The organism is Acinetobacter sp. V102_4 (genome assembly GCF_031799005.1).
Lineage (GTDB): Bacteria > Pseudomonadota > Gammaproteobacteria > Pseudomonadales > Moraxellaceae > Acinetobacter > Acinetobacter calcoaceticus.
Genome location: NZ_JAVQNR010000052.1, coordinates 1 through 115,343, shown reverse-complemented (window position 1 = coordinate 115,343; position 115,343 = coordinate 1). Strand labels below are relative to the sequence as shown.

Annotated in this window: 102 protein-coding genes and 2 pseudogenes (1 of these 104 running past the window's edge); 62 read left to right on the top strand and 42 right to left on the bottom strand. The window is 38.7% G+C overall.

The window, feature by feature from the left end:
• The 3 genes and pseudogenes from RMB13_RS19130 to RMB13_RS19120 all read left to right on the top strand — a co-directional run.
• Positions 1-5,963 carry the 3' portion of a DUF637 domain-containing protein gene (locus RMB13_RS19130; protein WP_311086086.1) on the top strand. It extends 169 nt beyond the left edge of the window, so 5,963 of the gene's 6,132 nt are visible here — the last part of the coding sequence; its start codon lies beyond the left edge, outside the window; it ends in the stop codon at positions 5,961-5,963.
• Between the two features lie 9 nt (positions 5,964-5,972).
• On the top strand, positions 5,973-6,440 hold the full coding sequence (locus RMB13_RS19125) for a hypothetical protein (protein WP_311086085.1): 468 nt from the start codon (positions 5,973-5,975) through the stop codon (positions 6,438-6,440).
• Between the two features lie 367 nt (positions 6,441-6,807).
• Positions 6,808-7,156, top strand: a pseudogene (locus RMB13_RS19120) (putative toxin); the annotation flags it as partial.
• A 247-nt stretch (positions 7,157-7,403) separates the two neighbouring features.
• On the opposite strand, the pseudogene RMB13_RS19115 reads toward RMB13_RS19120, so the two are convergent.
• Both RMB13_RS19115 and RMB13_RS19110 read right to left on the bottom strand, forming a co-directional pair.
• Positions 7,404-8,305: pseudogene (locus RMB13_RS19115) on the bottom strand (IS481 family transposase).
• Between the two features lie 452 nt (positions 8,306-8,757).
• Positions 8,758-10,008, bottom strand: a complete 1,251-nt coding sequence (locus tag RMB13_RS19110) for a serine hydrolase (protein WP_311086083.1) — start codon at positions 10,006-10,008, stop codon at positions 8,758-8,760.
• 236 nt (positions 10,009-10,244) lie between these two features.
• Here RMB13_RS19110 and RMB13_RS19105 point away from each other — a divergent pair, with 236 nt between their 5' ends.
• Positions 10,245-10,400 (top strand): hypothetical protein, encoded by a 156-nt coding sequence (locus RMB13_RS19105; RefSeq protein ID WP_311086082.1) that lies wholly within the window; start codon positions 10,245-10,247, stop codon positions 10,398-10,400.
• Between the two features lie 672 nt (positions 10,401-11,072).
• On the opposite strand, the gene RMB13_RS19100 is transcribed toward RMB13_RS19105, so the two are convergent.
• Entirely contained in the window at positions 11,073-11,645 is a 573-nt protein-coding gene (locus RMB13_RS19100) for a TetR/AcrR family transcriptional regulator (RefSeq protein ID WP_311086081.1), read from the bottom strand.
• A gap of 109 nt (positions 11,646-11,754) precedes the next feature.
• On the opposite strand from RMB13_RS19100, the gene RMB13_RS19095 reads away from it, so the two are divergent.
• From RMB13_RS19095 to RMB13_RS19055, 9 genes are all read left to right on the top strand, one after another.
• Positions 11,755-14,580 (top strand): DUF2345 domain-containing protein, encoded by a 2,826-nt coding sequence (locus RMB13_RS19095; protein ID WP_409070797.1) that lies wholly within the window; start codon positions 11,755-11,757, stop codon positions 14,578-14,580.
• 10 nt (positions 14,581-14,590) lie between these two features.
• Complete coding sequence (locus RMB13_RS19090; protein WP_311086080.1) at positions 14,591-15,886, top strand: VRR-NUC domain-containing protein; 1,296 nt, start codon at positions 14,591-14,593, stop codon at positions 15,884-15,886.
• A 22-nt stretch (positions 15,887-15,908) separates the two neighbouring features.
• On the top strand, positions 15,909-17,144 hold the full coding sequence (locus tag RMB13_RS19085; RefSeq protein ID WP_311086079.1) for a type VI immunity family protein: 1,236 nt from the start codon (positions 15,909-15,911) through the stop codon (positions 17,142-17,144).
• A gap of 588 nt (positions 17,145-17,732) precedes the next feature.
• Complete coding sequence (locus tag RMB13_RS19080) at positions 17,733-19,322, top strand: peptide chain release factor 3 (protein WP_311086078.1); 1,590 nt, start codon at positions 17,733-17,735, stop codon at positions 19,320-19,322.
• Positions 19,323-19,391: 69 nt separating this feature from the next.
• Positions 19,392-20,234, top strand: coding sequence for a hypothetical protein (locus RMB13_RS19075; RefSeq protein ID WP_311086077.1), 843 nt, complete (start codon positions 19,392-19,394; stop codon positions 20,232-20,234).
• A 91-nt stretch (positions 20,235-20,325) separates the two neighbouring features.
• Positions 20,326-21,267, top strand: coding sequence for an RsiV family protein (locus RMB13_RS19070; protein ID WP_132071060.1), 942 nt, complete (start codon positions 20,326-20,328; stop codon positions 21,265-21,267).
• The gene (locus RMB13_RS19065) at positions 21,267-22,079 is read left to right on the top strand and encodes a TatD family hydrolase (protein WP_205469886.1); all 813 of its coding nucleotides are present in this window, start codon (positions 21,267-21,269) and stop codon (positions 22,077-22,079) included. Before RMB13_RS19070 ends, RMB13_RS19065 begins: the two co-directional genes overlap by 1 nt.
• A 124-nt stretch (positions 22,080-22,203) precedes the next feature.
• Positions 22,204-24,957: an aconitate hydratase AcnA gene (gene acnA / locus RMB13_RS19060; protein WP_311086076.1), complete on the top strand. Its 2,754-nt coding sequence runs from the start codon at positions 22,204-22,206 to the stop codon at positions 24,955-24,957.
• A gap of 352 nt (positions 24,958-25,309) precedes the next feature.
• Positions 25,310-26,071, top strand: coding sequence for a tRNA threonylcarbamoyladenosine dehydratase (locus RMB13_RS19055; RefSeq protein WP_311086075.1), 762 nt, complete (start codon positions 25,310-25,312; stop codon positions 26,069-26,071).
• 51 nt (positions 26,072-26,122) lie between these two features.
• Here RMB13_RS19055 and RMB13_RS19050 read toward each other — a convergent pair whose 3' ends face one another.
• Complete coding sequence (locus RMB13_RS19050) at positions 26,123-26,245, bottom strand: hypothetical protein (protein ID WP_080547764.1); 123 nt, start codon at positions 26,243-26,245, stop codon at positions 26,123-26,125.
• A gap of 96 nt (positions 26,246-26,341) precedes the next feature.
• Here RMB13_RS19050 and RMB13_RS19045 point away from each other — a divergent pair, with 96 nt between their 5' ends.
• The gene (locus RMB13_RS19045; protein WP_311086074.1) at positions 26,342-27,241 is read left to right on the top strand and encodes a LysR family transcriptional regulator; all 900 of its coding nucleotides are present in this window, start codon (positions 26,342-26,344) and stop codon (positions 27,239-27,241) included.
• A 33-nt stretch (positions 27,242-27,274) separates the two neighbouring features.
• Here the strand turns inward: RMB13_RS19045 and RMB13_RS19040 are convergent, their stop codons facing one another.
• From RMB13_RS19040 to dusA, 3 genes are all read right to left on the bottom strand, one after another.
• Positions 27,275-27,715, bottom strand: coding sequence for a hypothetical protein (locus tag RMB13_RS19040; RefSeq protein ID WP_311086073.1), 441 nt, complete (start codon positions 27,713-27,715; stop codon positions 27,275-27,277).
• A gap of 126 nt (positions 27,716-27,841) precedes the next feature.
• A complete protein-coding gene (locus RMB13_RS19035) occupies positions 27,842-28,360 on the bottom strand; it encodes a hypothetical protein (RefSeq protein WP_056482797.1) in 519 nt (172 codons plus the stop codon).
• Positions 28,361-28,694: 334 nt separating this feature from the next.
• Positions 28,695-29,711, bottom strand: a complete 1,017-nt coding sequence (gene dusA, locus RMB13_RS19030; RefSeq protein ID WP_409070795.1) for a tRNA dihydrouridine(20/20a) synthase DusA — start codon at positions 29,709-29,711, stop codon at positions 28,695-28,697.
• Between the two features lie 134 nt (positions 29,712-29,845).
• On the opposite strand from dusA, the gene RMB13_RS19025 reads away from it, so the two are divergent.
• Positions 29,846-30,994 (top strand): tyrosine-type recombinase/integrase, encoded by a 1,149-nt coding sequence (locus tag RMB13_RS19025; protein WP_311086072.1) that lies wholly within the window; start codon positions 29,846-29,848, stop codon positions 30,992-30,994.
• Here RMB13_RS19025 and RMB13_RS19020 read toward each other — a convergent pair.
• The 6 genes from RMB13_RS19020 to RMB13_RS18995 form a co-directional block, all read right to left on the bottom strand.
• A complete protein-coding gene (locus RMB13_RS19020; RefSeq protein WP_000538009.1) occupies positions 30,978-31,250 on the bottom strand; it encodes a pyocin activator PrtN family protein in 273 nt (90 codons plus the stop codon). The genes RMB13_RS19025 and RMB13_RS19020 overlap by 17 nt on opposite strands.
• Positions 31,251-31,265: 15 nt before the next feature.
• Positions 31,266-32,252 (bottom strand): hypothetical protein, encoded by a 987-nt coding sequence (locus tag RMB13_RS19015; protein ID WP_311086071.1) that lies wholly within the window; start codon positions 32,250-32,252, stop codon positions 31,266-31,268.
• Positions 32,253-32,265: 13 nt separating this feature from the next.
• The gene (locus RMB13_RS19010; RefSeq protein WP_311086070.1) at positions 32,266-33,399 is read right to left on the bottom strand and encodes an inovirus-type Gp2 protein; all 1,134 of its coding nucleotides are present in this window, start codon (positions 33,397-33,399) and stop codon (positions 32,266-32,268) included.
• 368 nt (positions 33,400-33,767) lie between these two features.
• A complete protein-coding gene (locus RMB13_RS19005) occupies positions 33,768-35,009 on the bottom strand; it encodes a hypothetical protein (RefSeq protein ID WP_311086069.1) in 1,242 nt (413 codons plus the stop codon).
• 166 nt (positions 35,010-35,175) lie between these two features.
• A complete protein-coding gene (locus RMB13_RS19000) occupies positions 35,176-35,325 on the bottom strand; it encodes a hypothetical protein (protein ID WP_171492487.1) in 150 nt (49 codons plus the stop codon).
• 102 nt (positions 35,326-35,427) lie between these two features.
• Entirely contained in the window at positions 35,428-35,646 is a 219-nt protein-coding gene (locus RMB13_RS18995) for a hypothetical protein (protein WP_311086068.1), read from the bottom strand.
• A gap of 547 nt (positions 35,647-36,193) precedes the next feature.
• On the opposite strand from RMB13_RS18995, the gene RMB13_RS18990 reads away from it, so the two are divergent.
• The 9 genes from RMB13_RS18990 to RMB13_RS18950 all read left to right on the top strand — a co-directional run bounded on the left by RMB13_RS18990 (position 36,194) and on the right by RMB13_RS18950 (position 42,019).
• Entirely contained in the window at positions 36,194-36,454 is a 261-nt protein-coding gene (locus RMB13_RS18990; RefSeq protein WP_311086180.1) for a hypothetical protein, read from the top strand.
• 104 nt (positions 36,455-36,558) lie between these two features.
• Positions 36,559-36,705: a hypothetical protein gene (locus tag RMB13_RS18985; protein ID WP_311086067.1), complete on the top strand. Its 147-nt coding sequence runs from the start codon at positions 36,559-36,561 to the stop codon at positions 36,703-36,705.
• Positions 36,706-36,717: 12 nt separating this feature from the next.
• Complete coding sequence (locus tag RMB13_RS18980) at positions 36,718-37,779, top strand: molecular chaperone DnaJ (RefSeq protein ID WP_311086066.1); 1,062 nt, start codon at positions 36,718-36,720, stop codon at positions 37,777-37,779.
• Positions 37,780-37,782: 3 nt separating this feature from the next.
• Entirely contained in the window at positions 37,783-38,031 is a 249-nt protein-coding gene (locus RMB13_RS18975) for a hypothetical protein (RefSeq protein ID WP_311086065.1), read from the top strand.
• A 92-nt stretch (positions 38,032-38,123) separates the two neighbouring features.
• Complete coding sequence (locus RMB13_RS18970; protein ID WP_311086179.1) at positions 38,124-38,834, top strand: hypothetical protein; 711 nt, start codon at positions 38,124-38,126, stop codon at positions 38,832-38,834.
• Positions 38,835-38,861: 27 nt separating this feature from the next.
• Positions 38,862-39,275 carry a hypothetical protein gene (locus RMB13_RS18965; protein WP_311086064.1) on the top strand — a complete coding sequence of 138 codons (414 nt, stop codon included), beginning with the start codon at positions 38,862-38,864 and terminating at the stop codon, positions 39,273-39,275.
• Between the two features lie 81 nt (positions 39,276-39,356).
• A complete protein-coding gene (locus RMB13_RS18960; protein WP_128385813.1) occupies positions 39,357-39,650 on the top strand; it encodes a hypothetical protein in 294 nt (97 codons plus the stop codon).
• A 67-nt stretch (positions 39,651-39,717) separates the two neighbouring features.
• Positions 39,718-40,767, top strand: coding sequence for a DUF932 domain-containing protein (locus RMB13_RS18955; RefSeq protein WP_311086063.1), 1,050 nt, complete (start codon positions 39,718-39,720; stop codon positions 40,765-40,767).
• Positions 40,768-41,368: 601 nt separating this feature from the next.
• Positions 41,369-42,019: a hypothetical protein gene (locus RMB13_RS18950; RefSeq protein ID WP_311086062.1), complete on the top strand. Its 651-nt coding sequence runs from the start codon at positions 41,369-41,371 to the stop codon at positions 42,017-42,019.
• A gap of 541 nt (positions 42,020-42,560) precedes the next feature.
• Here the strand turns inward: RMB13_RS18950 and RMB13_RS18945 are convergent.
• The gene (locus tag RMB13_RS18945) at positions 42,561-43,151 is read right to left on the bottom strand and encodes a TetR/AcrR family transcriptional regulator (RefSeq protein WP_311086060.1); all 591 of its coding nucleotides are present in this window, start codon (positions 43,149-43,151) and stop codon (positions 42,561-42,563) included.
• 158 nt (positions 43,152-43,309) lie between these two features.
• Here RMB13_RS18945 and RMB13_RS18940 point away from each other — a divergent pair, with 158 nt between their 5' ends.
• The 3 genes from RMB13_RS18940 to RMB13_RS18930 are packed head-to-tail and all read left to right on the top strand — an operon-like array spanning position 43,310 to position 48,603.
• Positions 43,310-46,138 (top strand): type VI secretion system tip protein TssI/VgrG, encoded by a 2,829-nt coding sequence (locus RMB13_RS18940; protein WP_311086059.1) that lies wholly within the window; start codon positions 43,310-43,312, stop codon positions 46,136-46,138.
• Between the two features lie 6 nt (positions 46,139-46,144).
• Complete coding sequence (gene tafE / locus RMB13_RS18935; RefSeq protein ID WP_311086058.1) at positions 46,145-47,731, top strand: type VI secretion system effector DNase TafE; 1,587 nt, start codon at positions 46,145-46,147, stop codon at positions 47,729-47,731.
• A 14-nt stretch (positions 47,732-47,745) separates the two neighbouring features.
• Entirely contained in the window at positions 47,746-48,603 is an 858-nt protein-coding gene (locus RMB13_RS18930; protein WP_311086057.1) for a type VI secretion system immunity protein, TaeI family, read from the top strand.
• Between the two features lie 285 nt (positions 48,604-48,888).
• Here RMB13_RS18930 and RMB13_RS18925 read toward each other — a convergent pair whose 3' ends face one another.
• The 5 genes from RMB13_RS18925 to RMB13_RS18905 all read right to left on the bottom strand — a co-directional run bounded on the left by RMB13_RS18925 (position 48,889) and on the right by RMB13_RS18905 (position 55,198).
• Positions 48,889-50,643 carry a DGQHR domain-containing protein gene (locus RMB13_RS18925; protein ID WP_311086056.1) on the bottom strand — a complete coding sequence of 585 codons (1,755 nt, stop codon included), beginning with the start codon at positions 50,641-50,643 and terminating at the stop codon, positions 48,889-48,891.
• A complete protein-coding gene (locus tag RMB13_RS18920) occupies positions 50,640-51,899 on the bottom strand; it encodes a site-specific DNA-methyltransferase (protein WP_311086055.1) in 1,260 nt (419 codons plus the stop codon). The genes RMB13_RS18925 and RMB13_RS18920 overlap by 4 nt, the downstream gene beginning before the upstream one ends.
• Before the next feature lie 688 nt (positions 51,900-52,587).
• Entirely contained in the window at positions 52,588-53,778 is a 1,191-nt protein-coding gene (locus RMB13_RS18915; protein ID WP_311086054.1) for an MFS transporter, read from the bottom strand.
• Positions 53,779-53,796: 18 nt separating this feature from the next.
• A complete protein-coding gene (locus RMB13_RS18910) occupies positions 53,797-54,204 on the bottom strand; it encodes a RidA family protein (RefSeq protein WP_045435110.1) in 408 nt (135 codons plus the stop codon).
• A 67-nt stretch (positions 54,205-54,271) separates the two neighbouring features.
• Positions 54,272-55,198 (bottom strand): DMT family transporter, encoded by a 927-nt coding sequence (locus tag RMB13_RS18905; protein ID WP_003654988.1) that lies wholly within the window; start codon positions 55,196-55,198, stop codon positions 54,272-54,274.
• Between the two features lie 238 nt (positions 55,199-55,436).
• Between RMB13_RS18905 and RMB13_RS18900 the strand changes: the two genes are divergently transcribed.
• From RMB13_RS18900 to RMB13_RS18890, 3 genes are read left to right on the top strand one after another with little or no spacing between them, the layout of a single operon-like run.
• Positions 55,437-56,564 (top strand): Re/Si-specific NAD(P)(+) transhydrogenase subunit alpha, encoded by a 1,128-nt coding sequence (locus RMB13_RS18900; RefSeq protein WP_311086053.1) that lies wholly within the window; start codon positions 55,437-55,439, stop codon positions 56,562-56,564.
• A gap of 11 nt (positions 56,565-56,575) precedes the next feature.
• Positions 56,576-56,890 (top strand): proton-translocating transhydrogenase family protein, encoded by a 315-nt coding sequence (locus tag RMB13_RS18895; protein ID WP_003654992.1) that lies wholly within the window; start codon positions 56,576-56,578, stop codon positions 56,888-56,890.
• 12 nt (positions 56,891-56,902) lie between these two features.
• On the top strand, positions 56,903-58,357 hold the full coding sequence (locus RMB13_RS18890; protein ID WP_017391250.1) for an NAD(P)(+) transhydrogenase (Re/Si-specific) subunit beta: 1,455 nt from the start codon (positions 56,903-56,905) through the stop codon (positions 58,355-58,357).
• 62 nt (positions 58,358-58,419) lie between these two features.
• Here the strand turns inward: RMB13_RS18890 and RMB13_RS18885 are convergent, their stop codons facing one another.
• The 6 genes from RMB13_RS18885 to RMB13_RS18860 all read right to left on the bottom strand — a co-directional run bounded on the left by RMB13_RS18885 (position 58,420) and on the right by RMB13_RS18860 (position 65,355).
• A complete protein-coding gene (locus tag RMB13_RS18885) occupies positions 58,420-59,241 on the bottom strand; it encodes an SDR family NAD(P)-dependent oxidoreductase (RefSeq protein WP_311086052.1) in 822 nt (273 codons plus the stop codon).
• A 251-nt stretch (positions 59,242-59,492) separates the two neighbouring features.
• On the bottom strand, positions 59,493-59,894 hold the full coding sequence (gene rsfS / locus RMB13_RS18880; protein ID WP_003654998.1) for a ribosome silencing factor: 402 nt from the start codon (positions 59,892-59,894) through the stop codon (positions 59,493-59,495).
• 81 nt (positions 59,895-59,975) lie between these two features.
• On the bottom strand, positions 59,976-60,770 hold the full coding sequence (locus RMB13_RS18875; RefSeq protein WP_045126305.1) for a hydroxypyruvate isomerase family protein: 795 nt from the start codon (positions 60,768-60,770) through the stop codon (positions 59,976-59,978).
• 13 nt (positions 60,771-60,783) lie between these two features.
• Positions 60,784-61,653 carry an NAD(P)-dependent oxidoreductase gene (locus RMB13_RS18870; protein WP_311086051.1) on the bottom strand — a complete coding sequence of 290 codons (870 nt, stop codon included), beginning with the start codon at positions 61,651-61,653 and terminating at the stop codon, positions 60,784-60,786.
• An 11-nt stretch (positions 61,654-61,664) separates the two neighbouring features.
• The gene (locus tag RMB13_RS18865; RefSeq protein WP_005036819.1) at positions 61,665-62,453 is read right to left on the bottom strand and encodes a crotonase/enoyl-CoA hydratase family protein; all 789 of its coding nucleotides are present in this window, start codon (positions 62,451-62,453) and stop codon (positions 61,665-61,667) included.
• Positions 62,454-62,547: 94 nt separating this feature from the next.
• Complete coding sequence (locus RMB13_RS18860; RefSeq protein WP_311086050.1) at positions 62,548-65,355, bottom strand: ATP-binding protein; 2,808 nt, start codon at positions 65,353-65,355, stop codon at positions 62,548-62,550.
• A 172-nt stretch (positions 65,356-65,527) separates the two neighbouring features.
• On the opposite strand from RMB13_RS18860, the gene cysM reads away from it, so the two are divergent.
• Genes cysM through RMB13_RS18840 form a run of 4 tightly spaced genes read left to right on the top strand, consistent with a single transcriptional unit; the run spans position 65,528 to position 71,029 of the window.
• Positions 65,528-66,460, top strand: a complete 933-nt coding sequence (gene cysM / locus RMB13_RS18855; protein ID WP_004641224.1) for a cysteine synthase CysM — start codon at positions 65,528-65,530, stop codon at positions 66,458-66,460.
• Positions 66,461-66,472: 12 nt separating this feature from the next.
• A complete protein-coding gene (locus RMB13_RS18850) occupies positions 66,473-67,291 on the top strand; it encodes a 3'-5' exonuclease (protein ID WP_311086049.1) in 819 nt (272 codons plus the stop codon).
• A 9-nt stretch (positions 67,292-67,300) separates the two neighbouring features.
• Positions 67,301-68,692, top strand: coding sequence for a 23S rRNA (uracil(1939)-C(5))-methyltransferase RlmD (gene rlmD / locus RMB13_RS18845; RefSeq protein WP_311086048.1), 1,392 nt, complete (start codon positions 67,301-67,303; stop codon positions 68,690-68,692).
• Between the two features lie 30 nt (positions 68,693-68,722).
• The gene (locus RMB13_RS18840; protein ID WP_003655013.1) at positions 68,723-71,029 is read left to right on the top strand and encodes a bifunctional (p)ppGpp synthetase/guanosine-3',5'-bis(diphosphate) 3'-pyrophosphohydrolase; all 2,307 of its coding nucleotides are present in this window, start codon (positions 68,723-68,725) and stop codon (positions 71,027-71,029) included.
• Between the two features lie 53 nt (positions 71,030-71,082).
• On the opposite strand, the gene RMB13_RS18835 is transcribed toward RMB13_RS18840, so the two are convergent.
• Positions 71,083-71,856: an SDR family oxidoreductase gene (locus tag RMB13_RS18835; RefSeq protein ID WP_311086047.1), complete on the bottom strand. Its 774-nt coding sequence runs from the start codon at positions 71,854-71,856 to the stop codon at positions 71,083-71,085.
• 113 nt (positions 71,857-71,969) lie between these two features.
• On the opposite strand from RMB13_RS18835, the gene mazG reads away from it, so the two are divergent.
• The 9 genes from mazG to yjgA all read left to right on the top strand — a co-directional run bounded on the left by mazG (position 71,970) and on the right by yjgA (position 78,605).
• Entirely contained in the window at positions 71,970-72,776 is an 807-nt protein-coding gene (mazG, locus tag RMB13_RS18830) for a nucleoside triphosphate pyrophosphohydrolase (protein ID WP_311086046.1), read from the top strand.
• Positions 72,745-73,149, top strand: a complete 405-nt coding sequence (locus RMB13_RS18825; protein ID WP_311086045.1) for a ComEA family DNA-binding protein — start codon at positions 72,745-72,747, stop codon at positions 73,147-73,149. Before mazG ends, RMB13_RS18825 begins: the two co-directional genes overlap by 32 nt.
• Positions 73,150-73,274: 125 nt before the next feature.
• Entirely contained in the window at positions 73,275-74,738 is a 1,464-nt protein-coding gene (gene pcnB, locus RMB13_RS18820) for a polynucleotide adenylyltransferase PcnB (protein WP_311086044.1), read from the top strand.
• A complete protein-coding gene (folK, locus tag RMB13_RS18815; protein WP_311086043.1) occupies positions 74,735-75,217 on the top strand; it encodes a 2-amino-4-hydroxy-6-hydroxymethyldihydropteridine diphosphokinase in 483 nt (160 codons plus the stop codon). Before pcnB ends, folK begins: the two co-directional genes overlap by 4 nt.
• A gap of 46 nt (positions 75,218-75,263) precedes the next feature.
• A complete protein-coding gene (panB, locus tag RMB13_RS18810; protein ID WP_132070798.1) occupies positions 75,264-76,073 on the top strand; it encodes a 3-methyl-2-oxobutanoate hydroxymethyltransferase in 810 nt (269 codons plus the stop codon).
• A 3-nt stretch (positions 76,074-76,076) separates the two neighbouring features.
• Positions 76,077-76,925, top strand: a complete 849-nt coding sequence (gene panC / locus RMB13_RS18805; RefSeq protein WP_005036795.1) for a pantoate--beta-alanine ligase — start codon at positions 76,077-76,079, stop codon at positions 76,923-76,925.
• A 23-nt stretch (positions 76,926-76,948) separates the two neighbouring features.
• Complete coding sequence (gene rapZ / locus RMB13_RS18800; RefSeq protein ID WP_003655028.1) at positions 76,949-77,800, top strand: RNase adapter RapZ; 852 nt, start codon at positions 76,949-76,951, stop codon at positions 77,798-77,800.
• Positions 77,797-78,066 carry an HPr family phosphocarrier protein gene (locus RMB13_RS18795; RefSeq protein WP_013198928.1) on the top strand — a complete coding sequence of 90 codons (270 nt, stop codon included), beginning with the start codon at positions 77,797-77,799 and terminating at the stop codon, positions 78,064-78,066. Before rapZ ends, RMB13_RS18795 begins: the two co-directional genes overlap by 4 nt.
• A gap of 2 nt (positions 78,067-78,068) precedes the next feature.
• Positions 78,069-78,605, top strand: coding sequence for a ribosome biogenesis factor YjgA (gene yjgA / locus RMB13_RS18790; protein ID WP_005036793.1), 537 nt, complete (start codon positions 78,069-78,071; stop codon positions 78,603-78,605).
• A gap of 47 nt (positions 78,606-78,652) precedes the next feature.
• On the opposite strand, the gene RMB13_RS18785 is transcribed toward yjgA, so the two are convergent.
• On the bottom strand, positions 78,653-80,290 hold the full coding sequence (locus tag RMB13_RS18785; RefSeq protein ID WP_311086042.1) for an acyl-CoA synthetase: 1,638 nt from the start codon (positions 80,288-80,290) through the stop codon (positions 78,653-78,655).
• A gap of 393 nt (positions 80,291-80,683) precedes the next feature.
• Between RMB13_RS18785 and thrS the strand changes: the two genes are divergently transcribed.
• From thrS to RMB13_RS18765, 4 genes are all read left to right on the top strand, one after another.
• Positions 80,684-82,606 carry a threonine--tRNA ligase gene (gene thrS / locus RMB13_RS18780; RefSeq protein ID WP_005302419.1) on the top strand — a complete coding sequence of 641 codons (1,923 nt, stop codon included), beginning with the start codon at positions 80,684-80,686 and terminating at the stop codon, positions 82,604-82,606.
• 5 nt (positions 82,607-82,611) lie between these two features.
• Positions 82,612-83,163 carry a translation initiation factor IF-3 gene (infC, locus tag RMB13_RS18775; protein WP_080592984.1) on the top strand — a complete coding sequence of 184 codons (552 nt, stop codon included), beginning with the start codon at positions 82,612-82,614 and terminating at the stop codon, positions 83,161-83,163.
• A 228-nt stretch (positions 83,164-83,391) separates the two neighbouring features.
• A complete protein-coding gene (locus tag RMB13_RS18770; protein ID WP_198496548.1) occupies positions 83,392-84,012 on the top strand; it encodes a glutathione S-transferase N-terminal domain-containing protein in 621 nt (206 codons plus the stop codon).
• A 57-nt stretch (positions 84,013-84,069) separates the two neighbouring features.
• Positions 84,070-84,498 (top strand): YqaA family protein, encoded by a 429-nt coding sequence (locus tag RMB13_RS18765; RefSeq protein WP_311086041.1) that lies wholly within the window; start codon positions 84,070-84,072, stop codon positions 84,496-84,498.
• Between the two features lie 44 nt (positions 84,499-84,542).
• On the opposite strand, the gene nreB is transcribed toward RMB13_RS18765, so the two are convergent.
• On the bottom strand, positions 84,543-85,796 hold the full coding sequence (gene nreB / locus RMB13_RS18760) for a nickel resistance MFS transporter NreB (protein ID WP_311086040.1): 1,254 nt from the start codon (positions 85,794-85,796) through the stop codon (positions 84,543-84,545).
• Between the two features lie 236 nt (positions 85,797-86,032).
• On the opposite strand from nreB, the gene rpmI reads away from it, so the two are divergent.
• The 4 genes from rpmI (at position 86,033) to RMB13_RS18740 (ending at position 87,806) form a co-directional block, all read left to right on the top strand.
• Positions 86,033-86,227 carry a 50S ribosomal protein L35 gene (rpmI, locus tag RMB13_RS18755; protein ID WP_003655048.1) on the top strand — a complete coding sequence of 65 codons (195 nt, stop codon included), beginning with the start codon at positions 86,033-86,035 and terminating at the stop codon, positions 86,225-86,227.
• 11 nt (positions 86,228-86,238) lie between these two features.
• Positions 86,239-86,598 carry a 50S ribosomal protein L20 gene (gene rplT / locus RMB13_RS18750; RefSeq protein ID WP_000124858.1) on the top strand — a complete coding sequence of 120 codons (360 nt, stop codon included), beginning with the start codon at positions 86,239-86,241 and terminating at the stop codon, positions 86,596-86,598.
• A 90-nt stretch (positions 86,599-86,688) separates the two neighbouring features.
• Positions 86,689-87,246: an NADAR family protein gene (locus RMB13_RS18745; protein ID WP_311086039.1), complete on the top strand. Its 558-nt coding sequence runs from the start codon at positions 86,689-86,691 to the stop codon at positions 87,244-87,246.
• 56 nt (positions 87,247-87,302) lie between these two features.
• Positions 87,303-87,806 carry a GNAT family N-acetyltransferase gene (locus tag RMB13_RS18740; protein WP_311086038.1) on the top strand — a complete coding sequence of 168 codons (504 nt, stop codon included), beginning with the start codon at positions 87,303-87,305 and terminating at the stop codon, positions 87,804-87,806.
• A 6-nt stretch (positions 87,807-87,812) separates the two neighbouring features.
• Here RMB13_RS18740 and RMB13_RS18735 read toward each other — a convergent pair whose 3' ends face one another.
• Positions 87,813-88,805 (bottom strand): hypothetical protein, encoded by a 993-nt coding sequence (locus RMB13_RS18735; RefSeq protein WP_311086178.1) that lies wholly within the window; start codon positions 88,803-88,805, stop codon positions 87,813-87,815.
• A gap of 158 nt (positions 88,806-88,963) precedes the next feature.
• On the opposite strand from RMB13_RS18735, the gene pheS reads away from it, so the two are divergent.
• Genes pheS through RMB13_RS18720 form a run of 3 tightly spaced genes read left to right on the top strand, consistent with a single transcriptional unit; the run spans position 88,964 to position 92,651 of the window.
• Positions 88,964-89,944, top strand: coding sequence for a phenylalanine--tRNA ligase subunit alpha (gene pheS / locus RMB13_RS18730; RefSeq protein WP_003655056.1), 981 nt, complete (start codon positions 88,964-88,966; stop codon positions 89,942-89,944).
• A 32-nt stretch (positions 89,945-89,976) separates the two neighbouring features.
• Complete coding sequence (gene pheT / locus RMB13_RS18725; protein ID WP_311086037.1) at positions 89,977-92,358, top strand: phenylalanine--tRNA ligase subunit beta; 2,382 nt, start codon at positions 89,977-89,979, stop codon at positions 92,356-92,358.
• A complete protein-coding gene (locus RMB13_RS18720; RefSeq protein ID WP_000126166.1) occupies positions 92,355-92,651 on the top strand; it encodes an integration host factor subunit alpha in 297 nt (98 codons plus the stop codon). The genes pheT and RMB13_RS18720 overlap by 4 nt, the downstream gene beginning before the upstream one ends.
• Before the next feature lie 167 nt (positions 92,652-92,818).
• Here RMB13_RS18720 and RMB13_RS18715 read toward each other — a convergent pair whose 3' ends face one another.
• Complete coding sequence (locus RMB13_RS18715; RefSeq protein ID WP_311086036.1) at positions 92,819-93,046, bottom strand: hypothetical protein; 228 nt, start codon at positions 93,044-93,046, stop codon at positions 92,819-92,821.
• 94 nt (positions 93,047-93,140) lie between these two features.
• Here RMB13_RS18715 and RMB13_RS18710 point away from each other — a divergent pair, with 94 nt between their 5' ends.
• Positions 93,141-93,293 (top strand): hypothetical protein, encoded by a 153-nt coding sequence (locus tag RMB13_RS18710; protein WP_080026324.1) that lies wholly within the window; start codon positions 93,141-93,143, stop codon positions 93,291-93,293.
• 165 nt (positions 93,294-93,458) lie between these two features.
• Here the strand turns inward: RMB13_RS18710 and rho are convergent, their stop codons facing one another.
• Together rho and trxA are read right to left on the bottom strand one after the other, a co-directional pair.
• On the bottom strand, positions 93,459-94,727 hold the full coding sequence (rho, locus tag RMB13_RS18705; RefSeq protein WP_003655059.1) for a transcription termination factor Rho: 1,269 nt from the start codon (positions 94,725-94,727) through the stop codon (positions 93,459-93,461).
• A 322-nt stretch (positions 94,728-95,049) separates the two neighbouring features.
• Positions 95,050-95,376 carry a thioredoxin gene (trxA, locus tag RMB13_RS18700; protein WP_003655060.1) on the bottom strand — a complete coding sequence of 109 codons (327 nt, stop codon included), beginning with the start codon at positions 95,374-95,376 and terminating at the stop codon, positions 95,050-95,052.
• Between the two features lie 279 nt (positions 95,377-95,655).
• Here trxA and ppx point away from each other — a divergent pair, with 279 nt between their 5' ends.
• Genes ppx through RMB13_RS18675 form a run of 5 tightly spaced genes read left to right on the top strand, consistent with a single transcriptional unit; the run spans position 95,656 to position 100,755 of the window.
• Positions 95,656-97,176 (top strand): exopolyphosphatase, encoded by a 1,521-nt coding sequence (gene ppx, locus RMB13_RS18695; protein WP_311086035.1) that lies wholly within the window; start codon positions 95,656-95,658, stop codon positions 97,174-97,176.
• A gap of 18 nt (positions 97,177-97,194) precedes the next feature.
• The gene (locus RMB13_RS18690) at positions 97,195-98,016 is read left to right on the top strand and encodes an acetyl-CoA carboxylase carboxyltransferase subunit alpha (RefSeq protein WP_003655062.1); all 822 of its coding nucleotides are present in this window, start codon (positions 97,195-97,197) and stop codon (positions 98,014-98,016) included.
• On the top strand, positions 97,953-99,356 hold the full coding sequence (tilS, locus tag RMB13_RS18685) for a tRNA lysidine(34) synthetase TilS (RefSeq protein WP_311086034.1): 1,404 nt from the start codon (positions 97,953-97,955) through the stop codon (positions 99,354-99,356). Before RMB13_RS18690 ends, tilS begins: the two co-directional genes overlap by 64 nt.
• Positions 99,328-100,164 carry a pyrroline-5-carboxylate reductase gene (gene proC, locus RMB13_RS18680; protein WP_080026326.1) on the top strand — a complete coding sequence of 279 codons (837 nt, stop codon included), beginning with the start codon at positions 99,328-99,330 and terminating at the stop codon, positions 100,162-100,164. The genes tilS and proC overlap by 29 nt, the downstream gene beginning before the upstream one ends.
• A gap of 21 nt (positions 100,165-100,185) precedes the next feature.
• Positions 100,186-100,755 carry a YggT family protein gene (locus tag RMB13_RS18675; protein ID WP_003655065.1) on the top strand — a complete coding sequence of 190 codons (570 nt, stop codon included), beginning with the start codon at positions 100,186-100,188 and terminating at the stop codon, positions 100,753-100,755.
• Positions 100,756-100,808: 53 nt separating this feature from the next.
• Here RMB13_RS18675 and polA read toward each other — a convergent pair whose 3' ends face one another.
• Positions 100,809-103,580: a DNA polymerase I gene (polA, locus tag RMB13_RS18670; protein WP_311086033.1), complete on the bottom strand. Its 2,772-nt coding sequence runs from the start codon at positions 103,578-103,580 to the stop codon at positions 100,809-100,811.
• A gap of 154 nt (positions 103,581-103,734) precedes the next feature.
• Here polA and RMB13_RS18665 point away from each other — a divergent pair, with 154 nt between their 5' ends.
• On the top strand, positions 103,735-106,539 hold the full coding sequence (locus RMB13_RS18665; protein WP_311086032.1) for a DUF2339 domain-containing protein: 2,805 nt from the start codon (positions 103,735-103,737) through the stop codon (positions 106,537-106,539).
• Here the strand turns inward: RMB13_RS18665 and RMB13_RS18660 are convergent.
• Together RMB13_RS18660 and RMB13_RS18655 are read right to left on the bottom strand one after the other, a co-directional pair.
• Positions 106,529-107,446: a mechanosensitive ion channel family protein gene (locus RMB13_RS18660; protein WP_005036762.1), complete on the bottom strand. Its 918-nt coding sequence runs from the start codon at positions 107,444-107,446 to the stop codon at positions 106,529-106,531. The genes RMB13_RS18665 and RMB13_RS18660 overlap by 11 nt on opposite strands.
• Positions 107,447-107,455: 9 nt before the next feature.
• Positions 107,456-108,277: a hypothetical protein gene (locus RMB13_RS18655; RefSeq protein ID WP_017391225.1), complete on the bottom strand. Its 822-nt coding sequence runs from the start codon at positions 108,275-108,277 to the stop codon at positions 107,456-107,458.
• 96 nt (positions 108,278-108,373) lie between these two features.
• Between RMB13_RS18655 and gspE the strand changes: the two genes are divergently transcribed.
• The gene (gene gspE, locus RMB13_RS18650) at positions 108,374-109,864 is read left to right on the top strand and encodes a type II secretion system ATPase GspE (protein WP_004641278.1); all 1,491 of its coding nucleotides are present in this window, start codon (positions 108,374-108,376) and stop codon (positions 109,862-109,864) included.
• A 60-nt stretch (positions 109,865-109,924) separates the two neighbouring features.
• On the opposite strand, the gene RMB13_RS18645 is transcribed toward gspE, so the two are convergent.
• The 7 genes from RMB13_RS18645 to RMB13_RS18615 all read right to left on the bottom strand — a co-directional run bounded on the left by RMB13_RS18645 (position 109,925) and on the right by RMB13_RS18615 (position 114,871).
• Positions 109,925-110,356, bottom strand: coding sequence for an organic hydroperoxide resistance protein (locus tag RMB13_RS18645; protein ID WP_311086031.1), 432 nt, complete (start codon positions 110,354-110,356; stop codon positions 109,925-109,927).
• An 89-nt stretch (positions 110,357-110,445) separates the two neighbouring features.
• Complete coding sequence (locus RMB13_RS18640; protein WP_003655075.1) at positions 110,446-110,883, bottom strand: MarR family winged helix-turn-helix transcriptional regulator; 438 nt, start codon at positions 110,881-110,883, stop codon at positions 110,446-110,448.
• Between the two features lie 165 nt (positions 110,884-111,048).
• Positions 111,049-111,423 carry a DUF4951 domain-containing protein gene (locus tag RMB13_RS18635; RefSeq protein WP_017391223.1) on the bottom strand — a complete coding sequence of 125 codons (375 nt, stop codon included), beginning with the start codon at positions 111,421-111,423 and terminating at the stop codon, positions 111,049-111,051.
• A gap of 14 nt (positions 111,424-111,437) precedes the next feature.
• Positions 111,438-112,262, bottom strand: coding sequence for a carbon-nitrogen hydrolase family protein (locus tag RMB13_RS18630; RefSeq protein WP_005036753.1), 825 nt, complete (start codon positions 112,260-112,262; stop codon positions 111,438-111,440).
• A 26-nt stretch (positions 112,263-112,288) separates the two neighbouring features.
• Complete coding sequence (gigB, locus tag RMB13_RS18625) at positions 112,289-112,810, bottom strand: anti-anti-sigma factor GigB (protein ID WP_002117273.1); 522 nt, start codon at positions 112,808-112,810, stop codon at positions 112,289-112,291.
• A 102-nt stretch (positions 112,811-112,912) separates the two neighbouring features.
• Positions 112,913-113,881: an RsbU family protein phosphatase GigA gene (gene gigA / locus RMB13_RS18620; RefSeq protein WP_311086030.1), complete on the bottom strand. Its 969-nt coding sequence runs from the start codon at positions 113,879-113,881 to the stop codon at positions 112,913-112,915.
• Between the two features lie 111 nt (positions 113,882-113,992).
• Positions 113,993-114,871, bottom strand: coding sequence for a VacJ family lipoprotein (locus RMB13_RS18615; protein WP_311086029.1), 879 nt, complete (start codon positions 114,869-114,871; stop codon positions 113,993-113,995).
• Positions 114,872-115,343 lie beyond the last annotated feature (472 nt).

Genomic DNA, 115,343 nt, shown 5'->3' with positions numbered 1-115,343 from the left:
ATATCAAGGCATTGGTGGCAACTATCAGCTTATTGGTGCCATTTGCTCCGGTCTATGCTGCTATTGTTGCAGATAGTGCAGCGAATGCTGCAAATCGGGCTGTCATTGGTGCTGGCAAGAACTCAGCAGGCACAACCGTTCCTGTGGTCAATATCCAGACCCCTAAAAATGGGATATCCCACAATATCTATAAACAGTTTGATGTCCTTGCAGAGGGAGCCGTTTTAAATAATAGCCGAACAGGAGCTACCACTAAAACTGTAGGGGCAGTGGGGGCAAACCCATTTTTAGCGACTGGAGAAGCGCGAGTTATTTTAAATGAGGTAAATTCAACAGCTGCTTCACGGTTTGAAGGGAACTTAGAAGTCGCAGGACAAATGGCAGATGTGATTATTGCCAACCCTTCTGGTATTAACATTAAAGGTGGTGGCTTTATTAATGCTAATAAGGCAATTTTTACTACGGGTAAACCTCAATTAAATGCCGATGGTAGTATTAAACAGTTCACAGTTGATCAAGGGAGAATTACGGTTTCAGCAAATCCTAACTCTAAGTTTGGATTAGGGGGAAATAATAACGATGCAAATTATGTAGACCTTTATGCTCGTGCATTAGAACTTAGTGCAGAACTCCGAGCCAAAAATGATATTCAGGTGATTGCAGGGGCGAATACTATCGGTGCAGATTTACAGAATGTTATGGCTAAAACAGGAATAGGGACTGCACCGACATTAGCTGTGGACGTGAAAGCACTGGGCGGGATGTATGCCAATAACATCTATTTGATGGGTACAGAAAAGGGCTTGGGCGTTACCAATGCAGGGACTCTTCAGGCAGTCAACAATCTGGTAATTACCAGTGCAGGGAAAATTGAGCATAATGGTACAATCAGTTCAACTAGTAAAACCCAAGGTTTAGTGAACATACAGACAACGGGCACTGGTGCAGTTGCAGATATCAACTCATCAGGGAGTATTAATAGTAATAGCATGCTCAATATTGATTCAGGCAATAACCTGAATGTAAATGCCAAAGAAATTATTATTAATAATGGTAGCTTGGCTTCTTCTCCTTTAATGATCAATACTAAAGGTAATTTAAATTTAGCAGCGAATAGCCGAATTTTTAATGATGCACAGAGTGGGGATGTATATGTTGATGCAGCGAACATCAATCTGGCAACTAACGCAGGCATCACCAGTAATCGTGGTTCTGCTTATATTCAGTCACAAAAAGATGTGGTTGCAGCACAAGGTGCAAAATTAATAGCAGCACAAAATTTGAATGTATCTGGAAAAGGTAAGCTCTCACTGAACGAAAATCAGATACAGGCATCCTTGGGTTCAATAAACCTACAAGCAGATTCTTCAAATACAGATGGTTTAATTGATATCCGAGGTGGGACTATTTATGGGGGTAAAGATTTAAACTTATATAGTTCAGGAGATGTAAATTTACAGAATCTTGGATTTGCACTTGAAAATTCTGCAACACGAGTCAAGAATATTAATGCTCATAGTGGACGAAATTTGGTCTGGAACAATGCAACAAAAGTTCTACCCCAGATTACAGGGAAAGTTGCATTGGATGCCGAGAATAATTTAAGTATTTCAGCTCAAGGGGTCTCTAGCAAAGATAGTATTCAGTTACAAGCAGGTCAATTAACATTAAATACAAATCTCACCTCCCAAAAAGATATTAGTCTGATCGCAGAAACGACTGATTTGTTTCTAAATAATGTATTAAATGCTCAAAATGATATCAATATTTCAGCTTTAACTGGTGGGATTACTGCCAATAGCCTCAAAGCCAATTCCAATGCCGGCAAAATTTCGATTCTTGCAAATAAAAATCTGGTGTTAAATTCACTACAAGAAACAGAATCAGCTCCTTGGGCCGATCAAGATGGTGCGACAACAGATATTACATTCATCAATGGTAAGAAAGGAGTTACATTAGGGTCAATTGGGGAGGGGAATGTACAATTAAAATCGGCCCATATCATTGCTGAACAGGGTGATATTCAACTGATTGCAGGCAATGGTGTTTCTTTACAAGCGAATACCGATGTGACAATTAGAGGTGATCAGGGATATGATGATATTAGAAAGAATATTTTACAGGGACAATCTTTACAGATTCAGAATAAGAAAGCAGATGTCGTCATTGATAACACCACTTTAACAAGCTCTGTTGGTGGTTTATCTATTAATAGTGAGGGTAAGACCACATTAACAAATAGTAAATTAAACTCTAAAGGAAATACCGAGCTTTCTGCCCAAGATCATTTGACTTTACAAAATATAGAAGCGAATGCTGATAAGCATATGGCTTTGAGTAGTAAAAAGAATATTTATATTAATGGGGAATATGGGGCTACGACGCTTTGGAAACCGAATATTCAGAGTAAATTGACTTCTCAAGGGAGCTTGTCAATGATTAGTGCGGGGAGTCATGCTGCCCAGAACACTACCTATACGGGTGGAGCAATATTATTAGAAGCAGGAAACATTCTGACAACGCCCTCCAATGCAAAATTAACATTTAATGCAGTTGATAGTGCTTTTCTCAGAAGTGATCCTGTTCTCAAAGATTTAAATGGTGACCTTACGATTCAGACCAATGGTGCTTTAACGATTGACCCAAAGATCCATACGTTGAATGTTAAAGGTGATGTCCAGCTTATTTCAAAAAATGGAGCATTAAACCTAAATGGGTATGGAGGAAAAAACGGTAATGGATCAGAACAAGTTGTAAAAATACAAACGAATGATGGAAATATTAATTTAACCGGAACAAAAGTGAATATTAATGGAGCAAAGTTACAAGCTAGCTCCAGTAACGCTTTTATACCAAGAGATATTAACATTACTGCAACAGATGGTGATGTTGTCATAAGTGGGGTTAAGAATACGGCAGTTGATTACGTTACGCAAAAACGCATTCAAGAAATTAGTATAGAACTGTCTGCTTTAGATGCACAAATTGAACGATATAAACGAGATCAAGCGAATTATAAAGCACAAACTTTTGAGTCCATGGTGCAGCAAAGAAATATCATGTCTCAAGGTTTAGAAATGTTAAAAACCAAAGGGAAGGCAATCGAGCATTCATATGCAGAAATATTACCATGGACAAAGGCTGCGGCAATCGGTACAGGTACTCCCTATTGGGCGAAAGGTAATGTCAATATATTGTCTAATGGCGGTATCAAACTGGAGGGGGCCCAAGTTGATGGACTTGGTGTATTAATAAGGGCAAAGGGACAGTTATCCGAAGATCCAGATGTTGGAAATAAAACAGAAGTTTTACCCAACAATGTCATTATACAAAAATCACCTACCAGTATTTATATTGCCGGATTGTTAGATGAGTTTGAATATGGAGTGGCTGGAGCCAGTAATTATGGGTATGCTAGTTTTAATACCCCAAGTTATATTAATGGTTCAAAATTGGTAAAAATAGAAACACTTGGGGGAAATAATGGCTTAACAATAGTCTCTTCTTCCCTAAGTGGCGGAATTGATGGAGTAAATTTAGCTGCTTCTGGAGATGTACGTTTAGAAGCCTCTCAAGAAGAATTATATAAATACTCCACAAAAACCTACAAAACTGGCAATTGGTATAAACGTAAAACGGTTACAGAAACGGAAACTTATAATACCAATACGCCTACACCTACTTCAATAATTTCAAATAGGGATATTAAAATCTCTTCGAATGGAAACCTCACATTGGTATCCACAGATTTACAGAGTCATGATGGAAATATTAACTTAAATGCAGGGGGCTATTTAAGGCTTTGGACTAAACCGACAAGCCAGTTTAGTCAAATTGATGTGTCCAAAAAGTCTAAGCTTTTTGGGGTGAAATATAATACAAGTACAGTGAGTTCAACTCGTTCTGTTGAATCTGAGTTGCCAGCTGTATTGGTTGCTCAGCGAAATACCAATTTAAGTTCAGGAAATACAACATGGATTAGAGGATCCGAGTTTGAAAATAAACTTGGTCATGCTGAAATTAAAGCTGGTGTTGGTGAAAATGCAGTTGAGGGCGCGCAAATTATTCTACAAGATATTGTTACTAAGATAACCGAAACTAAAAAAAGAGATTCTAACTCAGTTGTCTGGCAATCTATGCAGGATAAAGGCTCTATTACAGAAACAGCCAAATTACCAAGTTTTAATGGACCAACCCCACCTACATTTAAAGCAGCGGGTGGATTGAGTGTACAAGTTCCAATTAGCGAAAAAGATGCCAATAAAAAAGTACTTCGGGATGAAATATTAAAGCTGGCGAATCAGCCTGGAAATACCTATCTCAAAGACTTAGTCAATCGCAAAGATGTGGATTGGCAACAGGTCCTCCTTACTCAAAAGGATTGGGATTATAAATCACAAGGTTTAACTGGGGCAGGAGCTGCCTTAATTGTCATCATCGTCACTATTGCGACAATGGGTACTGGTACAGCAGCGGCAGCTGGAGCTGCGGGAGGAACAGCCGCAAGTGGTACTACAGTCGGACTTGGTGCAAGTATGCTTGGTACCGCGGGAGTAACCACCACAGCGGCAGGCGCAATTGTTCCGTCAACATTAGGAGCCATGGCGAATGCAGCAGTCACCAGTCTGGCTGCTCAGGCAAGTATTGGCTTAATTAATAATGGTGGGGATATTGGTAAAACCCTAAAAGAGATGGGAAGTAAAGATTCTATTAAGAATCTGGCTGCATCTGTTGTGACAGCAGGATTACTCAGTCAAGTGGGTACTGCACTGAATTTAAAGCCAGACAGTACGTTGTTGCCTGATAGATTAATGAATAATTTTACCTCTTCAGTAGGGTCAACTTTAGTACAAAATGTGATTAAGGGCGGGGATCTCGGAGATAATTTACAAGTTGCTTTACTAGCAGGCCTAGCTGGGGCATTACAAGGAGAGTTGGCTAGTCAGATTGGCACGAGTTTAGATAAAGTTGATCCGAATATATTTGAATATACACTTCATAAAATTGCTCACGCAGCAGTTGGATGTGCAGCGGCCGCTGCAACGAAATCTAGTTGTGAAGCCGGTGCAATTGGTGCTGGTGTTGGTGAAATAGTTGCAGAGCTTATGATTCCAGCAGGTAAAACTGCACTTGATCTAACAGATGCCGAAAGAACAAAAATTAAAGATACAAGTAAGATTATTGCAGGGGTTACAGCAGCGTATGCAGGGTATGATGTTAACACTGCTGCTAATAGTGCGAATGTAGCAGTTGAAAATAATACTTTTGGTAAACTTCTAACAACAGCAGGAAAAGCAGCCTATAAAGTTGCGAAAAAAATTACGGATATGTCTGCATCGGCACGTGCTAATTTAAAGCCCGCCGATGTTATCGATATGTTCAGAAAAGAAGGTATTCAGGGGGTAATTGATATTGGGGACAATATTATGACCTTGGTTGGCCCTGCATCAACGCCAGCGGATAGAGCCTTTGCAGCAATTGATTTGCTCATAGGTATTGATTTAAAAGCAGGAAAAAATATTGATGTTTTAAAAGCTGATCGAGAAATTATTACCCAAAATGTATCTATACTTGAAAAAAGGCCTACACATCGGACTTCAGAAATTGATGTTGGTAAACAATTAGGTAATACAGCTTTACCTCAAGTAAGTTATAAAGGTGGCCAAATAGTACCGTATGGCACACCTGGGAGTGTAAGACCAGATTTTAGTATTGGTAACACTGTGGGTGTTGAGGTAAAAAATTATAATATTGTGAATAATTCATCTGGTTTAATTAGTAATGTTTCAAAACAGGTTATTACTCGTGCGGAGCATTTACCAAAAGGGATGCAACAGCAGGTGATAATTGATATTAGAGGACAGAATGTTACGAAAGAGCAAAGAGGAGCGATTGTTAGTGGTATTGTTTCAAAAACGAATGGCTTAATTTCAAGAACATCAATTAACTTTAAAGAAAAATAGGTAGGTAATATGAGTACCATTGGATTTCATGGTGGATGTCTTATGAGCGGACTGGGTAATGTGGAGGAGATGAAAGAATTCTTTGAGATTCTTCATGATATATCCAATGGCCTAGATAATAAGATGGATTTGCCATTAGTTTTTGATCGTTTATATAAACGTTACGTACGTTACGAGGATATTGATAAAACAAAACAAATTATGGATTCTTTGAGAAAATTGCTGACCCAAGATGATAATACAACATACGTAAAATTTTTAGAATATTTTGATAGTTTTGATTCTTGTTTAGAAGATTCGATTTATTTTTATAAAAAATTTGAAGAATATCAGCCATTAAAAATTACTGTTGTAGATATTCCTTGGTACGTGTTAGAAACACACCGTCCTTTAGAAGAATACGATCAACTTGAAGGTGAACCATTTTGGTCAAAAGAATATACGGAAGAGGAAATAGAGCGGTTAAGTAACTTATAGTTAAAATATTTAATCGTTAAAACTGAATATTCAACTAAAAAATGGGAGAAACTCCCATTTTTTAGTATTTATGTATAAAGAGTTTTACGTTTGGGCCGTTAGGAGATGAAGAGCACCGATGCAAAGAAAAATATATAAATGAATCTATTAAATGAAGTATTAAGAAAAATAGAAGACCTTTGAAGTAAAGACCAAAGCATGCTGTTCATAGAGGAGTAAAAACTTTTTTAGTTTCGTTGTATTTTGAATAACGGTATGTCCGCACATAAATTTAGGGCTACTCGTACAACATTAACCCGATTAGACAATATGATTATTTACATCAACAAATACTACTTCTGGTAAGAGTGTTTTAAATTACACACAAGATGTGAGCAGAAGCCGATTAAATGGTAAAGAATTTGAAATGAGTGCTGCAAGTAAATTGGGAGTAAAGAGAAATACTGATCGACAAATGATTACTATAAAAACTGAGAGAGATGGACAAATTAATATTATTCCAGATACGTTTGGTAATGGTGGGACATTAGTTGAGTTCAAGAATGTTCAATATCTTACAGATACCCAGCAACTCAGGGGGGGGATGGGCAACTGGCAAACCAGTTACTTTGGTAGTAAATATGAATACAAAGGTATCTGAAACTGTGAAGAATAGTATTTTGTCTAATAAGGGGACAATTCAAAGATTTGATCATATCAAAATGAGACTTCCTTGATGTCTAGGATGCTGGGAGCAGTGCAATGTCAATTTTAGGCAAATTAAATATTCATTAACACAATCTCTATTGGATGTGGGGGAAATTTATTTTAATAAGTATTTGAAAAAGTTGTAAATAATTTATGTATACTAGATTGGCGTTTGTTTTGAATATGCTATTTATAAGTACTTTCTGTCAAGCTGAAATGATTATGAAATATGAAAAAGAAGTTGTGAATACCAGCACCTCCGCTGACACTATGATTTTAACACAACTTTTCTTTCAGTCGCTCATAGGGTGTTTTTCCATCCATGGCTGCATGGGGTCTGGCATAGTTATAGAATGCTTCCCATTCAGCCAGTTTGGCTTTTAAATCCACATCATCGGTGTAGTCTAATAACTGGTAAAACTCCATTTTATCCGTCTTATGAGATCGTTCGACCTTACAGTTATGTTTTGGAGTTCGCGGCTTAATGTATCGATGATGAATTGATAGATCATTTAAATGCCAATGGAATTTCGATTGAAACTCATGACCGTTATCAGTCTGAACGGTGTGAATGCGGAAGGGAAACTTGTCAATTACACGGTCTACGAAATCAATAGCATTCGCTTGATTATGTTTTTCGTAAATCTTTAATGCTCTAATTCTAGTGGTATCATCAATGGCTGTATATTGATAGCGTTTGATTTGTTTTCCATTTTGATCCTTAAAAAATAGAAACTTTACATCAACTTGAACGTGATGACCTGGTACTTGCTTTTCATAGCGTTGGGGTGTTGGAATAGATCGTTTGCGCTGATTTTGAGGTAGACGATTCATGCCATGTCGCTTTAGAACAAGATAAACACCAGCTGCTGAAATTTTAATTTGATGATAATGCCATAAATACCAACTGATTCGTAGCTGACCAAAATGATAATGCTGGCGCAGGTGAATAACCTTTTCTTCAATCGCAGTAGGAGTCCGTAGCTTGGGATTTTCTGGACAGGGCTTGCTGTTCACCAATCCAAGCTCACCTTTAGATTGGTAATTCTTTTTCCATCGATAAAAAGTATCTCGTGAAATACCAAAATAACGACAAGTAAAGGCAACATTACCGCTTTGTTCAGCATGAGCAAATACTTTTAATTTATGGCAATTTCCCGTTGGGCTTTTGTACTCAAGATAAAAACTCCTGTGACATTGGATGAAATTTACCAAAATGTCAGCAGAAGTCTTAATTTTCACAGTAAGGTGATATTACTACATCGACTATCAGGCTGAGTGGTGTGGATAAGGCATCCAGAGGCTCAACTCACGCGTTTTTTCGCTCACACCTACCTATCTTGGCCGAACAGATGGCATTGAATTGATGAAAGCTCTAAAATGGACCTGTAGTAATTAAATGGAGTTTATCTAAACCACTTAATTTTACAAACTGGATAAACGCTATGATATTTATTGTACATTGCCCACTTCGCCTGAACCTGCAAATAGCCAGTTTCTACGCCCCAATGCCCATGGCGGGCTGTAAGACCAGCACTAACTTTATTAAGTTGGTGCTGCTCATATTGAAAATATGATAGATAGGAAAAGTTTTAATTCGTTTAATATTAATAAGAAATTGAAAAATATATTAATTCTTTATTGAGTCAATTGCCTGGAGTAGTCTTGTGAATAAGATTGCTAATTTAGACTCAGGTTGTGGTTCATCTCCATTTGCAGTAAATACTACACAAACTTTATGCCCTCTTTGAGTTTTACCGATAACGGAAAAATTTATTACGCCGTATTCTGAGCCACCTTTGAAGCCAAATTTTTGCCAATTTAAATTTTTAAATAGAGGATTAAATGAGCTATTCAGAGCAGGTGAATCTTTGGTACTTGTAAGAATATTGCAAATCTCATCGGCTGACATATACCACTCAACATCTTGCCACGTAGCTGATTTTCCAATGCTGTCAATATCTGGTAATGGCATTTTGCCTAGCTCTAAAAGGATCTGATTTTTAACTTGACTGTTATTTACACTGTATTTAGCCCTAAGTTCTTCATTATTAGAAGCGATCAATTGGAAAAATTCTCTAGTAGTTAAAAGTGGAGTATTTTTAGGGGAAAAAATTTCAATGTTAGATTTTTTGAGTAGATGTATAAGACTATCAGTAGCAGTATTATCACTAGATTGAATCATTAATTGAGCAAGTATCTCTAGATTTACAGGAGTTTTTGCGGGAAGCATTTGTAAAACTCCTGAAGGCAATGAGCGACTATTTTCTTGGAGTAGAATAACCTGATCACGTTTAATTTTACCTGCTTTTATAGCTTCTTCATAAGCTGTGAGAACTAATAGTTTAAACGTAGAACCAACAGCCATAGGAGTCTTTCTGTTTTCAGTGAAAATTGGTTTATCATCCACCGTAATTAAAAGAGATTTATTTCCGATAGCAGCATATTGTAAGCTTTTAATAGCTTCTTCTAAATTAATATTCTTGAATTTGGGTGCGCCAAACCAAAGTGTATGTATTTGATTGTTATGGTCAAGAGCAATCGTAATGGGTACTTGAGCTTTTTCAAAATATGCAAAACCTCTTCCGTTTGCGATATCAACGGAATCTAGTGTCCCAAATGATAGCTTCAATTCTGTGATTATTTTTTCAAGTTGGGATGCAGGAACCTGTTCTAAGAAAATAGGACTAAATAAGGATAAGTCCAAGGATTTATCCTTGAAAATCAATGAAACTTTATCAGAAGCTAGATCATTAGTTTGTTTTGTTGCTGCATAAGAAGTAGTAGCTAAAATAAGAGAAGAAAAGGATATAATCATTACTCCTACAGCAAAAAATAAAGATCTGGAAGAGTCTATTTTCCTTGTTAGAAATTTCTTCATTAATGGTCTTCTTTTTGAAATCTTAATCTATTTTATCTAAAGATTTGTGAAAGCAAATAATTTTTGAATCTACTATTGTTCAATAGTAGATTTTGTGAATTTATACTTTATGAGATGGGAGCGCTTACTAGCTGAATTCAGCAGTGTTTGAAAAATCAATTCAAGTCTATCTTTTGACACATTTTTCCCAATGTGGCTTTATTATGCCTTTAAAATTAAAAATGTAGGAGCAAATTATGGGACAATCCACGATCGCCCAACAGCAATTTTTTATCGGTTTACTTACGGGGTCAAAACTTTATCGCAAAAGTAATAAAAGAAGCAACCGAGTCAAACAATTAGCTGAAACTAAACAGATTGATATGTATTTGGGAATTGTTTCTTCTTTTTAAGAACTTTTAAATTGAAAAATTTCACTGAAATAAGAACGAAATTTGTAACCCCAAAAGGTGTTGACCTAAAAATCAATACCACTTTTGATATCTTATATTATCCTTAGTGGTTTAAAAAGTTTGCTCGTCAAGTGGCGTTGTAATCATTTATACGTATTTAGAATATATATTTCTAAAATAGCTATTCACAGATAACCCGGAGAGCTTTATGCCCACTCTTATCGATACCTATTTTTTTTATGATTGACTAATCGTATGGCAGTATTGTATTTGGCACTTTCCGAAATATCATGTTGTGTATATGACAGCCTTAAGTTTATTTGTTATAAATCGGAAAAGCATTCAAATTCTCATGAAGAGATGTATTAAAGTTTAGTTATCACAATAGTAGTTTTTATGCATAATTTTTTTAATAGTTTTGCTCTAATTTTTGCTTTAGTTCTGATTGTAAGTATCGGATTGAGACTCTTTGGAGTTGATGTGATGTGGAAGGATATCACGGCAATTATGTTGATTTTCTCTGGTGGTTTTGTTGGATTATTTGTCTATAGCAAGTTTGTCGTGAGGAAATCCAAGTATTAGTTTCACAGGTGATTGTATGACTTGATTGCTGCTAAACCTATCGATTTGTGGATCACTAAAAATATATCAACATGGCCTAAAGCAAATGGCCTACTTCCGATTTTTTTCTAGTTCAATCAGAGTATTGATATAAGCCCATGTTTTCTGAGGTTGAAGCAGGTTCTTATCATAAGCCGAGTCACTGATTACACCATCTAGAATATTGATGAATAAGCGAGCTAAAAATGTAGGATTGTTCATGTTTAATTGTTCAAATAAAGACAATGTGAGTTGGAACAACCAGTCTTGATATTCATCTAATACGATAAAAATAGAAGGGTATAGCTCTCCGACATCCATGCGTGCTTTATGGAATGGGCATCCTCTGGTCTCATCTTGACTGATCCAGTTGATATACCACATATAGAGTTGATATAACTTTGCTAAAGGGTGTGTTTGACCAGAGATACTGTGTTCCACACCCATTTGAATATCGAGTTTTAATTCTTGTAAGCAGGCTAGTACTAATTCTTCCTTTGAGGGGAAATACTTATAAAAAGTCATTTTGGCGACATTAGATTCAGTAATAATCCGGTCAACACCGACAGGGATGTAACTCTCTTGTGTAAACAGCTTCATTGCTGTCGTTAAAATCATTTTTTGCTTTTTACTCGGTTTCTTCAAATCATTCCAGCTCCTGAAGTACGTCGTATCAATTTATCACCTTGGATAGACAGTCCTGTATATTTTTTATAGAATATGATCAATTATGACTCAAATTTATAAAAAAGTGATGTTTAATAATATCTTCCAAATTCTAGAGGGTTTTGGTTTTCTCTCACAGCATCGTGCGATATATCTTCAGTTTTTCGATGCATCCCTGAATAGTCAAGTTTTTTTACAACGTATTGATGGGCAGCAACATCTTAACCTGGGTACGACAGCCGAGTTGATTTGTTTGTCCACCCATGCTCACATTCCACTCAAGCAATTTATTGGTTTACAGGTTGCTGTTGATCAGGTGACAGATCAAGGACAACTATTTCGTACGACAGGTATTATTACTGCAGCCTCACAGGGACAAAGTGACGGCGCTTTAACCTTATATAAGCTCACGATCAATGACCCAAGCTATCTCTGGCATAAACGCAGAAACAGTCGTGTGTTCATGAACAAGAGTGTGAAAGAAATAACCGAAATTCTTTTTCAAGAATGGCAAGGGAAAAGCCCATTATTTGCTGCGAGTCTGACTTTAGATTTAAGCGGATTAGAACAGCAGTATGGCATACGTCCTTTCGTTATGCAGTTGAACGAAAGTGACTATGACTTTTTAACCCGTTTATGGCGGAGTGAAGGCATTAACTGGTTAATTGATGAAGCTGAGCTTACTGTACCGAGCAATACAGATCATATTCAGCCACAAAAATTACGTCTTATTGATGACAATAACCAGTATCAGGCACTGACAAGAAGAACGATCCGTTACCATCGTAGCAGTGCAACTGAACAATTTGATAGCATGACCAGCCTGATTGCTGGACGTCGTTTGCAACCGACTTCTGTGCATGTGCAGCGTTGGCAGTCAGATGAGTTACAACAAAAAGATGGGGCAGGCAGTGTACAAAGTAGCCATCAACATAGTGCTAGCTATGACAATCACAGTTTAAGTCTGGAAGATGCCTGGCACTTTAGTCCGGCATGGATGCAGGATTTGAATGGAGAAGATGGTGCGACCTCAGCAAGCGATCAACAACTGGACAAGTTCAATCAGAACCTAACGGCTTACCATGATGCTCAATCTAAGCAGTTTATTGCTCAAACCACAGTTCGAGATACACAAGTTGGTTATTGGTTTGAACTGAATGAACATCCTGAAATTGATCTGCATCGCGGTGCAGACAAAGAGTTTCTGATCATTGGGAAGCATTACTACAACCAGAACAATTTACCGAAAGATTTAAACCAACAAATCCAAACCTTGATTCAACAAAGCCATTGGTTCATCAACAGTCAGATTGATGATCATGAAGAACGGCAAGGCAATCAACTGATCTTACAACGTCGTCATATCAAGACAGTCCCGGAATACCAGCCTCTACAAAACCGACCGAAAGCCTCGCCTCAACGTGCCCGTGTAGTGGGACCCGAAGGTGAAAGTATCCATGTTGACCAGTGGGGGCGTATAAAGATTCGTTTCCTGTTTACCCGAAGTGATGACCATCGTCATGATGGTGGAGCAGGAAGTAACGACAATGATACTGATTCAGCGTGGGTTGATGTGCTCACTCCTTGGGCTGGAGAGGGTTATGGAGCGCGCTTCTTACCACGTGTGGGTGAGATCGTGGTGATTGATTTCTTTGATGGCAATGTCGATCGTCCGTTTGTAGTCGGACGTATCCACGAAGCCGAACGTCACCCAACCCAGTTTGACCAGAAAGGGCAACTCCCCGATACTAAAAAGCTCAGTGGCATCCGTTCAGAAGAAATAGATGGAAAAGGCTTTAACCAGCTACGTTTTGATGATACGACTGGGCAAATCAGTGCCCAGTTACAAAGCAGCCATGCAGCTAGTCAGCTAAACTTGGGTAACTTAAGCCACCCAAAAGACAAGGCAGAGAGTGATGGTCGTGGTGAAGGCTTTGAACTCAGAACAGATCAATGGGGCGCAGTTCGAGCTGGTAAAGGCTTACTTGTTAGTACTCATAAACAGGCTCAAGCTCAGGGTGTACACCTAGATGCAGCCGAGGGCAAACAACAAATCGAAGGTGGTCTTAACAATGCCAAGGCACTCAGTGAAGTTGCCAAAAACCAGCAAACTGATCCATTGGAAATGCTTGAAAACCTAAAAACTTTCTTGGAACATATTGAAGAAAAAGACCAAGAGAAAGCTGCTGCATTTAAGCAAGCCTTGATGGTCTTAACCGCACCTAACAGTATCGCTTTAGCCAGTAATGAAGACATTCACCTCAGTGCAGATGGACAGTTAAGCCAAACTGCTGGAGACAGTATTAGCCTAAGTACCCAAAAGAACCTGATTGCTCATGCCCAAAACAAAATTAGCCTGTTTGCTGCTCAACAAGGAGTACGGCTTTATGCTGGTAAGGGTAAGGTTGAAATACAGGCACAAAACGACGGTGCAGATATCATTGCCCGTAAGGGTGTCCAGATTATTTCTACGGAAGACAAAATAGAAATTAGTGCTTCTAAAGAAATTGTGATTACCTCGGGTGGATCTCAAATCAAGATCAATGGCTCAGGAATATTCCCTGTTACGGGTGGTAAGTTTGAGGTGAGGGCTGGACAGCATGTGTTTATGGGAGGTGAAAAAGTTTCGGTTCCTTTGCCAAAATTTAATTCCTATTACTCCGGTTATTACATCATCAGAGATCAAAAGACGCAGCAACCATTAGTGAATTACCCTTATGAGTTACAGTTACAAGATGGTCGAAAGATCATTGGTAAGACTAATAAAGATGGTGAGACATTATTTGTAAATACAACCGCAGCTCAAGAAGTGAAATTTATTGAACAAGAGAAAAAGAAAAAAACTGTGCATCAATTATTTGCAGCGGGTTCGGGTTCAATAAATTTAAACCTTGAATATTTTGATGATGAATAGGTAATAAAGAATGAGAATGATTACTCGAGTCGAAGTTGATAAAAAATTTCAGGATGTTGAAAAGCCAGATCTAGGGTATATCTGGGCGAAGTCTAATTTTGTTTTGAAATACATGAAAGGCCCCAATGTTATCGTTGAACCAACAGAAAAGAAGATTCGTAGTTATCAGGCAGCTTTTTATATTTTAGTCAATATTGATGAAAAGATTAATAAATATTTGTGGTATTACAAACCTGAAGTGACGTTCAGTATGCCGTCAAAAATAGATCAAGCAAAGAAGACACCAGCGATCCCGCATTTGATTTCTAAGTATGTCAAAGTTGCAGATCGGAATAGTGAGAATTTTGATTATGGGGAAAATCGAAGGCATTCACCATCTTGGCGTTCAAAGCTCGTATCTTCAAATAAGGTAGGAAGTTATCGTCGTCGTCCTGATTTGATTATTGTTAAAGATCCTCAACGTCGTTGGCCTGGGGGAGATATCGATACAGAAGATAGTCTTTATCACTATGAATATGATGACAATATAAAAAGACTTGTGGAAATGAAGTTTCCCAAAGATAGATTAGAAAAAAGTCAAGAAGCAGATTATCAATATATTGCGGGAATTAATCGTTTTAGTACGGTGTGGATTACCGAGGATAATGATCAATCCAACCATGAAAATACTTTTGAATTTTCACCAGATCTTGTTCCTATTTTTGCAACCCAAAGATTACCTGATGCATATAAATTGGAAACTTGGGTACACAATAGTTATCATCCGATTAATTTGTTAAGAGAAGAACAGATTAAAGAGGATTTATCAGGTTATTTCCGTCCAGAAACCTTGAAACAGTTACAACAAGATGCCCCATGGTTATTTAAAACTGGTGAATTTACAGTAGAGAATGGGCAATATTCTTTTGTACCTGAAGATGGTAGTGAAAAGTTAACTTATTCTGAGTCCGAACTTCAACAGGCATGGCAACATATACAACAAGAAGTAGATATTGATGAAGATCAACTTAACGAAAAAACGACGGCTTTATCGTCCCCACATTCTCAAGAAGTTATAGAGTTACCAACCATTGTGATTGAAGCAAATGCAACCACGGGGATGTCCACTGGTGAAAAAATTATTCTTGGATTAGAGATTGCTGCGACTGTGGCAATGTTTATTCCTGGTGTAAATATTGGAGCGGGTGCACTAAGAGCTGGATTGTTTTTATTCAGAATAGCAAAAGCAGCTAGGTTTGCTCCAAAAGTAGCACGAGGGTTGCAAAGTATATTCCGTGTTGGGAAGCAAGTGGCGCCAGCCTTTTAAGAATGGGAAATTAGGAAAGATTATGCATTTAGTTGAAAAACAACCTCCTTCTGAGAAAGAGCTTATTCAACAAATAAAAGAAGCAGAACGTGAATTGTTGATGTTAGACAAAAACGATCAGGTTTTAGCTCAATTATCTTTAACTATACAGCTTTACTATCTAAATGGTGGTAATGATGATGGAAAGAAGAAAGCTCTAAATATCATTGATAAATTCAAAAATAGATATCCTATCGAATCTCATTTTTATAGCAATAGCCGTCGGTTCTTAAAATTCACAGAAAAAGGCTATCAATCTGTTTGTAATAAAGCAATAGCTACGAATGCTTTTGAGTGGTATTTATGTTCAGGTGTAGATGGCTCCACAGCTGATAAGTATGCATTAGGTGTATTTACTGCCAGGGATAATTTTGGATTGTCCCATTTGCATCTTAACTTTCCTATTGCACTTGTTCATGAGGAAAAAGGAAAAGCAGAGTTTTATTCATGGATTGAAGAGCTTGTAACCATTTTTGAGGTTTTACATGGCTACGCAGGTTTAAGTATTCAGCTGCCTTATGATCGTCATCCTTATCAGTTTTATGAGTATGGAGTAACACGACAATATTGGGGTATCACCCCTGATGGTCCTAGCTTTTTAACTTTAGATTGGGAAACTGGAACTAGAAGTATTAATTGGTATACATTTATTGGAAAAGACTTAAAAGATAAGTTTATTAAGCAACAGTTTTATACAGCTACTTTAAAGAATACTTCCGATATAGAGTTGACAGAAATAAATGACTGTATTGTCATTAAAGCTGGGGGGATACCTCGTTTAGGTAATAAAAATAAACCATTGCCATTAAGCTATGTTGTTGTTAATCAGCTGTGTAAAGCCGTACGGACAGATATGCCTACCGACGCTATGCACACAGCATATCGTGGACCACGTTATTCTTTGTCTCAAGTCTATTATTGGATTCGAAGATGGGATAACGCAAATTTTTTAAAAGGTATTTTTGACTTTTACGGGATCAAAGAAGATTTATTGCCGATTTTAGGAGAATATGGAAATGAAGACCGGATTGTTCCTTACAGTGGACGGTGGACACCTTTTGATTTTGTGGGGATAGAGCAAAATTTAATACAGGGGCAGGATTTTCCAGAAGAAGGTCAACATCAAAGGAAAAGTGGACGTATTTCAAGTAAACCAGCCGTTTGGAAATTAGTCTCAAGAGATGATGGTGGGGGTGTGGTACTACCTAATCCTTTTTAATTCGTCTCTGAGCAATGGAGTTCATTGCTCAGTGGGCAAAAAACTTTTGAGTTAAATTGTGAGAATTGAGACTTTTCCTTACAGCGGATTTTGTAGAATAAATTTTCACCTAGGGGCATCGCTTTTATATTGTAATCGTATGGGCAAAACAGCTTAAGAAGGCTCCTATTATCCTTACGATAGTCCCTACGATTTTTATAGTGGGAACTTAAATAATGGCAACATATCTCCATCCTGTAGCAGCCCTCGTCCTTAAAAAAGAACTTATACACGAGAATTTAAACTCAGTATTGTAGATGCCTATTAAGAACCAAAGAATTCCATTGCTTCCGTGGTTCAGCAATATGGAATTAATGCTAACCTTCCTTGTGAGTAAATGGATTAGACTTTTTCGTGATCATAAAAATACTTTAATAAGTTATATATGGAATTTAATGCGTAGTGTAGATAACTTAAGACATATCAACAATCGTTAAAACAGTGTTTATAAATCTGCTACAATTGCGCCAATTTAAAATTTCTTACTCACCATTTGTAGTCATCTTTTTTAGTGTGTACAAAGTGGTGTACAAATTGTAGATTTTATTCATGTTTAAAGACGAATTATCTAAGCAGGTAAAGGTTCGTAGAACTTTTGCCATCATTTCCCACCCCGATGCCGGTAAAACCACCATGACAGAGAAATTACTGTTATGGGGTAAAGCAATTCAGGTTGCAGGGATGGTAAAAAGCCGTAAATCTGACCGCGCAGCTACATCTGACTGGATGGAAATGGAAAAAGAGCGTGGAATTTCTATTACCACGTCTGTTATGCAGTTCCCATATAAAGGTCATACCATTAACTTACTCGATACACCGGGACATGAAGATTTCTCGGAAGATACGTATCGTACCTTAACCGCAGTTGACTCAGCGTTAATGGTGATTGATGGTGCAAAAGGTGTCGAAGAACGTACCATCAAATTGATGGAAGTGTGTCGTATGCGTGACACGCCTATCATTTCATTCGTAAACAAGATGGACCGTGAGATTCGTGAGCCACTTGAGTTACTTGATGAAATTGAAAATGTCCTCAATATCCGCTGTGTACCTATTACATGGCCATTAGGAATGGGCCGTGATTTTGCTGGTGTATACAACATTATTGAAAATAAATTGTATGTCTATAAAGCAGGTTTTGGTTCAACTATTACAGATATTGAAGTACGTGATGGTTATGATCATGCTGATATTCGTGAAAAAGTAGGTGATTTGGCTTGGGCATCTTTTGAAGAGTCGCTTGAGCTGGTACAAATGGCAAATGAGCCATTAGACCGCGAATTATTTTTACAAGGTAAACAAACTCCGGTTCTATTTGGTACGGCATTAGGTAACTTTGGTGTTGACCATGTACTAGATGCTTTCATGGGCTGGGCACCTGAACCTAAAGCGCACCCTACACAAGAGCGTGTGGTTGAAGCGAAAGAAGAAGGTTTTTCTGGTTTTGTATTTAAAATTCAAGCCAACATGGACCCGAAACACCGTGACCGTATTGCCTTCATGCGTATTTGCTCTGGTAAATATGAAAAAGGTTTAAAGATGAACCACGTGCGTCTTGGTAAAGATGTCCGCATTAGTGATGCTTTGACATTCCTTGCTGGTGAGCGTGAACATTTAGAAGAAGCGTGGCCGGGCGATATTATTGGTTTACATAACCATGGCACGATTCAAATTGGTGATACTTTCACAAGTGGAGAAAATCTGCACTTCACAGGTATTCCTCACTTTGCGCCAGAGATGTTCCGTCGTGTGCGTTTAAGAGATCCATTAAAGTCAAAACAATTGCAAAAAGGTTTGAAAGAGTTGTCTGAAGAAGGGGCGACTCAGGTATTTATGCCGCAAATCAGCAATGACTTGATTGTTGGGGCGGTAGGTGTGCTCCAGTTTGACGTGGTTGCGTATCGTTTGAAAGAAGAATATAAGGTTGACTGTGTTTATGAGCCTGTAAGCGTTAATACAGTTCGCTGGATTCACTGTGATGATGAAAAAATTCTGAATGAATTTAAGAAGAAAGCACATGACCAACTTTCTATCGATGGCGGCGGACATTTAACTTATCTTGCTCCAAGCCGAGTGAACTTGCAGATTATGCAAGAGCGTTGGCCTGATATTCAGTTCCGTAACACACGTGAACACTGATCATTTTAATGTGACAAACAGCTTCGAATAGAAGCTGTTTTGTTTTGAAAAATAAAAAAGGATGATGAAATGAACTTGAGTAAAAAGACAATTATTGCGCTGGTGGTTGCAGTCGTAACATTAATTTCTGCTATTTCTATTTTTGTCTGGAAAAGTTCTCAGTCTTCATCCTCTTCTCAAACGAAACTAGTGGGTACCCAAACTCAAAATATTGAAAAAGCTGAAGTACTGCCATTTCTCAACTTACAACAAGTAAAAGCCGATTATGCTTTGCCATTTTGTGAGAAGAAAAATTGTATTGATGTCGATATTCAAACGATAAAGACTCAAGACGCATGGTTAAATGAATGGATCGCCAAAAGTCAGGCTAAAGTGATTCAAGATCAAATTGATTTGAAAAAAGACTTAAGCTTGCAACAGGCGATTAATGCCTATGTTAAAAAGTCTGATGAATGGCAAGATAAATATTCAAAGAATCGAGCTTATGAATTGCATCTTCATACACGTATTGCTTCGCAGCGTAATCAATATGTTTTATTGCAATTGGGGCTTGATACCAAGCAAGAAGAGCTCACGATTAAAGATCGTTATTACTTTTTTGTTGCCGATCGAAAATTGCATAAAAGTTTAAGTTTGTTAGATGTTTTAAAAAAAGATCAACAAACAGCTATGCATCAAATGGTACAGGTAGCCTATCAAGACTGGTTAAAAAAGCAGACTGTTGAAATAAAAAAAGAAGCACCAAAAACTTTATATTGGGGGCAAGTGGATTGGTTCTTTGATGGTGAAGGTATTGGACTGCATTATCAGGCAAACGAAATTACTAAAGAGGCACCACAGCTCGATATTTATTTATCTACAGAACAAACAAAAAAAATATTACAACCCGAGGTTTATGAACAAATGTTTTAAGATGGTAGCAGAATTTGCAACCTCTATTTATATGCGCTAATTTCTTAGAAAAGGCACTGCGTAATCTCCTTAGAATAAAAGGCAAAATATGATGTTATCTTCTAAAGTTTCACTGCGATTAACTTTGCTTGCTTCGGCTATATTTTTGGTGGCATGCCAACCTAAAGCCGATCCTAAGGATTCTCAAGAACAGCAGAAACCAGCAGTCGAAGAGCAAAAGCCAGTAGAGCTGACTTTGAAGGGTGAAACAATTCCGAGTAAGGTTGCTTTACCTGATTGTGATGGTAAAACTTGTCCTGAATTTACAGTTGAGCGTTTACAGAGTAATTTTCCATTTATTGATAAAATTGTAGATCAGCAAATCTTAAAGGCTCTAGATCAAATTTTAGAGATTGCTGAACCCGATGCTAAAGTGAAGCAACCAGATCAAAAAACAGAAGCTTCAGCAGTTGCGGGTGCAGAGCAAAAAAATAGCTTTGATGCACAGGTGCAACGTTATGCAAACTCATTTATTGGTCTGGACAATGAGTTAAAAGCTTTAAGTAGTAGTCATCAAATTAATCTTTTAGTTAAACCTAAGATTTTGCAGGCTCAAGGCAAAGTGGTCACTGTTGTACTTAATAGCAGTAGCTATTTGGGTGGTGCTCATGGTTCTGCCGCACAGCATTATTATAATTTTGATTTAAAAGAACAAAAGCAGATCAAGCTTGAAGACTTGTTACGTCCACAGCAAAAAGCAGCGTTAGAGAAGTTGGCGCATGAAGCCTTTAAGACTTGGGTTACAGACTCTAAACTGGCTGATAATGTCGGTGATTATGAACAAGCTTGGCCATTTAAATTATCCGATAATTTTTTATTGGGTGAACAGGGTTTAATCCTTCAATATGGTGAATATGAAATTGGACCATATGTGGTGGGATTACCTCGATTAGTCATTCCGTATGATCAATTACAGGAAGTCTTGAAAAAAGAGTATTTGCCGCAGCCTAAAGCGCAACCAGCTTCAACACCTGTTGCAAAAAGTGGAAGCTAATGCGTCTGTTTGATACGCATACGCATTTTGATGTTGCCGATTTTGATGAAGATCGGCAACAGTTAGCGCTTAATGCCAAAAAAGCTGGGGTTGATGCACTGGTTTTAATTGGTTTTGTGCAGTCACGTTTTGATGAATTGCTACAAACCCATCATCAGTTAAAGAGCTGGGAAAATGTACCAACTTCATATCTAGCACCCGGTTTACACCCATTTTATATTGAGCAACATCAGCCAGAACATCTTTCTCATCTTGAGCAAATTTTACAGAAAGAAGAATGTGTGGCAGTAGGCGAAATTGGTTTAGATACTTTCTTAAAAGAGCATAAGCAGCCAGATATCTATGCGAAGCAAAAACAATATTTTGCTGATCAGTTAGAGTTGGCAACCCAATATCAAAAACCAGTGCTTCTTCATATTAGAAAAGCACATGGTGATGTACTCGCAATATTAAAAGCTCAGAAATTTAAACTGGGTGGAATTGCCCATGCTTTTAGTGGTGGCATAGAAGAAGCGAAAGGCTTAATTAAACTTGGGTTTAAAATTGGTGTGACTGGGCAAATTACTAATCCGAATGCAAAAAAACTTCATACGGTTGTGCAGGCTATAGGTGCAGAGCACTTGGTGATTGAAACGGATTGTCCCGATATGACCCCACTTTGTTGCCAAACCTCAACTGAAGAGCGTACCCGTAATACCCCAGTTAATTTGCCTTATGTTTTGCAAAGTTTGGCAGAAAACCTAAACATATCAGCGTCAGATTTGGCCGTACAGCTTTGGGAAAACTCGCTCTCGGCTTTGAAATTATCGTAATAAAAATCAAAGATTAGAAATAGTAACTAAAACAAAACACAGCGATTAGAAAAGAAGCTTAAAGTAAGAAAACAACATGTAAAAACGTGAAAAATAACATTGCCAGACATGGGAGGATAACCCAATGGCTAAGTATAGCAATATCAATAGTTTTAATGCTTTACAGACGCTAACAGTAGGTTCCAGCAATTATCAGATTTTTAGCTTAGCCCAAGCAGAGAAAACGCTAGGGGATATTGCCAAACTACCGAAATCTTTAAAAGTATTATTGGAAAACTTATTACGGTTTGAAGACCAACTTAGCGTTAAAACTGAACACATCTATGCCTTAGCAGAATGGTTAAAAACCAAAGGTTCTGAACAGGAAATTCAATATCGACCTGCTCGAGTTTTAATGCAGGATTTTACAGGGGTACCCGCTGTAGTCGATTTGGCAGCAATGCGAGCAGCCATGGCTCAAGCTGGTGGAGACCCAGAGAAGATTAATCCCTTATCTCCTGTAGATTTGGTGATCGACCACTCGGTGATGGTTGACTATTTTGCCGATGATCAGGCTTTTGAAGAAAACGTACATATTGAAATGCAGCGTAATGGCGAACGATATCAGTTTCTACGTTGGGGGCAGTCTGCATTTAATAATTTTAGTGTAGTGCCGCCGGGTACGGGGATTTGCCATCAGGTCAATTTAGAATATTTGGCCCAAGCAGTGTGGTTGGGAGAAGATGAAGGCAAAACTTTTGCTTTTCCTGACACTTTAGTGGGAACAGATTCACATACGACCATGATTAATGGCTTGGGTGTTTTAGGCTGGGGCGTAGGCGGTATTGAGGCTGAAGCAGCAATGTTGGGCCAACCCATCTCTATGCTTATTCCTGAAGTCATCGGTTTTAAACTTACAGGAAAATTACCAGAAGGTATTACAGCAACAGACTTGGTACTCACTATTACTCAAATGCTTCGCCAAAAAGGTGTGGTGGGTAAATTTGTAGAGTTCTATGGAGATGGTTTGGCAGATTTGCCTCTTGCTGACCGTGCAACCATTGCCAATATGGCACCAGAATATGGTGCAACCTGTGGTTTCTTTCCAATAGATGAAGTGACTATAGGATATCTGAAACTGACAGGACGTCATGAAGACCGTATTGAGCTCGTTGAAGCCTATAGTAAAGCTCAAGGTTTATGGCGAAATGCTGGTGATGAACCTGTTTTTACAGATACTTTAAGTTTAGACATGACCACGGTGCAAGCAAGTTTGGCTGGACCAAAACGCCCGCAAGACCGAGTGCTGTTATCAGAAGTGCCTAAAACGTTTAATGCGCTCATGGAGTTAACGCTAAAACCAGCAAAAGAAGCAAAAGAACGTCTAGAAAATGAAGGTGGTGGTACTGCTGTAGAGGCAAAAAAAGCAAATATTCAACATGAAAGTCCATCTTGTGTGATTGAAGGGCAGGAATATCCGTTAAATCATGGTGATGTTGTTATTTCTGCGATTACCTCTTGTACCAATACTTCTAACCCAAGCGTGATGTTAGCGGCAGGCTTGCTTGCTAAAAAAGCTATTGAAAAAGGCTTACAACGAAAACCATGGGTGAAAAGCTCTCTTGCACCTGGTTCTAAGGTCGTGACTGATTATTTGTTGGCTGCTGGGCTTACGCCGTATTTAGATGAGTTGGGTTATAACTTGGTGGGGTATGGCTGTACAACCTGTATTGGTAACTCAGGCCCATTACCCGAGCCAGTCGAAGATGCAATTCAATGTCATGATTTGAATGTTGCATCTGTACTTTCTGGTAACCGTAACTTTGAAGGACGGGTACATCCATTAGTTAAAACCAATTGGTTAGCTTCACCGCCTCTCGTGGTTGCTTATGGTTTAGTTGGGAATATTCGAACCGATTTGACCACACAGCCTCTTGGTGAGGGTAAAGATGGACAGCCCGTCTATTTAAAAGATATCTGGCCAAGTCAGGCAGAAATTGATGTTGTCTTGCAGAAAGTAAATACAGAGATGTTCCATAAAGAATATGCTGCGGTCTTTGATGGTGATGCGAGTTGGCAAGCGATTCAGATTCCAAAGAGCAAGACCTATGAATGGGCCGATGACTCGACTTATATCCGACATCCTCCTTTCTTTGAAGGAATTGGAGAGCCACCAAAGCCAATTAAGAATATTGAACAGGCGCGTATTTTGGCAGTTTTAGGTGACTCGGTCACAACTGACCATATTTCACCAGCGGGGAATATCAAAAAAGATAGTCCCGCAGGTCGGTATTTACAAGAGCAAGGAGTTGATCCAAAAGACTTTAACTCTTATGGTTCTCGACGTGGTAATCATGAAGTGATGATGCGAGGAACTTTCGCCAACATTCGTATTAAAAACGAAATGCTTGGTGGTGAAGAGGGTGGTAATACTATTTACATTCCAAGTGGTGAAAAGCTTGCCATTTATGATGCAGCGATGCTTTACCAACAAGAAAACACACCTCTTGTGATTATTGCCGGTAAGGAATATGGAACAGGTTCTTCACGGGACTGGGCTGCAAAAGGAACAAATTTATTAGGCGTGAAAGCAGTGATTGCAGAGAGTTTTGAGCGTATCCATCGTTCAAACCTAGTAGGTATGGGAGTGTTGCCATTACAGTTTGTTGATGGGCAAACTCGCCAATCTCTTAACTTAACGGGTCATGAAGTGATATCAATCCGTGGTTTGCTGGATGGGATTCAACCTCATCAAATTCTTGAAGTTGATGTAAAACGGCCCAATGGGGTAGCGAGTCATTTTAATGTGTTGTGCCGAATTGATACGTTAAATGAGGTCGAGTACTTTAAGGCTGGTGGTATTTTGCATTATGTACTTCGAAATTTGATTGCTTCATAAATCGATAAAGTTAGCGCGGCCTTATAATGACTGTGCATTAGCCAATATTGGATTTATAAGCGTATCTTTACTTTTTAAGGATAATGAGCTGTGACTAAAACAGCGCAAGGCAAAAATCCTTTGTCGGGCTGACGGTATGTCCTTATACCGCAGCCCAACTGGGCGGCATCCATGCCGCCTGTCGCGCTAGTAAATGATGACTTAAATCTTAAATAATATAATTTGACTTATAGTGACAAGACTTACCGTGAATTCAAATATCACGATCTCAAGTTTTCTTTGATATGAAATACACTTTCTTCTGAAAAGCAGTAAAATAGCCACCGTGTTTTATATCCCCCAAAGAGAAACAATGACCGATCTCCAACAAGATGAATATGAACGTCGTTTTGCAGGTGTAGCCAAAGTTTATGGTGATTCCTCGTTTCAACATTACGAGCAAAGTCATGTAATGGTGATTGGTATTGGTGGTGTGGGCAGTTGGGCTGTAGAGGCTTTGGCTCGTACCGGAATTGGTGAAATCACATTAGTGGATATGGATGTTGTTGCGGCATCAAATGTGAACCGTCAGCTACCAGCGATGACTTCTACATTAGGCTGTGAAAAAGTTGAGATTATGGCGGAGCGTTGTCGCCAGATTAACCCGCGTATTAAAGTACATATTATTGATGACTTCCTTACACCAGAGAATGTCACAGAGCTTTTAAATCCTGTCCCCGATATTATCTTAGACTGTATTGATGACGTTAAAGCGAAGTTGGCTTTAATGCTGCATTGCCGTTTTAACAAAATTCCTTTGATTGTTTCGGGTGGAGCAGGCGGTAAGCTCGATCCGCTTAAAATTCGTGTAGCGGATTTATCAAAAACCGAACAAGACCCGATGTTGGCCAAGTTACGTAGTCAACTTCGAGCTCGTGGTATTTGTAAAAAACCAAAAGAGAAATTTGGAATTACCTGTATTTATTCGATTGATAACCCATTCTCAAGTGCAGATGTATGTCCATCGGCTGGTTTACGCTGTGGTGGCTATGGTTCAGCGGTGGTTGTGACTTCAAGTTTTGCCATGATTGCAGTAGCTGAAGTTTTAAAGAAACTTGATTTAAAGAAAGCTTAGTTTAAATATTAAAAAAGCATGCTCTTAGGTTTGGGCATGCTTTTTTCTTTTTTAGTCATATAACTCTATCGTGTCGTGTTTGGGCTGTGTTGGAAGCTGTTGATCGTAAAATTTAAAGCACCATAAAATTAGAATAACGACAGTGAATATGGTGAAACCTTTTAAATACTTCATGAATAATTTAATCAAGTGAATGGTCTTGATAAAATTCTAGCGAAGGTAATCTATCTAATCTAATATAGAAAATAGGCTTAATGATCTAATTTTGAGATGGAAATGCTTACTTTAAAACAATTTCAATATTTCATAAAAATTGTAGAAGAAGGGAGCTTTACCGCTGCTTCGGAAAAGCTCTTTATTGCTCAATCAGCTTTGAGTAGGCAGATAAAATTATTAGAGGAAGAGATTAACTTTCAACTATTTGATCGTGCTGACAAGAAAGTAAAGCTTACAGCAGCAGGAGAAGTCTTTTATAAGAAAATAAAAGATAACATGCTCTACTTAAATGAAATTATTGATCTTTCTAAAAGTATTTCGGAAGGGAAAAACCGTCAGATTAAAATTGCTCACTCAAGCAGTATTGTCATGGATCATAAAAAGATTCAGATATTAAAAGAAATTAGCTTAGCTAAGCAGATAAATTTTGAGGTGAATACCTTGTCATCGGAGCAGCAAATCTTAGCTTTAATGAGTGGAGAAATTGATATTGGTTTTATTAGGCCACCAGTATTGCATAGCCTTGAAGAAATAACGATTTTGAAATTATATGAACAGCCCTTATTTGTCGCTGTCTATATTGATCACCCTAAATTTAAACAAAAACAAAGTATCCAAATAAGAGATTTAGTAGATGAATATTTTGTTTCAACTCCACATCCAAAGCGGGGAGGTTTGAGCTATCTAGTCTCAAACTTGTGTGTAGGAGCTGGCTTCTTGCCTAAAGCAGCGGTAGTCCAATCTCGTAAGATAACCCAATTACACTTAGTCGCTGCAAATTTGGGTATTAGTATTGTCCCTCAAGAATTTGAACAAATATTACCCAAAAATGTAAAACTGATTCCGCTGGAGAATAAGAACCTTTTCTCTGAAGTGGTTTTAGCTTATAGAACAGACCAAAGTAATCTGATTCAATCTTATGCTGAACATATCTACGAACTGCTACAAGCGTGAGTAGGAGATATCTTTAACCATATGCTGAAATAATTATTGTAGCCCGGTGTGCTCGCTAATAAGAAACGTATATTCGCTATCACCGTCTAACTGACGCTCCTGAGACATAATGTCTATTTTAGGGTGTTTATGTTGATAGAATTCTAAATTGATGCAACCACTATTATTAATTGCATAGCGAATATAGTAATTATCTGGTTCTAGAAAAATTGTTGCTTCTTCAAATGAGTGCAGAGATAGAATTTTTTTCTTATCGTGAAAAATCACAGAAGGACAATCTAGTAATCCATTTAAATATTGCTTTCGCATGACATGGATCCGAGCTTGAGGAGCCGTTCCTTTCAATAAATATTGTGGTTGATAAATCCTTTTTTCAGGTACTTTTTTGAAAACTTCTATAACGTTTGTATCGGGAATGGCATACGCTAAACTAAACGATGTCAGTAAGTAACCACCTAAGAGTATTTTTTTCATAAAGTTACATCATCATTTTTGACAAGTACAATATGAAAATCATGCAAAAAAGAAGCCAAACCTGATTTAAAAATTCTGTCTGATCAACTGCTTGGCATATTTGAAAAGGATTGAAAAACCCGATGCTTAGGTAGGTTGCCCTAAACGATAGTAAGTATAAGTGACGCTATCATCTTTATAGACATCATAGCTGTTTTGTTTGAAGTCAGAGACCCATTCACTTCCTGTGTATCCAGCAATATGTCCATAAACGTGATTGCGAGTTCTGTGAATGATGTAAATATCGCCTTCTTGTGGCTCATCAAATGATGGATCTATCTCTTTGTAGCCAATCTTTTTGAGAGTATCTCCCCAGTCTGAAGCTGCAATGGGGTGATTCCGAATATCTGCACCAGCAGATTCGAGAGCAAGGCGGATACTACGTGCACAACGAGCTTTACTGCGTCTTGAGGTAATACTTTCTAATTTAGCTACGAATCTATCAACATCTATTGCTGGAGTATCGGAAGTTTCAGTTTGATGATTACTAGGTTTCATGGTGAAAGGATAAGGAAGACTTGGAGTGCTGTGGGATACAACAATGGCTGCCTGATTTGAATCCTGATACATATAATTATCAGCTACTTGTCCGTCATAAATAATCATCGTGAAATCTCTACCGTACTATCTATATCCATATTAAAAAAATCACCACCTACCTGTGGCGTTCAGAGATACTAATAGGCGTACCTTAAAAGTTTTGTTTGCGTTATGTAATAACGTATCTTTTTTCCAAATATTGCTACTAAGAGATCAAAAGATATTCATTAAAATGAAACACAAAAACAATTTAACTTAAGTTATTGATATTTTTATTTAAAAATAATTAATCAGAGCTTAAATTTGAATATTTTAATTCAGTCATTGCGAATATACTCAAAATCTAAGTCCCTGATTTAAAATGCCACATTTTCTTACAATTTAAGAAGCCATCACATGCTTAAGCCTGATGGTCTTTTAAATATTCCTCAGTACGAATTAAAGCTGCTTGCATGTTGCAAATAGCCTGTTCTACATCAGCTAAAGTTTTTGCATTTCCGCCACTTAGCGCCTGACGCCATTTACGCGCACCTGGTAAATTCTGGAATAAACCCAAAATATGACGTGTAATGATGGAGAGTGGAGCACCTTCAGCCATACGCTGTTCAATATAAGGTAGCATTTGTTCCATAATCTCGAATCGATCTGGAGCTTCCAAATTCCAAAGCTGACCCATTTCCGCGAGTAAGTACGGATTATGGTAGGCTTCACGGCCAATCATGACGCCATCAACATGCTGTAAATGTGCTTGAGTTTCAGCAAACGTTTTAATCCCGCCGTTAATTTCAATGGTGAGATGTGAGCGCTCTTGTTTTAAACGATAGACATCTTCATAGCGTAAAGGTGGAACTTCACGGTTTTCTTTTGGTGACAGGCCTTTCAAAATAGCAATACGGGCATGAACTACAAAATGAGTGCAACCTGTTGCTGCAACTGTATCTACAAAATGAAGCATCTCTTCATAAGAGTGCATGTCATCAATCCCGATACGATGTTTCACCGTTACCGGAATGTTTACTGCTTTTTGCATAGTGTGAATGCATTCAGCAACCAAATCTGGTTCTGCCATTAAGCAAGCACCGATTTTATTGTTCTGTACACGATCACTTGGGCAGCCTACATTGAGGTTAACTTCATCGTAATCCCAGTCTTCAGCCATTTTTGTGCAAGTCGCAAGCTCTTGCGGGTTTGAACCGCCTAACTGTAATACGATAGGATGCTCTTGTGCACTGTAGTCTAAATGGCGCTTTGCATCACCAAATAGAATCGCACCTGTGGTCACCATTTCGGTGTATAGCACAACATTTGGGTTAAACAAGCGCGCAAAGAATCGATAATCCTTCGTTGTCCAATCCATCATTGGAGCTACACTGATTCTTGGAGATTTAATAGTTTCAATGGTTTTATTAATAGTCATTAAAAATCATACCTTTAATCAGTGTTTTGCAACCTGTTTGAATCTGTGGGAACTCATGTTTAGCTGCGTTAATCGGTTTGCATTTACACCAAATTTTACACCATAATGAAAAAAATGGTTAATGGTGTAAATTTATGGGGTCAATTACTGCCAGAAAAGGTGCAGATGGAAACGTTAGTTACCGAGCTGCTATCCGGATCAATAAAAAAGGCTATCCAGCTTATTCTGAAAGCAAAACATTTTATTCAAAAAAAGTGGCAGAAAACTGGCTTAAAAAAAGAGAAGTCGAGATTCAAGAAAATCCAGATATTTTACTTGGCAAAGAACAACTGATTGACCTAACTTTGTCAGATGCCATAGATAAATACTTGGATGAAGTTGGGAGCGAATACGGAAGGACGAAACGCTATGCTCTACTCTTAATTAAGAAGTTGCCAATCGCGCGCAATATTATCACAAAAATACATTCAACACATTTGGCTGAGCATGTTGCTCTAAGACGGAAAGGTGTGCCGAATCTTGGCTTGGAACCTATTGCAACAAGTACACAGCAGCATGAGCTATTACATATTAGAGGCGTGCTATCTCATGCATCTGTTATGTGGGGTGCAGAGATTGATTTAAGTAACTTTGACAAAGCTACAGCACAGCTTAGAAAAACTCGCCAAATCTCTTCTAGTAAAGTTAGAGATAGGCTTCCCACAAATGAAGATTTAGTTACTTTAACGAAATTTTTTGCTGAACGTTGGAAATTAAATAAATATGGCACTAAGTATCCAATGCATTTAATTATTTGGTTTGCAATTTTTTCATGCAGACGTGAAGCAGAGTTAACACGCTTATGGCTGCAAGATTATGATTCTTACCATTCTGCATGGAAAGTTTATGATTTGAAAAACCCAAATGGTTCAAAAGGCAATCATAAGTCTTTTGAAGTGTTGGAACCATGTAAAAGAATAATTGAACTTTTGTTAGATAATGAAGTTCGAAGCCGTATGCTTCAATTAGGGTATGATAAGCAGCTTTTATTGCCGTTGAATCCGAAAACCATAGGAAAAGAGTTTCGTGATGCTTGTAGAATGTTGGGAATTGAGGATTTGCACTTTCATGATTTAAGACATGAAGGTTGTACGAGACTTGCAGAACAAAGTTTTACAATACCTGAAATTCAGAAAGTAAGTTTGCATGATTCTTGGGGTAGCTTACAGCGTTATGTTTCTGTGAAGTCAAGGCGAAATGTAATTCAATTGGAAGAGGTGCTACGCCTCATTGATGAAACGTAGCAAAGTCTTTAGCAGCTTCAGAATACTTTTTGTCTAAAATACCAGCCAAGTCTTGAACGTGTACCAGAAATGGTGCACGTTTGCTTGGATCTATTTTAAAGACCGAGAAAGGAAATTCTTGATTATTTGCCTTTCTCAGCGCTTCCGCCTTACTTAAATGAGGGTAATATTCTTGTACTACCGTCATAAGTTCAACAGTCATAGTGCGATATTTCATGAACAGGTAATCAGCGGTTTTTAACTGAAATACTCCCATTGTGAAATCTCTCGGTTACTGCTTAATTTCAAATTTAGAAAATAAAACTTTAAAAGTAGGCTGTACTCCACCCACTCTGATGAGCTTATCTGTACCAACCACATAAGCTTTCAATCGTTTTATTTGCTCCTTGAAATCAGAGGATTTCTTAAGGAATCGGTTACTTGATAAAAATCCATTCAGGTGATTGGGTGCTAATACAACACGATTCAGGCTATTCGGTTCTATCAGGCGTTTGACCTCATCTATGAATTCTAGATTGGTAAAACTAGATGGGTCATCAATGTACTGACATTCTGTAAAGATTAAAAAACGGCGAACGAGTTGGTGGTGAAGGGATACTTCATTTTTAACCAATACACCAAGCACAGCATTTTCCTCACTTTGGCAGATGAGTCGGGTGATTTCTGTATCCATCGATTCCGCAAAATCAGATTGGCTGGTAAAAGCAGCACTTGAGTACATGTCTTGATTGAGAGGGTAGTAACATACAATTTCATGTAGATCATATCCTGATGCTGCTTTGCTGATACCTTTGAGAAAACCGTCAACCTGTGCTGTAGGTTCAGACAATTGCTTATTCCAGTCTTGAAGCCGTTGATCATATTGGCGTGTTAACAGGTAATGTTTAATCTGTTCAAGATTATTCAGGCAAAAATCCTGATCAGGTTCCTGATTGGTCTGGAGGTAGATCAGCCCCGACTGTTGTGAGCCGTGATAGAAACTTTCTAAAAACGGATGAGTTTTGGCATGAGCTATCCGTCCGTTTAAGAAAGGGCAGTCTTTGAGGGTTGGCATTAAAGAGGTAAGTTTATGACCAGATTTATTTAAATAAATCCGTTCCTGACCATCTTCATCAATCTGTGTTGTATAGATCGAACTTGTTTTCAATGCGTGCTGACAAGCTTGTTCAATCGTATAGAGACATGTTGTAGAGCTAAAGGGTACTTGAGACATGGCTGCAATCGCATGACTTTGTGTGATTTTAGAATTCGTTTGCATAGAATAGTACCTCTTAACAGCCTTTATATTTTCTTGGACGTCCAGCTTTGGCTTTACCTGCGATGATTACTGGTGCTAAACTTTTCTGTAATCGTTTAAATTTAGCTGCTCCTAAACGCTTGAAGATAAAGAACTGTTCAGCTTTACAGAGATACTGAAGACAAATCATGAGATTATCTCGTTTTTCTTTGTCGTGATAATTGATGAGACCAATACCTAGCTTTCGGTATTTGTTCTTTGATAGATTGCAGTTATATGTGCAGCCTTTACCATTGGTTAGCTTGACCCAATATTTAGTGCAGTAAGTTGCATAGTAACTGTCGTTAGAATACTTCTTGCCATTTAGAAATAAAATCAGATGCGCATGATACCCCTTGCGAATTCCATGCTCGAATTTAACAATGTACGCAATAATTTTCTTAAGTGTCTTATTGCCGCGACGATTGTTTAGAAATTGATGAACTTGTTCTTTCAATAACTCAAGCTGATGGGGGGCATGTAGCTCACCTTCATCAAGGTCCGCTAGTTCAGGGTTCAGCATATCTTCATGCTTTGGCTTATAAGCGAAATCTATACGTAGAACTGTGAGTGCGCTGTACTTCATAAAGAGTTTATTCACCATATGCTTACATGAAGCTAAATTCTCTTGGCTCTGCTTCATTCTCTGTTGAATAGCCTGCTTTACTTCAGGAGTGCTTAACTGTTTGCGTATCGATTCAACAAACTCATTAAGTACATCGACTCGTGACTTTAAATAATCAAAACTGGCTGATTTAAGGTTCTCAAATAGACCATAGGTACTTGGGGAACTATCCATGTCATCTTGTGCCTGCATGAAGGATTTGACCTCCGCACATAGTTCGAACTGTTTAAGATCATTCGGATCTATCGTTAGTTCATCAAAGATAGGAACACTGCTTCTGAACCAAGGGGTATATCTTACAATACCTGTTCCTTTAGCTGTTTTTTTGACTGTTGCTGCTGGCAACGTGGTCTTACTACATTCGTGGACAAAGTCTGAGATTTGTAACGTGCGTTCTATCCGGTAGTCACCGAATAGAAGTCGTGCAGAGGTAAGATCAGATGCAGGAATCTCTGTCTGATCACAGAGTACATTCGCTATAAGTTCTTGATGGCTAATTCTCATTGCACTTCTCCCTTAAGCGTAGGGATAAGTGTTTTATCTAGTGTTTTGTGTTGAGCACAAACACTAGAATGAGTAGAGTAAAGAACATGAGTATGTTTGATAGCGGATAAGATTAGATATCTGAGGAGTAATATAAATAATAGTATTATCCCAAATATTCTTAAGGCAAAATCAATGAAAAATGCACTTTCCCAACGAGATTTTTGAGATAAAAAAACAACTAAAAACATATGCATAGTTACCATCCTTCTATGTTCCAGTTCTGGAACGATTTATAAGAGGGGACCTAGGCTGAAATTATCTTAGGTCCGTGGATGGCACTTTAAAAAATTACTACTTTCTACCGTAGATATAACCGAGTGGTTTTTTTATTGACTAAGCTCATGATTTTCATTGCCTTTTAGAAATAGTGCTTTGGCTTTATCCTTACCAAAGTGTTCTTCTAGCCACTTTTTGATATTTTGGGGATAGTTTTCAGGTTTAATATCTAAATTGTGCTGATGGTGTTGCTTACGTTCTTCAATGAATTTTTCAAGATGAGTGAGATAGTGATCACTGATTGTTGAATACGCTTGTTCAAGTGATGAATACTGATGTCGATGTAAAGTAATATCACTTGTAATAAGGTGAATTAGGAAGTCGGCATACTCCTGATAGTAGGCCTTTTTTTGTGTGTTACCAATTTCACTGAACTCTTTGGCATGAAGGTTTTTTAATAGTTTTTTATTATTAAGCAGACTGTGGTCATGGCAAATGCTTGGTCGAATATTATCTGGACCTTTTACTTGATATTTTACTAATAGCCCTCTGTCTATCATGTCGTTAATCAGACGTTCTAAGAAGCCATATACTTCTTTGTAGGCAGGTTTAAGCTCGTAAAAACCGACTTCTTTTTCCCAATGTTTGACATCGTTATATAAGTGTTGGTGTCTGCTTTTTACTTCAGTCAAGATATAGAGCTTATAGTACAAGTGGTAGGCCTTGAGTGTCTGCTGTAGACCGTATGTGCACAAAAATAGATTATAAAGCGTCTGGTGCTCATCATCTCTATAGCCAATATTGTTTACGAAGTCTGAATAGCCGGGCTGGTTTTCCATGAGCTGCACTAATTGCGTATTCAGTTCGCTCAAAGATAGGTTGAGATTGGAAGGCTCACCTAGAAAGTATTCAATAATCAGATAAAAGGTTATTGCGACAGCAGTGAAAATTTGTACATATTCATCCTTACTGTGCAAGTTACCTTGTCTCATAAAGAGAATATCTTTGAATGTAAGCTCTGTAACCGACTTGTATAGGTATTCAGGGATGATTTCGGTGTCTTGAATGATAATTGTGTAAGGCGTCGGGTCATTATCAAACTTAAGCTGATAAGTGATTTTGACAGAAGGCAATTCCTGATTATTTTTTTTGGCTTCTTCAATCTCTGTACATATTTCTTTTACTTTTTTACTGATGCCTTTTATAAGCTGATTCTGCTCATTGGTGGAGATCGGCATTTCTCTGATGAGTTGGCTAAAGTTAGCTTTTTTATTTTGTTGCTTGTTCAAGATGCTCTTTAACAGGCGCATATTTTTTTGACGATTTTCTGGTGTATTTGATGGAGGTTGCATTGTTATAAGGCCGAAGTTACAGTGAATTTTCCAGATGAAACATATACAAACTTAAGTTTAACCTACTGAAAAAATGGAAAATACTCTGATATTTATTTGTTTTAAAAAAATATAAAAAAAAGCCATCGGAACCTATTTGATTAGGCTCCAATGACCAGCAAATATATTAAGAGTTGTCATATTCATCATGCCATATTACTCTGGCATCACTTTCAGAGCAGCCTTTTTCAATCATGATTTTCTGAATTTGCTCTTCTTTCTGTTCTTCTGTATCAGAAAATTCTTCTTGTTCATAAGGGTTCATTGGAATTGACATGTCTTTTCCTAAAAAGATTAATGATTTTAGTAACATGGCACATTCTAAAAGTAGGGTCAATTAAGATACGACTAAGGTTTGAATATATAGTTTTTTCTAATTTTAATAAGGCTCTTTTATCAATTGCAATGCAAGATTGTAGGCTACGGTACTAGAAATTGACTCTGCTACAAAAAACTCTTGGGGTGGGGTAAAGTCTAAAGCCTGTTTTCGATAACGCGTCTGCTTTCCTGTCTGTTTGTCTTTAAAAATAAACTCATCATGTGCATGGGAATATTCTTGTCCATACAGTGGACCACCGAGACACTTTAGCCGTAACACTGAACCATCCTTAAATTTACCTAATGGTTAGTTTAAAGAATTAATCTAATGAAAAACAATAACAATCACCTGACGACTTAGTCGATAGATCATTGACACCTTAAATATTGCGCATTATCCTTTGCCTGCTGGCCACATTGCCAGTATGGTTTTGACAGACCATTGTGTAAGACCGCATCAGATTATTCCTTCTGAGGAGTAATTTTATGTGTACCTCTCGTTCCCTCCCGTTGCGGTAGGACGGGAGAGGGACACCTATGGTGTGCTGGAGTCTTACCCAGTCTGTCAACCCTTTCTCGTTCTGCCACCATAATTCTAAATTAATGCTTTGGCAGAACTCCAAATATAAGGAGTTGGCTATGCATATTTTTTTTATAACACCTGATTAGTTTTAATAGGGTTTGATGAACATCTGGTTCCTCAAGCTTTAGTTTTTTTTTCGTCTAAAAATTTAACTTTAAAAAATGTCATGTGAGATACACCGTGGCAGGGCCTCAATTTGCCTAAAAAAAGCCTAAGCTCCATGACCAAGTCACTGGATATAACGATGATAAATAAAATTTTGATGGGTGTACTAGGTATCGGTGTTCTGATCCTAAATGGTTGTTCTTCCCAGTTTGAAAAGGGCGTGAAGCAGGGCTGTTACAACATGGGTGGCAGCCGCAGCTATTGTTCCTGTGTCTATGACAAGGTTGAAGAACATTATGGTCGTAAAGTCATGCGGCAAATTGAACGTATGAGCTACCTTCCTGCCGATCTGGACCGTGTGATGTATCAGTCCGGTGAGCAATGCGTGGATAAGCTCTAACACCAAATATTTAAAGCCTTAAGCAAATCATTGAAGCACTCATTTCCTGTTGCCTGTTCGGGCAACGGGAAGGGGTTATGCAACTCAATTTAGGAGTTTTGATTATGAAACATCCGTTTTTTACCTTCTATTTCACGATTGTGATTAGTTACTGGCTGTATTGCATTTGGGAATATCCGGGACAGTCTGGTGCTTATTTACTTGGCGGTGCTTTAGTCTGGCCTGCTGCACTTATACGTTGGTTCTTCTAGGGGGAAAGTATCATGTCAACACGTATACATGACCTGCTCCAGAAGAGTCAGTGGGTGCCCTTATTAAGAAGTAATGACAACATTTATTTTGCCCCAGTCATTCCTAATAAGAAGCTGCAAGGTGCCATGACCTATCTTCCTCACGGCGTGAATCCTAATGAGGTCTTGATACTGATTGATGACACGGTATTTGGTAGTGCCAAGGTTGGGATGTGTCTAACGGCAAAGGGCTTATTTTATAAAGCCAACTTTGAGGATGAGCAGGTTTATCTGTTTGAACACATCCAGCGAGTAGAAGCTGATATTGGGATGATCACGAGTTCTATTTTGATCAATGGTCAGGATGAGCTGAACTTTACCCAATTGGATAAAGGCGTAGTTCGTACTTTGGTGGCATTCCTAAATGAATGTTGTCAGGGCAGACAAGGGACGATTATAAACATTGATGCAGGTATGCAGATAATGATTGATCTGTTTGCCTATTTTATTACGTTTAGTGCAGGTCAATGGAATACCCGATCGAGAGATGCTGTATCCGATCATTTTACTAAATTGAATGATGAAGCAGTGCATCAGTATGTCGAAAAGCTACTGAATGAACAGATGGGCTTTGATTATGAAGACCTGTTGCATCGTCTGGCAGAACTGAAGGATAGACTTGCTTATAACTTCCGTAGGGAGATGATTGAGCAACTGGTCTATGCCATGGCACTCGGTCAAGTTGAGCAGGATCAGGCTGATCTTTTCATGACCCATTTATGTCGTGTAGCTAATGTCTCTAGAGCTGTCTTTCCTGACCTCGTCAAAATTATCTATCAATGTCTGGCAGGTGAAATAAATCAGGAAAAAGTTTCTGATTTGACTACGGAGCAACTACAGGCATGCCAACTTCTTGAGATTCAACCCGAAGTATTGAGTGAACAAACCCTGCAAGCTGCTTACCGAAAAAAGATGGCAGATTTCCACCCTGATAAATACCAGACTTTACCAGAATCAGTACAACATCTTATTGAGCAACAAGCCCAGCAATTCAATCAGGCCAGAGCTGTATTAAAAGCCTATCTTGGAGTGTAGCCGATGAAGATAAATACACAACGTTTGAAACGGCGCTGGAGATGGTATGCAGCTTATGTAGTGATTTTTATCCTGTCTTTTGCTTTGTTTTATGCCTATGACCATGCACGGGATCAATCAACAGAGCAGATGCTTGAAGATATCCGCCGTCCTGCAATGAGTCATGATGATACAGCAGTGACAAGCATTAATGCCGGAGATGAAGTCCCTGCTTTTGATCAAACTGCCCTCAATAAGGAAAAACATAAATAAAGAAATTTTAAGTACATATTACCCAAATGAGAGATCTGACGAATTGCTCTCATTCATAAAGCCATTTCATGAAACCGAAAGGGGGAAGCATGATGACAACACAACCTAAGAATACTCAGACTTTTATTATTGGCGTTTTATCTGCACTTGTTGTGGTGCTTGCAGGATGGGTCGGCTATGACAAGTTACTTAAACCTAAATCAGAAGTGAAAGTTCCCGCACAAGTTGTTGAGAAAGCGGCAGTATCTGAACCTGTAAATGAAGTGACTGAATCTGAATTTGTGGCAGAACCAGAAACCAAAAGTGAGTCGATTAAAGTCAAACGTGTTTCTAGTCAGCTCAATGGAAATATTCTGCAAGGTAGTGGAACTGGAGAAGTTTATCCTGAACTAGGTTTTCCTGACTTTACAGCCCCAGGTTATAAGAAACTCAATAATGCTCAACTTCTTGCACAAATTGATGCCGAGTATCATGAAGGCTTAGATATGACAGATGATCCTACTGCCTATGGGTTACAGAGAGTTGATCAAGCACCTACAACTGTCAAGAAAATGTCTGCTTTTATCCAAGCCAATCTGCCTACCTTTGCCAATGAAGTTTTTGCTCGACCAAATGTATCGGATGTTGTGGTCGCTATGGAAGGATGGATGGATCTCGGCAGCGATGGATACTTATATCGTGCAGTTGTTACCTCTGCACGATATCAGTGTAGTTGGTATCAGGTTGTAATTGATAAGAAAACAGGTAAGGAAATCTATGAAGAATTTATCCCTTGCTATCAACCAAATCAAAAAGAAATTTAATGACTTATTCAATAAAGAGAAATTGAAATGAAAAAACTATTTCTAGGTATTGGAATTGCAACCATAAGCATTTCAACTTATGCATTGGATTTACAGTCACATGAAGTACCCGCCTATTTAATTCAACAACAAGGCTATTCAGGGCAAGTGAACTGTACGTATCGTGGCGTTTTAAAAAGTGGAGTCCAAAGAACATTTAAAGTATCTATGTTCAATGAGTGTGAACAGGTTTTGGCACTGAGTAATGCTACTGTCCATAATGCAATGAGTGAGGCAAGGATTCCATATACTAGCCATCGAACTTTTGTCCGATTTATTGGGGTAAAACCTCGAAAGTTTGGAGGTATTTATATCCCTGGGCGAAGTGATCCTTGTCACCCGAGTTTACGTTCTATTCCACAAGCTGTTGCTGACTGTAAAAATAAACAGCGTGCTCATTAAATAAGAAAATCTAATCAAGATATAAAGAGCCTGCGACTTCGCAGGCTCTTTTTTTATGCCTTTTATTTAAGGAAGAAGACCATGCACCAGTGTCCTTACTGTCATTCATTACACATCACATTACTCCGTCAGACTGAGCCAACTTCGGGGGTATTCGCAAAGCTTTCATCTTTCTCGCCCATGTCTCTGGCAGCCGCCTGTATGCAGTTATCAAAACGCAGCCCCGTTCATCCTTTGGTGGGTGGTTTTGTGGGCTTGGTGATTGGGGGCATGTTTCTGCTCTACGTTCAGCATCAAGACAATATGGTGACCTTGTTTTACCAGTGTGAGCAATGTCTGGAGCATTTTGAAATCCAGCAATCAGGCTTCGCTTAATTCTTATCGTTTACAACTTTTAAATTATTTAAATCACTTCATTTATATTACTTAAAGGAAATCAATCATGGCACATTTCGTTGAAACAATGGCATTCGTTGGTCAAACTCCTTGGCATGGCTTAGGTAATCAACTCCCTCAGAATCAGCCGATAGAAGTGTGGGCACAACAAGCAGGTATGGACTGGCGAATAGAATCATCTAACGTCAGTTATATGGCAAAGAATGAACGAGGACAAAATATTCTGATGCCTTATGAAGAACAGCGAGTGCTTTATCGTTCAGATACTTATGCACCGCTCTCGGTAGTGAGTCAACGCTATCAGGAAGTCCAGCCCAAAGAAATTCTAGAGTTTTACCGAGACCTGACAGAGCAATCAGGTTTTGAACTGGAAACGGCAGGCGTACTCAAAGGTGGACGTAAGTTCTGGGCATTGGCAAGAACGGGACAATCGGCAGCGTTAAAAAGTAAAGATGTCAGTAATGGCTACATTTTATTGGCAACAGCATGTGATGGCACATTGGCAACTACGGCGCAATTTACGTCAATTCGAGTGGTGTGTAATAACACCTTAGCGATTGCCTTACGTGGGCAGAATAGCAGTTCAGGTGTGGTGAAAGTTCCACACAGTACCAAGTTCGATGCTGAAAAGATCAAGCAACAATTGGGGATCTCGGTTCGTGCATGGGATGAACACATGTATGAAATGAAGCAACTCAGCCAGCGTAAAGTCACCCAACAGGAAGCAGCAGCTTACTTTGATGCTGTGTTTAACAACACGAACCTGAGTATTGCCGAACAGGACGAAAGTATCATTCAGTTCTACCGCAATGTAGCTACGCCTAAACAAATGCCTTCAGCCAAAGCTGACAATAAAACCGAACCAAATGGGCGTGCTATGTCTAAGGTCATGACCATGTTTAATGGACATGGACGTGGTGCGGAGTTAGCCTCAGCCAAAGATACAGCTTATGGTTTATTGTGCAGTATCACGGAGTTTGTTGATCATGAGCGACGTGCGATTTCAACGGACTACCGGATGGATTCAGCATGGTTTGGGGCTGGGGCCAATCTTAAACAACGAGGACTGGAGCAGGCATTAAGAATGATGTCTTAATAACATTTTTAATGGTTCAGTTTAATTTAAGCTTGCCTGTTTAGCCTAAGTCAATTCTTTACGCTGCGTTTTAAAATTACTTTAAGTCGATCTTTAGCCACATTTCTCCCAATGTGGCTTTTTTTTTATGCCTTTAAAATACAGGAGTACCGCTATGGGTCACGCCATAACGAGCCAACAGCAACCTTTTATAAGTCCGCCTGTTCGAGCAAAAACTTATGCACGTCATAACAGGCGTAATAACAAAGCTAAATGATTAGTAGAAACCAAACAGATGAGCCGTGAACAATGGTTGTAAATACGAAAACAGGGGATTGGCGCAGAGTGTGAGGGCAGTAAATTGATGTGTATTTGGTCAGATTTTCTTCTTTTAATGAGCGTTGAAATCGAGAAAATTCACTGAAATAAGAACGAAATTTGTAAACGAAAAAAAAGGTGTTGACCGAAAAATCAACACCGCTTTTGATTATTTCATTCTATTGCAAAAAAATATATTTTTCAGTTGCGTTTTTGAATTATTTTTGTAATTCAGCTTGGTTGTAATTTTCTATTTTAAAAATTATTTTCATAACAGCATCAGTGGTTTGAAAGGAATATTAAAATGCCAAATTATGCTTTAGAAGTTGAAAGTAGAGAGATTAGAGATGTGCAATGGTTTATGCTGAACAAGGGCAAGCGAGGAGTGTGTCCTCTTTGTGAATCTCTAATGGAATTACGTGCAGAAAAGACTACAGATAGAAATGCACATTTGTGGCATGGGAAAAATACTTCTTGTCCGAGTATTCCTGAAAATCGGATTAAATATGAAAATCTGACAGCTAGAAGCATTGATAAAGAACAAGGAATACGCTTGCGTCAGGAAGTGTTGGAAAATTTATATGCTGTATATATGTCTTGTAATGCCATTGTTGATGGACTGAAAAAAACCGAATTTGAACAACTGCTACGTTTGGCAACAGAGAAAGGTGTCTGGGATTATAAGGGATTACGCTTAAATTATGTTCCGTATGTGCTTGTGACTTTTTATGACATGTTTTATGCGAAAGATTCTAAAATAAGAAATGAGCGGTATTTTGTTGTTTTGGAGCCAAATATCAAATACTTGGATGATCTTTGGAATGACTCCAGAGCTAAGCAGTATATCTGGAAAGTTTCACCAACTTTGGGCGTCTTAGAAAAAGTTGCTATCAAGGATGAGCTGGACCCAGAGCCAGAATGGTTTAAAAGGTTTGCTCGCCAAGTTACGTTGTAATCATGTATAAGCATTTAGAGCATATATTTCTAAAATATCTATTCTTAGATAGCCCAGAGAGCTGGACGCTCTCTGGGCTTATCACGTATCTATTTTTTGTTGATTGACAAAGGGCATTGAGCGGATGGAAATATTGTATCCGGAACTTTCTGAAACATCGCGTTCTGTACATGACAGTCTTAAAATTATTTGCTATACATTTTAGAAGTATTCAAATTCTCATGAAGAGAAGTATTAAAGTTTAATTATTACAATAGTGGTTTTTATGCATAATTTTTTTAATAGCTTTGCTCTTATTTTTGCTTTAGTTCTTAGTGTAAGTATTGGATTAAAACTCTTTGGCGTTGATGTCATGTGGAAGGACATTATGGCAATTATGATAATTTTTTCTGGCGGTTTTGTTGGATTATTCGTTCATGGCAGGTTTGTAGTGAGAAAATCCAAGCATTAATTTCACATGTGATTCTATTACTTGATAGCTATTGAACCTATTGATTTGTGGATAACTAAAGACTTATCAGCAAGGCCTAAAGTAAGTGGCTCATTTCTTGTTTTTTTCGAGCTCAATTAACGTCTGTATAAAGTCCCATGTTTTTTCGGGTTTAATCGGGGCTTTTTCACAAACCGAACTATTGATGATGCCATCCAGAATAGAGAGAAATAGATGAGCTAGAGCTATAGGATCATCCAATTCTAATTCCTTCAAAATTGAAGTTGTGGTATTGAATAACCAATTGCGGTACTCATCCAGTACCACCAGAATAGATGGATATAGGTCGCCTACATCCATGCGTGCTTTATGAAATGGGCAGCCTCTGGCATCATTTTGATTTACCCAGTCGATATACCAAAGGTAGATTTGTTCCAGTTTTTCTAAAGGAGCTGACTTTTCTGAGATATGTTCTTCCACAGCCATTTGAATATCGAGTTTTAATTCCTTTAAGCAGGCAAATACCAGTTCTTCTTTAGATGGGAAATTCTTATAAAAGGTCGCTTTGGCAATGTCAGATTCCGCAATAATACGGTCAATCCCCACAGCGATATAGCTTTCTTGAATAAAGAGTTGTGTTGCTGTAGTTAGAATAATTTCTTTCTTTGATTGTTTTTTTTTGAATTTTATTTCTGCATTCATAATGGGTTAGTGCAATTTGCTGAATAATTATGCTTGTTATTTTAGTGTATAGCTAGGCTGTTAGACTAGTCATCAGGGATGAGATTGATATAAAAAATAGACAGATCTGTACATATTTTATAAAATATAGCTCATTATGATTCAAACTTATAAAAAACGTGATGTTAAATAATATTGCCCAGATTTTAGAGAGTTTTGGTTTCCTCTCCCAGCATCGTTCAGTGTATCTCCAGTTTTCAGATGCATCCCTGAATAGTCAGGTTTTTTTACAACGTATAGATGGGCAACATTATCTTAATCAGGGCATGACGGCAGAGTTGATTTGCTTATCAACCCATGCCCATATTGCACTTAAACAATTTATTGGTGTACAGGTTGCTGTTGATCAGGTCACTGATCAGGGCCAACTGTTTCGTACTACAGGGATTATTACTGGAGTTTCACAGGGACAAAGTGATGGTGCTTTAACCTTATATAAGCTCGCCATAAGTGATCCAACTTATCTCTGGCATAAACGCAGAAATAGTCGTGTGTTTATGAATAAGAGTGTTCGAGAAATTACTGAAATTTTATTTCAGGAGTGGCAGGGTAAAAGCCCATTATTTGCTTCTAGTCTGACTTTAGATTTAAGCGGTTTGAAACAGGCGTATGACATACGCCCTTTCGTTATGCAGTTGAACGAAAGTGACTATGACTTTCTAACTCGCTTATGGCGAAGTGAAGGCATTAACTGGCTGATTGATGAAGCAGAATTAATCGTACCAAGTAATACAGATCATATTCAGCCACAAAAGTTACGTCTTATTGATGACAATAGCCAGTATCAGGCGCTGATTAGAAGAACGATCCGTTACCATCGAAGTCATGCAACTGAACAATTTGACAGTATGACCAGCTTGATTGCTGGTCGTAGTTTACAGCCGACCTCTGTTTTTGTGCAGCGCTGGCAGTCAGATGTATTACAGCAAACAGATGGGGCAGGCACTGTACAAAGTACACATCAGCATAGTGCTAACTATGACAACCAAAGTTTAAGTCTTGAAGATGCATGGCACTTTAGTCCGGCATGGATGCAAGATTTAAACGGCGAAGATGGCGCAACCTCCGCAAGTAATCAACAACTGGAAAAATTTAACCAGAACTTAAGTGCTTTTCATGATGCTCAGTCCAAGCAGTTTATTGCTCAAACCACAGTACGAGACACACAAGTTGGCTACTGGTTTGAACTGAATGAACATCCTGAAATTGACCTACATAACGGCGCGGATAAAGAGTTTCTGATTATCGGTAAGCATTACTACAACCAGAATAACTTACCGAAAGACTTAAACCAGCAAATTCAAGCATTAGTTCAACAAAGCCATTGGCAAATTAATCAGACAGATGAACGCCAAGGTAATCAACTGATTCTACAGCGTCGCCATATCAAGACTGTTCCAGAATACCAGCCTTTACAATATCGACCTCAAGCCGCTGTGCAACGTGCCAAAGTAGTGGGACCTGAAGGTGAAAGTATTCATGTTGATCAGTGGGGCCGTATTAAAGTCCGATTCCTGTTTACCCGAGCTGATGACCACAGCCATGATGGTGGAGCAGGGAGTAACGACAACGATACTGATTCGGCTTGGGTTGATGTTGTAACCCCGTGGGCTGGAAAGGGATATGGAGTACGGTTTTTACCACGCGTTGGTGAGATCGTGGTCGTTGATTTCTTTGACGGCAATATTGACCGACCGTTTGTAGTGGGACGTATTCATGAAGCCGACCGTCATCCAACCCAGTTTGACCAGAAAGGACAACTCCCCGACACTAAAAAGTTGAGTGGTATACGTTCTGAAGAGGTTGATGGTAAAGGCTTTAACCAACTCCGTTTTGATGATACGACTGGGCAAATCAGTGCCCAACTACAAAGCAGCCATGCAGCTAGTCAGCTAAACTTGGGTAACTTAAGCCATCCAAAAGACAAGGCGGAAAGTGATGGCCGTGGTGAGGGCTTTGAACTCAGAACTGATCAGTGGGGCGCGGTTAGAGCAGGTAAAGGCTTACTCGTTAGCACCCATAAACAAGACCAAGCTCAAGGTGTACACCTAGACGCAGCCGAGGCCAAGCAACAAATCGAAGGTGGTCTGAACAATGCCAAGGCACTCAGTGAAGTTGCCAAAAATCAGCAAACTGATCCATTGGAAATGCTTGAAAACCTAAAAACTTTCTTGGAACAGATTGAAGAAAAAGACCAAGAGAAAGCTGCTGCATTTAAGCAAGCCTTGATGGTTTTAACCGCACCTGACAGTATTGCTCTAGCCAGTAATGAAGACATTCATTTAAGTGCAGATGGTCAGTTAAGCCAAAATGCTGGGGACAGCATTAGCCTAAGCACTCAGAAAAACCTGATTGCACATGCCCAAAACAAAATCAGCCTTTTTGCAGCTCAACAGGGCGTAAGGCTCTATGCTGGTAAGGGCAAGGTTGAAATACAAGCCCAAGGTGATGGAGCAGATTTAATTGCCCGTAAAGGTATCCAGATCATTTCTACGGAAGACAAAATAGAGATTAGTGCTTCTAAAGAAATCGTTATCACGGCAGGTAGTTCCCAAATCAAGATTAATAGCTCAGGTATTTTCTCTGTCACTGGCGGTAAGTTTGAGGTGAAGGCTGGACAGCATGTGTTTATGGGGGGGGCAAAGGCTAATTATGTTTTACCTTCTTTACCCACACAAGAAATCAAAACTGATGACTTATTGCTGGAATATCTACATAGCGATGGCACACCTGTTAAAGGTGCGGACTATGAAGTTCTATTATCCGATGGTTCCGTCCGTAGAGGAAAATTAGATGCTTCAGGTAAAGCGGTAGTGAGTGGTGTACCTGCTGGGCGTGCCAAAGTTCAATATGGGGAAGACCAAAGTAAAGATGAATTTCCAGCTTTAGAATTAGATGACTGGTTTACTCGACTTGGAAGCAGTACAAAGACTGGAAAAGAGGAATAAAGAATTATGCCAGATCCTCAAAATCAACAATTCTGGTCAAAGATCGCAGAGAGACCTACGGAAATACAACAACAGTTTTGGTATGGCGCTGAAAATTTAGCAAAGTATCTCAATGACAATCCAGCTATGTATAAAGGTTATATGACCTATGATACAAGTAAGCCTGATCCTAATCTGTCATGGTGGGAAAAGATATTATTTTACAGTGGGCAGGCTCATTACAATGAGGCTGTGACTCACTATAACACCAGTAAAGTAATCGCTGATCAAGGGAGCTGGTTGTGGGGTATGCTCAAAGGTGACTTTAATAAAGACCCTTCAATGTCTCAGATTATTGTTGGCGGACTCATTAGTCTTATACCTGTAGCTGATCAGGTGTGTGATATCCGTGATTTGATTGCCAACTTTATCACCTTGTCGGATGAGAAAGCCCGAACGAAAGATAACTATATGGCACTTGCTCTCACAAGTGTGGGGATCATTCCTGAAGTTGGTTCAGCAATCAAAACGATTGTGAAATCAAGCCGGGCAAAAGATGTTAGCAAGGTCAAGTTATTTAAGTTCATGGAGTATTTTGAGGAGGCTTTAACAAAGCTCAAAATTAAATGTCCATGGGGTAAGGCACCAGAGGCATGGTTAAGGTCTCGACCATGGAAAGGCATAGCGGCACAAGGTTTTACTGCCTTAAAAAATAATATTGACCGAATCCTATTTGTCATTAATAAGTGTTTGAAAAGGTTCAATGGTGCATTGAAAGTTGCCTTAGCAAAATTTCAGGCAACCTTGAACCATGTTTTAAGCACCATCAAAAAGTATATTGATCAGTTGTGTGATGAAGTAGATAAGGCAATTGGTCGTTTATTACCTCAACAACCATTAGCAATGGCACATGCTGGTGGTGGTAAGAACACCCCTACAGGGCGTTATGAGGCCAATGTTAGTTCTGGTAAAAAAACAGAAACCAGCCATCGTCAAAAGAAAGAAACACCTCCACCACCAAGGAAAATGAAACCAAAGCATGTGGTTGAGCCGTGTTTGGAACCGAAAAAAGGGTTGAAGAATAGTTGGGGTAAAAAGACTGGTAAGTCTCAGGCTGAACTAGATGCCGAGTTTGATCGCCAGCTTAAGCGACAAGAGGAAGGGCTTAACCGTCTGACGGTTGAGGAGTATCAACAGAACAGACAACTTTATGAAAAGTATAAGCGGGCTGGAACAGGTACTCAGCAACAAAGAATCCGAGAAGATATGCAACGACAGTTAGAGGAATCTGAATATAAAAAATTAAAAACAGAGCAACCTCAATTATCGAAAGGCCAAATAGAAAGAATGGCTGAAAATAATGCTAAAAAAACGTTAGAAGGATTAGATGTCTTACATAATCCAGATATGCAATTAGGTGGTTTTGATGTCAAATATGATCCTAAAAAGCCCCCTACACTAGATGATTTTGGGCATAGTGGCGTAAATCGTTCTATTGGTTCTCAAATGGCCGCAAAGAAGCGTCTTGCCAATATGGATGCGGCGGCAGCTCAAGCTAAAGCAAAGGGAATGGGGAAAGATGCAATGGATGTTGAATTGAAGCGTTGTAAGTAATAGAGGGTAGTAAGATGAACCAAGAAGATATTGATTACTTTTATGAGAAATATGGTCAGCCAATTAATAAAGTTGAAGTGACAGAGGACATCATAAAAAAATATCGGGGTAAACTGCCTGAAAGTATTTTAGAACAATGGCGTTTATTTGGTTTTGCTGGTTATTTGAATGGTTTGTACTGGATTACTAACCCAGACGATTACACTGAAGTGATTTATGACTGGTTAGAGGAGACACCATTACTGGATGATGATGCCTATCATGTTTTGGCCCGTTCTGCATTTGGTGAGCTGTTAATTTGGGGCGAACGTAATTATGGTAGATACTACATTAAAACAATGGAAGGTATCTTACATGACAATGGAGAACAGTTAGAAAGTGCTGAGTTTTATGGTAGTGATTTTTTCTTTTTACCTAAAAAAAATTATCTAGATTACACAGACAAAAACGGCAATAAACTATTTGATCGAGCTGTAAAAAAATTAGGTGTTTTAAAGGCAGATGAAATGTATGCATTTGAGCCTGCTTTGGCATTGGGTGGGGTAGAGTCCTTAACATATCTAGCAAAAACAAATCTTCCTGTTCACATGAAGTTCTTAAAACAGGTGACTCCATTAAGACTGCGAACTTTTGAGGACCTTACGGCTGCTCTATATGGGACACCGTATAGTGTGGACGATTTAACAAGTGGACAAAATGCTGAATCACAATATCAAGAATCTGTTCAAGCTGGAGAAGTTTGTCCTAAAACAGGTTATTGGACAACGCCTGCACAACCAAATACACGTCATTATTGTAAGAAAGGTGAAGTGCTTCCTGAAATCAAGGAACAAGACTGGGGTGAAGTGTATTGGTATTGGGATGGTGAATAGTCTAAATGACTTTAGCTCAAGGTACAGATTATGGACTGCTTTGTAGTGTCACGGAGTTTATTAATTATGGGTATCGGGACCATTGGTGAAACTCAGCATAGTTTGGTGCAGGTGCGGTCATTAAATAAAGAGATTTAGAGCAGGTATTAAGCATGACTGCTTAATTAACTCATTTAATCTATGCATATAAATCTTTAAGTCACATTGTTTTAATTTGATGTAACTTAAAGATTTACACTCTAGAATTAAATTAGTATAGCTTTAGGTGGAACCAATCTAAAGATACTATTGTTTAAAAAAATGATCATAGATTTCAACACCAAGCTGATTCCAATGACTAGATTTATAATTGTCAAAGGGAAATTCTGCAATGTTTTTGAATTTATCTTTGTAAATATCTAAACTTCTTTCATCGTTGTTTTCGATTATTATCCGCAAACATTTAAGAAACCCATTTATAGAGGTAGGGGTAAGCATTTTATTCTCATGGCCTACTTTCCATCCTTCTGGAAAAGAGATTCTTACTGCATTTAAGATAAGATTTATTTCTGTTACACAAAAATCTAAATAGTCCTGCAAATCTTCCGAACTTTTTTGAGCCAAGATATTCTTCTTCTTTTCTTCCTCGGGCCAAATGCTGAATAGTGAATCATGACCGTCTTTTTTTGTAAGAGGCTTTAATCCATAGCTCACAATAGACGAAACTTTTAATTTATTCACAGTATCGAATACATGCTCTTCTAATTTGTCTTTTAGTGCTCCTTTTCTCGCTAGTTGAGTAAGTACCGATTTTGCAATTGCTGTAGATGAGTAAGGGTTAACAATAACTTCGATTTCTTGTATGAGCGCTGATTTAACACTTGTTTGTTTACTATTAATTTCTAGGAATAATTTAGCTTCAAATAATACTCGATCATGACTAGAAATATGGTCTGGATAAATTATCCCTGTGACTAATAGATTCTGTTTTCGACGTAATTTACCAATTCTATCTTCATATGAGTCCGAGCCTTCATGATAAGAGTAAACACGGTGTTGTCCATCTATTAAGCCCACAACGTTATATTGATCTGGTAAAGTTATTTCTATTGGCTTAACTTCACCTTGTTGATCAGGGGTTAATTGATTTGATGTATTGATATCATGGATTTTAGTAGTTGATGGTAATGTAGCTATGATATTTCCAAGATAAACTCTTTCATTATCGGATAAGTATTTTCTCATTAGCTTGATTTTTCGCATATCTAGAATTCTTTGATATGAGAGATTTGGAGTTATCCAGCTATTTTTACGTAAGACAAAACTTTTTTTTAGAAGTGATGCTGGATCTACGTAAAATGAAACAACTTTGAATCCATCTGGATAGCTACTATTGGCTTCTGGAAGTAAGAAGCCTTTATATGAGCTAAAAGCTCCAGAATTTCCTCCAGATAACTTATTAGGACCTAGAGCTGAGTAGGGTATTTCTAGAAATTTTAATAATTCATACTTTGCAGAGGAGGCAATATTTTTAACTAATGCATAAAAGTAATTGGTTAGAGCTCTTTCAATAACTTTAATACCAATTCGATTTGCACTTTCTACATACTCGGAATCAACTGGATGCATACTAAAATAAAGTGTTTTTAAAATATAATGCTCATTGTCATAGATTCCTTTACTTGAATATTGTTTAAACTCAGGAATATTTTGTTTTAAACACTCGATAAACTGATTTTTATGTCTTATTGCAAGATCAAATATTATTTGCTTTTTAGCTAGATGCCCCCCTGGAGAGGTTGTACAAGTATCTTCTATAACAATAATAATATTTTCATATATAAATATTCCATCAAGCTCAGTTGTACGAGAACCCTCTTCTGTTTCAAAAACAAATTCTTTATTTTCAGACGTAATATATTTGAAACCAGATCCCATAAAGATATCTTTTACTGATGATCTAAACTTTTTTTCCTCTCTGCTCTTTTTTACAGCGGCAAGTTTACGTGCACGTTCTTCAGGTGATATAGCTTTTCTTTTGGGTTTCTGTACTGGTTTCATTTGGAATTCCTATAAATTTCCTCATTAATATTTACTGCAATTGTACTGTAAATAAAACTATTGGAAGCGGAAGGCTTGGCTACGAACTGATGAGTATTGTTTTGTGAATAAATAAATAATTCATTTTCTGGCAGGAGTTTTACAAACTCGTCAAGACTATGCGAGAGTATGAATTGAGATGAAATTCCAAATTTAGAAAGAGGAGGGACACTTATTATTTCATTAATTACTGCAATAATATCTGCATCAATAAAAGATGTATTAGGTTCAATTAATAATGAATAATTTCCTGCTGCAATATCATGTTTTTTATTTAGAGGTCCTTCAGAATATTCAATGAACATTTTCTGAATATTTATTCCTGATGACTTCATTTTCTTTGCTAATACGCGACCATATTTGAGTAATCGTAGGTCAATAATTTTTTTCTTGAACTCATCTTCATCTAGAGTAATTCTTGAGGCTCTATATGAGTCTAAGCGAGTGGACAAATTGGCTTCTAAGTAAGATTCAAACATCTGAATATATTCAGGGTTTAGTTCAAAACCATAATACTCTCTTTCCATAAATGCAGCTTGTGATGGAACCGTTCCTGAACCAGAAAATGGATCAAAGACCAGATCTCCTTCATCTGTAGTTAGAGTAATTATTCTTCGAACTAGATCTTCAGGAAGTGGACAGAAATGGCGAATATATCCTTCACCCCACGAACCTTGGGTAGGGATACTAAATTCCCATATTTCTTCTAAACTTTTACCGTTTGGATTGTAACGTTCAGGATAACGAATCCACCATTCTTTTAAATCAGTTATTTCTCTAGCTCTTTCTGAATAATATTTAAAATCATTACCCTTAGAAAAAAATAAAACATATTCAAAAATTTTTCTTGTAGCGCCTTTCTTACTCCACGGTACAGTTTTATCTTTTTTCCAGATAATGATATCTTGGAGCTTCCAACCAGTTTTACTTATTTCTCTAACAAAATCAAATGGTAATGGAACAACTGCTCCATCTCTTTTGAATGTGTCGATAACCACCCATAAGGAGCCAGATTCTTTAGTTGCATCATAGACATCTTTAAACACTTTTTGTAAATCATTTAAATAGGCCTCGTAAGACTGGCCAAAACCAATTTGGTCAGTATGGCCATAATCTTTCATGTCAAAATAAGGAGGAGAGGTTATTGTGACGTCAATTGAAGATAATTTTATCTTATCTTTTAAGTTTCTAGCATCATCTAAAAATACTTTTGACATCAAACACGTACTCAATATAGCGACTTAAAATTTATTTAAAATAAATAAATTAATTCCAAAAGCAAATTTTATCAGATTCATGCAAATATGAAAGAAATAGTTTTTAAAAAATAAATTTAATAATTCGATTTTAGTTTTATTTTTCAATAATTTATTTTTTAAAAGTAAAGCCTATACTCGAACATATCTATTTAGATAGTTTTATATTTAGGAAAAAAGAACTTTATTTCTTACATTATCAATAAAATCTGACTATTCTTGCATTATCTTGATTCAGTAGACTAAATGCTGAGCATGGTTGTAAGCCTGTGATAGCAGAAAAGAAATAACTAGTTACGTTAGGCTAGTTTGATTATTTGAATAACCTAATTAAATATCAACGTTAAATAAACGTTTTTCTAAATATTCTATGGTTACACCAATTTTACACCATAATTTTTATTTCTATTATTAAGTATTTGATATTTATAATCATTTAATCTTGCTTGATCCTATCCATCATGGGTGCGACAGAAATACGAGGTTGTAACGATTGAAGTGATTGCATAACCAATAGCCCAAAAGTCGCTAAATTAATGAAAGGGCAGCATTATACGAGGTTTATGCTTGAATCGACAGAGGCATTTAGCCGAGTAATTTATAACCACCCTTGTGTTGAATATAGGGAGATGATTTATAACAAGTTACCTTATTGGGAAATCATTTTCTTTTTTTGTAAGATAGCATCAAACAAGCTAAACAAAATACAAAGTACAACTAGCCCAATACCAGCAAGGCAAGTCATGGTCCATCCGCCACGGTTCCACGCAAAAATTCCTAATGCTGAACCTCCTGCACCTCCAATAAAGTAAGTGGTCATATAGATGGCATTAATACGAGATTTAGCATCTGGTCGTAAACGGAAAATAATACTCTGGTTACTTGTGTGTATGAGTGCTAGCGCTAACTGAATTAAAGCAAAACCAGCAATATAACTCGCAAGCAAAGTTTGTCCATAATAAAAGCAGAGCCAGCTTAACAGGAATAAACCACAACCTATCCATGTGAGTAGAGTGGTACGTCCCTGATCAGCATATTTACCAATATAACGGGTTGATAAGGCACCAAAGATACCGACTAAAGGTACTAGTCCAATAAACAGATCAGGTAAATGATGTGCTGAGGTGAGGAGTAATGCGATGGTGGAATATAAAATACTCACAGATGCGAAGGCGAAAGCACCTGTAAGCGCTCTTAATAATAGTCTTTTCTCTTGTTTTAAAAGCTGACCCATGGAACCAAAGATCTGTCCATAGTTCATTTTCATGCGTAAAACATAAGGCAAGCGACTTTTTAAGGTATATGCCAACAGAAGCATTAATATGCCGCTTACCACATAAACCACTTTCCAATGGAATAAGTTAGAAAATAGGCCAGCCAGACTTGTAGAGAGTAAAATACCCACTAATAGGCCACTCATTAAAAAACCAATGATCTCGCCAGTTTTTTCAGGTTTTACCGTCATTGTAGCAAGTGGAATAAGCACTTGAGCTGCAACCGAAAACAATCCTGCTAAAATTGTACCGATCCATAGCATGGGTAAGTTAACAGCAAAAGCAGAAGTAAATAAGCCAACTGCACAAAGCACCATCAAAAACGGAATAGCCTTGGCTTTATTGACGATATCACCCATCGGAACAATAAAGAGTAGTCCTAGGGCATAAGACACCTGAGCAAATGTAACAGTCAATGCGGCTTGTGCTTGAGTAACAGCAAAGTCTTGTTGAATGGAGTGAATAAGAGGCTGGCAATAATAATTCACACCTGCACATAAGCCACATGCTGCTGCCATCAACCAAAGTAAAGGTTTATTTTGACTGATATCTTCAGGGGTAGACATGATGTTCTCTCGATTTTATTAGGTGTATGCGGTTGCTTCGACTTCAATGAGCATATGCTCTAATGCAAGGCGTGGTACAGGAATGAGTGTACAGGCTGGAAAAGGATGATTTTTCCATAAATTCTGCATAACTTTAATTAAAATTTCATGTTTTTCGACCGAGTGGTCAACAACTAAAACTCTTAATACGGCAATGTTGCTAAGCTCTGCATTGGCAGCAATTAAAGCATGCTTAATGTTATCAATAGCTTGGGAAACTTGTTCTTCAAAGTTTGGGCTTAATTCACCTTTTGAGTTTTCGCCTCCTTGACCTGCAATATGAATAATCTTTTTAAAATTTTCTACCACAGCAACATGACTATAAGCATTTGGAGTAGGGTCGTATAAAGTTGATGGATTTATTATTTTAAAAGTTTCTTGATTCATGGATCTCAACCGTTCAGTAAAATTTAGATGAGTATCCAACCTCAACTTAAGTTGAGGTCAAGAGAAATTAGTATTTTAATCTTTTCTTTCTAAGGGTAATTATCATGACACCTGCAATATTTAAAATACAGCCTACCCATTGCCACATATTGAGATGTTCATTTAAAAAAGTAACCGCGAGTAAAATAGTTAAAACTGGTCCTATCGAAGCAATCATGGCAGATTGAGAGGCGCCAAGTCGCTCAATACTTTGCATGAGCATAACGGTAGGTAAAACAGTGACCAAAAAGCCCAGTCCGACGCCGTACCAAATTACACTGGATGGAAGTTGTAATAGAAGTTGAATAGGTTGAGGAGTGCTTAATACATAGTGCGTTAATGTACCGATACAAGCGACTGTTAAAGCTAAACCTGTGAAATTCCAAGAACCAAATTTTTTAATTAATGGCGGGGTCAGTAGTAAATAGCCTGCAAAAGCCACAGCACTCGCAAACACGAGACTTGTGCCTAACCAGAAGTTGCCCTGAATTGGTGCATTGTTGTGCTCTTGAAGCATGACCAATACAGTTCCACCATAACTAAGAAAAATGGCAAATAAACTTTTTGCATCTAATTTTTGTTTATATAGGAAGCTTGAGACAATGACTGTGAGTGTGGGATATAAAAATAGAATAATTCGTTCGAGTGAAGCACTAATAAACATCAGACCCATAAAATCGAGCCAGCTGGCAAAGTAGTAGCCTAATAGACCAGCAAAAATTAAAATTAGCCAATCCTTCTTTTTTATGCCCTGATTATGATGCCTGTTAAACCAGCAAATTAATAGAAAGAACGGTAAAGCGCTTAACATGCGTAAAGCCATCAGGACTGTGGCGTCTACTAATGGAGAAAGGGCATAAGTCTGTTTAATAAAGATTGCTTTTGTACTGAATAGAAAAGCAGAGCAAAGAGCAAAAAAAGACCCAATTTGAAACGAAGATAAAGAAATTTTCATATACAAGACTGTATAAGAGAGACTGTTGTCTGCAAAAAAAGAAAAAGCTTCCTATGTTACACCTCAAATCAAATATCGTGAATCATCAGTTCAAAATATGGGTATTTATTAAATAAATATTGGGTGGTATTTTAAAAAAGTTCAATTAGAATCCAAATTCTGTACAAAGAATACACATGGGGGAAACATTGCAGGTTGCAATGTTTTTGACAATGAGAAATTAGCTTGAGGAACGCTCATGCAAATCGGAATCCCAACCGAAACTGTCGTCGGTGAAAATCGTGTAGCTGCTACGCCAGAGACAGTAAAGAAGTTGATTAGCGCTGGTCATAGCGTTGTGATTGAACGTGGTGCCGGTATAAAGGCTGCGTACATTGACAGTGCTTATGAACAGGTCGGTGCAACCATTACGGATGATGCCTATACGGGTAGTCAAATTATTTTGAAAGTTCGTGCGCCACAAGGCGGGGAAATTCAAAAACTTCCAGCAAATACTGCTGTTGTAGCAATGTTTGATCCTTATCGTAATACCGAGCTAGATCAGTTTGCGAATCAGCAAGTTTCTGCTTTTGCATTGGAATTGCTTCCTCGTACGCTTTCTCGTGCACAGAACATGGACGTATTGTCTTCTCAGGCAAACCTTTCTGGTTATAAATCAGTTTTGCTTGCTGCCGCTGAATATCAACGTATGTTCCCAATGCTTATGACTGCTGCTGGTACTGTAAAACCTGCTCGTGTTGTGATTATGGGCGTGGGCGTTGCAGGTCTTCAGGCAATTGCAACGGCAAAACGTTTAGGTGCAATTGTTGAAGCAACTGATTTACGTCCTACGGCAAAAGATCAAGTTGAATCTTTAGGTGGTAAGTGGTTAGACGTACCAATGTCTGAAGAAGAGCAACAACGTGCAGCTGACGCCGCTAAAAATGGTTATGGATGGATGCCGGGTGAGCAATACATCAAAGACCAAGCCGCGATTGTTGACAAGGCTGTATCTAACGCTGACATCGTGATTACAACTGCATTGTTGCCGGGTCGTGATGCACCGCGTCTGATTAAGGCTGAAACTGTTGCCAAGATGAAACCAGGCTCTGTCATTTTAGATATGGCTGTTGAAACTGGTGGTAACGTTGAAGGCTCTAAAGTTGGCGAGACTGTGTTTACAGAAAATGGCGTGAAAATTTTGGGTGTTCCAAATATTCCGGCAACTGTAGCGACAGAAGCTTCTGCACTATATGCACGTAACGTATTCAATTTCGTAGAAACTTTATTCGACAAAGAGAAAAACTTTGCGATTAATCAAGAAGACGAAATCCAAAAAGCCCTATTGGTCACTCATGGCGGTCAAGTACTGCTTAAGCGTGGTTAAGGAGATTTCTCATGGTTGAAACTATTACAATTTTCGTCCTTGCCATCTTCGTAGGTTATTACGTAGTTTGGGGTGTTACACCAGCTTTACATACACCACTTATGGCAGTAACCAATGCGTTGTCATCTATTATTGTAGTGGGTGCAATGTTGCAAACTGTGGGTCTGCCTATTTTGGGTGTAGATGCTAACGTTGCATTTCAAAGTGTGAATGTGGTGAGCGTACTGGGTGCGATTGCGGTATTTTTGGCAAGCATTAATATTTTCGGCGGCTTTGCAGTAACTGCACGCATGTTGGAAATGTTCAAGCCTAAGCAAAAGAAATAAGAGGGCTTTGACATGGAATTTATTCAAGCAAATGCAAATTGGTTGTACCTTGTAGGCGCAATTCTCTTTATCTTGACGCTTCGTGGTTTGTCTGGCCCTAAAACAGCAATTCAAGGTAACCGTTACGGTATGATCGCGATGGCGATTGCTGTAGTTACGACCTTCTTTGTTGCGAATAACCCAGTTATCTGGATGATTGTTGGTGCAATGGTGTTGGGTGCAATCGTTGGTATTGCGCGTGCTCGTACTGTGCCAATGACTCAAATGCCTGAAACTGTAGCGTTGATGCACTCGTTAGTTGGTTTGGCTGCTGTACTAATTGCAATTGCTGCAATTTTGCATAACAACCAACTCACTGAATTGTTTGCTCAAAATGAGGCGGCTTTAACCGCGGCTGGTGTGCAACATGTGCACATGAGCAGTGTTCACTTATTTGAATTGTTCGTAGGTTGTTTTGTTGGTGCGATTACCTTTACTGCATCTGTCTTTGCGTACGGTAAATTGGCTGCAAAAAAATGGGCGAAAACAATTTCTGGTGCATGGGTTAAACCTGTTCAGGCGCTTATCTTTATTGCGATGTTAGCTTGTGGTTTCTACTTCTTTACCACTGGCAATATGACTGCATTCTGGGCAATGACAGCACTTGCACTTGCATTTGGCTGGGTGTGGATTGCACCAGTTGGTGGTGGTGATATGCCTGTAGTGGTATCGCTTCTTAACTCATTCTCGGGTTGGGCTGCGGCAGGTATTGGTTTTACACTTGAAAACAACATGTTGATCGTTGCGGGTTCTCTCGTAGGTTCATCTGGTGCGATTCTGTCGTACATCATGTGTAAAGCAATGAACCGTTCGATCATTAATGTATTGTTTGGTGGTGCAATGGGTGGCGCGGCAGTTGCTACAGCTGCTAAAGGTGAGCAAGTTCAGCGTAACCATCGTTCTGGTTCTGCTGATGATGCTGGCTTCTTGATGTCAAATGCAGACAGCGTTGTGATTGTACCCGGTTATGGTATGGCGCAAGGTCGTGCACAAAATGCTGTGAAAGAATTGTGTGAAATTCTAAAAGAGCAAGGTGTTCGCGTTCGTTTTGCGATCCATCCAGTTGCTGGTCGTATGCCTGGTCATATGAACGTATTGCTTGCTGAAGCAGACGTAGCATATGAAGACATCTTAGAAATGGATGAGATTAACTCAGACTTCCCTGCAACTGATGTGGTGCTTGTAATTGGTGCAAACGACGTAGTAAACCCTGCTGCGAAAGATGATCCAACTTCACCAATTTATGGCATGCCGATTCTTGAAGCACATAAAGCACGTACGATCATGGTGATTAAGCGTTCTATGGCAACTGGTTATGCAGGTCTAGACAATGACTTGTTCTATAACGAAAAAACAATGATGATTTTTGGTGATGCCAAGAAAGTTGTTGAAGATATGACTAAAGCAATCAATGGTGGCGGTCACTAATCTGACCTCAATCAGGATTGTAAAAGCCACCCTCGGGTGGCTTTTTTATTTGGTCTATTTGTTTAAAGAAATTTTTCTACAAGGTCCATTGACTGTTGATAGAGGTCGCGTGCCAGTTGCTGGTTTTTTGCGTGTGAAGATTTCCAGTCTGGCATATGTGCGCTGACATACTCTCCATTACGATTCTGCCATGCATCTCCAGTTGCCATTTCTGTAATGAGATTCGCTGGAACTGAGGTTGGGACTAAGCCTAATTTCATCGTTGCATAAACTGGTTTTGGTAAGTCGCGATAAATATCAGAAGCGACACCACCTGGATGCAATGCATTGTTGGTAATAGAACTACCTGCTAGTTGTTCTGCTAAAGCATTGCTGAATAATAAATTTGCAAGCTTCGATTGCCCATAATAAAACAGGGGATTGTAAAAACCTTCTGCACGAAACTTGTTAGGTTTAATTGAGCCAACCCAATGAGCAATAGATGCGAGATGAATAATCCGTGCTTCAGACGATTGTTGTAAAACTGGAAGCAATTTTTGAGTTAGTAAAAAATGACCTAAATAATTAACGCCAAATTGCTGCTCGAAACCATCGACAGTCAGTTGTTTGGTTTTGGCAAATAACCCTGCATTGTTAATGAGTACATCAAGGCTACCATAGCGATCTGCAATCTCGTCGGCTGCCTTTCGAGTTAATTCAAGACCGTTTAGATCGAGAGAAACTAAATCGACTTGTCCTTGATTGAGTGAGCGTAATTTGTTTTGCGCAGCTTGAGCTTTTTCTGGATTTCGGCACGCTAAAATAACATGTTGCCCTTGTTTAACGAGTTGTTCTGCTGTGGCCAAGCCAATCCCTGTGTTGGCGCCCGTAATTAATATTCTCACTTTCTGTACTCCGGTTATGCTATTTATTGGTGGGGACTTCAAGAGTTTGTATATTGCTGCAAATCTGACAATTTGTCATGTCAAATTTAAAAATGGGCGATGATTAGCTTTTAATGGCCAATAAGGCATTCGATGAAATTTAAAGATTTTGTTATTTAAAAAAATATAAATACCACTTTATGAAGGGGCATACTTTTTATAAAGAATTAAAAAAGCGGCTCAAAAGAGCCGCTTTTTTTAAAAGCAAAATTTTAAGCAACCGACTCTGGAGCGGTACGCCATAAGCTTTCTAAATCATAGAATTTACGAGCTGTTGGTAGCATCACATGTACTACAACAAAGCCGAGATCAATCAAGATCCATTCTGCATCTCGTTCACCTTCAACGCCAATCGGGCGGAAACCGGCTTTTCGAGCTTCTTCTGCAACATTGTCTGCGAGCGCTTTGACGTGGCGAGTAGAAGTACCGCTCGCAATTACAATAGCATCAGAGACATTGCTAATTGAGCTAACATCTAACTGGAGAATATCTTTTGCTTTTACATCAACTAAAGCGTCATGAACAACTTTGAGACAAGTCTGTACGTCTTTATTTGAGGTGTTCATTGCGAAATCGTGAGAATTAGACACGCTGGGCGATGGTTCTAAATTCATATAGGGTATATTTTCCTGACAATTACTCACTATCTAATATAGTGGTTTTCGCGCTAAATTTCAATCAGAAGTCGTAACAGTTTATATATTTACATCATCCGAAAAATACTTTTTCTTCCAAGTAAATGACTGATTTGAAGTATTTTCAGGCTTATATTCTGCTGCAATATAGTTTTGATAAGAGCTTTGCTTTAACCAAGAAAATATTTGTTCATAAGGGATTTGGGCTGTATCTGGTTCATGACGGCCCGGACAGTCCGCAAATTGAATATGTCCAATTAAGTTAATATTTTCTTGCAAACCCTCAAGTACATCTTCGCCCATCATCGCCATGTGATAGCAGTCATATTGCATTTTTAGGGCAGGGTGATTGACCGCTTCTAGCATTTCTTGTCCCTGCGCAATGTTCTGCACCAAAAAGCGTGGCATATCTGTACCGTTAATCATTTCAAAAACGGGTTCTATACCGTGTTCACTAAGTAAGTTACAGGCAAGTTTTAAATTAGCTGCTAATGTTTTCAAACAAGGGAGTAGGTCGGCATCTAGAGGCTGTTTCCCTGCCAAAATGTTAACACGGGGAACTTTTAAAGCAGTGGCATAGCTAATCGCTAATTCTAAAGCTTCACGAAAAGCTGTTTCTTGACCGGGTACGCCAGCTAAACCATTTCCGCCTTGCATAAGATCACCAGCAGGCACATTGATTAGGCAGAGGCTAAGGTTGTAGCGTTCGAGTTGAGTTTGAATATCTGAAATAGCCAATTCATAAGGAAATTGAATTTCTACATATTCAAAGCCCTGTGCATGCGCCAGAGCAAAGCGTTCAATTAAAGGAACTTCGGTAAAAATCATGGATAAATTGACTGCAAGACGACCCATACTCAAACTCCGTTTATTTTTGCTCTATTAATTGAATCATAGTAGCTAAATCTTTCTCAGCAAAGCCATTTTTTTGGTGAGTTTGTAGCTGTAGTAGAGCTTTTTGTGCAACTGGGATGTCTAAATTAACATTGTTAGCCAATGTTACTGCGTTGTTAAGATCCTTAGATAATGTTTGAACTTTCCACTGAACTGGTTCAAAAGTATGAGTTGCCATGCGTGGAGTTAGAATTTGAAAGGGTTTAGAGTCAGCAAATCCACCGGCTAAGGCTGGGGCAAGCAAAGTTGTATCTACACCAGCTCGATCTGCAAGTGCGACAGCCTCTGCAATAAGAGCGCTGTTGGCTGCAACAATAAGTTGATTACAAATTTTGGTGGCTTGGCCGGTTCCTGTATCTCCCATGCGAGTCACACGTTGGGATAGAACATTATAAATAGCAGTTAATTCTGTAATGGTTTGAGCATCACCGCCTGCAAAAATGACAAGTGTGCCTTGTTCTGCACCCGCTGTTCCACCTGATACAGGTGAGTCAATCCATGTGACCTCATGGGTAGCAGCTGCTTGAGCAAGCATTTTCGTTGCGGCAACAGATAAACTCGAGAAATCAACAATAACCTGTTTAGCTTTTAAGTTAGGCTGAATTTGCTCAAATACTGCCTCTACGGCTTTATCATCTGCCAGACAGATTAAAATAACTGGATATTCACCAATATCTGAAAGTTCTAAAGGTTGTGCACCGATATCAAGAAGTTCGTCACATGCAGAGGTGGTTCGATTCCAAACAGCAACTTGAAAGCCAGCTTGAATAAGGCGGGTTGCCATCCGACTTCCCATAAGCCCTATGCCTAAAAAAGCAATAGGGGTGTTGCGATCAAAATTCATAATCTAAGCTCTTATTTATATTGGCGTGGTAAAAAATTAACTTCCGGATGTTTGTCTTTTTTACGAGCAAGTTTGCTATTTTTACCAAGTAATAATTTAAGTTGCCAGATTTTTTCTAGACGTAATGACTTTTCTGGTTGATGTTCCATTGCGTCAAGTACACGTTTTGCCGCAGTGAGGGCATCAGGTGAGCGCTGCAACATTTCAGATGCAATCTCATTTGCTCTCTCTAAAGGAGAATCACTTAAATGAGTTACAAGACCAATTTCTTTTGCATAATTCCCATCAAAAACACGGGCAGTTAAGGTGAGTTCTTTTGCAAGGTCAACACTAATTAAACCTTTTAATGAGCGAGTAAGTCCCATATCTGGGACTAAACCCCAGCGGCTTTCCATAATCGACATTTTTGTTTCTGGATGAGAAATTCGGATGTCAGCAGCCAAGGCAAGTTGCATACCAGCGCCGAAACAATATCCTTCTAGTGCCGCAATAACAGGTACAGGTAAATTCTGCCAAGTCAGAAATGCTTTTTGAAAAAGACTTTGTCCAGGTTTTACAAGTTCCCAAATGGCAAAAGCAGAGTTTTTAGGATTGTTGAGATCAGATAAATCAATGCCAGCACTAAACACATTTCCTTCGCCTGTCAAAATAACACAGCGAATATCTCTATCCTTTTTAATTGCTTTTGCAGTTGAAACTAACTCTTTTAATAAGGCAAAACTCATCGCATTGCGTTTGTCTGGACGGTTTAAATATACCGTTGCAATGCCATTATTTTTTTCAATACGTAAGAGTGCCATGAGATTCCCGCTTCTTTTTTTATAGATGAACGGAGCATAACATGGCTGTAATCTGGAAACATGACAGCTCAGTCATGCCTATTTGGTAGATATGTTAGTCAGGTATCACCAAGATCTGGTGAGCAGCACTTTCTACCTCTTTAACCACAAGACCTAATTCATCAAAGCGCTGTATAACTTCTTCAATGAAGCCTTCATCTGCTATACGGCGTTCTTTACGTAGCGTTGAAATAAATTGTTCAAAGTCACCTGTAACTTGCTGTAGTTTCGGGACACCTACATAGCGAGTGGCACCATACAGGCGATGTAAAACATGCTCAAGTTGAGGGAAGTCTTCAAGCTCAATGAGCTGCTGCATTTCGTCTAGCTCAGTTGGAAAACTATCAACTAACATTTTGAGTAGATCTTGTGCTAAGTCTTCTTTATTTGCTGCAAGTTGCAAACTTTGTTGCCAGTTTAAAATTTGCGGGTCTAAAGCTTCTGCAACTACGTGGTGGTCTTTATCTATGGCTTTTGCTGTAAAGTTGTTTTTAGTCCATTGCGTTAAGATCTGGATGATTTGCTCCATTTGAATTGGCTTGGTGACATAGTCATTCATGCCTACTTTAAGAAGCTTTTGCTTTTCATCGGCAAGGGCGTGAGCCGTTAACGCAATAATTGGAAGCTGCATTTCTCCATCGAGCGTTGACTCTAAAGAACGGATAGCACGTGTGGTATCGATGCCCGACATAACCGGCATTTGGATATCCATAAACACCAAATCAAATGGTTTAAGTTTCTGATCAATTCGTTCTTGAATAAGGTTAAGCGCTTCTTGACCACTTAACGCTTTAGTTGTTTTAACGTTTAATTCACCCAACAAAGCTTCTAAAACAATTAAGTTTGGTAAATGGTCATCTACTGCAAGAATGTGTAAACCCTGACCATTAAAATCTTGCTGTTCTTCTTCAAAAATAGGTTGGTTGCTTAATAATTGAATGAGTCCACTACGGCTTAATGGTTGATATAGAGGACGAGCACGATATTCACTGAGCATGTTTGGCTCAAGCGTCATTTGATAGCCATAGACGGCTAAATTGCCTTGATAACGGCTACGGATTTCTTTTAATAACGCTTCGGTATCACCGCTATGATCAACGATAAGCCATGTATTATCTTTCTGATCAAGATGTTTTAAGCGACTAAACAAGTCCAGAATCGATTGTGTTTCGATATGAGGAACATGGTAGTTTTCAAGGTAATAACGTAAAACACTTGCTGTAGCAGGGTGAGCAAGATAAGACACCACTTGTAAATGCTCAAAGTGCGGATGTTCGATTTCGTAATCTTCATCTACCACAAATTGTGCGGTAAACCAGAACGTAGAGCCTTTTTCTGTTGGCGCACGTTCCTGATTATCCTCAAAGCCAATTTGACCATGCATGAGATGAACAAGCTGTTTAGAGATAGCAAGGCCTAAACCAGTACCTCCAAATTGACGTGTAACCGATGCATCACCTTGCGAGAATGATTCAAATAATTTTTTACGGTCTGTACCGCTTAAGCCAATACCACTATCTTGAACACTAAAATGAAGCAGACATTGTCCAATATCATCATGTTCCATACGAACACGAACAATAATCTCACCATCTGGAGTGAACTTGATTGCATTAGAAATCAAGTTGGTCAGAATTTGCTTGAAGCGTAAAGCATCACCAATCACTTGTTGTGGAATATTGTCCGCATAGTAAAAAGCCATGGCGATATGTTTTTGAGCAGCCAAAGGAGATAGCATATCCATGACATCAAAAATGGCTTCTTCTAAATCAAAGGGCGCTGTTTCAAGCTCTAACTTACCCGCATCAATTTTTGAGAAATCTAATACATCGTTAATTAATGCCAATAAATGGGCAGATGACTTGCGAATGGTTTGTAAATAAAGATTTTGTTCATTATTTAAATTTTGTTGACGAAGCAATAAATGAATAAAACCATCAATACTGTTGAGAGGCGTTCGAAGCTCATGACTAATATTGGCAAGGAAAACTGACTTTGCCTGATTTGATGAAATTGCTTGGTCACGTGCTTGACGATAGGTAATGTTTTGGACTTCTAAAGTATCTAATGTTCTGCGTAAGTCTTCTTCTGTTTGTTCAGTGTGTTCTTTTAACTCTAAAAAGCTAAAGTGTAAGCGTTTAACAACGTTTGCGATGTCTCGCTGTAGTAAGCGTAGTTCCCCAGTACTATTAATGACTAGGTGCTGGTCTAGAGTATCGGCATTTAGACGTTGTAACTGCATGCGAATTTCATACATCGGCGCAATCCAGCGACGAGAATAAAAATTCAAGCATAGTAAAAGTAGCAGTAAGGTCATTAATCCAGTAATGACGAGAGCAATCATAATGCGATAACGTGCCAACTCTAGAGGCTGGTTATCCATTTCAATCACTAACCAGACTGGCGCTTTTCCAGCTTTATTACTAATCTGTAGTCCATAAATATTGTTGTGGTTATAAGAGATTGGACCAAAAAAATTATTACTACTGGGAAAGCTAGGCCAATAACGATTATCACGATAACCAATACTTAAATAAGTCTGTCCGTTGTTATCGATGAGTACCGCACGCTTAAGATTTTTTTCGCTAAACATGCTTTGCATGATGTGCTGAGCATGATCGTATTCATCGGGCTGTAGTTCGACCAGCGTATACAAATCTTTCGCAATTTGATTGTAGCGAGCTAAAATTGCTGAGGCGTGATGTAGCTGTTGTTGTTTTACCGAATGTGACGTTTCAGTTAAAACCAGAAAAGCACCGACCCCTGTTAAAATCATAATCGGCACAAAAATTAGAGCAATCAATTGCCCATATGCATGATTCAGACGTAAGCGTTTCGATATGGTTTTATTGAAATTAGACATGGCTACATCAGATTTATCTCTCTGTACGGCATCTTATCACGCTTTATTTTAAAACAGACGGCATTTTATAAATGACCGAGCTTTAATCGCTTTCATGAAAAAGCATATTGAAATGGGTGCAGTACCGAGCATTTTTTCATACAATAGGCCCACCTCGATATAGGTATTGATCATGAGTAATACACAACCTGACTTTTTAGCCGACGAATTTTTGTTAGATCACTATGTAGGTAAGACACCTCTAGTTCGTTTGCAGCGATTAGCTTCTCATACGCAAGCGACGGTTTTAGCAAAATTAGAAGGCAATAATCCGGCAGGTTCTGTAAAAGACCGTCCTGCATATAACATGATTATGCAGGCAGAAAAACGTGGTCAAATTAAGCCAGGCGACACCTTGATTGAGGCAACCAGTGGGAACACAGGTATTGCTCTGGCAATGGTTGCTGCAATGCGTGGCTATAAAATGAAACTTATTATGCCGAACAACATGAGTCAGGAGCGTAAAGATGCGATGCTGGCTTATGGTGCAGAGCTGATTGAAGTAACACCACAGCAAGGGATGGAAGGTGCACGTGATTTAGCCTTGCAAATGGAAAAAGACGGTAAAGGGCACGTTTTAAATCAGTTTGGTAATCCTGATAATGTTGAAGCTCATTACTTAACGACAGGCCCTGAAATTTGGAAACAAACAGGTGGGAAAATTACCCATTTTGTAAGCTCAATGGGTACAACTGGTACCATTATGGGTGTTTCTAAATATTTAAAAGAACAAAACCCAGATATTCAGATTGTTGGTTTACAACCAGCAGATGGATCAAGTATTGCCGGTATTCGCCGTTGGCCAAAAGAATATTTACCTACTATTTTTGATAGTAGCCGTGTGGATCGTACTATTGATATTCCACAAATTGATGCTGAAAAAACCATGCGTAAATTAGCACGTATGGAAGGCATCAGTGCGGGTACATCTTCAGGTGGTGCAGTATGGGCATCCATCAAGATTGCAGAAGAAAATCCAGATGCTGTTATTGTTTGCATTATCTGTGACCGTGGCGACCGCTACTTGTCTACAGGACTGTTTTCAGTACAGGACGATAACTCATAATTGAGAGAAATAATGCGTTTCCCAACCTTAGTTTTTGATATTGAAACTTTAACTGATTTAAAAGCGGGAGCGCATTTATATCATCTTGATTTGCCAGAGGCTGATGTAGAGCAAGCGTTGACTAAACTGCGCCGTCAAGAATCAGGCATGGATTTTCAGCGCTTACCTTTGCACGAAATTGTTTGTATTTCTGGTCTATGGATTGATGAATCAGGTTTTAGATTATTTTCTTTTAGTCGTGAACAATATTCTGAAGCCGAGATTTTACAGAAATTCTTGTCAATTTTTGATAAGCGTCATCCGACTTTAGTGAGTTGGAACGGCTCACAATTTGATTTACCCGTTATTCTATTTCGCGCAATGTATCATGGGCTTTCTGCACCGGGCTTGTTTGATAAAGGTGAGATTGATAGCCAGAAGCGTTTTAATAATTACCAAAACCGTTATCACCATCGCCACATTGATTTAATGGACGTGATGGCAATGTTTAACGGGCGTAATTTTCAAAAGCTTGATGATATTGCCTGCATTTTAGGTTTGCCGGGTAAGCGCGGTGAGTCGGGTTATCATGTGCCGGAATATGTCCGTACGCAGCAGTGGTTAAAACTGACCAGCTATTGTGAAGGAGATGTACTTAATACATGGTTCGTCTATGTACGTTGGTTGTTATTAAAAGGACAATTAACAGTAGATGAGCATAATGATTGGGTAAACTCTAGTATTGATTATTTGAAAAATATTCCTCAGCAAGCAGATTTTCTTGAAGTATGGGAACGTACCTCAAAACATAGTGAATTTACTTCACACTATTTTAATTCTTCAGATTTTTAGGTTCATCCTTTGAAACAACAAGCCAAATCTCGCAAGCCCCAACAACCTGAATATATTTTTCAGGTTGAAACACTTTCTCATGAGGGGCGGGGAATTGCGCATTATGGTTCTCATCCTGATCATCCCGCAGATAAGCATGGCAAGAAAGTTTTTATTCGTTATGCATTGCCCGGAGAAACTGTAAAGGCCAAGATTACCCATCAAGCAAAGCGTCTTGAAGAAGCTGAGATGGTGCAGTTGTTAGGAGAACCGTCAACTCATCGTATAGATGCAGTTTGTCCTCATTATGGTATTTGTGGTGGCTGTAGCATGCAGCATATCCATCCTGATGAACAAATCCGTTTAAAGCAAAGTGTGCTCCAATCACATTTACAGCATTTTGCAGGTATTCAACCTGAACAGTGGCTAGAGCCGATTCGGTCTTTACAAAGTGATTATCGCCGTCGAGCACGAATTGGTGTGCGCTATTTGCCGAAGCCAGATCGCTTAATTATGGGGTTTCGTGAACATCATAGTAATCGCTTAACTTCTATCCATAGTTGTAGCGTTTTGGATAAAAATTTATCAAATAGTTTGCCTGAGTTACGCACTTTACTCCAAAGTCTAAAAGGCAAAGTGCATATTGGTCATGTAGAATTAGCAAAAGGTGATCATGAAATTTCTTTATTGGTTCGTCATGTAGAAAAATTAAACAATTCTGATGTCAACCAATTAAAGCAATTTGCGTTAGACAAAGGGTGGCAGTTGTATTTGCAACCTAAGGGTCCTGAAAGTATTCATCGTATTGATGATGAAAAAGGTGCTTTACGTTTACATTATGCTTTAGAGAGGGTTAATGTAAATTTTGCTTTTTCGCCATTGGATTTTACGCAGGTCAATGCCACAGTAAATGAACAAATGGTTCAATTGGCATGTGAATTGCTTCAATTGCAACCAGGTGAAAAAGTACTTGATCTATTTTGTGGTTTAGGCAATTTCTCGCTTCCGTTAGCACGATGTGTTGGTGAGAGTGGACAGGTTGTTGGTGTGGAAGGGAGCGAAGAAATGGTTCAACGGGCAACAGCTAATGCAAAATGCAATAGTTTGGTGCAGGCAACCTTCTTTTCACAAGATTTAACAAAAGATTTTTCGCATCATTCTTGGGCAAATCAAGGATTTGATGCATTATTGATTGATCCTCCTCGTGCTGGTGCATATGAAATTATGCAGTATGTATCAAATTTTGGAGCAAAAAGAATCGTTTATGTATCATGTAATCCAGCTACACTGGCAAGGGATGCAGGTGTTTTGGTCCAATATGGTTACCAGTTAAAAAAAGCAGCGGTGATGGACATGTTTACGCACACAGAACATGTTGAATCCATTGCACTATTTGAAAAAATTCAAGAGATAAACGATTAAAAACATGAGTTACATATTGAGGAGAATGGTATGGTCACAGTACGTGAACAGTTACCTGAACAACTAACTGAGTTGTCCGAGGAAACGACTGTAGAGCATGCCGCCGAAACGCAAATCGGTTTAGCCTCATGGTTGGATCGAGTGCGTGAAATATTAGATGGGGCGAAGCTTGAACAGCTTGAAAAGGTTGCGAATGAAACCCTGCAAAAAGAGTTAGAATCAACGGTTAATCATCGGTCCAATACTTTCGCTACTGGCGTTGGAATGGCCGACATTTTGGCACATCTCCATGTAGATGAAGATACTCTATCGGCAGCTATGCTCTATCGTAGTGTGCGTGAAGACATTACTGATATAGAAGAAGTAAAAAAGAAATTTGGAGATCAGGTCTATAACCTTGTCAAAGGCGCTTTGGCAATGGGTAAACTATCTGAACTCATTGAAAAAAATAAGCGGTTAGAAGACCACTTCAATAACAATCAACGAGAACATTTAAGTGGCATTTATAAAATGCTGATTTCGGTCACCGAAGATGTTCGTGTTGTTTTAATTAAACTTGCTGAACGTACCTATTCTTTACGAGAGCTGGCAAATTCCTCTCGTGAACGTCAAGAACGTGTAGCACGTGAAATTCTTACTATTTATTCGCCATTGGCACATCGACTCGGTATTGCTCAGCTTAAATGGGAACTCGAAGATCTCGCTTTTCGTTATTTAGCTCCGGATCGTTATAAAGAAATTGCGTCATTACTGAATGAAAAACGTTTAGAGCGTGAACATTATATTCAGTTCGTGATTGATCGTTTAAAAAATGAGTTGGCGTCTTACGGAATCGAGTCAGAAATCACAGGTCGAGCAAAGCACATTTATTCGATTTATCGAAAAATGAAAAGCAAAAACCTGAGTTTTGATCAGCTCTATGATATTCGTGCCTTACGTGTGTTGGTTAATAGTGTCCCAGAGTGTTACCACTCTTTGGGTATTGTTCATCAAATCTGGCGTCATATTCCGCATCAGTTTGATGACTATATTACCAACCCAAAAGCAAATGGTTATCGCTCTTTGCATACTGCTGTAATTGCTGAAAATAAATCGCTTGAAGTACAAATTCGTACTCATGAGATGCATGACGAAGCAGAGTTAGGGGTATGTTCGCACTTTAACTATAAAGAAGGTTCAAAGAATACCGACCATTCCTTTAACCATCGTTTGCATTCATTGCGTGCTGTTCTAGAACACTACCAAGAACGCAATGAAACGACGGTACATCAAAATGAAGATGAAACAGAAGGCTTTGATCAACTACAAGATTTTGAAGGTTTTGAGAAGATTTATGTTTTCAGTCGTGATGGTGATATTAAGGAATTGCCTCGTGGCTCGACAGTTTTAGATTTTGCTTATCATGTGCATACAGAAGTAGGGAACAAGTGTTACGCAGCGCGAGTTAACCAGCGTTATGTGCCATTAACCTATACTTTAAAAACTGGCGAACAGGTTGAGATTTTAACTAAAAAAGATCGTGATCCAAACCGAGATTGGTTGGTGAATTCTTTAGGTTATATTAAAACCTCTCGTGCTCGTGACAAGCTGCGTCATTGGTTTAGACAACAAGATCGTAGCAAAAATCTTGAAGTAGGCCGTGAACTTCTCAATAAAGAACTAGCTCGTCTAGCGATTCACCCAAAAAGTATCGACCTAAATGATTATTCATCACATTTTAACGTGAAAACGGGTGATGACATTTTGGTGAGTCTAGTAAGCGGTGATATTAGCTTACATGCCTTGATTAATCAGGTGAACCGTCAAATGCATCTAGATCAGGATGAACCTGAACTAGTGCTTAAACCAGCATTAAATCCACGCGCTAGCCATACATTGTCGGCTCATGGAATTTTAATTGATGGTTTAGACAATGTAGAGCTGCACATCGCGCAGTGCTGTCAGCCCGTACATGGTGAGTCAATCGCTGGATACATTACTTTGAACCGTGGTGTTAGCATCCATAAAGTCATTTGTTCAGACTACCAGCGTATGATTAAGCAAGAACCAGAGCGTGCTGTTGAAGCCGATTGGGAAATGCAGCCAACACGTGGTCAAAGCGTTCAAATTGTAGTTGAAGCTTATGATCGTCGTGGTCTGCTTAAAGACTTAACTCAAGTGATTTTCTCTGACCAAATCAATATTCGTCAGGTCAATACAATTTCTGAAGCAGATGGTATTGCGAATATGAAATTGTTAATTGAGGTGAAGGGTTTAGCACAGCTGTCTCGTTTGTTGGCTCGCTTAGAGCAGCAACCTGGAATCATTAGTGCGCGACGCATGATTCAAGGTGTTTAACTGAATTGAGTAATAAAAAAGGCTGTCAAATGACAGCCTTTTTTTATTGTGGATTACTTCCTTGATAAATAAATATTAGTGAGTCGATTTAGAAATTGGGGGCTTAAGGTTGAGAGTTGGTAAAGCAGTTTGGTTTTTATGCCAACTGGAGTGTGAGTAGGAGTCCAGAAATGAGCTTTTTTCTCTACAAGCGTAAGCACCTGTTGGGCAATATCATTTGGAGTTAAATCTACCCCCATATTTTGAATAGTGCCTGCATCCATATTGTTAACCATTGCAGTTTGTACGAATAGCGGCATCACATCTAAAACACGAATACCATATTTTTTCCATTCCACATCTAAGCCTTCAGTAATTCCGCGAACAGCAAATTTACTGGCTGAATAAGAAATCAAATCAGCTTGCCCATAAATTGCAGAAGCTGATGAAAGATTGATGACACGTGCAAAAGATGCTTGCTTTAAATAGGGTAGAGCAGCGTGACAGCCATTGATGACACCGTTTACATTAATATTTATTGTTCTTTGGTGGGATTTAATATCAGTCGTTTCAAATGCACCAGAATATAAAATACCTGCGTTATTTACCAAGATGTTAAGTTCGCCAGCCCAGTCAGTAAACTCTTTTAATATGTGTTGCCATTGGTTGTAATCACTTACATCTAGATAGCCAGCACATGCATTTGGCCCTAAGTCTCTTGCCAGTTTTTGAGCAAGCGACTCATTAATATCATAAATGCCTACTTTATATCCCTGTTGGTAAAATACACGTGCAATTTCTGCCCCAATACCTTGAGCGGCACCACTAATCAGAATACTGTGTCTCATCTTTTTTTCTCTTTGTCAGTACAATAGTGCGACTGATTTAATCGCTTTGATTTTGATCATAACAAATTAAGATCTTAGTTTTACTGACCGACTTTTTGAACTTGAGGGTTACCATGGATAAGTTGCTTAAAATTATGCAAGAGTTACGTGAAAAATGTCCGTGGGATCAAGCACAAACACCCATGACTCTTACGAAATATGCCATTGAAGAAGCCTATGAGGTCGAGGCTGCTATTCGTCAGGGCGATATTAATGAAATCAGAAATGAGCTAGGCGATTTGTTATTACAAGTCGTGTTTCAATCACAAATGTTTAGTGAGCAAGGCGCTTTTAATTTTCAAGATGTGGTTGAGGCAATAAGTGAAAAGTTAATTCGCCGCCATCCACATGTTTTTCAGGCAGATCAATTTAATAACTTAACGCCAGAGCAAGTAAGTGAGCTTTGGAAACATATTAAACAGCAAGAAAAACAAGGCAAGCCGCAATCAAGATTAGACGAAATAAAGCATGGACCTGCCCTCTTGCAGGCACAAGAAATTCAAGAAAATGTCGCAAAAGTTGGGTTCGACTTTGAAACCGTAGAAGATGCTTATGGAAAACTAGAAGAAGAGCTAGACGAGTTTAAGCAAGCACTAAAAAATCAAAATATTGATGAAATTCAAGATGAATTTGGAGATTGCCTGTTTTCATTAGTCAATGTAGGACGTAAACTTGCGATTTCAAGTGAAACATCACTTTTATCAACAATACATAAATTTAGAAGCCGTTTTGCTTTTATTGAAGATCAAGCGCAAAAACAGCAAAGAACATTAGAAGACATGACCTTGTCTGAAATGGATGAATTGTGGAATCAGGCAAAGCGGCAGTTAAAGTTAGGGGAAAAAACACATGCAGCTCAGCATGAATCTTTGGAAGAGTAAGTATTATATTTTTATTGTTTTATTTTGGAGCCTGATTTCATCGACACTGATTCAGGCCCAATCTTTCGATCAAAATTTTAAGGAGTGGAAAGCTAAACAGCAGATGTATGATCAGAAGTTGAGCATGCAACACGCCTCTCATTCTAGTGCTCCAAAAAGCTCAGCCATGACTGACTCTTCGGGACAAGTTCACTTGAATCAAGCCAATATTGATGAGCTTCAGAAGCTAAAAGGTATTGGTGAGAAAAAGGCTCAAGCGATTGTAGAATACCGTCAAAAGAATGGTGGCTTTAAAAATATTGATGAATTTAAAAACGTAAAGGGCATTGGTCCAGCTATTTTTGAAAAGAATAAAACGCGGTTGAGTTTATAAATCATGTGTTTGTCAATTGTCATTTCATGCGCAAACTACAGAGAATCAAATTGCCCTTTGTGTGCGTTAGAGCTATGATTAGCGACAACTTGTTATTTACGTCCTGACGTAGGAGACAGCGTCTTTTGCAAACCTTGCGAGCGTCAAAATGTGGTTTGTCCACAGCCCAACTTCCTTCTTCGATTTTAGATGTGATCGATAGCCTGACTAAAGCTGGCTATGAAGCTTATATTGTTGGGGGTGGTGTCCGTGATTTAATGCTAGGGTTTAATCCTAAAGATTTCGATGCAGTCACCAATGCGACACCTGCTCAAATTAAAGAAGTTTTTGGCCGACGTTGCCGAATCATTGGCCGTCGATTTGAATTGGCACATGTCTATTCAGGGCGTGAGCTTATTGAAGTTGCAACATTCCGTGCCCCTCCTAAAAAAGCAGTTACGAGTGCCTCAGGCATGATTTTACGTGACAATAACTGGGGTACCATCGAACAAGACTTTGCTCGACGTGACTTTTCTATCAATACCTTATATTACCAACCGCGTAAGGCTATTGTGCTCGATTTTTGCAAAGCAATTGACGATGTTAAAAACAAAACTTTGCGTTTATTGGGTGATCCAACACAGCGTTTTGAAGAAGACCCTGTGCGTATGCTGCGAACTCTACGCTTTGCAGCCAAGTTAAATTTCAAAATTGATTCAAATATTCTCGATATATTTGATGCCGAAATGACGCAATTATTGCGTGATGTCTCGCCGCATCGTTTATATGATGAATCTCAGAAGCTCTTCACAATGGGACATTTGGCGCGTGTTTTGCCAATGTTGATTGAGTTTGGTGTCTGGAAGCAACTTTTTGCCGATATTCAGCCTAATCTCACTGCATTTATTTTAAGAGCAGCAAAGAATACAGATCAACGTATACAAGTGGGTAAAACAATTAACCCTGCATTTTTCTATGCGGTTTTATTGTGGCAGCCGTTTTTAGAGCGTTGTGAATTTTATTTATCTAAAGGTATTGTGCCGGCCGAAGCGCGTGCACAGGCTGGTTTAGATGTCTTAAAACGTCAAGCGACACGTACAGTTATTCCTCGTTTTGCAGAAACTTTTATTCGTGAAGTTTGGGAAATGCAAACTCGTTTGCTCAATCCAAAACCACAGCAAATAGAAGCATTGGCAGGGCATGCTCGCTTCCGTGCTGGTTTTGACTTCTTATTACTCCGTGAAAAGTCAGGTGATGACACAACACAAGGAATGGGAAGCTGGTGGGAATCCTACCAAGAAATGTCAAATGACGAAAAAGAAGCTGCTATTAGCCAATATAATCGTCAGAAAGCTAGAAACCGTCGTAAAGCTGCTGCTGAGCCTATTGAAAATAATAAAGTTGAGACGGAAATTGAACCTTTAGTTGATATTCCGGAACCACGCACTCGCCGTGGGAAAAAAGAACGTACTAGACAAGATCAGACAGTAAGCCGATTTGTTGAAAAAGCGACTGCTTTGGACGCAGGTGTGATGGGCGATCATCCAATTTTAAAACGTAAGCGGGTACAACGCGATTTAAGCCAAGTTGTTTTTGGGCCAACGCAATGACAATAACCACTTATATTGGTTTAGGAAGTAATTTAGGCGATTCACGTCAAATTTTATCTGAAGCCATTGCCAAGCTTAAAACCTTAGGAATGGTTAAAGTTTCTAAACTTTATCAAAGTCCACCTATGGGGCCTCAAGACCAGCCAAATTATTTAAATGCAGTTGCAAAATTAAATACGGATCTTGCGCCTTTAGATTTGTTGGATCATTTACAACGGTTTGAGCAAGAAGCTGGCCGTGTGCGACTCCGTCGTTGGGGTGAGCGAACCTTAGATCTGGATTTGCTTATTTATGGCAATGAAAAAATTCACAATGAGCGCTTAACTGTGCCGCACATAGGCATTCTACAACGAGATTTCGTTGTGATTCCTTTATTAGATTTAGATGCTGATTTACAGATTAATGATCAGCCACTTAAAAATTTAGAACTGATACAGCAGCCAACGCTGACTGTACTTGCGGATGAGTCTTGGGCTTAAGCTCTCGATTCATTATGTTCTGCAAACTCCTGTAGAGGATATCATCATGATTAGTCTAAGTGACTTAAGAAAATTTAAAGCCGAAGGACGTAAGTTCTCTTGTCTAACTTGTTACGATGCAAGCATGGCAAAAGCAATGGAACTTGCTGAAATTGATACAATCTTAATTGGTGATTCTCTTGGAATGGCAATTCAAGGGCGAGATTCAACTTTGCCAGTAACCGTTGAAGATATGGCTTATCATACGGCAGCGGTACGCCGTGGTAATCAACATGCCTTGATTATGACAGACTTGCCATTTATGAGTTATGCAACCTTAAATGATGCTTTGCAGAACTCAAGAACAGTCATGCAAGCTGGCGCTCAAATGGTGAAAATCGAAGGCGGTGCATGGTTAAGTGAAATCGTGCAGGTTTTAACCCGTAATGGCGTACCTGTTTGTGTACATTTAGGCTTAACACCTCAATCTGTACATGTATTTGGTGGTTATAAATTACAAGCGAGAACACGTGAAGCGGCAGATCAACTCATTGCTGATTGTACAGCAGTAGTTGAGGCGGGTGCATCGGTGTTATTACTTGAATGTGTACCTGCTCAGTTGGGACAAGAAATTGCTGAATTATTCCCAAATACACCTGTAATTGGTATTGGTGCAGGTAATGCAACCGATGGTCAGGTATTGGTTGTACAAGATATGTTAGGTTTAACTTTTGGTCGAGTTGCGCGTTTTGTACGTAACTTTATGAAAGAGCAATCAGGTGAAACTGCTATTTTAGATGCGTTTAAAGCTTATCATGCTGCGGTACTTGATCAGTCATTCCCTGCTAAAGAACATACTTTTCACGTTGAGCTGTAATTCATGAAAACAGAAACCACCATACAAGGTCTTGCAGCTTCTTTAAATCCTGCTAGAGCTGCACGTAAAATTATTGGTTTTGTCCCAACAATGGGAAATCTACATGAAGGACATCTCACACTTGTTCGTGAAGCGAAAAAGTTATGTGATGTTGTGGTTGTGAGCATTTTCGTAAATCCGACTCAATTTGGACCGGGTGAAGATTTTGACAACTATCCTCGTACTTTAGAACAAGATAGCCGCCTGCTTGCCGATGTAGGCTGTGACATTATTTTTGCACCATCAGTTGAGCAAATGTACGGTACACAACCGCGTTTAACGAACATAAGTGTAAACCAGATTACAGATGCTTTATGTGGTAGTTCACGTCCGGGGCACTTTGATGGTGTAGCTTTGGTGGTAACTAAGCTCTTTAATATTGTGCAACCCAATTATGCTTTCTTTGGGCAAAAAGATTACCAGCAGTTAGCAGTTATTCGCCAGTTTGTACAAGATTTAAATATTCCTTTAGAAGTGATTGGTGTGCCAATTGTTCGTGCAGCAGATGGCTTAGCACTTAGCTCAAGAAATGGTTATTTAAGCGATGAGCACCGTCAGGTGGCTCCGGTTATTTATCAAAGTTTGAAGCAGGCTGAGCAACAGTTACATCAAGGCAAAGATTTGCAACAAGTTGTAGAAGATATCAAAACTCAGTTGACAGATAATGGTTTTGTTGTTGATTATGTCGAAGCTCGTCAGACAAATCTGTTACCTGCTACTCAATTTGATCGTGATATTGTGTTATTTGTCGCGGCAAAACTGGGGGCAACCCGTTTGATTGACAATTTAGAAGTTGCCTTTACACCCCAATAAATAGATCAAAGGACAGCCATGCCATGAAGCGTATACTTATCGTGACAGGACAGTCTGGTTCAGGAAAATCTTCAGCCCTTCAAGTATTAGAAGATTTGGGCTATTACTGTATTGATAATTTGCCTTTGGCATTGCTGCCTGAAATTGTGGCAAAGCTAGATCATGAAAATAACCTAGAGCAATTGGCTTTAGGTGTGGATGTAAGAAGTACTCGGGCAGATATGCAAGAGTTCGATCATGTTTTTGAGCAACTACAAAGACATGGGACGGTTGATGTTATTTACCTTACTACGCAAGATCAGGATCTGATTGCACGTTTTAGTGCATCGCGTCGTCCACATCCATTAGCCAACCGTTTTAAAAGTCTGTTGCAATGTATTCATGAAGAAAAGCAGTTGCTGCTTCCAATTCAGTTCCGCGCTACGGTTCATATTGATACAACAGATAAAAGCGTTCATGATTTAAAGCATATTTTACTGTCTAAATTGGGGCAGTCAGATAAGCTTATTGTCATATTGCAGTCCTTTGGATATAAACATGGCATTCCTTTAGATGCCGATTATGTTTTTGATGTACGGCATTTACCAAATCCGCATTGGGATTTAGAATTAAGACGTTTTTCTGGTTTGGATGAGCCAGTAAGACAATTTTTAGAAGCAAGTCCACAAGCAAACGAAATGTTTGATGATATTCTTCACTTCTTAAAAAAATGGCTTCCAGCATTTGCTGAAGGACATCGTCACTATATGACGATTTCTATTGGTTGCACTGGAGGTCAACATCGTTCGGTTTATATCGTAGATAGACTAAAACAAGCACTTGAGGCAGAATGGTCTGTTCAGGTCTTACACAGAGAAATGAAGCACTGGTCATGATAGACACAACTGTTGATGTAATTAATAAACTCGGTTTACATGCTCGTGCATCAGGAAAACTGATAGAGGTCACTACAAAGTTTCGTTCGTCGATCCAGATTGGGAAAGGCGATCATTTGGTAGATGCAAAAAATATTATGTCTTTGCTGATGTTAGGTGCAGGTAAAGGGACCACTTTACGATTGGTCATTGATGGTACCGACGAAGAACAGGCATTAAATGAAGTACTGGCGTTATTCGCAGCAAAATTTTATGAGGCAGATTAATCGTGGCACGTGGTTCCCAACGTTATACTGAAGAAGATTTCGGTTCTTTAGAAGGACGTGCAAGCAAAACCGAACAGAAAAAAGCAGTGCAACGCATGGCTGCTTTAGGTGAGCAACTCGCACAACTTTCTATTAAACAAATTCAGAAACTTCCAGTTGATGAGCGTTTAATTGATGCTTTAATGGAAGTGCAGAACATTAGTTCTTTTGAAGCACGTCGTCGCCAATTTCAACGTATTGGTAAGTTATTGCGCAATGAAGATGAGACCGTTATTTTGTCTTATTTAACCCCGCAGCAAGGCGCAAAAAGACAGGCTCAATTAATGCGTTGGGTTGACCGCATGATTGAACAGGGTGATCCTGCAATTACTGAATTTAGTAAAATTTATAATGCATCGGAACGTCACACCTTGCGTCAGCATGTGTTGAGAATCAACCGTGATAAAACTCAACAGGCGAGTGAAGCAGATATCGAGGCATCAAAAGTTAAATTTGTTAACTATGTGCAGCAAATTGCATTATTGTCTGATCAAGGCTAAAAGCACTTAAATAAAAAAAGCGACGCTCAAGGCGTCGCTTTTTTTATTTATATATTTTCAGCACGTTCTTTTGCCCATTCACGCAAAATGAATTTCTGTAATTTGCCGGTCGATGTTTTTGGAATTTCTGTAATGACCACATCTTTAGGAACTTTAAAACGTGCTAATTCTTTTTGGCAATGTGCAATAATTTCTTCAGGTGTTGCTGTAGCACCCATTTTTAATTCAATAAATGCGCAGGGTACTTCTTGCCAACGAGCATCGGGTTTAGCAACGACCGCAGCAGTTAAAACAGCTGGATGTCTGTACAACACATCCTCTATTTCTAGAGAGGAAATATTTTCTCCACCTGAAATAATAATGTCTTTCGAGCGATCAGTAATTTTTGCATAACCATCGGGATGGCAAACTGCTAAGTCTCCCGTATGGAACCATCCACCAGCAAAAGCTTCTTGAGTCGCTTTAGGATTCTTTAAATAGCCTTTCATGACAATATTGCCACGGAACATGATTTCTCCCATGGTTTGTCCATCGTTTGGTACGGGTTGCATGGTTTCTGGGTCTAATACGCGCATACTGTCTTGTAATGGGTAGGGCACGCCTTGGCGAGAATGAAGTTGAGCTTGTTCGGCAATTGAAAGCTCATTCCATCCCGATTGGGAAGCGCACAAGGCAGAAGGCCCATAAGTTTCAGTTAAACCATACACATGGTTTACGTTAATCCCCATATTGCGCATACCTTCAATAATAGCAACTGGAGGAGCGGCTCCGGCAACCATTACTTCAACATGGTGATCAAAGTCAGTTTGTTTTTCTTTAGGTAAGTTAATAATCATTGAAAGAACAATAGGGGCACCACAGAAATAATCAACTTTATGTTTTGCAATGAGTTGCATGACTAATTCTGGATCGACCTTGCGCAAACAAATATTGGTTCCACCACTAGCTGCAATACTCCATGCAAAACACCAGCCATTACAATGGAAAAGCGGTAATGTCCACAAATACACAGCGCGAGGTTTCATTCCGCAGGCCAATATATTACTTGCAGCGTTTAAATAAGCTCCCCGATGATGATAAACGACGCCTTTAGGATTACCTGTTGTGCCTGAAGTGTAGCTTAAGCTAATTGCATCCCATTCATCATCTGGTAAATGCCATACAAAATTAATGTCGCCTTGAGCTATCCATTCTTCATATTCAAAAGAGCCAATAAACTGATTCTCGCCCTCATATTCATCATCAGCTACATCAATCACAATAATGTGTTGGTCGGGAATAAGAGAGAGGGCTTCTCTTGCCAGATTAACAAATTCAGGGTCAACCAAAAGCACTTTGCTTTCAGCATGTTCTAACATGAAAGCTATTGTTTTTGCATCTAAACGTGTATTGAGCGTATTGAGCACAGCTCCAGTCATCGGTACTGCAAAATGTGCTTCGATCATCGCTGGCACATTCGGCAATAAAACTGATACCGTATCATTTTTACCAATTCCGAGTTGTTTGAGCTGAGAAGCAAACTGGCAACAACGTTGGTAAGTTTCTTTCCATGAAATTTGTCGTTTACCGTGAATAATCGAAGCGTGATTTGGATAAATATAAGCTGCACGCTCTAGGTAGCGTAGAGGCGATAACGCAACAAAGTTTGCGGGTGTGCGTGGCAATTCATCATAAGCACTAACCATGTGAAACAACTCCGTGTTCTATTTTTAATTCATTCTTTGAAAATATGACTTAATACTCATCAAAGCATCTATGCTTTAGTCTTAAAGGGAAATACCCTCCAGTCAGAAAATGAGCAGAAATGCTATTTTCTTCATCTTAAACCACTTGTGTTGAACATGTTTAAAAAATCATCTCAATATGTTTTTAAGTCATTTATTGCTGTTTACCTGATAAGCAAAATGTATTTATGATTTTATGGGCTCAAAGGTTTTCACTTTGCTTGAACAAGTGTAAAATCTTTCAGGTTTTTTAATTTTGATTTACACCGTTTTTATATTTTGAGGTTCGCCTCGATCATAATCTCGCGGTGAAATGCTCCTTCGTATAGGGCATCACTCCTTAAGGATTTTTTTATGCCAATTATCACATTGCCAAATGGCGATCAAAAGAGTTTTGATCACGCTGTATCTGTTATGGAAGTTGCCCAAAGTATCGGGCCTGGTCTAGCAAAAAATACTGTTGCTGGACGTGTGAATGATCGCTTAGTTGATGCATGTGACTTAATTACCGAAGATTCGACCTTACAAATTATCACTCCAAAAGATGAAGAAGGTCTTGAAATTATTCGCCATTCTTGTGCACACCTTGTCGGACATGCTGTTAAACAGCTTTTCCCTGAAGCCAAGATGGTGATTGGTCCAGTCATTGAAGAAGGTTTTTACTACGACATCTGGATGCCACGTCCTTTTACATTAGACGATATGGCAGCTGTCGAAGAGCGCATGAAAAAGCTCATCGATCAAGATTACGATGTCGTTAAAAAAATGACACCACGAGATGAAGTAATTGCTGAATTTACTGCACGTGGCGAAGAATACAAATTACGCTTGATTGCAGACATGCCTGAAGAAACACAAATGGGCTTGTACTACCATCAAGATTATTTAGATATGTGTCGTGGTCCACACGTACCGAACACTAAATTTTTAAAATCGTTTAAGCTGACAAAAATCTCTGGCGCTTACTGGCGTGGTGATGCGAAGAACGAACAGCTTCAACGTATTTATGGTACTGCATGGGCTGATAAGAAACAGCTTGCTGCATACATCAAACGTATTGAAGAAGCTGAAAAGCGCGACCACCGTAAAATTGGTAAAGCTCTAGACTTGTTCCATATGCAAGAAGAAGCACCAGGTATGGTGTTCTGGCATCCAAACGGTTGGACGATTTACCAAGTTCTTGAACAATACATGCGTAAAGTTCAGCAAGACAATGGTTACCTTGAGATTAAAACACCACAAATCGTAGACTTTACGCTTTGGGAAAAATCAGGCCATGCAGCGAACTATGCAGACAACATGTTTACGACTCATTCTGAAAGTCGTAATTATGCGGTTAAACCAATGAACTGCCCATGTCACGTGCAAGTTTTCAACCAAGGTTTGAAGTCTTACCGTGATTTGCCAATTCGTTTAGCAGAGTTCGGTTCTTGTCATCGTAACGAACCATCTGGTTCTTTACATGGCATTATGCGTGTACGTGGCTTTACACAAGATGATGCACATATCTTCTGTACTAAAGAACAAATCGGTCAAGAAGTTGCAGATTTTATTAAACTGACGCTTGATGTTTATAAAGATTTTGGCTTTGAAGAAGTGCAAATGAAACTTTCTACACGTCCAGAAAAACGTGTGGGTGATGATGCGCTTTGGGATATGGCTGAGAAATCTTTAGCAGATGCTTTAGATGCAGCAGGGTTAGAATGGGAATTACAACCTGGTGAAGGTGCGTTCTATGGTCCGAAAATTGAATTCTCATTGAAAGACTGTCTCGGACGTGTATGGCAATGTGGTACTATTCAGTGTGACTTCAACTTACCAGAGCGTTTAGATGCGTCTTATGTGACTGAAGACAATGATCGTGATCAGCCTGTTATGTTGCATCGTGCAATTCTTGGCAGTTTTGAGCGTTTTATTGGTATACTAATTGAACACTACGCTGGTTTCATGCCACCTTGGTTGTCACCGTTACAAGCATGTGTCATGAATATCACGGACTCTCAAGCTGAAGCTTGTGAGAAAGTCGTAGCAAAACTCAAAGAAAATGGTCTTCGTGCCATTTCCGACTTGAGAAATGAAAAAATCGGATTTAAGATTCGTGAGCGTACTCTAGAGCGTATTCCTTACTTGTTAGTTCTTGGTGATCGAGAAGTTGAAGAAGGTACAGTGAATGTACGTACCCGCTCAGGAAAAAATTTAGGTACTATGTCAGTAGATGCATTCATTGACTTAGTGAAGTCTGCCGTCGCCGAACGTGGCCGGTATATTGTGGAGTAAGAAAGATTAAACAGCCTGACCGTAACCAACAACAAGGTGCAAAAAGCAACCGTCCAGCAATTAATGATGAGATCCGTGCAAAAGAAGTACGCCTCGTCGGTGCTGAAGGTGAGCAAAAAGGAATTGTTTCATTAAGTGAAGCACTGCGTGCTGCTGAAGAGGTTGAACTTGATCTTGTTGAGATCGTTGCAAACGCCGAGCCGCCTGTTTGTAAAATTATGGATTACAACAAGCACTTGTTTGACCTGAAGCAGAAGCAAAAAGATGCGAAGAAAAAACAGCATCAAGTGCAAGTGAAGGAAATCAAACTGCGCCCTGCAACTGATGTTGGTGATTATCAAGTTAAGCTTCGTGCTATTTTGAAATTCCTTGAAGAAGGAAACAAAGTGAAGATTACTTTACGTTTCCGTGGTCGTGAAATGGCTCACCAACAGCTTGGCTTAGCTCAATTACAAAAAATTGAAGCGGATGTAGCTGAGTTTGGGGTTGTGGAACAAGCACCAAAAATGGAAGGCCGTCAAATGGGTATGTTACTTGGACCGAAAAAGAAAAAGTAATACTCAAAAAAAGCACTGCAAAAGCAGTGCTTTTTTATAACTAAATACAAATAAAAAAGATGATTTAATTTTTCTCTATTCAGTTTCATTTAAGACAATTAATATATTTTTCTATGAAATTCAATTCTCGAATTTTATGTGTTTTTTGGTGTTGGAAATCTAATCGTCTCTCTTAAAACATGATATAAACCAAGACGCAGCCATGATAATGATGAATAGGAAAATAGAATGATTGATCTATATTATTGGGGAACTCCCAATGGACATAAAATCACAATTGCCTTAGAAGAAATGGGACTGGATTACACTCTTTATCCAATCAATATTTTAGAAAATGATCAATTTCAACCAGACTTCTTGAGAATTTCCCCAAATAATAAAATTCCTGCGATTGTTGATCAAGATGGACCCCGTGGTGAGCCAATTTCTATATTTGAGTCAGGCGCTATCTTGCAATATTTAGGTAGAAAAACTGGATTGTTTTACCCAACAGATGAGCAAGAGCGAGTTGAGGTTGAGCAATGGCTCATGTGGCAAATGGGTGGTTTAGGGCCTATGCTTGGGCAAAATCATCATTTCAATCGTTTTGCCCCAGAAAAAATCCCCTATGCGATAGACCGCTATGTTAATGAAACTAAACGTTTATATAGTGTACTTAACAAACAACTCATTGGTCAGAAGTTTGTCGCTGGTGAATACTCTATTGCTGACATGGCAATTTTACCTTGGATTTTACGTTATGAATGGCAAGGTATTCAGATTGAAGACTATCCATACGTACAAGAATATATTGTGCGTTTAACAGCACGTCCAGCAGTTCAGAAAGCACTATCAATTAAAGTGGCCTAATTTCTTGCTTGGATTTAGTGAATACTTAAAGCAAAAAGTCGTTTGGTGTGATTGATTATGCTGAGCTACTTTTTGCTTTTTATGAGTGCTTTTGGCGCGGCGACATTATTACCTCTACAGTCTGAAGCAGTATTGGCGACTTTGTTATTAAAGGGGCAATATTCAGCTTTGCTTTTAATTGGTATTGCTACTTTTGGAAATGTATTGGGTTCTTGCGTTAATTGGTGGCTAGGCCTAAAGATAGAACAATTTAAACATCGTAAGTGGTTTCCAGTTTCTGAAAAGCGGTTACAACAAGCGCAGAGCTTTTACCATAAATATGGATTTTACTCCTTACTTTTGAGTTGGACGCCTATTATTGGAGATCCCATTACTTTGGTTGCTGGGCTATTCAAAGAAAATTTTTGGCGCTTCCTTGGTATAGTCCTTATTGCCAAAGCAGGGCGCTATTTGTTTATTTACTGGGTAGTAATGGGTTTTATTTAAAATAAAAAAGCATCCGAAGATGCTCTGATTTATACCTATTTAAATTAATCTTCTGAGCTTTTGGTAATGTCCACTTTAAATAGATCATTAGTTTTGAGCCAACAGAAGGTGACGACAACAAGCGTCATACAACCACCAAAAATTGTAGCGGTAATTGTGCCTAAATATTTAGCTGCTAAGCCTGACTCAAAAGCTCCTAATTCATTACTCGAAGACACAAACATGCCATTTACAGCGGCTACGCGTCCCCGCATATTTTCTGGTGGGAAAATTTGCAAAATGGTTTGTCTTACAACAACAGAAATACTGTCACATGCACCTGTCATAGCAAGCGCAAAGAGAGATAACCACATATTATTCGAGAAGGCGAATAGAATAGTAAATATGCCAAAACCTGCTACAGCAAGTAACATGTTACGCCATGCATGTTGAGTTGGCGGAAAGCGGGTTAAGGCAATCATGGTAATGAGTGCGCCAATAGATGGAGCTGCCCTTAAATATCCGAGCCCTTCAGGACCGACTTTTAATATATCTTCTGCAAAAATGGGTAATAATGCGATGACACCGCCAAATAAAACAGAAACTAAATCAAGAGAAATCGCCCAAAGAACAATTTTAGTTTTCCAGATAAAACGGAAACCGTCTCCTAGACTTTCTAAAATATTGTCAGTTTCAATTTTAGGGAAACTACGTTTATGCAATAAGTTAATTAAAATAAAGCAAATAGCGAGTAAAGCAGCAACACTAAATAGGCTAGTTTCCCGTCCTAAATAAGCAAGCATAAAACCACCAAGCATTGGTCCTATAATTACACCACTTTGCCAGCCTATCGTTGTCCATGTCGCACCATTTGCATAGAGTTCGCGCGGAATTAAAAATGGTTTTAATGATGTTGCAGAGGGATTGTAGAAACCACGGATTGTTCCCAAGCCAAAAATGACTGCATAAATACCCCAAGAAAGGAAGTTAACACTGATGTGTTCTAAACCATGTAAGTGGAAAAGTAACCATAAAACCAAGGGAAGAGGAACCGAGAAAAATAAACAGATTTTCATAATAAGCTGTTTATTAAACCTATCTGCGAAATAACCTCCCCAAAGAGAAAGGGCAATAAATGGAATTGCTTCTGCAAGTCCGATTAAACCTAAGGTCAGTGGATCTTTGGTGATTTGATATAATGAGTAGGCAACAATAATTTCTTGAATCAAAATTGCGAGCGTTAAGCAAAATTGATTGATCGTAACGATAGAGAAATCCCGATACCGTAATGCAGCGAAAGCATCATTTTGTATATTCATATTCTTTTGAATTTAAGCGATTGCACTTATTATAGGGGAGGATTTTATGGATTTTCTCGTAATTTGATAATTGATTATAGAAAATAACGTTTATATAAAATAGATGATTTACTATCAAAAAATGAGCATTTTACTTTTGTTTTAAGTTGGGATGCTTTAGAATATCGGCTCCCTTACCTGCAGGTCGTTTTTGCAATGGTGCAAACGTTCCGAACAGGTGTTCAAAAGAGGTTGTTATGCCTAAGATGAAAACTCGCCGCGGTGCTGCTAAACGCTTCAAGGCGACTGCACACGGTTTTAAGCGCAAACAAGCATTTAAGCGCCACATTTTGACCAAAAAATCTGCTAAACGTATCCGTCAATTACGCGGCTGTGTAATGGTTCATGTTTCTGACGTGAACTCAGTTCGTCGTATGTGCCCATACATCTAAGGAGATTATAAATGGCTCGTGTAAAACGTGGTGTAGTGGCTCATCGTCGTCACAAAAAAATTCTTGCTCGCGCTAAAGGTTACTATGGTGCTCGTTCACGCGTTTATCGCGTAGCGTTCCAAGCGGTAATCAAAGCTGGTCAATACGCTTATCGTGACCGCCGTCAAAAGAAACGTCAATTCCGTGCTCTATGGATTGCGCGTATCAATGCTGGTGCTCGTCAAAACGGTTTGTCTTACAGCCGTATGATCGATGGCTTGAAAAAAGCTCAAGTGATCATCGACCGTCGCGTATTAGCTGACATCGCTATGCATGATGCAGTAGCATTTGCTGCTTTAGCTGAAAAAGCTAAAGGCGCATTAGCTGCATAAGCTTAGAGATTCAAAAAAAGGCCGCTTTTTAGCGGTCTTTTTTATTTTTAGTGGTTCTGTTTTAAAAAAGATAATAACCAGAGATAAATGATGAAAGATGAAAAATTTTTAGATGACTTAATTCAAAAAGTGCAAAAAGGTGATCAGTTTAAATATTTATATTTTTGGGGGCATACTCCTAAGCAAGCTGATCTTATTGATAAGAGTTGTTTTAGTCAGTGGTATCCAGCGCAATTTAAAGATGAGGGTATTGAATACTTTACTGCTGAGCACTATATGATGGCGCAAAAAGCAAAATTATTTAATGATGAAGAAATCTTTGCACAGATCTTGCAAGTTAAACATCCGAATGAAGCAAAACAACTAGGTCGTAAAGTGCGCAATTATGATGAAAAGATATGGCAAGAAAAACGTTTTGATATCGTGGTGCAGGCGAACTTTGCTAAATTCTCTCAGCATCCTGAACTGAAAGAATTCTTATTAGCTACGAAAGATCGTATTTTGGTTGAAGCATCTCCAGTAGATAAAATTTGGGGAATTGGTATGGCGCAAGATCATTTACATATTCAAGGCCCATCTCAATGGCAAGGTTTAAATTTATTGGGCTTTGCTTTAATGCATGTTCGGGAGCAGCTTTTAGCTCAATAAATTTGTATTAAAAAATGATACTTAACTTTAAAAAGTAATGATGTGCGGGGAACGAATTGAAATCGTTAAATGAAAGAGAAATTCGTATAGCCACCTTTAAGGATGCATTATCTATTGCAGAAGTACATGTACAGTGTTGGAAAGAAACTTATACAGGTATGCTTAAGCAAGAAATATTGGATGAGCTTAAAGTACTAGATAAGGAGCTACTATGGAAAGAAATAGCCAAAAGCCCTGATCATAAGTTATTTATCTATACTGAAAATGGAATGGTAAAAGGCTTTCTCGATGGTTATCTGAGCCCTGAGAATAATACTGCTGAAATTCTTGCCTTTTATCTTTTGAAAGAAATTCAAAGGCAAGGTATAGGCCGTGAGTTATTTCAAAAGTTCTATCAATGTGCATTAAATCAAGGCTACGCTTTTATTCGTTTAGAAGTTTTTAATAAAAATCCAAGCCGTTTCTTCTATGAAAAAATGGGAGCCAAAATAATTGGCGAAGCCGAACTACCTGAGTTCGGCTTCGAAATAACAGAATTATTTTATCAATGGGAACTGTAATCTTGATTAAAGGCCAAAATAATAAGCCAAGGCACAAATAATAATCGTTAAAACAATCAGCTTAATCACGCCTGAACCAGTGCCTTTATGGTGGTGAGATTTCAAATGTTGTGGATTTTCATTTGATTGCTCGAATGGAGAAGCCTTAACGACTGGAATTATTTGAGCTGTTTGGTAGTGATTAGCAGTCTTAACAATAAGCTTGGCAAACAAATCATCAGTTTTTTGCGTGAAATTTCTTAAATTAATGAGTTGTTCTTGGTCTAGCTCTTCTCCTAAAGGATCATTTGCAAGTCGCTTCTTTTGTTCTAAATGGTTGGTTAATGCTTGAGTACGATTTAAAAGTTGATGGGCATAATCTGCAGGATAATTCTCTGGAATTAAAGCAAGTTTTGGTGCTTGGCTCGTAATGTTTGTACCATCAAAATAAGCTTTTTGAAACTCTGGTTCTTCAAAACCTGCTGCATATTTACTACGAAATAATTCACTATCCATAAAGTCTGCTATTTCTTGCCATGGCGGATTTTTTAAATCTGCTTCAATTTTTTTTGATAATTTTTCAGTTAGTTCAAAACGCCAGAACGTTTCTAAACGAAGTTCGCAGGTTTGTGAAAGGGGGGCTTCAAACTCATTATCATTGTTATACCATTCAGCAAGTTCATGGCCGAAAATCCATGCAAATTTCTTATTATTTTCATGGCTCACAATAAAATGAGTATAAGGTAAAAGCTCAACATTGCTGTTTGGATTTTGCTCTTCATTTAGAAGGCTTGATAAATGTAAGCTAAGCTGAGTGGTGCCTTGTTTTTTTAAAGCTTCCAACCAAACTTGAAAGTGTTGGGCAAGCAAATGCTGAGAAGCTAAGTCACGAAATTGAAAACTATGGTGATCAAAAATATGATGTTGTCGCCATTGGTTAAAGCTTAAATTCTGGCGGAGGTATTCATTCCCATACGTCACAAGCGTAAGTTGTTGTTTCCAAATCTGATTGAGCGCCATAATAGTTGATCTCATTGACGATGCTATTATCTTATACGTTTTATCTTTTTGTTGCCTAATACATTTTTCATGATGGATAAACTTCATCAATTCGATGAAAAACTGTTAGAATGCAGTGTTTTATTATATTTTTTTAATTTGTTGCTTTGAGAGTTAATATGTCACTGGAAGCCCTGACCACAGAAGCGCTTGCTGCCATTGCAGCAGCTCAAGACCTTGTTGCACTTGATCAGGTACGTGTGCAATTTACAGGGAAAAAAAGCCAGCTTGCAGAACAATCGAAAGCATTAGGGAAAATGGACCCTGAAGAACGCAAAGTACAAGGTGCTGCGATTCATGCTGTTCGAGAAACAATTAATACTGCTTTAACAGAACGTCAAGCAGCATTACAGCAGGCAGCACTTGAGCAAAAGCTAGCAAGTGAAACGATTGATATTACTTTGCCGGGCCGCGGTCAGCGTGTTGGTACAGTCCATCCTGTTACTCAAGTACAAGAAAGAATTTGTCAGTTCTTCACTAAAGCTGGTTTTACAGTCGCGACTGGTCCAGAAGTTGAAGATGACTATCATAATTTTGAAGCATTAAATATTCCTGGTCACCATCCAGCGCGTGCTATGCACGATACTTTCTATTTTGATGCCACTCATTTACTGCGTACGCATACGTCTGGTGTACAGATTCGTACAATGGAAACAAGTGAACCGCCAATTCGTATTGTATGTCCTGGGCGTGTTTATCGTTGTGACTCAGATCAAACGCATTCACCTATGTTCCATCAGATCGAAGGTCTATACGTTGCCGAGAACACCAGCTTTGCTGAGTTAAAAGGTTTATTGATTAATCTGCTTAATGAATTTTTTGAAAAAGATTTAAAGGTACGTTTCCGTCCATCATATTTCCCGTTTACTGAACCAAGTGCGGAAGTAGATATTATGGATGAACGTGGCCGTTGGTTAGAAGTTTTAGGCTGTGGCATGGTACATCCAAATGTATTACGTGCCGCTGGTATTGATCCTGATAAATACAAAGGCTTTGCTTTTGGTTTAGGGGTAGAGCGTTTTGCAATGTTGCGTTATGGCATTAATGACTTGCGTATGTTCTATCAAAATGATGTGCGTTTCTTACGCCAATTTGCCTAACAGTTTTTCAGGATTAAATAAGGTTTATAAAGATGAAAATTAGCGAAAATTGGCTACGCACATGGGTTAACCCAGCAATTGATAGTGATACATTGTCTGATCAGTTGACCATGCTTGGTCTTGAAGTTGATGAATTAGCACCTGTGGCGAAACCATTTACAGGTGTTGTAATCGGTGAAGTGTTAACTGTTGAGCAGCATCCTGATGCAGACCGTCTGCGTGTAACAACTATTAATATTGGTTCAGGTGAGCCTCTGCAAATTGTATGTGGTGCACCTAATGTTCGCGTTGGAATGAAAGCTCCAGTTGCAACCATTGGGGCTGTATTGCCTGGCGATTTTAAAATCAAAAAAGGTAAGCTTCGTGGAGTTGAGTCACAAGGGATGCTTTGTGGTGCTTCTGAGATTGATCTTGAAGATAAAGTCGATGGTTTGCTCGAACTGCCAGCGGATGCTCCAGTAGGAGTAAATATCCGCGAATACCTCAAACTTGATGACAATGTCATTGATATCAGTATTACGCCAAACCGTGGTGACTGTTTTAGTATTCGTGGTATTGCCCGTGAAATCTCAGTTATTAATAAGCTACAAATGAATGAGCCTGTAATTAATACGGTTGCTGCCACCATTGCTGATGAGAAAAAAGTAGTTATCAGTACTGAAGGCGCTCCGCGTTATTTAGGGCGTGTAGTTAAAAACGTTAATGTAAAAGCTGCTACTCCCGAATGGATGCAACAGGCGTTATCGCGTTCAGGAATTCGTACTCATAGTATTTTGGTTGATGTGACCAACTACGTCTTAATGGAATTGGGTCAACCAATGCATGCATTCGATTTGTCTAAAATCGAAGGGACTGTACACGTTCGTCAAGCAACACAGCAAGAAAAGTTACAACTTCTGAATGATCAAGAGGTTGAGTTGCAAGAAGATATTATGGTGATTGCTGATGACCAAAAAGCTTTAGCAATTGCTGGAATTATGGGTGGTTTAGCATCAAGTGTAACCGATGACACTACCGATATCTTCCTAGAAAGTGCATTCTTCGCTCCACTTGCTATTGCTGGTCGTGCTCGTCGTTTTGGTTTGCATACAGACTCTTCGCAGCGTTATGAACGCGGTGTAGATTTTGAATTGCCGTTAATAGCGATGAACCGTGCTTCGCAGCTTATTCAAGAGTTAGCGGGCGGTGAATTTGGCCCAATTACTGTAGCTGAAAAAACTGACTTACTCCCAAAACGTGAAGCCATTGAACTGAAACAAGCTCAGGTAGATCAATTATTGGGATATCAAGTCGCGGGTGAATTCATTGCAGATGCTTTAACCCGACTAGGGTGTAAGGTAACAGTTAAAGCTGAAGGTGAGTGGAGTGTCGTACCGCCATCACATCGCTATGATATGGCAATTTATCAAGACTTAATTGAAGAAGTTGCACGTATTGATGGCTATGACAATATCCAGATTAGCTTACCAAGCATGGATGTTAAATTTGCTAAATACCAAGATCGCTTTGAGCTCGCTGAGCTACGTCAAACGATCGTGACATTAGGTTATCAAGAAGCAATTAGCTTTAGCTTTGCAGATGCTAAACTTGAAAAGCAATTAAATCCGGAAGTTAAACCGTTGATGCTCGCAAATCCAATTTCAAGTGATTTGGCCGCAATGCGTAGTACTTTACTTTCTAGTTTAATTCCTTGCGTACAATATAATCTCAACCGTCAGCAAAGCCGTGTTCGCTTCTTCGAATTCGGACTGCGTTTTGATTATCAAAATGCTAAGAGTATTGAAGACTTGCAACAGACTCCTACCTTGGCCCTAGTGGCAGTAGGCTCGCAAGCACCAGAATCTTGGCATGCTAAGCCTCAACCAATGGATTTCTTTGATTTCAAAGGGGAAGTAGAAGAGATTTTAGCTGCTGGGCGTGTAGGTGTTGAATACGTTCGTTCAGAACGTGCATGGTTGCACCCAGGGCAATCGGCTGACATTTTAGTAGATGGTAAGTCAATTGGTTATCTGGGCCGTTTGCATCCATCTCTAGAAAATGAGCTTGATTTAAGCACTACTTGGGTTGCTGAACTCGATCAAACAGCTGTTTTGCAATCTTATGTATCTAATTTTACAGAATTATCACGTTTTCCTTCGGTTAGACGTGATATTGCGCTTTTAATCTCTGATAATATAAATGTTAGAGATATTCAGCAGTTAATCGAACAAACTGGTGGAGAGCTTTTAGACTCTACATGGTTATTCGATGTGTATACGGGGCAGGGTGTCGAAGATGGTAAGCGCTCATTAGCGTTCGCACTATTGTGGCAACATCCTTCACGTACGCTTGAAGATGCTGAAATTAAATCTGGTATGGACAATATTATCCAAGTGTTAGAAAACACTTATCAAGCGACATTGAGGGCCTCATGACAGCATTAACTAAAGCAGACATGGCTGATCATTTAAGTGAGTTAACCAGCTTAAATCGCCGTGAAGCAAAACAAATGGTCGAGTTGTTCTTCGACGAAATTAGCCAAGCACTTATTGCAGGGGAGCAGGTTAAGCTCTCTGGTTTCGGTAATTTTGAATTAAGAGATAAACGCGAACGTCCAGGACGTAATCCGAAGACAGGCGAAGAAATTCCAATTTCTGCTCGCCGTGTAGTGACCTTCAGAGCGGGTCAGAAGTTTAGACAACGCGTTGGAAATGAGCAGATCGATTGATCTGCTTTTTTTTATTTATATTTTAAATGGCTTTATATAATCTTATTTAACTTTAAGGATGTCCCGCTTTAGGTTGGTATTGTAAGCGAAGGGATTATTAGAACTTAAAATTTAGGCATAAAAAAAGAGGACAAAATGTCCTCTTTTTATCTAATCTAGATTATAGATTAGTGTGCAGCAGAAGCAGCAGGTGCAGAAGCAGCAGGTGTAGAAGCAGCAGCAGCAGCAGCATCAACAGCTGTAGAAGCAGCAGTAGCAGCTTCAGAAGCAGCAGTAGAAGCAGCAGCTACAGCTTCAGAAGCAGCAGCAGCAGGAGCTTCTTCTTTCTTAGAACAACCAACGAAAGCTAAAGTAGCAGCAACAGCAGCAGCAACAGCAAATTTTTTGAATAACATGGCATCACTCTCACAAAAAAGATTTGAGATTAAAAAAACCTAAGTTGGACTGTTTTGCTTTTATTATTCCTAAAACGTAGCTAGGTAACAACGCATGGAGCAGTCTAACTGGTCTGCCGCTATGCTATCACTGCAAATGCTGAAATACTACTGCCGTCTGTCAAAAAAACGTATGAAAAAGAGAAAAACAGTCTGTTTTTTAACAGAAAAAAACAATCAATCAGCCCGAGTACATTGGAAAAGGTAGAGGTAAGCCACTAAAAAAACTTAATTTTTTTAATTCAAAAATATTTATTATCAAAATCTTATAAATAATTTTACATAAAAAACTGCAAAATGTATTTTTGTGTAAAGCTTGTCAACCAAATAAAAAGCCACTCAAAAGAGTGGCTTTTTATTGAAGATTAATTGATTAAGTTGAAGCTTTACGTTTCATTTGATCGAAGAAATCATCATTTGTTTTAGTTTCTTTCATGCGATCAAGTAAGAATTCCATTGCCGCCAACTCATCCATAGGATGAAGAAGCTTGCGGAGGATCCATACTTTACGTAGGTTATCATCATCCATTAAACGCTCTTCACGACGGGTGCCAGATTTCTTAATATTCATAGCAGGGAAGACGCGTTTTTCAGCGATACGGCGATCAAGAGTAATCTCTTGGTTACCTGTGCCTTTGAATTCTTCATAAATTACGTCATCCATTTTACTGCCTGTTTCAATCAAAGCAGTTGAGATGATCGTAAGAGATCCACCTTCTTCAATATTACGTGCAGCACCGAAGAAGCGTTTAGGGCGCTCTAATGCGTGAGCATCTACACCACCAGTTAATACTTTACCTGATGAAGGAATGACAGTGTTATATGCACGCGCTAAACGGGTAATAGAGTCAAGCAAAATCACAACGTCTTTTTTATGTTCAACAAGACGTTTTGCTTTTTCAATCACCATTTCTGCAACTTGTACGTGGCGAGCAGGAGCTTCATCAAAGGTTGAAGCAATGACTTCACCGCGAACAGTACGTTCCATTTCGGTTACTTCTTCTGGACGCTCGTCAATTAATAGAACAATCAGGAATACTTCAGGATTGTTTCTAACAATAGATTGAGCAATATTTTGAAGTAACATTGTTTTACCCGCTTTTGGCGGTGCAACAATAATAGAACGTTGACCTTTACCAATTGGCGCAACTAAGTCAACCACACGAGAAGTTAAGTCTTCTGTCGTACCATTACCTAGTTCCATAACCAATTGTTCGGTTGGGAAAAGGGGGGTTAAGTTTTCAAATAGAATTTTATTTCGAGAATTTTCTGGCGTGTCATAGTTAATCTGGTTAACTTTGAGCAACGCAAAATAACGCTCACCTTCTTTGGGAGGGCGAATAGTCCCTGTGATGGTATCGCCTGTACGCAAGTTAAAGCGTCGGATTTGTGAGGGACTCACATAAATATCATCCGGACCTGCTAAATACGAACCTGCGGCAGAGCGCAAAAAACCAAAACCATCAGAGAGAATTTCAAGAACGCCATCACCAAAAATTTCTTCGCCATTCATCGCATGGCGTTTCAAAATGGCAAAGATAATATCTTGCTTTCGGTTACGAGCCATACCTTCCAGGCCCATAAATTCAGCAATTTTAATTAATTCACCAATTGGTTTTTTCTTGAGTTCAGTTAAATTCATAAGGGTCAGAATTAGGAAAGAGTAGAGTGTGGTTTAAAAAGAAGAAAAATCGCTCGCATACAAAAAAGATTATCGCAATTGTATTTACACAATAACAATTCAGAAGTCTGATTGATTGTTTCGAAGAAAAATGTGAAAAAACAATTTCTGTTGCCGAGTGGCGATCTTTATGTTTGTGTCTTGTAAGAAGCCGGACGAAGATGATTCCCTTCAGTGCCTCTTGAGCATGTAATATAAGCCAGCTTAGTTAATTTGTCAATTTATAGCCGAAAAAAATACGCTATAAAAAAGTATAGCGTATTTTCATTCTTAGCATTTTGACTTAAACATTTTCATCAATAAAGCTAACAAGTTTAGAGCGAGGTACAGCGCCAATTTGTTGAGCTACGACTTCACCATTTTTGAAAAGTAATAAAGCAGGAATATTACGGATATTGTATTTCACCGCAATATCTTCGCAAGAAGTTACATCAACTTTAACAATTTTTACTTTCCCAGCATATTCACTTGATAAGTCTTCAAGAACAGGTGCAATTGCTTTACAAGGTGCACACCAACCTGCCCAGAAGTCAACAAGTACAGGTGTTTCAGCGTCTAGAACATCTGCTTGGAAGTTATCATCAGTTGTATTTACAATAGTCGCAGACATGGTACGGCTCCAATTTTTAGAAAAAAGTGCTATTACTACAGGAGAAAATTATCTCTATCAGTATTACATAGCTACTTAGTTCAATGTAAGGGTTTGATGCTATTATTCAAGGCTTAACTAAATTTGTCTAATGGATGCTCACGATATTCATCATCGACTTGTACAATCAACTCTTAAATAGAAAAATATAAATGACAGTTAATTGTTGATGAAAATGGCTTTTCAATTGCATTCTTGTGAATTACTCTAGGCGTGAATTGTTATGGGTTTAGTTCAATAATGTCTGACTTTCTGATTGATGAAGAATTACTTGCCGCCATAGATATGGGGTCGAACAGCTTTCACCTTGCAATTGCACGGGTAGATCACGGTGAAGTTAAAAAAGTTGCTTCGATGTCAGAAAAAGTACAGCTTGCAGCTGGTTTAGATGAGAATAAAAATTTAACAGAAGCAGCTCAGCAACGTGGTTTGGCATGTCTAGCGCGTTTTGTTGGAAGATTGAGTTCTGTTCAACCTAATCGTTTACGAATTGTGGCTACTAATGCCTTGCGTCAGGCAAAAAATGGTCATGAATTTATCCAAAAAGCTGCAGAAATTTTACCTAAACCTATTGAAATTATTGCAGGACGAGAAGAAGCTCGTCTGATCTATTTGGGCGTATCGCATACCATGGCCAATGGTGGACGTCGCTTAGTTGTTGATATTGGTGGGGGTTCTACTGAATTCATTATTGGTGAAGAGTTTGAACCGATTTACACCGAGTCATTACAAATGGGTTGTGTGGCCTATACAACAGCCTACTTTGCAGATGGCGAAATTACCCAAAAATCATTTGATAAGGCCGTAGTTGCTGCCCGTAAAGAGCTTTCTGCTATTGCAACGACTTATAAAATGGAAGGGTGGGATACTGTCGTTGGTTCGAGTGGAACGATTAAAGCCTGTCGCCAAATTATGGTTAATATGGGCTTAAGTGATGAACAAGAAAATGTCACTCGAGAAGGGTTATACAAACTCAAAGATAAATTACTTAAGTTTAAAAATGTTTCTGAAATTGATTTTGAAGGATTAAGAGAAGATCGACGAGCAGTTTTGCCAGCCGGATTGGCAATTTTGTACGCAGTTTTTGAAGTTCTAGAAATTGATCGTTTGGCATATTCTGATGGTGCATTACGCGAAGGTGTTATGTATGACCTATTAGGTCGATTTAAACATGAAGATATCCGCGACCGCAGTGTACAAGCTCTAATGGGTCGTTATAATGCCGACCCTAAACAAGCAGAACGTGTTGTCAAGACAGCACAACAATTATTTGATGGTGTTGCTAAATCTCTTAATTTAACGAGTGAAGACAGTGACTTACTGCGTCGGTCAGCTTATTTACATGAAATTGGTTTAGCAATTAGTCATGGTGGTTATCATCGCCATGGTGCTTATTTATTACAGCATTCTGATATTCCGGGTTTCTCGCAAATTGATCAAAATCATCTTTCACATTTGGTTGCTTATCATCGTCGTAAATTACGAAATGATGTAAAAAACGAAATTTTGAAGGCTGGTGGTCATAAATTACTTTACTTAAGTTTATTGCTTCGCCTAGCAGTTTTACTCAACCATAGTCGAAGTGATCAGATGCTTCCTGCCATTGAACTGACCATCATAAATGATCAACAATGGCAGCTTAGTGTTTCTGGTGATGCCAAACAATGGCCATTGTTAGTTGCCGACTTGCATGATGAGCAAGAGCAGTTTAAGCATTGGGACATTGAATTGAATATTCAGTCGGAAAAATTTATCGATTAAAGGGATAATATTCGACCTATGAAAAAATCTACTCAGTCCAAAGCTTGGACAACGGTTCAAATTGCACGTCATCCTGAACGTCCGCAGTTTCTAGATTATGTCGGTGAAATCTTTACAGAGTTTGACGCCTTGCATGGTGATCGTTTGTTTGGTGACGATGGTGCGATGGTAGGTGGTCTTGCTCGTTTTGACGGTCAACCTGTGATGGTCATTGGACAACACCGTGGTCGTAGTACCCGTGAAAAATTAAAGCATAACTTCGGTATGGCTAACCCTGAAGGTTACCGTAAATCTCAACGCCTATTAGATATGGCTGAGCGTTTTAATCTTCCGGTTTTCACGTTTATTGATACTATGGGTGCTTACCCGGGTGTTGGTGCTGAAGAGCGTGGACAAGCCGAAGCAATTGCAACTAGCCTTGCTCAACTTTCACGTTTGAAAGTTCCTGTTGTTGCAACAGTACTGGGTGAAGGTGGTTCTGGTGGTGCTTTAGGTATTGGTGTGGCTGACAGAGTAATTATGTTGTCGCACAGTATCTATTCTGTGATTTCACCAGAAGGCTGCGCATCTATTTTATGGAAAACTGCTGAAAAAGCGGCTCAAGCGAGTGAAGCTTTAGGTTTGACAGCAGACAAATTACAATCTCTAGGTATTGTTGAATATGTAGTAGATGAAGGCGAAGGGGCACATTTAGACCCTGAGCAAGTCATGCAAAACCTAAAAGTAGTTTTGAAGCAAGCTTTGGATGAATTGCTACCACTGGATGCAAATGAACGATGCGAAGCACGTTATCAACGTTTAATGAAGTTTGGCAGCGCAAATTTAGGCATAATGTCTTAAAGCAGGCTCAACTGTTTTCAGAAAATAGTTCTTTTCTTATTGGATGTAGTGGCGGCATGGATTCAATGCTGCTACTACATTTGATGTCTCAAATTTTCCCTCAAAAGATCCGAGCGATTTATATCGATCATCAACTGCAATCACAAAGTGCAGAATGGGGGAAACTCGTTGCTAAACAAGCTACTCGCTTAGATATTCCTTATATTATTCAAAAAGTTCAAGTTACCGATGGTAATTTGGAAGCTCAAGCACGTCAGGCACGTTATCAAGCTTATCGACAGCATTTACAAGCCAACGAAATTTTAGTGCTTGCTCATCATCAGCAAGATCAGGCTGAAACAGTAATGTTGAGGTTGTTATCGGGTGCAGGTGTTGATGGATTAGCTGCAATGCAATCCATTGATTACCGTGCAGACATGACAATTTGGCGTCCTTTTTTAGATTTAACTCGTGAGCAAATTACTGATTGGACTACTCAACTTGAAATTGAGTATGTAAATGACCCTACAAATTACGATATTCATTATGATAGGGCGTGGTCACGTGAGGAACTTTGGCCTTTTTTACAAAACCGCTTTCCTAAAATGCAGCAAGCCCTTAGTCGAACCAGTTATTTGATGCAAGATGCTTCTGAAATTTTAGAAGAAGTTTTGATACTCGATTTAAAGCATTGTGGTACCGCTGAGTGTTTGGACTTAACTAAATTGTTAGATTTATCGGCTGCCCGTCAGCGCCAGTTGCTTTCGGTTTGGATGAAAGGTGATGGGCAATATCGACCTGCATTTGAAATGGTCGAGCGCTTAAAAAATGAAGTGATTGATTCAAAGTCTGATGCACAAGCAGCATTACACTGGAATCAGTTTTACTATGTCCGTTATCAACATCATCTTTATAGATTGAGTAAGCAGGTTTTTCTTGCTGAAACATTAAGTCCAGTTGAAGCTGAATCGGAGCATCATTTCCAAATGGGAGAAATAGTGCATTACGCTTCAGAAAATTTTCAGATTAAACAAAAAAAAATCGGTTTGGCTTCATCTTTATTAAATGAAAAATTGAGAATAATTCGACGTCAAGGTGGGGAAAAAGTCCATTTATATGGCCGTATTGGTCAATGGCCATTAAAAAAAGCAATTCAAGAAGCACATATTTTGCCTTGGCTTCGTCATACAATTCAAATATTAGTCATAGATAATGTTATGCTTGGGGTTTTTACACCGAAAGGATTTTGGTTGGCTCAGTCTCCGTATTGTGAGCAAGGAGGATGGCAACCAGATTTAATTTCTTATTCTTGTAATCTGGTAAATGGCGAATATGGTTATGGCAAGTGCAGTAAATTGTAATATCTGTTTTATTGGTGGCGGTAATATGGCCCAAGCTTTAATTGGCGGGCTGGTTTCAAGAGGTTTACCACCGACACGTATTACAGTTTCAGATCCTGTTGAACAGATCCGTCAATTATTACAAGAGAAAGAAGTCCACGTAACACAAGATAACGTGGCTGCAATTCAAAATGCTGATGTTGTCGTATTGGCGGTAAAGCCTCAAGTTTTGGCGACTGTTTTACGTCCTTTGAAAGGTCTGTTATCAGATAAATTGGTCATTTCAATTATTGCTGGTGCTGAAATTCAAACAATATCAAATTTAATTGATAGCGATCGAATTGTGCGAGTTATGCCAAATACACCAGCTCTGGTTCAAACTGGCGCTCATGGTATTTATGCAAATGATGTAGTGGGTACTTCGGATCGTGAATTAACAAGTCAGATTTTAGCAGCCACAGGCTTAACAATTTGGGTAAACTCCGAAGCTCAAATTGATGCGGTAACAGCAGTTTCTGGCTCAGGTCCTGCATATTTTTTCTATCTCATGGAAAGTATGATCCGTGCGGGTAAAAATTTAGGACTAGATGAAAAAGTTGCAACCGCTTTGACTCTTCAAACGGCGTTAGGTGCAGCTCAAATGGCAATTACCAGTTCAAATACTCCATCTGAACTTCGTAAGAATGTGACATCGCCAAATGGTACAACACAAGCTGCACTTGAAGTTTTTGACCGTGCACAAATCTCCCAAAATATTCAATCTGCATTGGCTGCTGCACAGAAGCGTAGCCAAGAATTGGCTCAAGAATTGAGTGACAGTGCGAAATAGCTTAAATAGGATAAGACAACTATGGGTGCAAATTCTGCGCTAATTTTTGGAATTTTAATTAATGTCGCGATTTTATTGGTCTTTTTCCGTTTTTTAATGCAATTAGCGGCAGTAAGTCCTTATAATCCTGTGGTTTTATCGACCGTAAAAGCGACTAAGATTGTTGATATTTTTGGCCGAATTTTTCCGACGGTCGCAAAAGGCCGATTTAATTTGGCTGCGTTGGTTCTTTTAATTACGTTGTATTTACTGAAAATTTTCGGTGTGATGTATCTTTCTGGCTCTATGCCAAATAGTCCGATTCATTTACTGATTCTGACATTTGTGACCATGATTCAGGATTTGATTCGTTTCTGCCGTTATTTAATTTTCGCAACAATCATTTTGAGTTGGGTTGTTATGTTCACTCAATCGCGTTCACCTTATATTGAGGTGATTCAAGATTTGGCTGAACCATTACTCGCACCATTCCGTCGTTTATTGCCTAATATGGGAATGATTGATTTATCTCCAATTTTGGCATTTTTGGCACTCTATATTGCCGAGATCCTAATGAATGAAGTAGCGAAAGTTCTATTAACAGGTCTTTAAGCTGACTCAATAAAAAAGGGCTGTATTTCACAGCCCTTTTTTATTTCTGTTAATTAATGAGCATCATCCCAGTTTAGACCTTGTCCTACCTCAACCACTAAAGGCACAGAAATTTCTACAACTGATTCCATGACTTTTGCGATTTGTTTGGAAAGTTCTTCAGCAATGTTTTGATCGGCTTCAAAAACTAATTCATCGTGTACTTGAAGTAGTAACTTGGCTTGATCTTTTGGCAAGACTTTATCTACTTCAATCATCGCAAGTTTAATAATATCAGCTGCACTACCTTGTAAAGGTGCATTGATCGCAGCACGTTCGGCAGCCTTACGCACCATCACATTTCGTGCATCAATATCAGGTGTATAAAGACGACGACCTAAAATGGTTTCAACAAATCCTTGCTCTGATGCAACTTGACGCGTGCGTTGCATATATTCATAGATACCAGGATAACGTTGGAAATATTGCTTAATATAATTTTGTGATTCTTGACGTGTGAAGCCTAATTGACGAATTAAGCCAAACTCAGACATACCATAAAGTAGACCAAAGTTTACTGCTTTGGCTTGACGACGCTGGTCATTAGTCACATCTTCAATTGCAATACCCAATACTTCGGCAGCAGTACGGCGGTGAACATCTTGTCCGTGCTGGAATGCATGTACTAACGCATCATCTTGAGAAAAATGTGCCATTAAACGTAGTTCAATTTGCGAGTAATCGGCAGCCAATAGAACTCGGCCTTCTGGTGCAATGAATGCTTTACGAATCTGACGACCAATTTGTCTACGAATTGGAATATTTTGTAAGTTAGGATCAGAAGAGGAGAGGCGGCCTGTCGCTGTTAAGGCTTGATGGTAGCTCGTATGTACACGATGCGTATCATTATGAGATTGCTCAACTAAACGGTCCGTATAAGTGCTCTTTAGCTTTGCCAATCCGCGATGTTCTAAAATAATTTCTGCTAAAGGATGCTCAATTTTTTCTAAAACACTTTCGCTTGTACTGTATTGCCCAGTTGCGGTTTTTTTACCACCTTTGATTCCTAATTTATCAAATAGTATTTCGCCTACTTGTTTAGGTGAAGCAATATTAAAAGTTTCATCTGCAATTTCCATGGCCTGATTTTCAAGACCTTCCATAGTTTTTGCAAATTCAACACTTAAGTTATCGAGGAATGCATGATCTAAACGAATGCCATCTTCTTCCATGCCTGATAAAATTCGGGCAACTGGCATTTCGATGTTATATAAAATATTTTCTAGCTCAGGGAATGGCTTAAGTTTATTTGAAAGTACTTCATATAAACGATAGGTGACATGTGCATCTTCTGCTGCATAGTGGGCAGCGACTTCAATCTCAATTTGATTAAATGTTTTCTGCTTTGCACCTTTGCCAGCAATTTGCTCAAAAGTTGTGGTTAAGTGACTTAAGTAGACACGAGCAACATCATCCATTCCATGACGAGTCGCTGCTGCATTCAATACGTAAGATGCCAACATGGTATCGAAATACCAGCCTTTTAGCTCAATGCCGTGGTTTGCAAAAATGTGTGCATCATATTTAAGATGATGGCCAATTTTTTTAACTGCTTCATTTTCTAATACAGGCTTAATTTGAGCCAGAATTTGCTCACGATTCAGTTGCTGTGGAGCATTTTCATAGTTATGCGCCAAAGGAACATAGTAGGCATCTTGCGCATCAAATGCGATTGAAAAACCGACCATCTCCGCAATACGATAGTCAAGACTTGTGGTTTCTGTATCAATGGCAAAATGATCGGCATTTTGCATGCGTTGCCAGAGTTGATCCCATGCTTCTTGAGTTAAAACAGTGTGGTAATTGGCGGTTCCAAGTTGGTCATCTTGACTGGTTAAGCTTGCTTGATCTTCAGTTTCTATAGAATCAGCCGGTTTAACTTCATCTTGAACTACGACCTGTGAAACTTGTTGTTTATAACTTGAGCTGTTTGGATTGTTTGGATGATCAAGCGACTGTAACTGATTTCTAAACTCAAGCTCAGTATATAGGTTGCGTAAAGCATCAACATTTGGGTCGATAAGCTTTAATTCATGCCAATCGAGTTCTAAAGGAAGGTCGCACACAATGCTTGCTAACTGATGATCAAGCTTAATATTGTCTAAATTATCTTTGATATTCTGGCTAATCTTGCCTTTAAGTTGGTCTGCATTCGCAATGATATTGTCTAAAGTGCCATATTCAGTCAGTAACTTAGCTGCTGTCTTTGCTCCTACACCCGGTACACCCATAATACCGTCAGATGCATCACCCATCAAAGTCAAGTAGTCGATAATCTGATTTGGCCAAACGCCAAATTTTTCAAATACACCGTCGGTGTCCATTACTCGATCTTTAAAACTATCTTCTAACTTTACATGATCATTAACTAATTGAGCCATGTCTTTATCTCCAGTCGAGATGAGAACATGGTGTCCTTCGAGTACGGCACGTTTAGCAAGTGTACCGATAATGTCATCTGCTTCTGCACCAGGGAGACTATATAAAGGAATACCTTGAGCTTTAATCAATGCATGTAAATATGGAATTTGTTGAGACAACTCTTCGGGCATGCTCGGGCGGTCACCTTTATAAATAGGTGAAAGCTTATGACGAAAGGTTGGTTCGGGGGTATCAAAAATTACAGCCATATGCGTTGGTTGCATACGACGCATCAATTTTTGAATCGCAGAAATTGCTCCACGTATTGCATTGGTATGTAACCCTGTAGAGGTCGTCAATGGTGGTAATGCATGATATGCACGAAATAAAAAATAGGACCCATCAACCAAGACAAATGGTGGCATTGAACAATTCCTTAATTTGAATTACGGGTATTTTACGTGAAAACGGATATGAATGCAGATTTATGATTTTTGCAGTATTTTGTATGTATAAATATACGCTTGTATTTGCTTAAAGTAAGATGACATGTAATGAAGGTGTCATATTGCTAAGCCCATGTATAAAAAAGACAAACAGGGAATGATCATTGTTTTGATCGCTTTGACTTTGTTTTTAGCCATATCAATTGGTTTTAAATTCCAGAGTGCTGTTGCTGCTTTATCTATTGCACTCGTGGTAGTACTGGTTCAGTTATTGTCAAATCTGCATCAGCGTCTGACACATTTAGAACAACAGTTTTCTCATCAAGCAACTCCACTTTATTCTATTCATATGCAAACAACAGCAATTTATGCAGCTGCCTTGGTTGCATTAGTTGCTTATATGAATCATTGGATGTGGATTGCTGGCGGTGCATTACTAGTTTTATTGTTATGTTTGGTCCAAACGATTAGTGCATTTCATACTCGACTGTTGTACCTCGAGACAGCAAAACAAACTGTTCATGTAAATGAAGTTGTAAATACAGATGCTGTAACACCTGTACTAGAGCCAATTGATCCAAACAATATGATCAAACCAGCTCTACCTGAAACGAACATTTTAGATCAAAAAGAAAATCTAGTTCCTGTACAAACTGCATGGTGGCAACCAGCAATAGATTGGATGGTACATGGCAATCCAATTTTAAGAGTTGCTGTTGCTGTGCTCATGGTTGGGGTAGTGTTATTACTGCGTTTTGCAAGTGAACATTGGCAGCTGAGTTTAGGTGTGAAACTTGGATTTATCGCTATTGCTGGAGGTGTATTAACGGCATTTGGATATACCTTACAAAAGAAAAATCAACTTTTTGCTGTGGCATTGCAAGGTGTCGGACTGGCAGTTGTGTTCCTAACACTGGTGTTCTCGCATCATTTTGGTGTAATTGCCAATCTAACTACAGCGAGTATTCTGTTTACGATCTTATTAGCTATTACGGTATTCCTGAGTTTAAAACAACAAGCTATTTATTTGGCAATTTTAGCACTCGGCATGGCTTATGCTGCCCCATTGGTGATTCCGCAATATCGCCCTGATGTGGTTTTCTTATTCAGCTACTATTTGGTTATTAATCTTGCGGTTGCCGCCGTTAATTTTATTCAACCTTGGAAAATCTTAAATCAAATCGCTTTCTTTGCCACGATGTTTATTGGTGGCAGTGCAATCGCATTTTATGCAGAGCCAGCAAAATTTGACACATTAGACTGGATTTTATGGCTACATATAGCCCTGTTTATTTGGCTTAGTGTTCGTTATAGCCAAAATATATCTCGAGTTTCAGCACGTGAACAACAAGAAGGTATTCGTTTACCACCACTGTTAGATGTTGGTCTTATTTTTAGTGTGCCTGTACTAGGTTTCACACTACATGCCTATTTAGTACATGAGTCTACACAAGCGTTGACGATTGGTGCTGCAGTATTAGCGGGTACCTATGCAGTATTAACTTTCTGGATCAAAAAGAGTCATCTTCAACTTTCAGTACTAGCAAAAAGTTTTTTCATTCTTGCCGTTGCATTCTTTGCTTTAATCTTTCCACTTGCGAAAGGGGCACATTGGACTGCAATTGGTTGGGTTGCTCAAGGTACGGCCCTAATTGTATGGGGAGTAACTGAGCGCTACCGTTTAAGCCGATATATTGGTGTCATTTTAGTTTTACTCAGTTCAGTTGCATTGTTTTATCAATTTTGGGCGAATGCAGAGTTCCCGACTCTAAGCACAAGCATTTATGCAATTGCCCAATTCATTTCTGCCTTCTATTTGTTGCAGTACAACAGTAAAGAGCAACACTATTTTAGTGCCAGCATGTTTAGCTGCATTTTCTTGTGCTTAGGTATGTATGCAGGTGCTATTGCAGGTGTAGAAATAATGGCATGGCAACATCACGGCTTAAGTCCATATTTGATGATTGCGATATTATTATTATCAATATTTAGTGTAGTCGTGCACTATAAATTGCGTGTGCAATGGCAAAGTTTGCAGTTAATTTTAGTTAGCCTGTTACTGTTGTTAATTTTTGGTGAGGTCTTTACCAGCCAAGTATTCACCATGTTTAAATGGCCGAGTATATTGCAACAGGGTACTTTTCTTATTGCTGCAATTGCTCTTACTGTCTTATTTATTATGGCTCAACCGCAGTCAAGTCAGTCTGGATATTTAAAGGTCTGGGCTGGTTTAAGTTGCTTAGCATTAGCAACGGTGGGGTTGGCGATCTTTCCACAAATGCCAATAGTTGCTTTGGCTTTTGTACCCGTAGTTTATTCACTCTGGGCGTATAAGTCCCATAAAACTGCTTTGTTACATCAAATTCCGGTGTGGTGTTTAAGTTTACTTTGGTTGCTTGTGGTGAGTGTCGACATCCATTCTGCCGAGTACCTTTATTTTGTTCCTTTGTTTAACTTAACTGATTTCCTTTCAATTGCAGTATTTGCAGGTCTTCTCTTTATTATCTATCAACATGCTTTTGATCAAGATAAATCGCTTGAGTGGACTTTTAAAATTATAACAATTCTAGTGGGGTTGTTGGTATTTAGTAGTGTAGTGGTCAGAGGTTTGCACCATTACTGGGCGACACCACTATGGAGCGCTGCAATTTGGACAAATGGCGTAGTACAGTTAAGTTTGACATTACTTTGGGTCGTATTAGCGTTCATTTTAACCACATTCTCAAGTCGAAAAATGATTCGTCAATTGTGGTTTGTGGGTGCTGCGCTTTTAGGAATTGTCGTATTAAAACTAATTTTGCTTGATCTATCGCAAAGTGCGACTTTAACTCGGGTCATTTCATTTATTGGAGCAGGTGGGGTAATGCTAATTATTGCTTATATTGCACCATTACCACCGTCATCCGCTGTACAGAAAAATGAAGAGCCTAAGCTTTAGGCTCTCGTTTTAACTCATTTTGATTAGTGTATTGATCGATATCATCTTCAGCAAAAACAGTAGATGGTCGATCAATCAAGCCCATTTTGGGAACAGGAATTTCAATTCGGTTATCTAAAAATCCATTTCGAATTCTTTCTTGCATTTCATCCCGAACTTTTAAAGAGTTCTCTTGTCGACACCACATCGTGAATAAAAGCTCAATCGATGATTCTCTGAATGCAGTAACTGTAACAGCGGGTTTAGGATCATCTAATACAAGTGGATAATGAGCTGCGACATTCAGTAGAACCTCACGTACCTTAATAATATCTTCGTGAAAGTTAATTGCTAGTGTAATTGGAATACGCCGTATTGGGTATTTAGATAAGTTGTGTACAGGCGCGCGAATAAGCTGTTCGTTTGGTAAACGAATATAAACATTGTCGAGTGTAAGTAGTTTGACAGAAAGTAAATCAATCGAAATCACTTCACCTTCAATTGTATTTCCACGAATGAGAGTAATCTGGATCGTATCACCGACTTCAAACGAACCTTCACCAATTAAAAATAAACCACTGATTAAGTTACTGGCAGACGTTTGCGATGCGAAACCAAGTGCTACGGTTAGAATCCCTGCCGCGCCAAGGAATACACTGAGTTTAAAACCAGCTTCTTTTAAACTCGTCATAATGAAGAGTAAAAAAATAAAATAAAAAATACCGCGCCGCCACACCAAACGTTGATGAGCATTAAAACGTGAGCCAATGGTTCTAATAAATGTATTTGAAATAATACGGGCAAGAACAAAACCAATAAAACACAGTACAACACCGACTAAAATTTCACTAATACGCTCGGTATTGATATTGGTAAATATACTGGTGAGGCTATCAGCGATATCCTTAGGAATATTTGAATCAGCCATATAAACCTCTTAAAAGAATGAATCAAACATATTGAATAATGCTCCACCAGGTGAACGTGGTGGATGAACATAGGTCACTTCACCCGCAAGTGGTGGAGTGCGGTTTTCAATACGAATGCGTGCAGGACGATCAGAGCCTTCATAGAAAACTTTAATTTGAGAAGTCCATAAACGCCCAGTACTTTCACTGTAAAAAAGAGGCAGAGCGGTAACAGGTACATTCATGCGGTCAAAACGCAATTGATGATTACTGGTATTGTGAAAATCAATTGGTGTAACAGCACGAAACGCACGGGGGGTTAACAGGTTCAAATCGGTACGCCCATCTACGGAAGTGGCATAACAGATTTCGCCTTGCTGGGCATTTGGACCAAACCATGTATCTTTAGGCTGAATTAGAGGAATTTCAAACAAAGGCTCATGCTGACTTTCAACTAAACCGGCAATCCATAGTGGTGTACTAATATAAAGAGTCCCGCGTTGTCCCGCTGGAATGTAGATAGGATCAACGGGTTTAATTACTACGGAACGATCTGCCAGACGTGGCATCAGTAGAAACTCTGGATTAGTTTTCCGGAACATGTAGCGTTCTACTTGAACAGTATGCGGAAAGGCAAAATTCGGATCTGCGATTGGGTGCCAATCTTGCTCATTATCGTCTTGAAGAGATGGGCGATAATATTCGATACGCCATTCTTTTATGCCGCGCGTTAGACGAAAAAGCATTGAACCGAATTGCCATGCTTTAGCCTGATTAATTTCAAAGTGCTGTTCTCCCCACCATTTTAAAGAATTCTGGGGACGAGGCTGATATTCATTATTTTCAAACAAGACGTAAAATTCCTCTACCGAGTTGTTAAACAGACTTCACGCTGTAATCTGCTTAGAGTACACTCAAAATCATCTTACTCATCATTATAAATTGTGATGCAAATATTGAAACAAATACAAGTTCCATATAGTTTTGCCAAGCGTCATGGTGTTTTATTTCGTTATGACGGTGATCAAGTATTTATTATTAGACGTCAAAATACTGAAAAAATTGCATTGCAGGAAGCAAGACGAATTCTAGGTAAGCCAGCTCACTACCAATTATGTACTGAACAAGAATTTAATGCACTGCTTAGTACAAGTTATGCGCGAGATACAGGGGAGTCACAAGAAGTTGCAGCAGGTTTAGAAGATCATCCTGATTTATTAAGTTTGGCCGATCAGGTTCCAGAAACAGAAGATCTGATGGACCAAGAAGATGATGCCCCAATTGTTCGTCTTATTAATGCGCTACTTTCAGAAGCAATACGGGTAGGAGCTTCTGATATTCATATTGAGGCTTTTGAAAAGAAACTATCTGTACGATTACGTGTAGATGGTCAATTACGTGAAATTGTACAACCACGCCGTGAGTTGGCGCCTTTGCTGGTTTCACGTATTAAAGTCATGGCAAAACTCGATATTGCGGAAAAACGGGTGCCGCAAGATGGCCGTATTTCTTTACGTCTTGCTGGACGTGAAGTAGATGTACGTGTTTCGACTTTACCTTCATCGCATGGTGAAAGGGTTGTAATGCGTTTGCTTGATAAACAAGCTGGTCGTCTTAATATGATCCATTTGGGTCTGATGGCAAATGACTATGAGCGTTTAACTCAACTCGTACATCGTCCGCACGGGATTATTTTGGTAACAGGTCCTACAGGCTCGGGGAAAACGACGACCTTGTATGCAGCCTTATCGGATCTAAATGACAATACGCGGAACATTTTGACAGCTGAGGATCCGATTGAATATCAACTTGAAGGTATTGGGCAGACACAAGTTAATACCAAAGTGGATATGACTTTTGCTCGTGCTCTAAAGGCAATGTTGCGTCAAGATCCAGATGTGGTCATGGTGGGTGAGATTCGTGATTTAGAAACTGCTGAAATTGCAGTGCAAGCATCATTAACAGGTCACTTGGTTTTATCTACACTGCACACCAATACAGCTATTGGCGCGGTCACCCGACTTAAAGATATGGGGATTGAACCATTCTTATTATCGAGCTCTTTAATTGGAGTGATTGCTCAACGTTTGGTTCGTACCTTATGTCAACATTGTATGACATGGCGTGAAGCAGATACTTTCGAAAGACAGGTATTTCAGCATATTCATAGTGAGTCTATGTTGAAGTTACCACAGGCTCAAGGATGTGATCACTGTTCTCATTTAGGTTTCAATGGGCGTACGGCTATTTATGAAATCGTGCCTGTTGATGATTCTATGCGCCGTCAGATTCACGGAAATGCGGCTGAATATGAATTAGAAAATCATGCTCGTCAGTACTCTGGCTCTATTCGTGATGATGGTTTACGCAAAGTACTTACAGGTAAAACTACACTTGAAGAAGTGCTTCGAGTAACCAATGAAGCAAGTGAAGCATAATTTGTAACGTGCAATAAAAATGCCCGATAAGATTCGGGCATTTTTTTAAAACTTGAAAAATTACTCAGTTACAATATTAAAGTTCACATCAATATTATTGCGAGTTGCATTTGAATATGGGCAAACGATATGAGCTGCTGCAACTAGCTTTTCAGCTTCTTCACGATCCATGCCAATCAAGTAAACATTTAAAGTTACTTCAATACTGAAACCTGTAGGAATTGGACCAATACCTACTTCGCCTTCTACATACGCATCTTTGCTAATATTAAATTTATCGCGGTTTGCAACAAATTTTAAAGCGCCTAAAAAGCATGCTGAATAACCAGCTGCAAATAATTGCTCAGGATTTGTTACAGCACCACCAGCGCCACCCATTTCTTTAGGTACGCCAAGTTGTACATCTAATACACCGTCTGATGAGGTTGCGCGGCCATCACGGCCACCGGTTGCCTTAGCTTTTGCGCGATAAACAACTTTTTCTAATGACATCGTTTTTATTCCTAAAATAAATTGAATACAAATATATCGTACACGACTTAAATATTTTGACAAGTACATTTTTTTAAAAAAATTGCTGTTTATTTGACTAGGTTTGTACGGAGTTTAGTAAGTTGATCTTTTAGGTCCAGTAGCGTTGTCATATCACATGAACTTGCATCTAATACTTCGGCTGGAATATTCATTGCCTGATCTTTTAATTTTTTTCCTTCATCACTTAACGTAATAATAACTTGGCGTTCATCTTGCGTTGAGCGAGTGCGGTGAAGAAAATGTAGGGCTTCTAATTTTTTCAAGATAGGGGTGAGAGTTGATGATTCTAAAAAAAGCTTGGCACCAATTTCTGAAACAGTAACTTCATCCTGTTCCCATAAAACTAACATCACCAAATATTGAGGATAAGTAATACCCAAAGGCGTTAGGAGTTTTCGGTAGAGCTGATTAAGAGCTAAATTTGTTGAATAGACGAGGAAACATAGTTGATTCTCAAGCTTTAAATTTTTACAGTCTTGGTCCATATATTCCTCAAAGAAACTAATATTGCTTTTGTAGTATATCGCGTTCTATTCAGTTTCTTAAATGTTCATAAGAATAGGTTATGAATAAAGTAAATTAAGGCACATAAAAAATGGAATAATTAAATCAATTATTCCATAAGATAAAAATCTTTTAGATAAAATTGTCTACCATAGATCTGCAATTTTTTTCATTAAACGCGCACGATATTTAGCGGTAGGATTATTTACACTACGTTGTTGCTCTTGTTCATAAAAATCTTTCCAAGCAGTAATCATTTCAAGTGTTGTCCCTTGTTTTTTAATCATAGAAACATCTGCTGGTTGAATATTTTCTAAACGTTGTCTTGCGCCTTCTGCGCCAGTTCCCCATCCAATTATTCTTTGGCCAAATGCAGGCAAAGGAATATCTTTAGGAGTAGAGGGGAGAATATCTGATTTGAGTTGTGCGGTTGGTGAAACGAAATGATTCGTTGTGCCAAACTCTGCATAACAATGAATATTTGCCCCCAAGCAAAAAAAGCTAAATAAGTATTTCCACATGAATAGTTAAACTTTTAATAGTGAATTAATTTACGGTGTGTCATTAGAGGCATTGAAGAACGGACGAGATCTTGTGCTGTTAAATCAAAAGGTACAGTGATTAAACCATTCCCTTCATATCCAATCATACTTAAAATTTGACCACGACTATCTGTTGCCCCCGAGTGTCCCCAGGTTTGTCGTTTTTCACCATGCCAGCCCTGTTGTGCTGCACCTAAAACATAACATTGGCTATCCATTGCCCGAGCCTGTAGCAAAAGTTGCCAATGCATTTGCCCAGTTGTGTAGGTAAATGCAGCAGGAGCAGTAAGAAGATGAGCGCCTTGTTGTCTTAGCGTTAGAGCAAGCTCTGGAAAACGTAAGTCATAACATACCATTAAGCCAATATTGCCAAAAGGGGTAGATGTGACTACTACGTCTGTTCCTGGTTCAAAGAAACGAGACTCTTGATAACCACCGACCGCATCACCAACTTGTACATCAAATAAATGGATCTTGTCATAACGTGCTTCTGTACGCTCAGGGCTGATACAGAGGCTAACGGTTCGGACGCGACCATCTTGAATCGTAGATCCATCTGGACGGAATGGACATGGTAAGGTTCCAGCCACAATCCAGATTTGATATTGATGCGCTAGTTGCTCCAGCCTTTGTTGAATAGATTCAAATTGCTCAGCAGTTTCACGTTGTTTTCCAGCAGCAAAACATACAAAGTTTTCAGGGAAAACAATCAGGCTAGCATTTTGCGCCTTGCTTTGTTGAATCAAAGACTCAATGACTTGAAAATTATTTTCAATATCATCTTGAGAATTCATTTGAGCAACAGAAACAAGAGTCATATTCTAATCCGGCTTAATCGTGAAAATCAGGCATTTTGCTTATCCGATACCTGTTCAAGCGTATCTTGTTCTTTCTGTAACTGCTTCACAAGTGGCTCAAACATATTCTGATTGTTTGCATTGAGTTTCATCAATGTCTTATGTGCATCCAGAACAGTTCTTAGCATTGCATTATGAGTGATTTGTTCATCCGTTAACGTTAACGTACAAACATTCGGATCACCACAATAATTCAAAATGACAAAAACCTGCCCTAGCCCCATACTGTTGGCTAAGGTTGTGATATCTGGATTGGTAGATAGCATCACAGCTTGAATATGATGAGTCTGTTTCAGCTTTAAACCTAGCTTAGCTAAGATACCTAATACAGTACTATCAATAAATGTTGTTTGGGTTAAATCAACGATTGCACCAACAACATTCTCTTGCTGTTCAATTCTGTTTAAAAGTTTGTCTAGACTTATACAAGAATGGGCTCGCACTTCACCAATAAGTTTGAAAATATGCGTTCCATTTAAGCTTGCATATTCAACATGACCTGTTGACATATAAATGCCATTTTCAGAGAAGGATAGAAAAATTATCACATAGTGCCATCTCAGACTCAAGAGTCCTTAGGTCGTATATTATGTAATTAATTGATTCGTAAATTAATTCATTCGACAAAGACTGAAGATGGCAATATCATCGGCCACATGATCGGGTGCTTGAAATGATTGATTTTGCAAATGATGAACTAATTGTTGGAACTGATCATTTAAACCACCATCAAAGGGCTCAAGGGCTCCATCAGAACAAATAATGAAGCGTGATTGGTGATTTAATGTACAAACATGCTCTTCAACTTCCAACTCATCCGTTAAACCTAGCGGAAAACTGCTCGTTGTTAAAATTTTGGGTGGTTGGTTAGGTTCGAAAATAATAGGAGGAGGGTAGTGCCCAGCACTTGACCAACGAAGGGTATGCGTCTCAAGATTTAAAATACCCACAACAATCGTAATGTGCTTTTCAATATTTTCTTGAACCAACATCCCGTTTAATTTTTTAATTAATTGTCTTGGGGTTTTCGATCGACCATGGAAAGCTGCCATCCATGATGTTAATAAACTACTCGTTACACCATGACCTGAAACATCTGCAAGATAAAATAAAACTTCTTTATCGTTTAATTTCCAATAGTCATACCAATCACCGGAAAGATAAGCCGAAGGCTGAAAGAAAGTTTCGACTTCATAATTTAATAAATCGATTGGGTTGGGTAATAATCGTTTTTGCAATTCAGCAGCCGAAGGTAAGTCACGGCTATCTTGATTACGTTTATATTGAGCATCAATTCTTGATAAGGCTTTGTTTAAATCGTTAGGTAGTTGATTCCATACCCAACCTGCAAGAGCACCTGCTTCCCATGCATGAGCTAAAGCGCCACCTTCATTTTCAAAAGCAATTACAATAGTCGGTAAATTCCACTTATAAGTTAAGAAATCTTGTACATCTGCAATTGCAATGATGGTTGGATCATATAAGTCTAAATCATCTATGTTAATGACTTGTAAGCCTGGTAGTTTATCCAAAGCTTGCTCTAAATAAGGAATAGAGCGTGTCGGTTTAATAAAATACATAGAAGATATGGTAGTCCTTTTATATGATCACTTTATTCATCATAGAGTATGTATGATCAAAATCAAGGTATTGCCGAACTCTCAATCCAAGCAATACCTTGATTTCATCTTTTAAGGGTTTTGATTCTCATCTGGTGTATCTTCTGAATCATCATCAATGAAAGACACATCAGCTGAATCACCTTTTTTCTCAGCAATTTGGAATGCTTTACGTTGGAGATACAAGTCTCGAATCATGGCATATTGATCACCCTGTAAGGTCTGATCTAAGTCTAGATATTGAGCACGTGCATCAACAGCTTGTAATAAGTTACTAGACCAATAAACACCATCTTGATCATCAAGAATATATTTCTGTGGACGAGCTTGAGCATCTACTGCCAAACCAAAACCATCACGTAAAGTACTTGGCCCAAAGAAAGGTAGCATAAGGAATGGACCAGAAGGCACACCATAGTAACCAAGAGTTACACCAAAATTCTCTTCCTCAGTTGGTAAACCTAAGCGGCTGGCTGGGTCTGCCAAACCAAGAGTAGTTAAGGTGTTAATTGTGAATCGACCTAAAGTTTTTGCTGCACGAGCTGGACGGCCTTGAATAAGCTGGTTAACAGCATTCCATGGTTCTCCTAGGTTTTTACGGAACTGGCGATAAGAACCGCGTACGTCTTCTGGTGTTTTTTCTTTATATTGAACTGCAACAGGACGCAAAAAGTTTCGGTCCAACATGTCATTAAAAGAATAAATTGGACGGTTCAGAGATTGCAAAGGATCTTTTACAGGATCTGGTTGTGCTGCATTTGCATTTATTTTTAAATCTTTAACCTTAATATTTTTTAAATCATTAATAATTTGTGATCGAACATGATGAGGTCCAACTTCTGCTGATGAGTTAGCATTAGGAGATTCACTTATAGTGCTTTCTTGAGCATATATAGAGGTGCAAACACCTACAGATAACACGCTTAATAAAATTAAATTAGAATAATTCATATAATTCCTTAACCGCCAGCCAGGCTAATACTTAATGTGCAGTTGGGTGGAGATATGTTTTAATACAAAATCGATAACCTATTATCAATGTAAAATTGATCAAATAATATAGATAATATGCTAAAAAGGTTAAAAAATAGCCATACGATATGATTAATTTAAAAAAGGTATTGCAAAGGGATCTTAATCCTCTATAATGCACATCCATCGGCGGTGATGCAGATAGAAACTTGTTGAAAAACAGTTGCTTGGAATTGAGTTGGTTGCTTTAAGTGATAGATTTGATGAGAAGTTGGTTTTGAGAATAAGTTTTAAAAATATCGAAATTACCTGTTGACTTTTAAGAGATTAAGAGTAATATAGCCGACCTAGCTTGCTGGTGACGAACCAGTAAGAAGATCATTAAGAGATTATGAAGAACAACTTGTGTGGATTTTTACTGATTGATTGATCGAAATATTATCATTGATTG

Excerpts from the sequence above, each read along its gene's own strand:
- RMB13_RS19125 (WP_311086085.1), top strand. The coding sequence starts at position 5,973 with ATGAGTACCATTGGATTTCATGGTGGATGTCTTATGAGCGGACTGGGT.
- RMB13_RS19110 (WP_311086083.1), bottom strand. The coding sequence starts at position 10,008 with ATGAAGAAATTTCTAACAAGGAAAATAGACTCTTCCAGATCTTTATTT.
- RMB13_RS19105 (WP_311086082.1), top strand. The coding sequence starts at position 10,245 with ATGGGACAATCCACGATCGCCCAACAGCAATTTTTTATCGGTTTACTT.
- RMB13_RS19095 (WP_409070797.1), top strand. The coding sequence starts at position 11,755 with ATGTTTAATAATATCTTCCAAATTCTAGAGGGTTTTGGTTTTCTCTCA.
- RMB13_RS19090 (WP_311086080.1), top strand. The coding sequence starts at position 14,591 with ATGAGAATGATTACTCGAGTCGAAGTTGATAAAAAATTTCAGGATGTT.
- RMB13_RS19085 (WP_311086079.1), top strand. The coding sequence starts at position 15,909 with ATGCATTTAGTTGAAAAACAACCTCCTTCTGAGAAAGAGCTTATTCAA.
- RMB13_RS19080 (WP_311086078.1), top strand. The coding sequence starts at position 17,733 with ATGTTTAAAGACGAATTATCTAAGCAGGTAAAGGTTCGTAGAACTTTT.
- RMB13_RS19075 (WP_311086077.1), top strand. The coding sequence starts at position 19,392 with ATGAACTTGAGTAAAAAGACAATTATTGCGCTGGTGGTTGCAGTCGTA.
- RMB13_RS19070 (WP_132071060.1), top strand. The coding sequence starts at position 20,326 with ATGTTATCTTCTAAAGTTTCACTGCGATTAACTTTGCTTGCTTCGGCT.
- RMB13_RS19065 (WP_205469886.1), top strand. The coding sequence starts at position 21,267 with ATGCGTCTGTTTGATACGCATACGCATTTTGATGTTGCCGATTTTGAT.
- acnA (WP_311086076.1), top strand. The coding sequence starts at position 22,204 with ATGGCTAAGTATAGCAATATCAATAGTTTTAATGCTTTACAGACGCTA.
- RMB13_RS19055 (WP_311086075.1), top strand. The coding sequence starts at position 25,310 with ATGACCGATCTCCAACAAGATGAATATGAACGTCGTTTTGCAGGTGTA.
- RMB13_RS19050 (WP_080547764.1), bottom strand. The coding sequence starts at position 26,245 with ATGAAGTATTTAAAAGGTTTCACCATATTCACTGTCGTTATTCTAATT.
- RMB13_RS19045 (WP_311086074.1), top strand. The coding sequence starts at position 26,342 with ATGGAAATGCTTACTTTAAAACAATTTCAATATTTCATAAAAATTGTA.
- RMB13_RS19040 (WP_311086073.1), bottom strand. The coding sequence starts at position 27,715 with ATGAAAAAAATACTCTTAGGTGGTTACTTACTGACATCGTTTAGTTTA.
- RMB13_RS19035 (WP_056482797.1), bottom strand. The coding sequence starts at position 28,360 with ATGATTATTTATGACGGACAAGTAGCTGATAATTATATGTATCAGGAT.
- dusA (WP_409070795.1), bottom strand. The coding sequence starts at position 29,711 with ATGACTATTAATAAAACCATTGAAACTATTAAATCTCCAAGAATCAGT.
- RMB13_RS19025 (WP_311086072.1), top strand. The coding sequence starts at position 29,846 with ATGGGGTCAATTACTGCCAGAAAAGGTGCAGATGGAAACGTTAGTTAC.
- RMB13_RS19020 (WP_000538009.1), bottom strand. The coding sequence starts at position 31,250 with ATGGGAGTATTTCAGTTAAAAACCGCTGATTACCTGTTCATGAAATAT.
- RMB13_RS19015 (WP_311086071.1), bottom strand. The coding sequence starts at position 32,252 with ATGCAAACGAATTCTAAAATCACACAAAGTCATGCGATTGCAGCCATG.
- RMB13_RS19010 (WP_311086070.1), bottom strand. The coding sequence starts at position 33,399 with ATGAGAATTAGCCATCAAGAACTTATAGCGAATGTACTCTGTGATCAG.
- RMB13_RS19005 (WP_311086069.1), bottom strand. The coding sequence starts at position 35,009 with ATGCAACCTCCATCAAATACACCAGAAAATCGTCAAAAAAATATGCGC.
- RMB13_RS19000 (WP_171492487.1), bottom strand. The coding sequence starts at position 35,325 with ATGTCAATTCCAATGAACCCTTATGAACAAGAAGAATTTTCTGATACA.
- RMB13_RS18990 (WP_311086180.1), top strand. The coding sequence starts at position 36,194 with ATGATAAATAAAATTTTGATGGGTGTACTAGGTATCGGTGTTCTGATC.
- RMB13_RS18985 (WP_311086067.1), top strand. The coding sequence starts at position 36,559 with ATGAAACATCCGTTTTTTACCTTCTATTTCACGATTGTGATTAGTTAC.
- RMB13_RS18980 (WP_311086066.1), top strand. The coding sequence starts at position 36,718 with ATGTCAACACGTATACATGACCTGCTCCAGAAGAGTCAGTGGGTGCCC.
- RMB13_RS18975 (WP_311086065.1), top strand. The coding sequence starts at position 37,783 with ATGAAGATAAATACACAACGTTTGAAACGGCGCTGGAGATGGTATGCA.
- RMB13_RS18970 (WP_311086179.1), top strand. The coding sequence starts at position 38,124 with ATGACAACACAACCTAAGAATACTCAGACTTTTATTATTGGCGTTTTA.
- RMB13_RS18965 (WP_311086064.1), top strand. The coding sequence starts at position 38,862 with ATGAAAAAACTATTTCTAGGTATTGGAATTGCAACCATAAGCATTTCA.
- RMB13_RS18960 (WP_128385813.1), top strand. The coding sequence starts at position 39,357 with ATGCACCAGTGTCCTTACTGTCATTCATTACACATCACATTACTCCGT.
- RMB13_RS18955 (WP_311086063.1), top strand. The coding sequence starts at position 39,718 with ATGGCACATTTCGTTGAAACAATGGCATTCGTTGGTCAAACTCCTTGG.
- RMB13_RS18950 (WP_311086062.1), top strand. The coding sequence starts at position 41,369 with ATGCCAAATTATGCTTTAGAAGTTGAAAGTAGAGAGATTAGAGATGTG.
- RMB13_RS18945 (WP_311086060.1), bottom strand. The coding sequence starts at position 43,151 with ATGAATGCAGAAATAAAATTCAAAAAAAAACAATCAAAGAAAGAAATT.
- tafE (WP_311086058.1), top strand. The coding sequence starts at position 46,145 with ATGCCAGATCCTCAAAATCAACAATTCTGGTCAAAGATCGCAGAGAGA.
- RMB13_RS18930 (WP_311086057.1), top strand. The coding sequence starts at position 47,746 with ATGAACCAAGAAGATATTGATTACTTTTATGAGAAATATGGTCAGCCA.
- RMB13_RS18925 (WP_311086056.1), bottom strand. The coding sequence starts at position 50,643 with ATGAAACCAGTACAGAAACCCAAAAGAAAAGCTATATCACCTGAAGAA.
- RMB13_RS18920 (WP_311086055.1), bottom strand. The coding sequence starts at position 51,899 with ATGTCAAAAGTATTTTTAGATGATGCTAGAAACTTAAAAGATAAGATA.
- RMB13_RS18915 (WP_311086054.1), bottom strand. The coding sequence starts at position 53,778 with ATGTCTACCCCTGAAGATATCAGTCAAAATAAACCTTTACTTTGGTTG.
- RMB13_RS18910 (WP_045435110.1), bottom strand. The coding sequence starts at position 54,204 with ATGAATCAAGAAACTTTTAAAATAATAAATCCATCAACTTTATACGAC.
- RMB13_RS18905 (WP_003654988.1), bottom strand. The coding sequence starts at position 55,198 with ATGAAAATTTCTTTATCTTCGTTTCAAATTGGGTCTTTTTTTGCTCTT.
- RMB13_RS18900 (WP_311086053.1), top strand. The coding sequence starts at position 55,437 with ATGCAAATCGGAATCCCAACCGAAACTGTCGTCGGTGAAAATCGTGTA.
- RMB13_RS18895 (WP_003654992.1), top strand. The coding sequence starts at position 56,576 with ATGGTTGAAACTATTACAATTTTCGTCCTTGCCATCTTCGTAGGTTAT.
- RMB13_RS18890 (WP_017391250.1), top strand. The coding sequence starts at position 56,903 with ATGGAATTTATTCAAGCAAATGCAAATTGGTTGTACCTTGTAGGCGCA.
- rsfS (WP_003654998.1), bottom strand. The coding sequence starts at position 59,894 with ATGAATTTAGAACCATCGCCCAGCGTGTCTAATTCTCACGATTTCGCA.
- RMB13_RS18875 (WP_045126305.1), bottom strand. The coding sequence starts at position 60,770 with ATGGGTCGTCTTGCAGTCAATTTATCCATGATTTTTACCGAAGTTCCT.
- RMB13_RS18870 (WP_311086051.1), bottom strand. The coding sequence starts at position 61,653 with ATGAATTTTGATCGCAACACCCCTATTGCTTTTTTAGGCATAGGGCTT.
- RMB13_RS18865 (WP_005036819.1), bottom strand. The coding sequence starts at position 62,453 with ATGGCACTCTTACGTATTGAAAAAAATAATGGCATTGCAACGGTATAT.
- RMB13_RS18860 (WP_311086050.1), bottom strand. The coding sequence starts at position 65,355 with ATGTCTAATTTCAATAAAACCATATCGAAACGCTTACGTCTGAATCAT.
- cysM (WP_004641224.1), top strand. The coding sequence starts at position 65,528 with ATGAGTAATACACAACCTGACTTTTTAGCCGACGAATTTTTGTTAGAT.
- RMB13_RS18850 (WP_311086049.1), top strand. The coding sequence starts at position 66,473 with ATGCGTTTCCCAACCTTAGTTTTTGATATTGAAACTTTAACTGATTTA.
- RMB13_RS18840 (WP_003655013.1), top strand. The coding sequence starts at position 68,723 with ATGGTCACAGTACGTGAACAGTTACCTGAACAACTAACTGAGTTGTCC.
- RMB13_RS18835 (WP_311086047.1), bottom strand. The coding sequence starts at position 71,856 with ATGAGACACAGTATTCTGATTAGTGGTGCCGCTCAAGGTATTGGGGCA.
- mazG (WP_311086046.1), top strand. The coding sequence starts at position 71,970 with ATGGATAAGTTGCTTAAAATTATGCAAGAGTTACGTGAAAAATGTCCG.
- RMB13_RS18825 (WP_311086045.1), top strand. The coding sequence starts at position 72,745 with ATGCAGCTCAGCATGAATCTTTGGAAGAGTAAGTATTATATTTTTATT.
- folK (WP_311086043.1), top strand. The coding sequence starts at position 74,735 with ATGACAATAACCACTTATATTGGTTTAGGAAGTAATTTAGGCGATTCA.
- panB (WP_132070798.1), top strand. The coding sequence starts at position 75,264 with ATGATTAGTCTAAGTGACTTAAGAAAATTTAAAGCCGAAGGACGTAAG.
- panC (WP_005036795.1), top strand. The coding sequence starts at position 76,077 with ATGAAAACAGAAACCACCATACAAGGTCTTGCAGCTTCTTTAAATCCT.
- rapZ (WP_003655028.1), top strand. The coding sequence starts at position 76,949 with ATGAAGCGTATACTTATCGTGACAGGACAGTCTGGTTCAGGAAAATCT.
- RMB13_RS18795 (WP_013198928.1), top strand. The coding sequence starts at position 77,797 with ATGATAGACACAACTGTTGATGTAATTAATAAACTCGGTTTACATGCT.
- RMB13_RS18785 (WP_311086042.1), bottom strand. The coding sequence starts at position 80,290 with ATGGTTAGTGCTTATGATGAATTGCCACGCACACCCGCAAACTTTGTT.
- thrS (WP_005302419.1), top strand. The coding sequence starts at position 80,684 with ATGCCAATTATCACATTGCCAAATGGCGATCAAAAGAGTTTTGATCAC.
- RMB13_RS18770 (WP_198496548.1), top strand. The coding sequence starts at position 83,392 with ATGATTGATCTATATTATTGGGGAACTCCCAATGGACATAAAATCACA.
- RMB13_RS18765 (WP_311086041.1), top strand. The coding sequence starts at position 84,070 with ATGCTGAGCTACTTTTTGCTTTTTATGAGTGCTTTTGGCGCGGCGACA.
- nreB (WP_311086040.1), bottom strand. The coding sequence starts at position 85,796 with ATGAATATACAAAATGATGCTTTCGCTGCATTACGGTATCGGGATTTC.
- rpmI (WP_003655048.1), top strand. The coding sequence starts at position 86,033 with ATGCCTAAGATGAAAACTCGCCGCGGTGCTGCTAAACGCTTCAAGGCG.
- rplT (WP_000124858.1), top strand. The coding sequence starts at position 86,239 with ATGGCTCGTGTAAAACGTGGTGTAGTGGCTCATCGTCGTCACAAAAAA.
- RMB13_RS18745 (WP_311086039.1), top strand. The coding sequence starts at position 86,689 with ATGAAAGATGAAAAATTTTTAGATGACTTAATTCAAAAAGTGCAAAAA.
- RMB13_RS18735 (WP_311086178.1), bottom strand. The coding sequence starts at position 88,805 with ATGGCGCTCAATCAGATTTGGAAACAACAACTTACGCTTGTGACGTAT.
- pheS (WP_003655056.1), top strand. The coding sequence starts at position 88,964 with ATGTCACTGGAAGCCCTGACCACAGAAGCGCTTGCTGCCATTGCAGCA.
- pheT (WP_311086037.1), top strand. The coding sequence starts at position 89,977 with ATGAAAATTAGCGAAAATTGGCTACGCACATGGGTTAACCCAGCAATT.
- RMB13_RS18720 (WP_000126166.1), top strand. The coding sequence starts at position 92,355 with ATGACAGCATTAACTAAAGCAGACATGGCTGATCATTTAAGTGAGTTA.
- RMB13_RS18715 (WP_311086036.1), bottom strand. The coding sequence starts at position 93,046 with ATGTTATTCAAAAAATTTGCTGTTGCTGCTGCTGTTGCTGCTACTTTA.
- RMB13_RS18710 (WP_080026324.1), top strand. The coding sequence starts at position 93,141 with ATGGAGCAGTCTAACTGGTCTGCCGCTATGCTATCACTGCAAATGCTG.
- rho (WP_003655059.1), bottom strand. The coding sequence starts at position 94,727 with ATGAATTTAACTGAACTCAAGAAAAAACCAATTGGTGAATTAATTAAA.
- trxA (WP_003655060.1), bottom strand. The coding sequence starts at position 95,376 with ATGTCTGCGACTATTGTAAATACAACTGATGATAACTTCCAAGCAGAT.
- ppx (WP_311086035.1), top strand. The coding sequence starts at position 95,656 with ATGTCTGACTTTCTGATTGATGAAGAATTACTTGCCGCCATAGATATG.
- RMB13_RS18690 (WP_003655062.1), top strand. The coding sequence starts at position 97,195 with ATGAAAAAATCTACTCAGTCCAAAGCTTGGACAACGGTTCAAATTGCA.
- tilS (WP_311086034.1), top strand. The coding sequence starts at position 97,953 with ATGCGAAGCACGTTATCAACGTTTAATGAAGTTTGGCAGCGCAAATTT.
- proC (WP_080026326.1), top strand. The coding sequence starts at position 99,328 with ATGGTTATGGCAAGTGCAGTAAATTGTAATATCTGTTTTATTGGTGGC.
- RMB13_RS18675 (WP_003655065.1), top strand. The coding sequence starts at position 100,186 with ATGGGTGCAAATTCTGCGCTAATTTTTGGAATTTTAATTAATGTCGCG.
- polA (WP_311086033.1), bottom strand. The coding sequence starts at position 103,580 with ATGCCACCATTTGTCTTGGTTGATGGGTCCTATTTTTTATTTCGTGCA.
- RMB13_RS18665 (WP_311086032.1), top strand. The coding sequence starts at position 103,735 with ATGTATAAAAAAGACAAACAGGGAATGATCATTGTTTTGATCGCTTTG.
- RMB13_RS18660 (WP_005036762.1), bottom strand. The coding sequence starts at position 107,446 with ATGGCTGATTCAAATATTCCTAAGGATATCGCTGATAGCCTCACCAGT.
- gspE (WP_004641278.1), top strand. The coding sequence starts at position 108,374 with ATGCAAATATTGAAACAAATACAAGTTCCATATAGTTTTGCCAAGCGT.
- RMB13_RS18645 (WP_311086031.1), bottom strand. The coding sequence starts at position 110,356 with ATGTCATTAGAAAAAGTTGTTTATCGCGCAAAAGCTAAGGCAACCGGT.
- RMB13_RS18640 (WP_003655075.1), bottom strand. The coding sequence starts at position 110,883 with ATGGACCAAGACTGTAAAAATTTAAAGCTTGAGAATCAACTATGTTTC.
- RMB13_RS18635 (WP_017391223.1), bottom strand. The coding sequence starts at position 111,423 with ATGTGGAAATACTTATTTAGCTTTTTTTGCTTGGGGGCAAATATTCAT.
- RMB13_RS18630 (WP_005036753.1), bottom strand. The coding sequence starts at position 112,262 with ATGACTCTTGTTTCTGTTGCTCAAATGAATTCTCAAGATGATATTGAA.
- gigB (WP_002117273.1), bottom strand. The coding sequence starts at position 112,810 with ATGTCAACAGGTCATGTTGAATATGCAAGCTTAAATGGAACGCATATT.
- gigA (WP_311086030.1), bottom strand. The coding sequence starts at position 113,881 with ATGTATTTTATTAAACCGACACGCTCTATTCCTTATTTAGAGCAAGCT.
- RMB13_RS18615 (WP_311086029.1), bottom strand. The coding sequence starts at position 114,871 with ATGAATTATTCTAATTTAATTTTATTAAGCGTGTTATCTGTAGGTGTT.